Origin of the sequence: Niallia nealsonii (assembly GCF_002835805.1) — a bacterium.
Taxonomy (GTDB): domain Bacteria; phylum Bacillota; class Bacilli; order Bacillales; family Cytobacillaceae; genus Niallia; species Niallia nealsonii.
Genome location: NZ_PISE01000014.1, coordinates 1 through 91,254 on the forward strand (window position 1 = coordinate 1; position 91,254 = coordinate 91,254).

Here is a 91,254-nt window from a genome sequence, read left to right on the forward strand (position 1 = left end):
ATTATATCTATTACTATAATCACAAACGTATGAAGAAAAAATTAAAAGATCTGAGTCCAATACAATACCGGGCTCAGATCTTGGAAGCCGCTTGAATTATTTGTCTAACTTTTTTGGGTCAGATCATAAAAAGGAAGTTTTTCTACGGTTTTTTGTTTATTTTTCTTTTGAATGGGAATGTTGATTTCCGCTCGAATCAACTTACTTTCACTCCCTCATAATAGAATTTGAATCTTCCATCCTTTAAAATAAAGATAGATAAATGGACAGAGGTGATACCGTGCTTTCCAAACATTCTTTTATCTAAAGAGACCAATTAGAAATGAAGCTTAATATTAAAAGGGGTTCAGAATGAAAGCATTCTGAACCCCTTTTGTCGACAAACGTTCCCCCTGTTTTTTTTTAGCAACAAAGAGATGTCTTTATTGATATCTTTGGAGCATGGAAAAAAATTCGATAACAAATTGATAAAATGTCTGCACAGATGGAGGAAGCTCTCTATTTTTAGGAATAATGACACCAACTGTTCTATTAATGATTGGGTTTTCAATAGGCACTTTTACTGTGAATTTTGGCACTGTATCATAAAACGTGCTTTCAGGAAGCAACGTGACACCCATCCCAGCAGATACTAATCCTTTAATAGCGTCCAAATCTTCTCCCTCTGAGCTGATTGTAGGCAAAAAGCCTTCTTGTTTGCATGCTTCATAAGCAATTTTTTGTAAAATATATCCTTTTGGAAATAGCACAAAATCATCGTTTCGCAAATCTCTTAGACGAATGCTCCTTCTTTCTGCTAAAATATGAGTAATGGGCAGCAATGCTAAAATCCGTTCTGTAAATAATATTTCCCCTTTTATGGAATGATCATCTGTTGGCACAGGTCCTAAAAAGGCTAAATCAATATCTTTGTTTTTGACTGCTTCAATTAAAAAACTGTAGGATCCTTGTCTTAGTTGAAAAGCAATGTTTGGATGCTTTTCTTTAAACGCAGAAAGAATTGTAGGAAGCAAATGGCTTGCCAGACTTGTTGGAAAGCCGATTTTGATGGAGCCTCTATCTGGATCTAAATAGGCATTTATTTGTTCTTTTGCAAGATCAACTTGCTTCATAATCGCTAAAGAGTGCTCTAAAAAGATTTTTCCAATGGAGGTTAATTTTACATTTCTTCCTTCCCGTTCAAAGAGGCTGACACCTAGTTCATCTTCTAGATTAGCGATTTGTCTGCTAATGGCTGATTGGGCGACATGCAAGTATTCGGCGGCTTCTGAAACATGTTCCCTTTCTGCGACTTCAATGAAATACTTTAATTGTCTAAGCTCCATTTTTTTGTTTTCTCCTCCATTCATCTCGAAAATAGATAACTTCTATCCAAATAATATATTGTTTATATGAATTTGCATAGTATAATAAAGTTATCTGAACTAAAAAAATTGTTAGAAAATCTGACAGGGGTGGTTGAAATGACGTACAACCAATTAGCTAAAGCACAAGGTCTTTACAGACCAGAATTTGAACACGATGCATGTGGAATCGGTTTATATGCCCATATCAAGGGAGAGGCAACGCATGAAATCGTAACAAATGGTTTAAGTATGCTTTGTAAATTAGATCATCGCGGAGGGCAAGGAAGCGATCCGTTAACAGGAGACGGGGCAGGACTGATGGTCCAAATTCCAGATGCATTTTTCCGTAAAGAATTAAACGATTTTACATTGCCAGAAAAAGGGCAATATGGTGTAGGAATGATTTTCTTTTCGCAAAAAGATGAAAATAGAGAAGAAATCGAAGCGCAAATTAATCAATATATAAGCCAAGAAGGGCAAGTGCTCCTTGGTTGGAGAACTGTACCTACAGATGTCAGAAAAATCGGAAAAGTAGCGCAGGAAAGCTGCCCGGTTGTTCGCCAAGTATTTATTGCAGCAGGCGAAAATGTTAACAAACAAGATGAATTGGCATTTGAACGCAAATTATACATTGTTCGCAAACTTGCAGAAAACTGGGGAAAAAAGACAGAAAACGATTTTTATTTTGCTAGTCTTTCCACAAGAACGATTGTGTATAAAGGGCTGTTAACTTCTGATCAAGTGGGAACATTCTATTTGGATCTGCAAGATGAAGCATTTGTTTCTGCATTTTCTTTAGTGCATTCCCGTTTTAGTACAAATACATTTCCAAGCTGGGAAAGAGCACATCCAAACCGCTATATTATCCATAACGGAGAGATTAACACACTTCGCGGCAACTTAAATTGGATGGAAGCAAGAGAACAGCAATTTGTATCAGAAGCATTTGGCGAGGATTTAGACAAAATATTGCCAATCCTTGATGCAAGCGGCAGTGATTCATCTGTGTTTGATAATGCACTAGAATTTTTTATTCTAGCTGGACGCAAGCCAGCACATGCAGCAATGATGCTGATTCCAGAGCCATGGACAGAAAATCCTCATGTAACAGATGAGAAAAGAGCATTTTATGAGTATCATTCCAGCTTAATGGAGCCTTGGGATGGACCAATGGCAATTTCTTTCACAGATGGAAAACAAATCGGGGCAATTTTAGACCGAAATGGTTTAAGACCAGCACGCTATTATGTAACAAAAGATGATTATATTATCTTCTCATCAGAAGTGGGAGTAATACCTGTTGAAGAAGAAAATGTTTTATATAAAGATCGCTTAAGTCCAGGAAAAATGCTGTTGATTGATTTAGAAGAAGGCCGCATTATCTCCGATGAAGAGCTAAAAGGAGAAATTGTTGCGCAGCAACCTTATCAAAAATGGCTGGATGAAAAAGTGGTTCGTTTAGATGCATCAAAGGAAGAATCTTCTGAAGAATTTGCAGACTTATTAATAAGACAAAAAGCATTTGGATATACGTATGAAGATGTACAAAAAAATCTAATTCCTGTTGTAATAGAGGGCAAAGATCCACTTGGTTCAATGGGGAATGATACGCCGCTTGCTGTATTATCAGATAAATCACAAAGCTTATTCAACTATTTTAAACAATTATTTGCTCAAGTTACGAATCCGCCAATTGATGCAATTCGCGAACATTTAGTAACATCAACACTTTCATGGTTGGGAGCGGAAAAAAATCTGCTTCACCCAGATGCTTCAAATTGTCGTCGTATTCAATTGGGTACCCCAATTATTTCAAACGGACAATTGGAGCAATTAAAAGCTATTGAATTATCAGAATTTTCCACGCAAACATTGGAAATTTTATTTGAAGACAACTTAGAGGCGAGCTTAGAAAAATTGCTGCAGCAGGCAGAAACGGCAATCAATGAAGGAATTAGTCTTTTAATTCTTTCAGACCGCAGCATGAATAAAGATAAAAAAGTGATTCCAGTCTTATTGGCTACAAGTGCTTTGCATCAATACTTAACGAAAAAAGGCATTCGTACAAAAGCGAGCATTATTGTGGAGTCTGGAGAAGCAAGAGAGGTTCATCATTTTGCAAGTCTTATCGGCTTTGGAGCAGATGCAATCAATCCATATCTTGTATATGCAACCTATGCAAAAAGCATCCAAGAAGGCGTATTGGAATTGGCTTATGAGGAAGCTGTTGCACGTTTTAATACAGTTGTGACAGAAGGCGTTGTAAAAGTAATGTCCAAAATGGGTATCTCGACTATCCAAAGCTATCGTGGGGCGCAAATCTTTGAAGCGGTCGGCATTGGCCATGATGTGATTGAAAAATACTTTGTAGGAACAGTTTCTCAATTAGGCGGAATTGGCATTGATACAATTGCAAAAGAAGCAACGGATCGTCATATGGAAGCATATTCACCAACCATTGATGAAACATTGGATTCAGGAAGCGACTTCCAATGGAGAAAAGGCGGAGAGCATCATGCCTTCAACCCAAAAACTATCCACACATTGCAATGGGCATGTCGCAAGGGAGACTATAGTCTGTTTAAACAATATTCAGATGCGGCAAATGCAGAAAGAGTTACATTCTTGCGCAATCTGTTTGCTTTTAATACAGAAAATGCTATTGATATTAATGAAGTAGAATCAGTTGAATCCATCGTAAAACGTTTTAAAACAGGTGCGATGTCATTTGGTTCATTAAGTAAAGAAGCACATGAAACATTAGCGATTGCTATGAATAGAATTGGCGGAAGCTCTAACAGCGGAGAAGGCGGAGAAGATCCAGCACGTTTTGAATTAGATGCAAATGGAGACAATCGCCGCAGTGCTATCAAACAAATTGCATCTGGCCGTTTTGGAGTTAAAAGCCATTATCTAATCAACGCAGATGAACTGCAGATTAAAATGGCGCAAGGTGCAAAACCAGGAGAAGGCGGACAGCTGCCAGGAAATAAAGTATATCCGTGGGTTGCAGAAGTGCGTGGATCAACACCAGGTGTAGGCTTAATTTCACCACCTCCGCATCATGATATTTATTCGATTGAAGATTTAGCACAGCTAATTCATGATTTAAAGAATGCAAATAGAGATGCAAGAATCAGCGTAAAACTAGTATCTAAAGGTGGAATCGGCACAATTGCTGCAGGTGTGGCAAAAGGTGTTGCAGATGTTATCGTAGTAAGCGGCTATGACGGTGGAACTGGTGCATCTCCAAAAACAAGTATTAAACATACAGGTCTTCCATGGGAGCTTGGTTTAGCAGAAACGCACCAAACATTGATGTTAAACGGTTTAAGAAGCCGTGTTGTATTAGAGACAGATGGAAAATTAATGACAGGAAAAGATGTTGTCTTAGCAGCACTTTTAGGGGCAGAAGAATTTGGTTTTGCAACAGCGCCACTAATTGTTTTAGGCTGTGTAATGATGCGTGCATGTCACCTTGATACATGTCCAGTCGGTGTGGCGACACAAAATCCAGAACTTCGCTATAAATTTGCAGGAGATCCTGATCATGTTGTCAACTTTATGCGTTTTGTTGCAGAAGAAGTTCGTGAATTAATGGCTCAATTAGGCTTTAGAACAGTGGAAGAAATGATTGGAAGAACGGATCTTTTAACAGTGAGCGAACAAGCAAAATCTCATTGGAAAACAAAAGATCTTGATTTAAGCAAGTTGTTGCATCAAATGGATGGACCTCGTACATTCCAAAAACCGCAAAACCATAAAATCGATGAAAGCTTAGATATGCAAAAAATCTTGCCAGCTGTGGAAAAAGCAATTGAAAAAGGAGAAAACATTGATCTGTATTATACAGTGAAAAATACAAATCGTGTTATCGGTACGATTGTCGGCAGCGAAATCTCGAAAAAATATGGAGAAGAAGGTTTGGCGGACGACACCATTAATCTGCATTTCACCGGGTCTGCAGGCCAAAGTTTTGGAGCATTTATTCCAAAAGGCATGAGTCTTTATTTAACAGGGGATGTAAATGACTATGTAGGAAAAGGTTTATCTGGCGGGAAAATCGTTGTGAAGGCACCGTCTGTTGATTCTTATGTAGCAAAAGACAATGTAATTGCAGGTAACGTTGCTTTTATTGGTGCGACAGATGGCGAAGCTTTTGTAAACGGAAAAGCTGGCGAACGTTTTGCTGTACGTAATAGTGGAGCAAATATTGTAGTAGAAGGTATTGGCGACCATGGTCTTGAATATATGACTGGCGGTCAGGTTGTAGTATTAGGAGAAGTAGGGAAAAACTTTGGTGCAGGTATGTCTGGTGGGGTAGCATATGTGCTTGCAAATGACAAAAAAACATTCAAAAATCTTTGCAATCAAGAAATGATTCTTTTTGAATCATTGGAAGATGCAGGAGAAATAGAAGCAGTAAAACAATTAATTGGAAAACATCAAGAGCAAACAGACAGTATTGTTGCAAAGCAAACGCTGGAAAATTGGGATAAAGCAGTAAGCAAATTTGTAAAAGTGATTCCGAAAGACTACAAACGCATGATTTCAGAAATTCAAACAGGCTTAAACAGCGGTTTATCTGAAGACGAGGCAGTAATGCAAGCATTTGAAAGCAATTCAAACCAAGAGAAAAAAAAACACAAAACTACTAAAGATACAGTAGCGGTTCAGTAAGAGAGGAGAGAATGTAATGGGAAAAGCAACTGGTTTTATGGAATTTAAACGGGAGGAAGCGGAAGAAAGATCTCCGCTTTCCCGCTTAAATGATTTTAAAAAATATTCTGCTCCTTTCTCTGACGAAGTACTTAGTAGACAAGGAGCACGTTGCATGGATTGTGCAACACCATTCTGCCATATTGGAATGGACATTTCAGGCTCTACATCAGGATGTCCAATCCACAATCTAATACCAGAATGGAATGATTTGGTTTACCGTGGCAGATGGAAAGAAGCACTTGACAGATTATTAAAAACAAATAACTTCCCAGAGTTTACAGGAAGTGCATGTCCAGCTCCATGCGAAGGATCTTGTACGGTGGCGATTTCTGATCCAGCGGTTAGCATTAAAAATATTGAACGCACCATTATCGATAAAGGTTTTGCAAATGGCTGGATTACACCCAAAATTCCTAAAAATCGCACAGGCAAAAAAATTGCGATTGTTGGTTCAGGACCTGCAGGACTTGCTAGTGCGGATCAATTAAATCAAGCAGGCCATTCTGTTACTGTATTTGAACGTTCTGATCGTCCAGGCGGATTATTAATGTACGGAATTCCTAATATGAAATTAGAGAAAAAAGATGTGGAGCGCCGCGTGCAATTATTAACGCAAGAGGGCATCGATTTTGTTACAAATACAGAGATTGGCAAAGATATTACAGCAGAAGAATTAAGAAAACAATTTGATGCAGTTATTCTTTGTACAGGGGCACAAAAACAGCGTGATTTAACAATCGAAGGCAGAGAAGCGAATGGTGTTCATTTTGCCATGGACTACTTGACAAAAGCAACAAAAAGCATGCTTGACTCTAACTTTGCAGATGGCAACTTCATTAATGCAGAAGGCAAAGATGTTATTGTTATCGGTGGTGGAGACACTGGTGCAGACTGTGTGGCAACAGCACTTCGCCAAAAATGCAAATCTGTTGTGCAATTTGGGAAACATCCAAGACTGACGGAAACACGTACAGATGATAATATGTGGCCAGCATTTCCACAGGTTTTCACATTAGAATATGCGTATGAAGAAGCGGAACAAAAATTTGGAAGCGATCCAAGACAATACAGCATTCAAACAAAAAAAATCGTAAAAGATGAAAATGGCAACTTAAAAGAGCTTCATACGATTTCAATGGAAAAAGTAAAACAAGCAGACGGCACTTTTATGTTCAACGAAATTCCTGGCACAGAAAAAGTATGGCCAGCACAATTAGTATTTATTGCAATTGGTTTTGAAGGACCAGAACAGCCAGTACTTCAGCAGTTTGGCGTAGATACTAAATTCCGCAAAATTGATGCAAAATACGGAGAATTTCAAACAAATGTAGAAGGTGTTTTCGCTGCAGGTGATGCAAGAAGAGGCCAAAGCTTAATCGTTTGGGCAATCAATGAAGGCCGTGAAGTAGCACGTAAGGTGGATCAATATCTAATGGGCGTTTCTCATTTGCCGACAGTGAATGCATAAATAGCGAATATTTATTTTGAGATAAATTAATTTTACAATAAATAGATGCAATCAAAATCCAGGGGAAGATTTCCCTCTGGATTTTTTTGTATATTTTTGATAAAGGGATATAAGATATGAGATATAGGAAGATGCAAAAGGAAGAATTTTTTAGATGTTTATAACCATGCTGAAAGAGGTAGTTGTTTTTACATAACAGTTTTAGGAGGGAAGAAAATGAAAGCAGTCACCTATCAAGGCGCAAAAGAAATTCAAGTAAAACAGGTGGAAGATCCAATATTGCAGAAAAAAGATGATATTATTGTCCGTATCACTTCGACAGCTATATGTGGTTCTGATCTACATATATATTTAGGAGCAATTCCTGCACAAAAAGATTATGTCATTGGCCATGAACCAATGGGCATTGTTGAAGAAGTCGGCCCAGATGTTACAAAAGTGAAAAAAGGCGATCGAGTTGTTCTTCCATTTAATATTTCATGCGGACACTGCTATTATTGTGAACATGATATGGAAAGTCAATGCGACAACGCTAACCCAAATAAAGAACAAGCAGATACTGGGGCATATTTTGGTTTTACAGAACGCTACGGCAATTATCCTGGTGGCCAGGCAGAACTGCTTCGGGTACCATATGGAAATTTCGTGCCATTTGTAATCCCTGAATCTTGTGAAATAGAAGATGAAGGTTTGCTGTTTATGTCAGACGTACTGCCTACAGCGTATTGGAGCGTCGAAAATTCTGGAGTAAAAGAAGGGGACACAGTAGTTGTATTAGGTTGTGGACCTGTTGGCTTAATGACACAAAAATTCGCATGGATGAAAGGGGCAAAACGTGTTATTGCTGTTGATAACATTCCCTACCGATTAAATCATGCAAAAAAAATGAATAATGTAGAAATCATTAATTTTGACCAGCATGAAGATACAGGATTGTACATGAAGGAAATAACAAAAGGCGGCGCTGATGTTGTCATTGATTGTGTTGGCATGGACGGCAAAAAAACCATGATGGAAAAAGTTGAACAAAAATTAAAAATCCAAGGCGGTACATTAAGTGCCATTCAAATTGGTTTAAATTCTATTAGAAAATTTGGTACGATGCAGCTGACAGGTGTTTACGGTTCCACATACAATATGTTTCCATTAGGGAATATTTTCGAACGAAACATTACAGTAAAAACAGGACAAGCACCCGTTATTCATTATATGCCAATGCTTTTTGATAAAATTGCAAACAAAGAGTTTGATCCAACTGAAATTATTACACATAAAGTGCCGCTGGATCAGGCAAGCGAAGCATATAAAATGTTTTATGAGCATGAAGATGATGTTATTAAAGTCATCTTAAAACCATAATAGCATGTTAGAAATAGTTCCTGATTGGAGCTATTTTTTTGAAGAAAAGAGCATTTTTAAACAGACAGAAATTTCTTCAAAGTGAAAATAGAACGGAATACACTACTGCAATAAAGGTGGGGAATTTATGAATAAATGGAAACAGCTGAATAACAGCGGATTTTATTAGGAAAGAAATAGAAGCTTTGAATTCTAGGATGGATTGAAAGCAAGTTGATTGGAGAGGAAGGGGAGACTCCTAAGGGATTAGTGAGAGACTCTGCAGGCGTGTAGCCGAAGACCCTGTGGAAAGCGAACCTCTGAAATGGAAATCAACATTCCAATTTAAAAGAAAAATAAACAAAAAACCGTAAACAAACTTCCATTTTAAGGAGTGTTTGTCTACGGTCTGAAGGAAGCAATAAGCTTGCTTCTTCTTTTGCTATTTATTTAAATTACTATGCTTTTTGGAATAAAGGAAATAGATAATCGTTCCAATCACAAGCCAGATAACAAAAGAAATCCATGTAATGCCAGGAAGACTAATTGCAAGCCCTAAGCATAATAATGCACTGATAATCGGCAGTACTGGCACAAAAGGAACACGGAAAGATCCTTTTAAATCCGGGAATTTTTTGCGCAGAACAATAATAGCAATCGAAATAAGGGTAAATGCTGCAAGTGTTCCCATATTTACTAAATGTGCCAATGTAGTTAAATCAACAAATCCGGCAATACATGCTGCAATACTTCCTGTTAGCCATGTGTTTTTAAATGGCGTTTTTGTTTTTTTATTCACGCTAGACATGATTTTTGGCAATAATCCATCACGACTCATCGCAAAGCTTAAACGAACTTGTGCATAAATTAATGCAAGTATTACCGTGGTAATCCCCATAACAGCACCAATAGAAATAATGCCGGCAATGCTATTGTGGCCTACTGATTCTAATGCTAAGGCAACGGGTGCTCCAACATTTAGTTCCGTAAAAGGAATCATTCCTGTTAGAACAGCTGATACGGCAATATATAATGTAGTACAAATGGCCAAGGAGCCAATAATTCCAATCGGCATTGTTTTTCCAGGGTTTTTTACTTCCTCAGAAGCAGTTGCAATAACATCAAAACCGATATATGCAAAGAAAACGGTAGCAGCGCCAGTTATAACACCACTAAAACCAAATGGCAGAAACGGCGTCCAATTTTCTGGCTTTACATAAAATACACCAACAATAATAAAGAGGAGAATAACCCCTAATTTTACAAATACCATTATATTATTAAATTTAATGCTTTCTTTAATGCCTTTAGAAACAAGTGCTGTTATGCACATAATAATCAAAATAGCAGGTAAATCGATCATACCGCCTTTACCGACGCCTGGTGCTGATGAAATAACAGCAGGAAGGTGGATATTAAATCCTGCGATTAATGATTGAAAATAAGCAGACCAACCTGTTGCAACAGCGGCAACAGCCAGTACATATTCGAGCATTAAATCCCAGCCGATTAAAAAGGCAAACAGTTCCCCTAAAGTGGCATAAGTATAGGTATATACACTTCCTGATAATGGAACAGCAGATGAAAATTCTGCATAACAAAAAGCAGCCAAGGCACAAGCAATCCCTGCAAGAACAAAAGAAAGCATGATGCCAGGTCCAGCACTTTCAGCCGCAACTACTCCTGTCACCACAAATATGCCTGTCCCAATTACACATCCTACTCCTAAAAAAATCAGGTCCCAAACGCCCATTGTTCGTTCTAATGTTTTATTTTGAGATTGAGAAATCATTAAATTCATCGATTTCCTGCGAAAAAGTTGACTCATTAGAATGCGATCCTCCTAGATGTAAAAAATATTTTTCTTTAATAGAAATATTCTAACAATTTGTTTTTTAAAAAATGAATAAATTGTCGAAAAAGCACACTTAGGTGATTATATTGTCGCATAGAAAAAATGTCAATGTCATTAAATTTCCAATCGCATAAACTATTACAAAATAATAAAGTTGACACGATTACGGCTAATTTGACTTCTACATTTTACCGATTATTGTGAAGAGAAATCAACATAGTTTGAAACTCCTTTTAAATTATTTAAGATGAACAAAATAATAATTTTTATTACAAACTGGTCCTTTTTGAAAAAAAATGATATGATGGAGTAAAGTTAGTACCTGATACTAATAGCTAGTAAAAAAGAAACGAGGTTGGATTTTATGTTAACTTCGAAAGCGCGAATTACCGCGATTGGATCTTATGTTCCAGAAAAAAAGATAACGAATGAAGATTTAGAGCGTATGGTGGAGACCAATAATGATTGGATTATCCAGCGAACTGGCATTAAAGAAAGAAGAATGGCGAAAGAAAATGAATGTACAAGCGATTTAGCATATATGGCAGTACTTGATTTAATGAAACGCTACTCTAAACCTATAGAAGATGTAGAAATGATTATTGTCTGCACAATGACTGCAGATTTTAAGACGCCAAGTGTTGCTGCAATAGTGCAAGGAAAGTTAGGATTAAAAAAAGCAGGTTCCATTGATTTAAACGCAGCATGTGCTGGCTTTACTTACGGTTTGCATGTTGCAAATGGTTTAATAACGGCAGGTTTAAATAAAAAGATCCTTGTAATAGGAGCCGAGGCATTAACGAAAATTACTGACTATGAGGACAGGACATCATGTATTCTGTTTGGAGACGGAGCATCAGCAGTGTTAGTAGAATATGATGACAAGAATCCAAGTTTTCTCTCCTTTTTCCTTGATTCCAAAGGAGAAGCTGGAAAAAATCTTTATGCAACGAGTATTTCGGAACAAATGGATGGCATAGATTTGAAGGCAGATGGAAATATTGTGCAAAATGGCCGAGAAGTATATAAATGGGCTGTTTCTACGGTGCCAAAAGGAATGAAAACTGTCGCAAATAATGGGGGAATCAGTCTTTTAGATGTAGACTGGTTTGTGCCACATAGCGCCAACTTGCGAATGATTGAATCCATTTGTGAAAAAAGCGGCTATCCGATAGAAAAAACATTGGTCAGTTTAATTCATTATGGAAATACGTCTAGTGCAACCATTCCACTTGCCATTGATTTAGCTGTGAAAGATGGAAAATTAAAAACGAAAGACAAACTGCTGCTATTCGGATTTGGCGGAGGCTTAACGCAGGCAGGGTTATTGATTGAGTGGAATATTTAAAAAAGAAGTTCATGCAGAGATTTTTTTCTGGATGAACTTCTTTTTTTTGATATACTAGATGTATATTTACATTATGGGTGAAGCTTTTAAAGAATATGGAAAGCTAGAAGTGCCATCAAGTGCGATTACAGAGCCTATCGAAGTATTGACAGAAAATTTTAAGAATGGGAGCGAAAAATTTGCTGTTTGTTTAATAGAGGAAGTTCCAATAGCTTCCGTGCGTTTTACAGAAAAATCAAAGACACTATATTTTTCTAGGTTGTCTGTTTTGCCGGCATATAGAGAACAAGGAATAGCTAGATATATGCTTCAATGGCTCGAAAACTATGCAAAACAACTTGGGAAAAACAAAATGGAATGCAAAGTAAGAATGTCTTTAGCAGGAAATATACGATTATATCAAGCCATCGGTTTTCATCTTGTAGAAGAAGGCAAAGTCATTAATCCAAATGGACATACAGTAAAAACAGGGGTGATGGAGAAAGTTTTTTAAAAGAAATTTTATGCATTAAAAAGGCCAATTAGCAAATAAATGAATAGTATATGGAGGGAATAGGAAACTAGAATTCGTTTTTCTAAGAATAAAAAGCAAGTTTTTAGGAGTCATAATAAGCAATATAATTTTACGCATCCAAATAAATAATCATAAAAACATCAGTATATAATCCCTGTAATACCGCCTTAATTGTCTTTAATATGTCTAATTAATAAACAAATCATAAGATGAAACTTTCTATTATTTGAATAATAGAGAAATCTTGATTAAAATGAGGAGTGATAGAAGAAATAGTAGGAGTGAATAGTATGTATCGTCAAGTAAATGATTTTTTGGCAGATTGGTCTGCTCAAGCAGAAGGAACAATTCGGGTGTTAGAAGCAATAACAGATGAAAAATTAAATCAAGCTATTGTAGAAGGGCATAGTACATTAGGTTGGCTGGGCTGGCATTTAGCAACAACGCCAACTTTTTTTCTGGGTCTTGTTGGGCTAAAGCTTTCAATAGAATTAAATCGCAATGAAGTTCCTCAAAGTGCAAAGGAAATTGTAGAAGGCTACAAAAGCGTGGCTGAAGAAGTGAAGGCAGCTGTTGAGAAAGCATTCACGGATGAAATGATCAATGAAACGGTGGAAAGCTTTAGAGGACCAGTTCCAAGAGGGGCTTTACTTCGCACGTTAATTGATCATCAAACACATCACCGCGGCCAAATGACTGTGCTGTTGCGTCAAGCAGGACTAGTGGTGCCAGGTGTTATGGGACCAACAAAAGAACAGCAGGCATAATAAATAAAAGTCCCAGAGTGTAGACAAAGTCAAAAATGCACATTTTTAGGCTGATTGAAAACGTCTGCGTTTCGAGGCGCGAAGTCTTGAGAGGAGCGGAGTTACCAAGGGAGGTAATGAGCACCCGAACAAGGCGAGCAACAAAGAAAGCGGGCGTTTGTCAACAGCCTAGGACTTTTATGAGAAATAAAAGTCCTTTTTATACAATAAGGGGGGCTGGTTATGAAGATTAACCAAATAGAATTATCGATTAATCATTTTGAAGAAACAGTCGCTTTTTATAAAAATGTATTTGGTTTTATTCAGCAGACAAATGAAAACAATCGTGTTTCCTTTCAAGTTGGAGAAAGCGCTCTCACTTTTTTGAAAGACGAACAGCATGATTATTTTTATCATTTTGCTTTTAATATTCATGCTAATCTTTTCTCAGAGGCAAAAGCATGGCTTTCTAGTAAAGTAGTGCTGGCAAGAGAAGATGGAGAAGATGAAATAGAGTTTCATGAGTTTATGAAAGCAAAAGCATGCTATTTTGAAGATCCTGCCGGCAATATTGTCGAGTTGATTGCAAGAAAAGAAACCTCTCCTATGTTTCCACATAAAGCTTTTTCACCCAAAGACAATATTTTATCCATTAGCGAAATTGGTTTAGGGACAGATGAAATAAAAGAATATGCAGATAAAATACAGCATTTAGGCATTCCGATTCGTCATCAGAAAAAATTGTATGAAGAAAAATATTTAAATTTTTTTGGTGAATATGAGGAGGGGGCATTTATTATTTTATCTCCATTAGGAAGAAAATGGCTGTTTTCTAAAAAAACAGCCATAGAGGCACCATTAGTGATTCATACAAATAAAGGAATAATAAGCACAGTAAGTACATGCTATTAACCTATTAGTTTACTGAAAAACTGATTAAAAATAGGAAGGAATTTGCGCTTTGTCTGTTGTGCAAATTTCTTCATATTGACTATCTGTGCAGCGAACCATACAAATAGAATGAGCGTAATGTTGAAGCTTTGGAGGAAGCTTTCGAAAATTAAAAGGATGATAATAGTCTGGATTGATATCACTGTAAAGCATAAAGGTGGCGCTGCTATTAGTAGAAAAGAATGTGTGCAGCATTTTTTTCCATATCCCTTTCCTTGATATTCTCGACTGATTACAATAGAACCGATTCCAAAAATAGGGATTTTTTTCTTCAAATAGAGGGATAAAACAATAAATGAACCAATTATATTATTTTTATCATCTACATATACATAACGTGTTCCATACTCGTCTTCTTTTTTATTATCTTCTACATATTTAGTAAAAATACGCCCTTTTGCCCATTCTTTAAAACCGATTTGAAAGATAGCTTCTTTTTCTGATTCATGCACTGTTCGTAATAGCATGTTTTTTCTCCTTTGTCATTTTCACCTAGTATAACAAATTTTTAGATTATTCTGTTTAAAAATAAATAAAACACATCTGGGTGGATGTGTTTTATTTATTTTGCCGTTACTCCTCCAAAGGCTGAAATTTGGTTTTTCTGCTTATATAATGAGCAATTAAATAAATAAAATATTGGATGATAAAGGAATACAGATAATTCCATTTAACAGGTTCATAGATGCCGATCCATTTAACAATCGGCAGAGCGATAATCGAAAAAACAGCAAAAATAAGTGCTTTTAAAAAAGGGTTCATTTTTGGTTTAACCTGCAGCAGAAACATAACAGCAATAGGCAGAGCAAAAAAACTAAAGGGAATATAATTAGAAAGAGCCGGATATACTTCATAATCATATCTCCATTTGCCAAAAAAAGTCCCCATATAATCTAATGCAGCGGAAATAATTGCTACGACTACCCCTGCAAATAATAAGCGATCTTGGCTGTTTTTATTCCGGAATTTCAGCCAAAGCAGTAATGGAATGACAATTAAGGCAATACCTATCCACCAATGCCATGTAAATAAAGAGTGGTCCATCCATCCTTGGTAAATATCTTGATTCAGCTCGGTTGTTTTTTTATAAGAATCTTCGAACACTTGATTTTTCAACTAGAAGGCACCTCATTTTTAACTTCTTTCTATATAGCATCTTTATTGCCGAACTTTAGAAAATCTATTCCGTGACAGCTCAAATAACAGTGTTTCCAGAAAAATATTTTATTAAACGGACTGGAAAATCTTTGCCAGTATTTTTTTCATAGGATATGTGCCGTTACAAAAATCCCCATAAGTGATTATCATATAGAAAGCTAAATTCTTTAGATTAAGACAAGCAGACAAAACAAAAGGAAAACTGGCTCTAAAATGCAGATTAAAGTAGGGCTAACTTTTAAAATACGGAGTAGAGGAAAGAGGGAGCATGAAATTGGAACGAGAGATACTTGATAGTTTAATAAAGGATATACATGTTCAAAATATAGACAATGAGGATGTGCAGGTAGAAAATAACACAACACTACAAATGATGGGAAAGGGAAGACAAGGAGCAGTATTTCAATTATCGGAAGAAGAATGTGTCAAAGTATTTGGTAATGAAGAAGACTGCGAAAGAGAGTATTTTGCACTATCACTTGGACAGCATACCGAGTTATTTCCAAAGGTTTACGAAAAAGGACCAAATTTTATCTCGATGGAAATTATAAAAGGAGTTGATATGCGGGAATATCTGCAATCACAACCTTTAACGCCAGAGCTTTCTAATAAATTAATTGACATGCTTATTATTTTTAAAGAGATTGGTTTTGAAAGAATTGATCATCATAAACGACAAATATTCATTCAGCCAGATGGAAGTCTGAAAGTAATTGATGTAGCAAGAACTGTTTGGCGTGATCGTGTTTATCCATATCCTCGCAAACTACTAACTTCCTTAGGAACAAAAAACAAAGAAGTTTTTTTAGCACATGTGCAAGTAGAAGCACCTGCATTATATGAAGAATGGAAATATTTTATTGATATGGAACAACAATCCAGAGGGATATTGCAAGAGTTAATGCAAAGTCCAACAACGAAAGTGAATGAAAACGGAAAAACGCAGATTTTATTAAAAACTAGCCAAGACTATGCTCTTGAATTAGAAAATATTGTGCATAAAGTATTTAAAGAAGAATGGGTAAAAGCTATGCTTGTATTAGGATATAACCCAGATGAAGTAATGGAGTTGATGGACAATTATTGGGAGAATAAAGAGCGATCTTTTCAGGGAAATGCAGAAAAATTGATCGAAAAATTATTAAGTACTCCTAAAAAAGTGAAACAGCATATAGATAATACGTATCAAAAGAATATGACAAGCATACTAAAAGAATTGCAGAAAATCTCCCAATTTAAAATCAACAAGGATTGATTAGATATGAAAATACTAGTCATTTGGCGGCTACTTACTGTTGGCGGAGTTAACGCTGGCTGGAGAAATCGTGCTATCTATTTTAAAAAATATGGAATAGAAACAGAATTTTTATATACCACAGATCATGGCGGCGCACATATCATGCAAGATGTTTCTACCATTTATTTAACAAAAGATATAAATGAAATCGTAGCTATTATCAAAAAGAATCGCTATGATGCAATTATTGTTGTGGATACGAAAAATGCTTTTAAATGGATCCGCAAAGCAAAATTCATGGGACCTGTGATTGTAGAAGCACGGACACCTGAACTTCTAAAACTTACTCCTCATTTAGGGAATTTCAGAGGAATCCACCCTGAAAAAATTATTGTGCCATCCCACTATCAAAAACGGCTTGTATCCATTATTTCCCAAAATGTTCCAATCCAAGTTATTTATAATGGCCTTGATACCAGCTTTTTTCGTCCTCTTGCGGAAGAAGAAGCAGACATGGACAGCATTCCTATACAGCCTCCTGATAAAAAAATTATTGGATGGATCGGTCGTATAGACAAGCGGAAGAATTGGCAAATGTTAATAGAGATTGCCAAAAAAATAAAAAAAGACCGAAAAGATGTGGAAATATGGCTGATTGGCGGGGCACAAAGTATTCAGCGAGAAGAGTTTATCGAAAAAAGAGAAACAGAAAATCTTACAGATATTATTAAATGGTTTCCTGTTATTCCATACCAGCAGATGCCCAGTGTTTATGCGAAAATAAGGATGTCTAAAGGATGTACGCTTGCTACTACAAAATGTGAGTCATTTGGCAATACGTTTATTGAGTCAATGGGATGTGGAGTGCCGGTTGTAGCAGCTGATATTATGCCTATGAATGAATTAGTGATAGACGGTAAAACGGGTGTATTGTTTTCAGATCAAATGGTGGAAAAAGCAGTGAAAAGCATTTATAAAATATTAGATAACGATAAAAAACAGCAAAAAATGTCTATTAATGCAATCGAACACGTACAAAAAAATTTTTCTATTGAGCATGTTGCCGGCCAATATGTAGAATTGTTAAAAAGTTTGGATATAACCAAGCAACAAAAAGAGGATGGGGGGGAAATGCATGATTAAACCAAGTTGTTTCAAAAAAAAACTGGAGGGCAAATCCCAATCCCTTCTTTTAACCTGCAGTGACGGCAATGATTATGTTGTAAAAGATATGTTGCCAGGATTTGAAAAATCATTGGCGAATGAATGGATTGGCTATTGCATCGGTCGATTTCTTGGTCTACCTATTCCTTTTGCGCAAATCATCGAAACTCCTTCTGATTTTTTTAAAGACCAGCCAACTATTGAGATGCCACATTCTCCACATCAATTTGCTTCCCTTTACGTGCCATTATGTCAAAATGGGCATGAAGTGGGGAAGCTTAAAGAGATTTCCAATGCTTCTTGTTTAGCAGGAATTATTGTTTTTGATTATTGGCTCTATAATAGAGATCGCACGAGAAAAAATATCTTATTTCAAGAAGACGGTTCTGCGCATAGTGTCATCATTATAGATCATGCAGAGATCTTCAACTCCTATAATTGGCACAAAGATGACTTGAAAAAGCTTCCTACCGGTATGATAAAAAGCGCTACACATCAATTTATTCATTCTTTTGTTCCAGATAAAAAAATGTATGATGAATTTCTTGAAAATATTCAATCCATGCCAATTCATTTATTACAAGAAATAGTAGACGTTATTCCAGAAGAATGGAATGTCTCCGCGGAAGAGAAAGAAGAAATTGTAAAAGCTTTAATAAAAAGGAGGAAAAAATTGCCGCAAATCATCAAGCGTTTTTTAAAAAATAGTGATTTGCAATAAAAGAAGAATCATCTTTAGAAACGAAAAAAGCTGCAAGCAATGCCCAATCGTTGCTTGCAGCTTTTTAAAGGTGATAGTGTCGTTTTTTTTTCAAAAACCATAACAAAAATAACAAAAACCGCAACAATGGGATAATTTGTCCCCTTTTTGTTTATCAAAAGAAAAAACGAGTTGAAAGCAAAGATGCTTCCAGCTCGTTTTGGCTTAATTAGAAGATAGTAGATTACTAGTTTTTAGGAGGATTAATGAATAGAACAGGTTTTCCGATTGAATAATATTCTATTGAGTCGCAGGCTTTAATCTTTTTTTCATCGAAACAGTTTCGTCCATCAAAAACGATTGGAGATTTGGCGGTTTTTAATAGATTGCCAATATCCATATTAGTAATCTCACCCCACTCTGTTACAATAAAAATAGCATCTGCATGTAAGAATGCTTCATCAATAGAATCTGCGTACTTAATAGTACTTCCTAATATTTTTTTTGCATTATGAACAGCTTTGGGATCATAGGCAATGACTTCTGCACCTAACTCCACTAGCTGTTTTGCCATTGGGATAGAAGGTGCTTCTCGCATATCATCTGTTTCTGGTTTAAAGGAAAGACCTAATAAGGCAAATCTTTTTTCTTTCAGTGTTTGAAAGCGTTGCAAAGCTTTACTGACGAGGATTGTTTGCTGGTGTTCATTCATTGCTACAGTTTCTTGCAAAAGACCTGGATTTATGCCATTTTCCTTAGAAATAGCCAATAATGCCTTTACATCTTTTGGAAAGCAAGAACCGCCATAACCAATGCCAGCTTGCAAAAAAGCAGGACTGATTCTTTTGTCTGTCCCCATTCCTTGTGCAACATCTTCTACATCTGCACCAACTTGCTCACATAAATTGGCAATATAATTGATATAGCTGATTTTAGTTGCTAAAAAAGCATTAGAGGCGTATTTAATCATTTCGGCACTGCGAATGCTAGTGATGAGGATAGGAGCATTTAGAGGACGATACATCTCGGCAATTTTTTCAGAGGCATCTTTATTTTCAGAACCGATCACAATTCTGTCTGGGTGCATTGTATCAAAAATAGCAGATCCTTGCCGCAGAAATTCAGGATTAGAAACAATTTGCACTTTTTTCTGAAAACGGGATTCAATCAGTTTTTGAATCGTTTCATTTGTGCCGATTGGAACCGTGCTTTTTATCACGAAAATGGATTCTTTTTCTAAATAAGGGGCACTGTCGATTGCTGCTTGCTCTAAAAATGTGAGATTGCAAGATCCATCTTCCCTTTGGGGAGTACCAACAGCAATGATGACAATATCTGCTCCAGCTACTCCATCTCTGTGAGAAGATGAAAAAAATAGTTTTGTTTTATTTACATTATTCATAATCATTTCTCCGATTCCCGGTTCATAAAAGGGGGGAATGCCTTTTTGCAAATGCTGGATTTTTTTTTGGTCAATATCAATGCATGTTACAGTATGACCGATTTCAGCTAAACAAACACCTGTAGATAACCCAACATATCCAGTGCCAATTACAGCAATTTTCATCATAAACTCCTCTTTCATTATTTTTATTATCTAACCTATCTATGCCTACATACTATTTTTTAAAATGAACTATCCAAAAACAGCACAGTGGCTAAAATACAGAAAAAAATAATTCCATTTTAGTTCTTTTTTTCCTTTGTAAACATATCTAATTTCTTTTTGCAAAAAGCGAGAATTTCTTCTCTCATTTCTTCTCTTAATAAAGAAAAATCAATGGTTGCTTTTATAAAGCCGAGTTTGTCCCCGATATCATAACGAATGCCCGCAAAGTCTAGTCCCAGTATGGAAGTTTGTTTATTTAGTTCGGCAATTGCATCTGTAAGCTGCAGTTCTTTTCCTTTTTCTGGAGTGTTATGTTCAAGAATGGAAAAAATGCTGGGAGGGAGAATATATCTGCCCATTATTGCATAGCGGGAGGGAGCATAATCGGGGTGTGGTTTTTCTACAAGCGCATCGATTTTATAAATATTTTCTTTTAATGGTGGCAACGCGGGACGAATAATGCCATATTTGCTAATATCAGATTCCTCCACTTCAGAAATGGCTAACGCTGGGGAATGATAGGTTATGGCAACATCAATTAGCTGCTGCAATAAGGGGGTTTCGGCATGAACAATATCATCCCCAAGCAAAACAGCAAAGGGTTCATCGCCGATAAAGCTTTTGCCGCACAAAATAGCATCCCCTAAACCAAGGGGATCTTTTTGGCGAACATAATAAATGGAAGCCAAACTAGAGATTTGCTGTATTTCATGTAAGTGTTCGAACTGATGTCTTTTTAATAAAATATCTTCTAATTCATACGATTTATCAAAATGATCTTCAATTGCATATTTGCCTCTTCCTGTCACAATCAAAATTTCTTCTATTCCAGAGGCAACTGCTTCTTCAATAATATATTGAATGGCTGGTTTATCAATAATCGGCAGCATTTCCTTTGGCAACGTTTTAGTTGCTGGCAAAAAACGTGTGCCTAGTCCAGCTGCTGGAATAATTGCTTTTCTAATCTTCATAAAAAAACTATCCCCTTTCCATCCTCTTATTAATCTTTATATGTTAACAGGCATTGCCTGGACACTATATAAGCCTAGTGCTTGTGATTATTTTACAGTGCAGAAAAGAATTTGAAAGATACATAAGAAAAGAAAGGAACCCCTTTGTCTCCTGATGATATAATGAAATAAAGGGAATTTTCCAAAAAAACGTTTCTTTTTATTAATTTTGCCGGAATATATTGTATAATGGGAAAAATAGTTTTTTAACATCACTAAGATAGTTTTAATGTTTTGCTAAAAATGAATGTCATCTATTTATCCCACTTTAATGGGCAGCGAAATACTAGCCTAATAAATTAGTAGATAGCAGTAAACATTTTAAGACCCCTTTTTAGGGTGTTTTTTTATAAAGATAAAAGGAGTGGTTGGGAGATGAGAGATGTTAAGTTAACTGATATTTTTAATCATCATATTGCACAAAAGTATATTACCCGTTCAGGACTAGCTCATGCTCTGGCTGTCAGTTACCACGCATTTGAGATGGCAAAAGAGCAAAATCTTGATGTCGATATTGCCGCAAAAGCTGGCTTTCTCCATGATATGGGGCACTATACCTGGTATAAAGATGGAAAATGGGATTATAAATTGTATAAACAAAACGATATCCACCCAATTAAAGGGGCAGAACGGGCTCATAAACTATTAATCCGCTTAGGGGAAAACCCTATTAAAGCAAAAGAAATTGCTTTAGCGGTCCTTTTTCATACCGATAGTTTTATCCCAGGGGGCAGCGTTACTTTAACTCCTCTGCAAAAAATTGTTAAATTGGCTGATGAAAAGGATGAAGAGCCAGGAGGTCATCACCATTATCGCACCATTACAAAGGAAAGAGCGCAAAAAAGTTTGGAAAGGCTTGATGAGAAAATAGATGCGTACGTGCTCCATCAGCAAAAAACTTTATAAAAAATAGTCTAGACGGTCAAGCTGTCTAGACTATTTTTTAGTTGAAAAGAGTACAGCATATTAAAAAGATGTTTAAGCGGTTTAAAAAGTATATAGAAGAAATACTTTTATTTAAATAGCAAGAAGAATGCGGAGCTGTTAAACGAGAAAAAGCTTATTATAAATCGTGGAAAAAAAGTGGATTTAAAGTTGCCGAGAATAGTCAATAAAGTCGAAGCAAGAACAGAGCAGCATTGATCATGCATTAAGGGGCTTTTGATCCTCGCCTAAGGGAGTATAAGAGAAAACGAAGAAATTTAGGTGGGTAGAAACTTGCCCGTAAAAGCCTGATTGAAGTTTTGCTTTATTTTCTCCATCAGTGGAACAAGAGGGGATTGCAGGCGCTAAACAGTTTAGAAAGCTTGCATTCTAAGAGGATGCCTCCAACAGAAATTAATAGACGTGTAAGTTAGGAGCTGCTTGCAGTAAAAGTTTTTCCTGCAAGCAGTTTTGGAATAGGAAGAAGGGAATAAAAGACACCCTTCCTCTTATTCTATTTTAAAAACAGCAACGATTGTACAGGAGATTTACCAAATTACCCACAGTCTAGTCAAACAATTTACGGATGCAATAAGTGGGAATAAGTTAACTGTATAGATCCGCCTAAGACAAAGAAGAAAAGGAGTTTAAATAGATAAAGAGTAAGACAAAAAGATTTTTTTCTCAAAATCTAAACAAAATCAAAAGCGAATACTTTTAGGTTAATAGAAATAATTGACGCATAGTCTCAGGGGTAGTGGGATTATCAAGATAGGTAATGAATATTTAAGCAGAGCGAGCAGCAAAAAAACGAACTTTTGTCGACACTGGAGATAAACGGATTTCTTGTATGTATTTTTAACTATTTTACATTATTAATAGATAGCGATAGTGACAGTTTTGAGAGGCTGGGAGAAACGAATCTTTATTACTTACTAAGATTCAATAGAAAGCTATAGTATTTATAAAAGAGAATATTTGTGTAGATTACGATATACAAGTTTTCATTTTTTTATTAGAAGATAAAATAAATTCAATTAGCCTTTTAATTGGAATAGTAGTACTTATGTTTTTGGAGTAAACAAGGTGAATGTATCTTGTTTTGGAATATTTGTCTAATTTGGTTATTCTAAATGGAGTAATGTTTTGAAAATTTTGCATAACGTTTGTATTGGGAGCTTTAACAAAGTCTAAGATGAAGGATAATGGGAGGATGCTGTAACCTAAACCACAGGCAATCATTCTAGTTAACGCGTAAGTATCATTTACTTCTTGAATATGATGGGGCATTTCTCCAAACATATTGAGCAAAACCTCATTTGCATCATGTCTTAAAGGCAAAAAGGAATTAAAAAGAATAAAAGGTTTCTCTTTTAAATGATTTATTTTCTTTTGGTCTAATGGATTCTTGTCCATTTTAGGTCCAATTAATACTAAATCATCCTCATATATAGGAATGAATTCGAGTTCTTTATTTGGTTTGCAATAAGTGACAATGCCAAAATCTAGTTCCCCAAATAGGATAAGATCTAAAATAAAATCGGTTAGTTCTGATGTGATATTACATTTAAGATTAGGATTAAATTCATTAATGCTTAGTAATATATCAGGCAAAATGGTGGAACTAAGAGGTCTTGTAATCCCAATTTTAAGTTTGCTATTTAAATGATTGTCAGGAAGCGGACTGACTGTTTTTTTATGAGTATAAACGGAATCAAACTCGCGAATCATTTTTAGGGCGCTTACTAAAAATGAAGTTCCCTCCATTGTAAGTTCTACTCCTTTTTTGCTCCTTTCTAATAATTGAGCACCTACCTCATTTTCTAATTTTTTCAGTTTAGAAGTTAAAGCAGGTTGAGTAATATGCAATAATTGCGAGGCTTTTGTAATGCTTTTTTCCCTGGCTATAGTAATAAAAGAATCTAATGTATTTATATCCATCTAAAAGTTCCCCTTTCGTTTATAAAAAAATTAATTGTTTATATATGTATACATACTTAAATATAAGTTATCAGAAAATTCTAAAATGTACAACGGGTTCTTTCATAGTTTTTTTCTATTACCACTATCTAAATATTTTTTTATATAGTTAAGACAGGAAGTTAAATTCTAAATTTTCAGAAAACAGGAGGAGAGATAATGGAAAACCTTATGAGTAAAACAATTCAGGAATTAGCTCCATTAATTAGAAAAAAAGAAATTTCGCCAGTTGAGTTAGTAGATCAGTGTCTCGAAAGAATTAAGGAAACCGAGCCCGCTATTAATGCTTATATTACAGTCTTGGAACATAGTGCCTTAGAAAAAGCCAAATTAGCAGAAAAAGAAATATTGGATGGCAATTATAAAGGAGTATTGCATGGAATCCCCTACTCAGCTAAAGATTTGTATACAACAAAAGGGGTTAAAACTACAGCAGGATCTAGAGTACTAGCAGAATATGTACCAGATTATGATGCAACCACTGTTGCAAGATTAAATGATGCAGGCGCCATCCTAGTGGGAAAAAATAACTTGCATGAATTTGCATACGGAGGAACGAATGAAAATGAGCATTTTGGCCCTACTGGAAACCCATGGAATACAAAAATGATTCCAGGTGGATCGAGTGGCGGTTCCGGCGCATCAGTAGCTGCATCAAGCTCTCTCTTTTCATTAGGTACTGATACTGGCGGATCAATCAGAATGCCTGCAGCATTATGTGGAGTTGTCGGCATTAAAGCAACGTATGGAAGAGTCAGCAGAAATGGCGTATTACCTTTAAGTTCTTCTCTCGACCATGCTGGCCCTCTGGCAAAAACGACATGGGATACCGCTGCTGTTCTTTCTGTAATGGCTGGCTATGACTCCAAAGATCCTACGTCATCGAAAAAAGAAGTTCCTAACTATTTCGCAGCATTTACAGAGGAGAATTTATCATTAGAAGGTGTAACAATTGGTGTTTGTGAAGAATACTTTTTTGAAAATTTAGATCCAGAAGTGGATAGAAGTGTTCGTAAGGCTATAGCGATGTTTGAAAAATTAGGAGCAAGCATTGTACAAGTCAATCTCCCTTTTATTTCCGAATCCGTTCGCTTGCAAAGTCTGCTTACAACGGCAGAAGCATACAGTTATCATTCCAGCTACTTAAAAGATCGTTATGAAGAGTATGGAACGAATATTCGTCCTCGTTTAGAAATGGGTCAATATACACCTGCATGGGCTTACATACAAGCACAAAGATTACGCCAAAAAACGAAAGAAAGCTGGAAGGAAGTATATAAAACAATTGATTTGCTTATTGCACCGACTACAGCCATTCCTGCGTTTCCTATTCACTGCGATACCATTTCATTAGGCGGAAAAGACGTAAATCCTAGAGATCTAGGTATACTTGGAAGAACATCACCTAGCAATTTTAATGGCTTCCCTTCCATCTCTATTCCATGTGGATTTACAGAAGCGGGATTACCGATTGGACTTCAATTGCAAGGTCGTCCTTTTGAAGAACTATTAGTATTTAGAGCTGCCAACGCATTTGAAAAAGCAAATGATTATGCAATGTCCGATAGAGGAGTGATCGTTTAATAATTAGAAGGAGTGATGATGAAATGGAAAAGGTGTTAGAGATGAAGCAGCTAGTTACTAAATTTTCTACAAAGGAGGGGTTAACACCTGCAGTCAGGGGCGTAGACATTTCTGTAGAAAAGGGAAAAACACTTGTTATATTAGGTGAATCAGGATCAGGAAAAAGTGTCACATTGCGCACTATTTTACGATTAACGCCTCCAGGTGCAGAAATAGAAGGCTCCATTAAATTTCAGGGGGAAGAATTGCTGGAAAAATCTAAAAAACAAATTCAATCTATTCGTGGGAATCGGATTGCGATGATTTTTCAAGATTCTTTATCCGCCTTTGATCCGCTTTATAAAGTTGGAAAACAAATAGAAGAAACGATTATTACTCATCAAAAAATTTCTCGCAAAGCAGCAAGGGGCCAGGTAGTGGAACTTTTTCGAAAAGTGGGAATTCCTTCTCCAGAAGAACGAGTGAAAGTATATCCACATGAGATGAGCGGAGGAATGAGGCAGCGTGCCGTTATTTCTATGGCATTATCTTGTCAGCCGGATATTTTATTAGCCGATGAACCAACAACAGCATTGGATGTTACCATCCAAGCGCAGATTCTTAATCTGTTCAAACAAATACAAGATGAATACGGGATGTCTATTATATTAGTAACACATGATATTGGAGTAGCTGCTGAAATGGCAGATGAGATTGCAGTAATGTATGCCGGGAAAATTGTAGAATACGGCAAAGCAGAACAAGTGCTTTCCAAGCCCCATCATCCTTACACAAAAGGATTAATTGCAGCTACTCCTAGACAAGGACAGAAAGGAGTACTTACAGCGATTCCAGGTCAGCCCCCGTTAATAACCAATATGCCAAAGGGTTGTGCTTTTATAGAAAGATGTCCAAATGCAGAGGCAGCGTGCCAAACAAAAAATCCTGATTTAATAAAACTTCCGCAAGGCAGTGAAGTGGCTTGTTTATTATTGGAGAAATCTAAACCAAAAAAAGAGGCGATTCAAGTTTAATAGATAAACAATAAAGGGGACAAGCACATGAGGTCTAATTCCAATAAATTATATTTTAAATATACGATTCTTCTAATAATAGCAGTGTTCATTTTATCCGCTTGTGGCGGAAATAAGTCCACTAGTTCCAGTGAGAGTCAAGACCTAGTCATTGCCATGTCAGCATCAAATATACCAAGTCCTGATACAACGCCAACAGAAGGATATGAAGGGTATAGATTCGTAGGCCACCAGCTTTATGATGGATTAGTAGGATGGGATCTGTCTCAAGGCGACAAACCTGCAGATGTGAAACCAGGTTTAGCAGAATCATGGGACACAGCAGAAGACGATCCTACTTTATGGACATTTCATCTCCGCAAGAATGTCACTTTCCATGATGGGACAGCATTTAATGCGGATTCAGTAGTGTTTGCTTTTGACCGCATCAGCAATCCAGATTCAGAGTATTACAATGCCAGTGTTGCAAGCGGTGTTTTATCTTATTTGAAATATGTGGAAAGCTATAAAAAAATCGATGATTATACATTCCAGATAAAAACAAAAGAACCTTACAGTTTTCTTCCATATGATTTGACATTTATCTTAATTCCGAGCACGAAAGCAGTGGAAAAATATGGAGAAGATTATGTAAGTCACCCATCTGGAACAGGACCATTTAAATTTGCAAGCATGAGTCAAGGCGAAGAATTAGTGATGAAAAAAAATGAGTCCTATTGGGGAGATGTGCCAAAAGTCAATCAAGTCATTTTAAAACCAATGCCTGATTCTTCTGCAAGATTAGCAGCATTGCAGTCTGGGCAAGTAAATTGGGCAGAAATACCGCCAACAGAATCCATTGATCAGCTAAAGTCATCAGGCTTTCAGGTATTGCTGAATGACTATCCACATGTTTGGCCATATGTTCTAAATCTGAAAGAAGGGCCATGGAGCGATGTTAGAGTAAGACAAGCTGCAAACTATGCCATTGATCGGGATTCTTTGTCCAACTCTCTATTAAATGGTGTTGCTAAACCAGCCACACAAGTCTTATATGAAGGTCATCCTTGGTATAACGAAGAAGGGGAAAAATATACGTATGATCCAGAAAAAGCGAAAGAACTACTAAAAGAAGCTGGGTATCCAACTGGGTTCGATACGACTTTTGTTGTTCCTACAAGCGGGTCTGGAAATATGTGGCCAAAAGAGATGAATGAATTTATCCAAAAAAATCTGAAAGAAGTTGGAATAAATGTAAAGATTGAAGCAATTGAATGGCAGACGCTGATTACACAATATCGTGCGGGATTTCCCGATGATAAAGAAGTGGGTGCATACAATATATCTTTAGCTCCAGTTGCCCCGTGGGTATATGATCGTTATTTTGCAACAAGCTCCAGTCCGCCTAATGGAGCTAATATTGGAGCATACTCCAACAAGGAATTAGATGAAATACTGAAAAAGGCTCGGGAATCTTTTGACACAGCTGAAAGGGATCAATATTTAAAAGAAGCTGGAAAGATAGTTGCGGATGAGGCTCCTTGGATCTATGTTGTGCATGATCAGAATTTAAGAGTGTTAGCGGAAAATGTAAAAGGTTTTGTTCAGCCGCAATCATGGTTTGCCGACTTAAAGACAATATCTATTGAATAATGGAAGAAATCATAAAGATTAGGAAAGTGGGTGTATAAATGATTCCTTTTATACTCAAAAGATGCTTGTTTATGATTCCAACATTGCTAGGAGTAACCATTATTGTATTTTTAATGCTGCAGATTGTTCCAGGAGATCCTGTAAATTCGCTTCTGTCGCCTGATGCGACAGAAGCAGACCGAAAGCGGATTGAACATGAACTTGGTTTTGACAAACCAGTTGCTGTTCAATATGTTGATTGGTTAGGCAGGACGCTGGAAGGAGATTTTGGGCGATCTATCATCAAACAATTAGATGTGAACTCCTTATTGTTTGATGCCATGAAAAATACGATTGTGCTAGCATTTGGCGCAGCGCTGTTCTCCTTTCTATTAAGTCTAGTGATAGGCATTTACAGCGCCTATTATCCAAAATCATGGATTGCTGTATTTGGAAATATGATAGGACTAACTGGCGTAAGTATTCCTAATTTTTGGGCAGGGCTGATTCTTATCGGCATCTTTTCGGTAGAATTGGGGTGGTTTCCTTCAGCAGGAATGAAAAGTGTAGGAGGCGGTGGCGTTTTCGATACCATTAGTCATTTAATTTTGCCGGCAATAGCAGTAGGAATGACTACATTAGGCGTTATGACTAGAATGATCAGGAGTTCTGTTGTCGACCTTCTGCAGAAAGATTTTATCATTACTTTGCAAGCGAAAGGAACTAGTTCCTTTACGGTCTTACTGCATGTTTTGAAGAATTGCACCCCAACTATTCTAACAGTAGCAGGTCTGCAAGTTGGATATTTAATAGGAGGTTCTGTTTTGGTTGAAACAGTATTTGCTTGGCCGGGAGTCGGGCAGCTTATCTATCAAGCGATTAGTCAAAGAGATTTTCCAATTATCCAAGCAGGAGTACTTGTAATCAGCATTATGTTTGTCTTAATCAATCTTATAGTAGATATACTGCATGCTGTTATAGATCCAAGAATACGTCACGCTTAAGGAGGATGGAATATGATAAGAGGAAGTGCGGAACAGATTAATGCAGCCGCTTCTGGCATTTTAACTAGAAAGACAAAAGAAGACTCGAGGTTAAGAAATATAATTCGAGTATATGGTGAGAATCGAACTGCTTTAGTTTCCTTTATTGTCCTATGTATAGTTGTTGTTTCTTGTCTATTGGCACCAGTAGTAGCACCATATAGTCCTCTTGAAGGAAATATAAATGAACGATTGCTCGTTATTGGCTCAGAAGGGCATATTTTAGGGACAGATGAACAAGGCCGTGATATGTTATCTAGAATTTTATATGGAGGCAGACTTAGTTTGTTAGCAGGATTGGTCCCAGTATTGGTTGCTGGTTTTATCGGCAGTTTTTTAGGGATTGCAGCAGGATACTTTGGAGGGATTATAAACACGATTATTATGCGAACACTTGATATTTTCTATGCATTTCCTGCAGTTTTGCTTGCAATCGGGATTTCTGCTGCTCTTGGTCAAGGGATTGATAATATTATTATCGCTATCTCTATTGTTTTTATTCCGCCAGTAGCACGGATAGCTGAATCTGCTGTTAAGGAGGTGAGGGAAGAAGAGTTTATAGAAGCTGCAAAGTCTAGCGGAGCAAAAAGTTTTTCCATCATACGCTACCACATCATTATGAATATATTTAGTAAATTGTTTGTTTATTGTACAACACAAATAAGTATTAGCCTGGTGCTTGCCTCTGGTTTAAGTTTCTTAGGTTTGGGAGTTTCCCCGCCTACTCCTGAATGGGGTATTATGTTGAATAATCTAAAACAGCAAATTTTTATTAATCCAATTTTAGCTGTAATACCTGGATTATTTATATTTATCACTGCTCTGGCAATAAACCTTGTAGCTGATGGATTAAGGGATGCATTAGAAATTAAACAATAAAAGAGGTGAGGATGTTGGGAGTAATACTTGAAGCTGTCGATTTGAAAAAATCTTTTCCAGTCAAGGGGTGGTTCGGTAAATCAAAAGGAGCAGTATCAGCCGTTCATGATGTATCTTTTTCACTGGAGGAGCAGTCTACAATAGGAATAGTCGGTGAATCCGGATGCGGAAAATCGACATTAGCCAGGCTGCTCATGCGTCTAATAGAACCAGATCATGGAGAAGTTCGCTACCGAGGGGAAAATATTCTTGCTTTATCTGGAGGCAAACTGCAAAACATACGCAAAAAAATACAAATGGTATTTCAAAATCCATATTCTTCTATAAACCCTAAGTTAACTATATTAGATAATGTCGCTTTTAGTTTGTGGGAAAATGGAGCATCTAAACAAGAAGCCAGGAGAAAAGCTCATTATTATTTAGAAGCAGTTGGTTTGCCAAGGTCGTATGCCACTCGTTATCCAACTAGTTTAAGCGGCGGGCAAAGACAGCGTGTCGCCATTGCAAGAGCTTTGATTTTGGAACCTGAAATTATTATTGCAGATGAAGCCGTATCTGCTCTTGATAAGTCGGTCCAAGCACAAGTATTAAATTTATTCCAAGAATTGAAGTCTGAATTTTCACTCTCTTTAGTGTTTATTTCCCATGATTTAAATGTAGTGGAATATATGAGTGATGAAGTGATGGTCATGTACTTAGGAAAAGTGGTAGAGAAAGGCAGTGCAGCTCAAATATATGAGCAGCCTAATCATCCTTATACAAAAGGGTTGTTAAATTCTGTGCCTTCGATGGAGGTGGGGGTTTCTACTTTAAATAATTCTCCCATAACAGGAGAACTGCCTAGTCCTATGAATCCTCCATCTGGCTGCAGGTTCCGAACAAGATGCCCTCATGCAAGGGATCAATGTGAAAGCTCGTATCCTCCAGAAATAGAAGTAAGAACAGGCCAAAAAGTTTCGTGTATTTTGTATGAAAATGATGTAAGAGAAAAAATTCTGCTTTAAAAAATGAAAGAATATAGGAGGAATTTAGGATGAATCAACATTTAAATCCAAATGAATCAGCGCTTATTTTAGTAGATATACAAAATGATTTCTGTCATGAAGAAGGAGCGTGCTCTAAAATGGGGCGTGATGTATCAGGTGCTCAAGCAATTATTCCACAGGTTGAGCTATTAATGGAGAATGCAAGAGAATTAAATATTCCTATTGTATTTATTCAAATGACCCAAAACGAATATACCATATCAGATGCTTGGACGAATCGGCCTAGACCAGCAGGCTATAAAAATCCTTTAGATATTTGTAAAAAGGATTCTTGGGGTGCTGAATTTTATAAAATTGCTCCAAAAGAAGGAGATATTATAGTAGAAAAGCATCGTTATAGTGCCTTTATTGGTACAGATTTGGATATGATACTCCGTAATCTAAATTGTAAATCTATTATCCTAACAGGTGTAGCTACTAATGTTTGTGTGGAATCAACGGCAAGGGATGGATTTATGCTCGATTATCATGTCGCAGTAGTGAAGGATGCAAGTGCAGGATATGTACCAGCGCTGCATGAAGCAACCTTTGGAAATATTGAAAATAATTTTGGACTGGCATTAGAAACAAATGAAATTATTAATTTTTGGTCTACCTTAAAATCAGCTGCTGTTTAATAGGCTATTCTAAATAAATGTAGGAGAGTGAAAATAGATGAATATGGAATTATTAAAAAAAATGAGCACAGAACTGAATGGAAGAACTTTTGATCCTGCATTGGAAGAACAATTGGCGCTTTATGCTCAAGATTTTCAACCTGTGCTGGACGAGTTGAGAGAAGTTTCTAAGCAATTTCTATTAGCGCTCGAACCAGCTCCTGTATACTTTCCAGAGTAAAAGGGGTCGTACCATCTGATAGGTTTAGGTGGTACGGTTTTTAATATGAATAAATGATCACTGTTTCATAATAGAAAGTGAGGTTGCTGGTATGCAAAAAGTTCAATTAATGACAATAGCGGATATTGCGGAACAGATAAAAAACAAGGAATTATCTCCAGTTGAGTTATTAGACAGCCTGTTTGATCGAATTAATAAGTATGAAAAGAAACTAAACACCTATATAACATTGATGACAGATATAGCTAAACAACAAGCGAAAGAAGCAGAACGAGAGATTATGAATGGAAATTATAAAGGTCCATTGCATGGAATTCCAATTTCACTGAAAGATATTGTTGCTTTTGCTGGTGTTCCAATGACAAATGGTTCAAGAGTTGATCCAGATTATATTCCCAGCAGACATGCCACTGTTACAGAAAAATTGCTGAAATCGGGTGCTGTTATCATAGGAAAAGCACATTTGCATGAATTTGCCTATAAGGGACCACATCCATATTATGGTTGGACGAAGAATCCGTGGGATTTAAACCGGGTTCCTGGAGGATCAAGTTCAGGTTCTGGGTCAAGCGTACAAGCTGGATTGTCACTTGCTTCTATTGGAACAGATACAGGGGGATCCATCCGCATGCCAGCAAGTTTATGTGGAGTAGTGGGTCTAAAACCAACATATGGAAGGGTTAGTAGATATGGTGTATCACCATTGTCTTGGACATTAGATCATGTTGGGCCATTAACAAGAACTTGTGGAGATGCAGCATTGGTTTTACAGTCTATTGCTGGTTTTGATGGCAAAGATGAATCCTCTTATAAACAATTGAATTGGGATATTAGTGAGTTTAACAAGAATGCCAGTTTGCAAGGGAAAAAGATAGGAGTGCCAGAATCCTATATTTTTGATTCTCTGGAGAAAGATACAGCTAATGTTTTTAAAAGGGCATTAGAATCAATGGAAAGTGCAGGAGCGGAAATCATTCCAATCGAAATAGCTGGTTTGCATGAGTTAAGAGCAGCGCAAAGTACCATTTTAACTTCGGAAGCCTACTCTTTTCATATGCATAATCTTGAGGATAAAAAAGAAGGATATGGTCCTGATTTACGACCAGCTTTTGAGATTGGACAATACTATACAGCAGAATCCTATATTCAGGCACAACGGTATAGAACAAAAATGATGCAAGAATTTAAAAAATTATTTAAAGAAATAGATATTATAGCAACACCAACTTTTCCTGAAGGGGCTCCAGAAATTGAGTTGTACGAAAAAGAGGTTTCTTTTTGGCGAGGAAAATTCACCTTCATTGCCAATATTTTAGGATTGCCAGCTCTGTCGCTTCCATGCGGCTTTTCTAAAGAAAACCTTCCAATTGGTCTGCAATTAATTGGCTCTCCTTACTCAGAAGGGGAAGTCTTATCAATTGGTTCAGCATTTGAACAGCAAAATGGGTATTTTAACATTCTCCCTGATGAATCTAAATGGGAAGAACAGCTTTAGATTATTAAAGAAGTGAAAGGAAGAGAATGGTGGATGAGAAGAATGATAGTATAGAACAAAAGGCGAATAGGCATGGAGTATTAATAGCTATGTTATTAGGGGCATTCAGTGTGATATTGAATAATAGCATACTGAACGTTTCCATTCCTTCTTTTATGCAAATGTTTGATATTAATGCCATTCAGGCACAAAATGTAGTGGTCGGTTTTATGATACCTATGATGATTACCATGTCACTATCAGGCTATCTTGCTGACGTATTAACAAGAAAATTTGTATATATTTTGGGCATGGTGTTATTTTTAGCAGGATCATTATTGGGGATGGCTGCATGGGATTTTCAATCATTAATTTTCTTTCGAATAGTGCAAGGAATTGGCGGGGGATTTGTGATGCCATTAAGCATTTCTATTCTATTCAGTTATTATTCTGAAAAGGAAAGAGGATTTGCTACTGGTATATGGGGAGTTGCTGCTATGGTAGCTCCTGCTATAGGACCAACAATTGGGGGCTTGATTTTAGAGTACAGCTCTTGGAAAATGTTATTCGCAATGAATATACCTACTAGCATTATCTGTATGATAGCAACCGCTTATTTCTTAAAAGAAAAGCGGCAAAGCAAAAAAATTAAATTTGATTTTATCGGATTTATTTGCATAACTATTGGGATTGTTTGTTTAACATTAGGAGTTAATCGGATTCCATATGGTTTTTCAGATCATGGGTGGCTTACTATATGTCTCCTATTAATCGGATTTACTGGGTTCCTATTTTTCATTTATACAGAGTTGCATATAAATAATCCTTTAATAGATATTCGTATATTTCAAAATCCCATTTTCACTAATAGTACCATCATTGTAGCAGTTTGTACGGCAAGTTTATTCAGCGGAATGCTGCTATTGCCATTACTTTTGCAAGAAGTTTTGCAGTTGAGTGCTCTTACGACTGGGCTTATCTTGCTGCCGCAAGGAATGATGATGGGAATCGCTATGACCATTGGCGGCAAAATACTAGACCGAAGTGGTGTAAGAATAATATTGCCAGCAGGTATTATTATCTTGTCGATTGTAACTTTAGTCTTAGGCTGGCTTGTGGGGCAAAGCAGTCAATGGCTTCTAATCTTTTTATTGATAATAAGAGGAATAGGAATCGGGTTCATTAATACTCCAGCTACAACAGCTGGTTTGAATGCTTTACCCTCTTTTCAAGTATCGCGGGCAATGTCGATTAATAATGTGATACGGCAACTAACGGGAACGATTACTGTTGTACTGTTTTCTATGTTTTTTGAATCGAGAAGGATTATTTATATGGAACGTATGTCTAAAGAAGCAGCAGGGATCTTATCTGTTCAACACTCTTTTCTGATTATGGGAATCATCGTTATATTAATGCTCCCTATTACATTCAAAATGAATTACAAAAAAATGGAGAAGAAAAAAAGATTAGCGCGAAAATTTGGATAAGGTATTTATAACTTGAAATATATTTTTTACAATAAGCAACAGTAGAAAAAGCAGACAAAAAATCTGCTTTTTTTATCTGCTTTGAAAAAAATACAGAAACAAAGGAAATATATACAAGATGTGGAGGGGCAGAGGGGGGGATTTTTTGTTTTTATCATCCAGAAACGGCAACAAGTGATTGGATTACAATAAGAGAGGTCATTAAAATAATCGGCAATTATGCATTTGCCATTTAAGAAGAGGCGTATCTATAAATAGATGCCTCTTTTATTCATCAAACACGCAAAAATAAAAAAATGCTATAATAAAAAAATGTCTCAAAAGATAATCTATAAAATAGAAGGTTAAAAAATGATGAAAGCAAGCACGTATATAAAAGAATGGCAAAAAGCACTGCAAGAAGAAATCAATCATTTAAAACGCTATTCCAACACAAAAATAGCTTTATATAATGGCAAAATGCTTCATACAGAAGAAAACTATACGTATTATTTTGAAACAAGCAGTTTTACGAAAATTCCAATTGGCTCCAATATTGTTATTGAGTGGGGAAGCGCCAAAATTGACGGCAGAATTCTTTCCTCAGACGGCAAAAGTTTGCTTGTTGTATTGGAAAAAACAATAGGGGAAACTGTGAGCGAAGCCTATTTGTTTCATGATCCGTGGGAACTTCTAGAACAGTTGATGGCAAGGTTCGATGGCATAAAAGAAAGCAAACGAAAACGAACAAGAATTCAGCAATTAATGAATCCAGAAACAGAGCCGCGCCATCCTATTGAAGGCATAAAAAATCATGTTCATGAACTGGCGCTCCGATGCAAATACAATCCTGTCACGTATGTATGGGGACCGCCTGGCACAGGCAAAACATATACACTGGCCAGAGTAGCTTTGCAACGGTACTGGAAGGGGAAACGCATCTTAATCCTCTCTCAAAGCAATCAAGCAGTGGACGTGCTGCTAAAAGAAATTACGGAAACAGCTACCCAAAAAGATCGTTTTAAAATGGGCGATATTTTACGATATGGCTCAAACACAACGGACGGAATTTTCGCAGATGATAAAATCACGACAACCAGTTTGCTAGAAGAAAAAGATCAAAATTTAGCACAGCAAAAAAGTGCGCTGATAGAAGAAAAGCGCCTGTTAAAACAAGACTTAGCAAAATCATTTAGCATGCGTGATTCTTCTGAACTATTAAAACTAGAAGAAAAATTAGCGCAAGTATTGGAAAAGATTCGCAAGCGGGAAATTCAATTTGTCAAAAAAGCGATGATTGTTGGCACAACATTAGCAAAAGCAGCAACAGATACAACGATTTATGAAGACAATTTCGATCTTGTGATTGTGGATGAAGCAAGCATGTGTTATGTTCCTCAAGCAGCATTTGCCGCAAGTCTTGCTAAACGCACGATTATTTGCGGCGACTTTAAACAGCTTCCCCCTATTGCTGCTGGAAGAACAAATCTTATTAATAAATGGCTAAAGGATGATATTTTTTCCGCTTCTCATGTTGCAGAAAAAGTGACAGGAAGCAAACTTCATCCACATTTGCTCCTTTTGAATGAACAAAGACGAATGCATCCAAGTATATCCTCTTTTACGAATAAACATATTTACCATTCATTAGTCGGCGATCACGCATCTGTTGCAAAAAAAAGACAAAAAATTGCAAGCAAAGCTCCTTTTCCACAGGAGGCCAATATTTTGCTCGATACAAGCGGATTTGGAGAATACACTACTTATGAAAAAGGCAGCAAATCAAAAATTAATGTGATGCAGCTATTATTGTCTTTTCAGCTTATGTACGAAGGAATCAAAAATGGCATGACAAGCATCGGTTATGTTACCCCTTACCGTGCTCAAGCGGAATTAATGAGCGCGCTTGCCGAAGAGTTATTGCCAGAACAAGTCGCAAAAGGAGTCCTTACCATTGCAACCGTACATCGTTTTCAAGGAAGTGAAAAGGATATGGTTATATTTGACAATGTAGAGGGCTTCCCGATAGAACGGCCTGGCATGCTTTTAGTGGGAAAAGAAAGCGAGCGGTTAATCAATGTTGCCATTACTAGAACGAAAGGGAAATTTATCCATGTGGCGAATCGAGATTATGTAAAACAAACCATCAGCAGACAAAAAACAATTCGCAAATTAATGGACCACCAAGAAGAAGGTCATCTGGTTATTTTGCCAAAACAAATTGGTGCATGGATTAAACATGCTTTTGCCTACTTGCATTGGTCACATGGCAAAAAATTAGACATCATTCAAGCTGATATAAAAAGAGCAAGAAGTTCAATTGTGTTTGTTTTGACAAAAGGAACCCACTTTTCCATCGAATGGATTACCATGCTTAACGAACGAAAAAAACAAGTTCCTGTAACGATTTATGGAGAAAAGTCTCCATCAAAAGATTATCGATTTACAAACTGGGAGGACTCCACCTTTCCAATGATGATCATTGATGAAAAAATCGTTTGGCTGGGACATCCATTAGAAGGCGTTAAAAGAATCAAACCGCCATCGATTGCTGCAAGAGTGAAATCTGTTTCTTTGGCTGAGTATTTGCTGAAACAATTGCCAGAGAAATAATTAAGGCGCTTTTTGCTAAAACATCATACAATTTTTTTCTAGAAGATAAAATATTTTCGCAAATTTTCAGAAAACCATGCTATGATAGTGAAGAGTAACGTTTAGGAGGAAACAACATGACATTAAAAGATGTATTAACAGAAGTACTTCAATCAGAAACAGAAGTTCAAGAACAGCTCGAAAAGCACAAACAAGAAGGATTTATCACAACAACTTCAGAAGCAACTCAACAAACATTGCTAGAAAAGCTAGAAGAAAATGATTTTTACGTGTACGATACACAGTTTATCGACGGGTTGCACCGTTTGTATATAGAGCTATAAGAATAAAAAAGAAGGCAGAAATGCTTTCTTTTTTTGCTTTATAAAAGGGGAAATAAGGGGATAGGAAAATCAGTGTTATTTCCTGAGAAATCGCAGGATGTGACAAAATATGAAGGAATATTCCTTTTGACAGGGGAAAAATAAGATACCTTGAGGAAATTTGGCGAAAAAGAGGGTAGGGAATGACAAAGTATTCATTCATAGATGATGCCAAAACTAAAAAGAAGAAAGATTAGCTTATTAATAAAAATAGTGTTTATCCATTCATGAAACGGGCTATAACTAAAGTGTGTTCCCCTTTGCGGCCTTTGCCTTTTTATTTGGCAGAGGCGTTTTTTTTTTGAATTATCACAGCTGTATATCTTTATTTTCTGCGATTATATTATAAGTAAAAATAGAGAAATACAAAATGAACTGTTCGAGGAGATGTCCTGTATTTTTTAGTGCTAATTATGTTTTCTTCAGAAACGCCGAAATGGTACGGAAAAGGGAAATATAGGAGATCTTTCTAAGTGTGGGATTAGATTGAATAGCTAAACAATTTCTAGTACAGGAGAAAAACAGCAGAATTTTTTGCTTAAGAAAGAGTAGAGAGCTCCTCTAGTGAGTTTATTTTATGATGATAAAATACGGAAGATAAAGGATGCTGTAAGTAATAAAAGCAATAGGATATGAAAAAGAAAAATCCATCCAGCAGCATAGGGGTGGTATCTAAGTAGTGAGCGGTATGAGGAAAATTTTATATACAGCAGGAAAAAGGTAAAAAAGATTTGCAACCCGGCTGCCATAGCAAATGCGTTAGGCCCGTGGCTTTGCGTCCTTTATTTTCATAAAGTTTGCCAATAAGAGATTATACGTGAATCATGTAATGGAAGTCTGAGTTTTTAAATTGCTGATACTGAAAAATAAAATAATCTAGTTGTTGACTGATTTGCAGAGTAGTTGAGTTATTAAAGCCTTTTTTCATACCAACATGAATCAATTCTTCTCGTAACTGTTGAATCTGATTTTCTAGTTGATTTAGAGAATAGTCTTTTTCTTTATAGGTCTCAAGCATTTCAGCACTGCTACTAAAAATATACCCAAATGTGCACATTCAAAGATAATTCTTGTTTCTACGTGTCCCACCTCGCCAGTTGCTCGCTACTATGGTTGGTCTAACACTCTACAAGCGTAAATTCCCGACATATAAGCCATCGGTACATATATACTCTCTCGTTAGGTGAGAACGGTATATCGAGTTGCTTGTACTAGATTAAATGCTGCATTTTCATCTCTATTCATCGTATGACTACAAGTGTCACAAGTAAAGGTACGTTCCGAAAGGGATAGTTTTACTTTTTTCATTTGGCATTTGGAACATAGTTTACTGGACGGATAAAATCTATCAACTTGTCTTAGTTCAATACCTAATTTACGACATTTGTTAAGTAGATTTAACTTGAATTGATAGAATTTTTGATTGGCAACTGCTCTAGACAAGTGTTTGCTCTTCATCATTCCTTTTACATTCAAATCTTCCATTGTAATAAAAAGTGGCTTGGTTTTCGTCACTTCTCGAATAACATAGGCTTGATAAGCGGCTCGAATGTTCGTTAAGCGAAGATGAAGTTTCTGTACTCTTTGAATGTTTTTATGTAGGTTTTTCCTTTGATTAGCAGCAGATTCACCTCCTGATTTTTTTATTTTTTTATAGTATTCATATTTCCTAGAAAGGGAATGTTGTTCTCTTTTTAGCTTTTTTTCTGCTTTTTTAATTCGTATGGATTGGTTGATGTTTTTAAAATATTGACCATCGCTTGTCACAGCAAATTCTTTTAACCCTAAGTCTATTCCTATGCCATGATCCTTTACCGTTTCTTTTGGAAGGGTAACTTCTTCTTTCACTAGCACTGAAATATAGAATCTATCGGCTTTTTGTCCTACGATACAACTACTCACAATACTATTCGTTGGAATATAGCCTTTTTCTTTCAAAATCACCCAGCCTAGCGTAGGAACCTTCATGCGATGTCTTTCCACCAATAAATCAGTTGGATTGTTCTTCGGAAAGTAGGCTTTTACTTCTTGCTTGTTTTTCTTTTTAAAACGCGGAAATTTAGCTTCTCCTTTGAAAAACTTACGAAAAGCGGTATCTGCATTCATAATGGCTTTTTTTCTAGCTTTTGAAGAAACAGCTTTTATCCAAGGAAATTCTTTGGATAATGTATGATTGACGTATTTATCATAGTCCATCCCACCACAAAACTTCGCTTCCTTTTGATACAATTCTCTATTATGTGAAAGAAAAGAATTATAAAGAAAACGACAAACACCAATGGTATTTATCAATTTTTGTTTTTGCTTCGCTGAAAGATAAATTTCTGTTTTGTAAGCCTTCATAACTCTTTATCCTCTTCTATCCTTTCTTTGTATTTTCTTAACCTATAGATTCTACAAGAAAACACATGAATGATAGAAATTAAATTTTGTATCATTTCTTCATGCGGAGATAGTTTTTCATTTTTTCCTATGATTAATTCTACGTCTAATTTGTTTAGAAATCGTTCAAACCAATCGTAACCAAAACGAATAAATTTATCCTTATGCGTGATAAAAACCTTGGAAACTTTTCTTCCTTGTATATCATCCAATAATTTATTTCACTTTTTCCGATTATAGGTTAATCTACTTCCAATATCTTCTGTAATTTCATCTACAATAATACCTTTGGCATTGACATATTTCCTTGAAAATTCTACTTGATTGTTTAAATCATCCTTCTGACCAGCATGAGAAACTCTGGTATATAAAACTACTTTTCCTTTATTCCCTTCTTCCGATGTGGCACCTGTATACTTAAGAAGTTGACTATGAGTATAATACCTCCTATCTTTTGGAAAAAATATAAGTAAAAGTAATTATACCAAAAAAACTTAAAAAAAACTTAATTTTATAAGGGATTATTTGTTTATTTTACTAAAAAAAGTAGGTGTTTAATTAAAAAGCGAATAGAAATCCAGATTCATAGAAACTATGTCTATTATTGAAACAACTAGACTAAAAAACAAAGGGATAAAAAAGACTACTCATGTTTGAGTAGCCTAATAAAAGAAGTGATTAATTTTTACTGATTTTCTCTTGATAATTGCTCCATGCAGACATGGCAAAAGCAGCAATTATTTCTCCAGTAAATCTTAATAAACCACCAACTAGTTCCATCAAAATCAACTCCTTCACTCTGATTTTACAGATAATGGATGTTTTTGTAAACGACTTTTAAATAAAGGAATACAGAAAAAGGGTTAATAACATTGAAGGGTGTCAACAAATATACATAGGAATGGAAGAAATAAAACCATATTCCAAAAATGACTATTTGATTTTATTAAGAACCTTTTTGCAGATTTCCGTTATCAAGGCAATGGGGATGAGAAAAAATCTTTATCCGGCATAATGGGCAGTAAAACCCCTACTGATTGAAGTTTCACTTTATTGCAATCAACTGCTTTTGTGAAGGAGAATTTTAGTAAAATGAATGAGTTTGTATTAGCATTTAACTTTAAAAATGAAGGAACATAAAGATGATATAAAACTGTAGATTTATAGATGAGGGTATCGGGAGAATGGTGATGCTGTGCAGTAATGTGTATAGGTGCTAATATATAAATATGAGACACTAATATTATCTAAATGGAGCTGGTATAGATGAATACAATCTTTAAAGAAGTGAAAAATCATGCACTTTGATCCAGATCAACATTTACACATTGGCTATTATGAAAACGGATTTGATTTAGAAGCAGTTGCATATAAGGTTCTCGGTGAGGATAAGTGGGTAATATTTTGGCCAAATGATCAAAAATGCGAGTTTAATAAAAATATATTATCTTCCTGCAATTTCCATCCGTATTTTGGATATGAAATTTTTTCCATACAACAAACAGATTTATCTTATAGAACTGGATGCAATCATTTTGCAGATTGGCTGAAAGCGTCTGGAATCATGGAGTAAATTAGGGTGAAAGCTAACATTAACATAGGTAGCGTGCAATTAGAGTTATAGTTTTTGAGCAGGGAACATATTACTATCTCTAGGAAATTAAATAAAAATTTAATGGTATAACGGATGGGATATTTTCTGGTATAGGAATTGTAGTATCAGGGATAAATGTAATGATTAGGGGTTACTTAGGTGATGGTATCTATCCAGGGGGATGCTTTAATTTCATATTTTTTAAATTATTTTAATATTGTCTGTTCTTAATTTCGTTATTTATGGAAGAATTGCAAAATAATAGGATTATAAAGTTGCAGAGTAATTAAATTATTTAGAGGGAGTGAAAACGATTTCTTGACAAAAAAGAACAGATGGCTTAGAATTTAATTATAGATATTTCGACTTGTTAGCTCAGTGGGAGAGCACTTCCTTGACAGGGAAGGGGTCGTGGGTTCAAGTCCCTCACAGGTCATTAAACGCAGGTGTATCAAGGGTTTTACAAGGATTTTGCAAACTTAGTAGGAAAGTGGTCATTATTAGACCCTTTTCTTACAACTGAGACCACTAACCTTCTTAGAATAATAAGAAGGAAGTGGTCTTTTTATGTTGTTGAAATTTGCCATACAAGATTTTAAGGATGACAGGGAATTTCAGAACTTATCTGAACAAACAATCAAAACATATCAAATTATTTTAGGAGAGTTCCAAAGCTTTAGTGCTGAAAAAGAAGTGCTGAATGTAGAGGATATAACAGCGAATATAGTCAAATCCTATCTCCTCTACTGTAAAAAAACTAAAGGGAACAATCCTGTAACGATTAATACGAAAATAAAAAATCTTAAAGCTTTTTTTAATTATATGGTGATGAATGATGTAATTACGGATAAACGAAATCCAATGTTAAAGATTGAAAAGATAAAAACAGATACTAAAATTGAAGTTTTTACTGATAACCATATCAAGCAGATGTTAGGCTATTACAGAAGATTAAAAGGAAGAGAAAAGTCATTTTATGCTTATCGTGACCATACAATCATTCTTACATTGCTTGGCACTGGAATACGCTTAGGAGAATTGTGCAATTTAACATGGGAAGAGGTCAACTTGGTTAAAGGTACTATTACTGTATTCGGTAAGAATCGAATGCAAGCAAGTATACCTTTGACAGATAAGTTGATTAAGGAACTTGCGGAGTACAAAGTTTTTTGTCAGCAATATTTTAATGAATCCTCTGTACATGTCTTTGTAAATAAAGATAATAAACTTATGACAACAGATGCAGTTAAAAACATGTTCAAGCGTTTGAAGACAATTATGAATTTTAAAGATGTTCGATTATCGGCTCATACGTTCCGCCACACGTTTGCTCATAGGTTCTTAATGAATGGTGGAGATGTATTTACTCTACAAAAAATGTTACGGCATAGTAATTTAAAGATGACTGAGAAGTATCTTGCTATTTGGGGAACTGCATTAAGAGAGCAAAATGAAAAGTATAATCCATTAAATACTTTAGATATATAAGCTAGGCGAATGAAATCAGTAGAGAATGTGCTTCTTACTGAGAAGAAAGCAGCTTATAGTAAAAGCGGTGCGATGTCCTATTATCTTCTCGCCGTGTAAAGTAAGAATTGAATCTTGCTTTGCTAGGTTGATTTTTTGAATTAAAATAATAATATCTTTTTCACTTGATTTGTTAGCTGTTGCAGCAAAGTTGAGAATACTGTGGTCATTGTTGAAGTGTTGCTCTCTAATAATTTTTTGCGAGTGAATATTTCCGAACTGTAATATAAGCCTGTCCGCATTAAATAAAGTCGAAAAACCCATTCAATTCTTATGAATGGGTTTTTACTTTGTATCCTTATCTACTATCTTAACGATATCTTTGATAAGCTCATATACCAATACAATTTCTTTTTCGTCTCTATCAATAAGTAAATCATTGATGACTTCAATTTTTCTCTTCTTATCAAGTTCCTTCAAGTCTACAGTAGATTTGTTGGTTTTAAACAATTGATAGGCGCTGATATCTAAGCCTCTAAGTATTTTATCAAGTGTATCTAAAGATATATTTCTTTCTCCACGCTCTACTCCGCCAATATATGTGGACTGAAGCCCTGCTTGTTCTGCTAATTCTTCTTGTGTTAATCCTTTTGCCTTTCTATATATACGAACACTATCTCCTACTATTTTTAGGAAATCAGACAAAATGTATCACCTCATTTAAAGGTTAGAGAAGATGATATATAAAAAACAGATATACAAACTATAAAAAAGTGATAAAATAATACTTATAAGTTCTAAAAGAGGTGGTTTGTAACAGAAAATGTAAAAAGATAGTAACTATTAACTGGCTCCGCGTTATGTTTTGTACACTTCAAGTAATCACAGCTATAGAAGAGGGGAAAAGAATGGACATGGTATTACCACTATTAGGCGTGGGAAGCGCCTTTGCTTTTGTTATCTTGTTAATCATTGCAATCATAGGATGGATGTTAAAGAAAAAGTGGAAGAAACGAATCTTTTTAGCTTCTATCATTTCATTAGCAGTATTATTGGTTTGTCTTGGTATAGATAAGATTGTAGAGACAAACTCAAAATCTGTATCAAAAGAAGAATCGCAAGAGAATATAGATATTACTTTTGATAAATTTAGCTATAAAGTAGAGAAGTTTTCCTATAACAAGGATGAAAATTCTATCGATATTGAATTATCCACTAATATACCAAATGGCACAGAAGTCAATATTGGATTCAACAAGATGATGGTGATTGAAGAAGGAATAAAAGACATAGATGACCCTGTCGTTAAGCAGTTAGCTTGGGAGAAGGCTGCAACAGAGGTTAAAGAGGGAAAAATCAAACTTCATTATGATGGCTCAGATAAAGAAACAAAGCTAATCAATGGGCAGTATGGTGTTTGGTTAGATTTTGAAGTTGGTTCCCTTAAAAATGAGCAGCTCTTTGCGGAGTTGGGAAGTATGGAAGAGGCTAAGAGCAGGTTCAAAGAAAATACTATTTCTGAAACAGCAGACAAAGGAGAATATTCTATCATCATAGGTCAGCAATTCTTAAATATAACTAACTCTATATCCTACAAAGAATTGAAGAAGCAGGAGCAAGAAGCAATTGAACAAAAAAAGGCAAGTGCTAAAGAACTTCGATTTGCTGAATTAGAAAAAAATCCGAACAAACATGCTGAGGAGTATGTGAAGTTCAAAGGTGAAATTTTGCAAATTATGGAGGATTCAACTTCTACTGTTATTAGGCTGGCAGTGACCAAGGAATCATATGGATACGATATTAGTGATGTAGTTTATATAACTTATGCAGGGACAACAGAGTTTGTAGAAGAGGATATAATAACTGTATATGGGACAGTTAAAGGCTCTCATACTTATGAGTCACAAGCAGGGCATCAAATTACATTACCGTATATAGAAGCTGAGATAATTGAATAGTGAGTTTGTATACATTTTAAAGAGTAGCTGAACTACTCTTTTTCTATAGGGAAAAAAGACTATCTATTTTGGTCAAAGAAGGAATTAAGTTTGACTAAGATGTAAAAGGAGGAAAGGAAGGTATGAAAATACCTTATTATGAAATCTTACTGAATGATACTAAAAAAATAAAGAAGTTAGTGTGGAATATCAACTATCGAGCGAGAAAGATGGGATTACCGGCTTCATTAAGTGTTGAGGAATTAACTAATATCTTAGTACAATATGAAGGGAAATGCGCAGTAACAAAGAGAGAATTGTATGCAGAAGATTTCACAACAGACCATTTCATTCCTTTAGATTGGAAAATAGTTGGCTCATGTAAAGAAAATATTGTTCCAATGAAAGGCGGGATTAACTCCTATAAAAAAAATATGTCTCCCTTTGAGTTTTACTATAGGTTTACAATGTTTGGAAGGAGAGACTGTGATGAAAATTGGAATAATCTAATTACTTATATGCGGAAGATGTATAAGTTTGAGGAGAAAGTAGACTTTTTTAGCTTTATTAGATTTTGTTGGTTTATTCAAAAGAATCCCCATTACTTCTTGATGGTTGGTCAACCATTAGAAATAGTAAAAAATATGTACTTATCTATAATGGATAAATACTCCATCGATGGAAAGCATAATTATTATACGCATAAAGCTATGAGAGAGCTTGATATATCTTTCTTTTTGGAAAATAAAATATTGAAAACTGAATGGTAGAGATTTTTCTCTACTATTTTTGTTATGTCCTTTCTAACCCTGCATCTTAAATCAAAGCATACACATAATCTTCTATTATCTGATATTACCCAATTAATTAAGATTTTTATGTAAAGTTTGACTTAAATTATATGATTTTATATAATTTAAATGAAGATTCGCTTTAAATACAAGTCAATAGGAGGAAGGATGAATAGTTTAGGTTACATTGCAAGAGTGTTCGAAGTATCTCTTTCAGAAATTGGAAGACAAATAGATGTATCACCCCAGACAGTTAATGACTGGGTAAAGAATAAAAGGAGAATACCTCAAAAGAGGATAGAACAATTAGTAGATATATTTAGATTATCTAAGGAGTGTTTTGCTAAAACTGAAGAAGAATTAAATGAAGTGGAGCGCTTAACAATTAAGCTAAAGTATTATCAATCAATTAACAAGCTTAAAGAGGATAAGCAATATCGCTACTGGTCACATCAAGATGAAATAAATGCATTGTCAAAAAAAATTGAGGATAAAAAGTTGCTTCTTAGCATTGAGCAATTATTTCAAGGGGGAGGTAGGTGGGGAGAACTCAATTATAATCCTCAAGGCGTAAAAAATTATCAATTATTTGAAGCGATGGTAAAGTTACTCAGTAATGCTGAGGAGAATAAAGAACAAATCGATGAATTAGTAATATTATTGCTTGGAGAAAAGCAGAAAAGAAAGTTTGACATAGTAGAATATCCAAATCGCTAAATGGGCTTGTACTTTCGAGTGTCTAATTTGAAGCAATAGTTGCAAATATCAGTAGTATAAAATTATACATTTAACTTCTATAAAAAAGAAATGAGAGTAGAAATATGCACGTGTAATTCTTTTGGGGAAAATACATATGTATAATTTTATACATATAACGGTACTGTAATAAAAAATAAAAATTTAAAATAAGAAATAAAAAATAAATAATAGAAGGGATGCTCGCAAGCGAGCTTTTTGGTTATTTGCTTGCTTACGCTGTCAGGCTTTCTATGACATACTAAATGTAAAGGATGTAAATATTGGAAAATAAGCATTTTATACAAGTTAAAAAGAATGTATTTGAACTAGGAGCAGAGGAAACATTTATCTACTCTATTATAAGTAAGAACTCTTTAATTGATGGAGCTACAATGATAAATTTGCCATATTTTTTAGAATTGCTAGGAATGAGCAATAGAACTGAAAATAGAAGTAAACTTAAAAAATATCTATCTAACCTATCAAGTTCATTAGATGTAAAATATTATAAAGATTTTCGATTGCAAAAAACTGTAGATGTAGAAAAAATGAAACCTTCACAACATTATTATGCTCAAATCCCAAGTGCAGAAGGCGGGTTTGTTAAATTCTATATTAAAGATTTTACTAAGCTAATGTTAATAGATTCTAAAGAATATAAATCTATGTTACTACTACAATATCTTTTTATGATTGGTACAATTAAAGAAAGTAAAGCAGAAAGACTTATTGGATGGCAAAATATTGAGCAAATTGCAGAAGCAATTCGATTTAACAAGAAGACTGTGATGAAATACAATAAGATTTTTCAAGAGAATGAGTTGATTTATTGTGGAACAGTACATTTAAATGGAAAAGATAAAAACATCTATTCTCGTTGGGATGAGCAGAATGATGTGATAGAAGCTGTGAAAGAGGCAAAAGTAACTGGTCATATTTCAAAAAAGAGAAAGCAAAAAGAGAATGAAGGTGTTATTGAGAAAAAGCATAAACCCTTAAATAATACTTTTCAGCAACAAGCCAACAATAACGATATTGCCCCAGAAGTAATGATTGCTATAGATAGTTTTTTAGATGCTGGTTTAATATTGCATAAAAAAACTAAAGAAAAGATAGAACAGGCAATTCAAATTTGTGGCTCTGAACAATTTGTTAAGGTAGTTAAGGAGCTAGAATCAAGGTGTAAAAATACTATGTCAGAAGGTCAGTGGGCTGGATACTTCTCCAATAATATAATTGCAAGTGCGAAAGAACAGAGAACACATATAGATGCACAAAATAAAGCAATGGAAGAATTGGAGAAAGGACAACCCCAACTGGAATCAGAAAGATTATACCCTCCACATGTTATGGAGTGGAAAATTAAAGGATTTAATAGCAGAGAAGAATATAAAAAAGCTAAAGATAAAGAAGATATGGAAAAATTAATAGCTAGTCTCCAGCTTGGTTGAAGAGTTTTCTCAGGGTATGGTCAACATACTCTTTTTTGTTCTTTAGAAAATTGTGTTGATGGCAATCAGAAAACGTAAGGTTTGACATTTAAGAGTACGTAATAGATTCTGTATATTCACAGCTTGATATGGAGTAGAGGGTATGATAAGCTAGTTTGTCTACCAAGCTTTACAGCATAGTTATTTGCCAATATTTATGTCTACAGAGGCTCTTTGTCAAGTTCTAATTCTCTGTACAACTCTGCATTTTCGACTGCAAAAACAGAAGCTTCAAGTATCTATGTCAACAACATATATTGATTTAAAGGATGAAAGACCAAGAAGCATATAGTGGCTCTTTTTAAAACTGGAGAGAGTACTATGTATGGATATTAATATGAAATCTGATATTGATAGAGCAATTGTATATAAGATTATCAATGAAGTTAACTGAATATTATTTATAGGTAATCTTGATATTTTTGAAATCTAAATTAAAAGTTTTTCTATCGTTGAACTATATAAAACCGAACAAATGTTTAGTATTATATATATTGAGAAAGCTTTATGGAGGTTATTAATTTGAGATTTATGTCTGAAACAGAAACTGTTATTAAGAAAATTTTACCATATATTGAAAGAAGAGGATATGATATTGAAAGCGATTTACGCTTTGAGGACCCGACGGAACTAGATACGGAAAATAGACAGGGGTTTATTGATATACTGGTTGATTGTGGAAAGAAACAGCCTTTATTTTTAATTGAAGCCAAAAGAGATGGAACTAAACTTACAGCTAAGCACCGCAAGCAAGCTGTAGAATATGGAAAGAGTACAAAATGTCTTTTTGTAGCCTTGACCAATGGTCAGGTGTTTGAATTATTGAATGTAAATACAGGGAAAAGTTTGAAATTAAATGGTAGTGCGTTTAATCGTCTTCCATCTAAAACAGAGTTATTAAAGAATGTTATTCCTGAATTAAAAAAGAATCCTTCTAATGAAAATATATTTATTTCAACAGATAAGTCTATCCCATTTAAACCAGGTGTACCGCTAACTAAATTAAACAGATTGATACAGCAGTGCCATAATATAATAAGAAAAATAGAAAAAAATGAAGAAAATGCTTTTTCTGATTTTAGTAAAATTCTCTTTCTAAAATTGTTAGAAGAAAAATGGGATATAGAAGGTACTACGCCTCCATATTCATATGTGTTCCATGAACTAGCTGCAACCACTAAAGAGAATGCTGACCAAGTTCAGGTAGCCATTAGAAGTATGTTAAATACTATTGCAGCAATGCCGAAATATGGAGAAGTTTTGGCTGAACCAATTCATTTAAGGCAGAATCAAACATACTTATCCATTGTTAAGCTAGTTTCTTCTGTCTCTTGGAATGATTGTAATTTAGACTCTAAAGGTGCTGCATTTGAATATTTTGTTAGAGCGAGTTTAAAAGGAAAAAAACTTGGACAATATTTCACTCCAAGACCACTAGTTCAATTAATGTTACGCTTAGGAAGATATCAACAGCTACTTGTTAATTTAAAATCTGGTCAACCTTTTAAAGTTGTTGACCCAGCATGTGGTACAGGCGGTTTTTTGGTGCATGCATTGAATCAAACAATGAATGACTTACAGAAGGAGTCAAAAGATAATCTTATTCATGATACTTTGTTTAGCAGAGTTAAAACTAGTTTAAAAGAGGAAACTTTTTATGGTATCGATGCACATGAGGGAGTTGCTAGTACAGCAAAGATGAATATGATTATTGCTGGAGATGGTCATAATAATATTAGAGCTCTTGATACTTTAAAATTAGATAAATTAATTCCTAATTATAGCTACTATAATTCAGAAAAAAAGAGTGTGACAGAAGTAACTGATGGTAAGGCTCATTTAATATTATCTAATCCGCCGTTTGGTACATCTGAGGGGGATTCTTTAACTTCTGAAGACCTAAAAAAATATCCTGTAAAATCAACTAAAGGGCAAAGTTTGTTTATTCAGCAGATGATTATGAATCTTGCAGATAATAGTAGACTTGTTACAGTAATTGATGAAGGTGTACTAAATACAGCATCTTATAGCGAGCTTCGAAAATATATCATGCAGAATTGTAGAATTGAATATATTATGAGTATGCCTGATGAGACATTTAAACCTAATAAAATCAATGTCAAAACAAGTGTGTTAGTGCTTAGAAAACGAACTAGCGATATGCTGGATGAGTTTTTAGAAGATGAATATCGGATAAGAATATTGAAAGTAGATTCCTTAGGGTATGATGGAGCTGGAACTGAAATTAGAGGGTTTGATTTAGAAAAGCTTATTTCTGAAATTGAAAAGATAAATCCTGCACATTATTCATACACAAAAGAAATTATTGGTTATAATTGGAGAGGGAATATTTTAAATGCTAGAGATATTGCTGAAGATGATACTAAGAGATTTGATTATAAATATTGGGATGTTAAAATTAAATCCCCAATTGACAAGCTTTCGAATGAAAAGTCAAAAGGGAGCTTAACACTGAAAGAATTAAATTTAATCGAAACTAGACGAGGTAGTAGTCCCGCATCTTCAGATTATGTTTCAAAAGAAGAGGGGCATGCGTTAGTAGTGAAAGCAGGTAGTAATATATCTAAAAGTGGTTTACTACTTATTAATGGAGATTATATTGAAGAGAACATTTATAAAGAATATGTTGATAAAGGCAAATTAGTTATAAAAGATGGTGATATTTTGTTAGCTTCTACAGGAGATGGAACTCTAGGTAAATGTTGTGTATACAGAAACTATGATGAACATGGGAATAGTAAACCAGCTATACCAGATGGACATGTTACTGTAATTAGAATAGATTCAAAAAAATATTATCCAGAATATGTTTGTGATTATCTAAGAAAGGGGTTTGGGGCATTTCAAATTCAAAGATTGTTTACAGGCTCAACAGGTTTAATCGAGATACAACCACCTGATGTGGATAAAATTATATTTCCCAAATTCCCATCCTTGGAGAAACAACAAGCAGAAAGTCAAAAGCTTAGAAATAAAGAAGTTGAAATTGAAAAGTTGATTTTACAAGCCCAGAAAGAGCTAGATAAAGCTTTTGATAATTTTTACAAAGTTACACTATAAATAGTTTAGATTTTAAATGTAAAGTGTTTTTATAAGGAATTACTAGGAGAATCCATAGATTACTTGGATTCTCTTTTGGGTATGCCAAAGTGGATAATAATTGGATATGGTTCGAAATTCAGCATGTAGTTTCCTAATAAACCAATAAAACTGTGATTTCATTAAGCAGAATCATCTCTCCGTAAATTTTATGTTTTATCTTGAAAGTCCATATTAACTAAAAAGAAGAAAATGTAATGAATTTATAAAGACTTATCCCATTAATATTAGGTGGTTAAAATCTATATTTGCTTATTCCATTAATCTTTATATATGATATTTAAGTTTTTTAATTTTATTTGTATTCTTTGCGTTGTATTATACATAAGGAAAATTCTTACCAAAATATGTTTTAAAATAATCTTGTTCTATTATAATTAAATTTATAAGAAGGGAAGGGATTATTTTGATTCTAGAAGATACAAGGTTAATGAAAGAATTGAAGGAGAGGGATTCACTTTTTTATAGTGCTATTCTGGGTGTCTATACTGAAATTAGACCACTTTTAGACCAGAGGATTGCACAAGTTTTCCCTACATATACTCAGCATGATTCTGGACACTCAATAAGAATTATTGAACATATGAGCCAGATAGTAAATGATATTAGTAATTTAAATGATTTGGAGATAGCGATATTGGTGTATTCTGCAATGTTGCATGATATTGGTATGGCTGCAAATCAAGAGGAAATAACTGAAATAGAAAATGGTACATTAATTTATAATGGATTAAACTTTAATGCAATTTTAAATAAATTTAATCAAGATAGAATTCTGGCAATGCAAGAATATATAAGAATAGTCCATGCAGAGCGTTCTGCGAATTATATTAAAGAAAATTTAAGCAAAAGGTTTGTTATTCCTGAAATGCCTTTAGTTTCATTTGGAGATACTCTTGCATTGATATGTGAAGCGCATACTAAAGAAATAGTTTGGGTTACAGGAAATTTAAAAGATAGAGATGTTAAAGGGACTTTTGAAATAAACCCTCAATTTTGCGCACTTGTATTAAGGTTGGCAGATATTTTGGATTTCGATAGTTCGAGGACACCTCCTAAATTATATACTGCACTTGCTATTAGTGGATATAGTAAGGAAGAATGGTTACAGCATTTTTCAATTAGTAACCAAAATAAGATTGTACAAGGTAGTTCGGGTGAAAAGGTTATTGAATTTCATGGTAGTTGTTCAGATTCTGTAATACACAGAAAAATATTAGGGTATTTAGATTGGGTGAATAAAGAGATAGAATATGCTTCTGAACTAACTAAAAATTTTTATGATAAACATCGCTTGAGTTTTTATCATAAGGTAAGTAATTTTATAAATTCTGATAAATATTCAATTGTAGATATGAAATTTCAAGTTAATTATAAGAATATTATTAACTTGCTAATGGGTGAGGCATTATATGGAAATAAAGAACTAGGGGTAAGGGAACTATTACAAAATGCTCTTGATGCATGTGAAGTAAAAAAAGAGATGTATGTTGGTAATGCAGATTTATCTATCTATGAAGAATATAATGCAAAAATTTTTATTGTTCTAGATAAGGCAAATAAAGTAGTAATAATAAAAGATAATGGGATTGGAATGAACCTGCCTATTATTAAAAATTATTTTTTAGAGGTAGGTGCTTCATACTATAACTCTGATGAATATGTATTATCAAATTATAAATATATACCGATAGGGAATTATGGAATCGGCTTCTTATCTAGTTTTATGCTTTCTGATAAGGTAAAGGTTAGGACAAAACACTTTAATGCTGAGATGCTATACGAAGTTGATATATCTAAAGACGATGATTTTGTTTCTATAAAGGAAGTACAAGAACCTAATTTTGCTGGCACTGAAATTATTCTTAATTATGACCAATTTTTTGAAGTTTGGGAAGATAAAGAGAAGCTAAAAGAATTTATAGAAAAAGAATTTCTGGCTGATGGGATTCAAATAGCAATTATAGACAAGGAAAAACAAGGTGAATCTATAAAAATTTATAATCCTAATAATCTATTAACTGATAGTAGTTTAATTGATTTATCACCTTACCTAAATGGAGTTATAGTGAAGATAGAGTTGTCAAGTAGTTCTGTATTTCAAGAGTACCTAAATGATATAAAATTTTATGGTGAACCTTTTCTTTTTGATGGTAAAGAACTTGTTCAAATAGATGAATATGATGAATTAATACCGTTAGTTAACTATTTGAGAGATGATAAGTTAGGTATTATAGATTTCGCTATAATTGAATCATCAAGTGATTTAGACGAAATATCTTCAATAATGGATAGTGATGATGATGTGGAAGATTTATATAGAGAAAAATATGACCCAGTAGATATTTCCTTAATCACAGTACCTGAATTGATAGAAATTCCTCCTCGAGGTTTGATAGAAACAGAAGAAATAGTAGATGGGTTAACCTTTGAAAGGTTCGAGGAAGAGTACAGCCATGATAATAGTTCAGGGACTTTTTTTGGTTTTGTAAGTAAATCTTTCTTTTCTAAAGACGAATTGAATAAGCATATACAATATTCAAATGGTCATACTTACTTACAAAGTAATCCTCCGTTCACAGAGAAAAGTAAACTCTTTATTAGAGGGGTTTTTGTAAAAGATTTTAACTTCTCAATAATGAATGCAATACAAGGAGTAAGTATTAAAAATTTCCTTATTAATGTAGTTAATAAGGAAATTAAGCCAAATGTATCAAGAAACGATATAAATAATGATGATGAAAGACTACTGCGCAATTCAATTTATCAGGCACTATTAGTACACTTTTTAGAAAATTTAAAGGACCCTATAGAAAGTCATGTTTTAAAAGCTTTTATGAAAAAGTTTCATAATTACAAAAATACTCTGTTAAATGAAAAATATAAGAGACATTTCATATCAGAGGTATAAGAATATAATGAAATTAGGCAGTGGACTTGGATATTTCCAAGTCCATTTTTATGTCTATTTGCTGCCAATCAGAGAATGTATAGTGAGTACCAGAGACGCTCAGAATGGCTCTTGGTAGTGTTTTAAAGAGGTGTCTTTCCTTGTTTCGCTCTTCTTTCCCTTTTAGTCTTCATTTAAGACAGAATTGAGTTTGAGTCATTCTAAAGCCTGTCACAACAAAGTGTTATAAAGTAGATTGGCTTATCTGTTAGGTGAAGAGACCACGCTCAGCAGCACACAAGTATTAGATAATTGTTCGATACGAAGCCAATGACTAGCGTGCTGGAAACTACTATGGGAATCGTTTTGATAATGAACTTCTAATGATACTCGAGACTGATTAGATTAATCCAAATGACCCTATTCTTCATTAGATTGAGCAGGATTTATCATGCTATTCTCGAGACAAGTCCTAGGTTGAACAAAACTCTCCTCGACGGTAGATATGTAATAAGCTATGAAAGTATCCAATGTAAACTAATAGATAACAGTTTACATTCATTTTATTGATAACACTAGAATCTATCTGATTATGATGATATGCTATAGATGGATAACAAAAGTATACATTCAAATTGTTGATAGTAAAGGAGTTGTTGGTGTGGCTAAGAAAGAACACTTAATCGATGTTCAACCAATCAGAAGCAAGGCTCAAATAGAGGATATGAAGTGGGCGTTAAAGAGGCACTGTTCAGAACGAGACTATATCCTATTCCTAATTGGAATCAATACAGGATTGCGTGTCAGTGATATATTGAATCTGAAAAGGGATTCCATCTTCAAGCTTAAATCAAAGAAACGTAAGGAGTTCCAAATCAGAGAAGGGAAGACTAAGAAGGCTAGAATGATTAATATTACACCTATCTTTAATGAAGTGATTACATATGCCTCAGAACTCGACAGTGATTGGCTATTCCCTTCTCGTAAAGGTGATAAGCCTATAAGTAAAATTCAAGCATATAGACAGCTTCAAAAGGCAGGAGATTTCGCAGGCATCCAATCAATAGGCACTCATACCATGAGAAAGACATTTGGATATCACTTCTATAAGAAGGCTAACAATGTGGCTATGCTTCAAGAGATACTCAATCATTCACATCCAAAGATTACACTGACCTATATTGGTAGCAACAAAGAAGAGACAGATAATGAACTAGATAACTTTAACTTATAGAGGCTCCAAGGGGGTCTCTTTTCATTTGCGATTGGTATGATGAGGGGGGATATTTCCACATTTTCATTGGTGCATGAAAGGGATAGACCCATAGTAGGTTCATTCACACAGCATGGATTAATAATAATGTGTCTATATCTTAAAGCTGCATTCTTGAATTTAGTAGTAAGAGAGAAGCTATTTCTTGAGTGCGTCCCCGCGCGCTTAATATCTCTTCTCTTTTCCCCTTGCGTCTTCTCTTCTTAAGATTCTTCTCTTCTTACACTATCAGTTAGAGACGATAATCGTATCGTTTTTCTTTTTGTTTTTTTATGGGAGCTATCATTTATGGAAGTTGAGACCATGATAGAACATGTATTATCAAAAGAACGCTCATTCGTAGGAAGAATGAGCGGGAGAGGAAAGGTAAAATTAGAAAAGGAAAAATTGTAAAATATAAAATAGGAATGTAGAGAATGCTCCCAGTTACTCTAGTAAGGTGATATCATATAGTCATTCAGGTACATCGAGTCTGAAGTAGTATTTTGGATATGTATAGACGTGGGATGTAGGGCGCAATAATTTTTCTTCTTTTGTGTATTCAGTGTCGGTTTAAGAGAGTGAATTAATTGCGATTCGATACTGTCTAATAACTCTAAGCTGAAATTTTTAGGATGAATCCATTCTAGTGGTAGAGAGTTATTTTCATTTAAGAAGGTTATACACCCAAAGTACACCCTTTTTTCAAAACCATCATATTTAGGATGGTGCATTTTTACAGCTGCAGTATGTCCTCCAGAAAATCTAGAGAACTTAGAAGAAGTCTTACCGATGTATAAAACCTCTTCAAACGTATCACGTTTTACAGTAAACATGTAAATTGGATAACATGCGTCTGGAGGATTTCCAAGTTCATCGAGAATCATTTGAACTTCCTCTCTATCTAACCAACCACCTTCATCTGAGTTTATTATATCTAAAGCAAGTTCAACATAGTTTCTTTGCTGCTCCCAAGAAATTGGGAGACTTTGAGCTCTCTGCCTATGTAATTTGAACAGAGGGACATAATCATCAAATATTACTGAAGCCCCAAGTTCCAAAGTGGGAGATGTATCTTGAAGGTATTTAAAGCTAGGTAGTGATTGAGTTCTATTTAACCAAGGCTTTAATGGTGAAAATGCTTTCAAATAGTTCCCTCCATATCTAATAAAGTAATAGTTTGTTAACTTATTTTAAGAAGAAAAACGAAATCAGATAGTATGGTATGAATTACTTAGGATAAGATTTGTAAGGTCCTAAAAGAGTATAAAAATTGTAGAGCCTTCCTTTGCTAAAAAGGGAGATGACTCTACTAACTACCAACTTATACTGTTTGAAGTAAGTTGTCTAGTTGGAGGGCACTAAAGTTTTCCTCTCCAATAACAAATTTAAAGAATCTTAGGAGTTTTTCCTGATGAATGCTAAAATCGTCAGTGATAAGCTTAGTAGCCTTCCAAGGTTTATCATTATTCCATGTCTGACCGAAGATGTCGCCTTCAAAATTTGGCTGATGTGTAAGGCGAAACATTTCGTTTCCAATAGTGTTCAAAATATTTAAGTTGCTTCCTATATCTAAAGCTTCATTATCTAGGTCGTGTATTAAATAAGATTGTATGCCAAAATGATGCAAGACTTCATAGTAAGCCTTTTGAGTTAATTTACCATTACAAGGGATTATGGAGATTTCTTTTAGCATCCTTTCCAAATCCTCGGTTATCTCGGGATAAAGTTCTTGCAGTTTATCTTTAATGGCTATAATACTAGCAGTTTCGCAGTCTCCTTCAACAAGAATTACTCTCTTAGCAAAAAAAGCCTCAAGTGTAGTGGTATTGAAGTTTAAGAGCATTCTCATCCTGCTTCGTTTTTCTATGGCACTTTGCCCGCTATATATATCGTTACTAACCTGTGTTACCTTCGTTGATAAGTTCTCCTCTCTTTGCATAACTACTATTCCTTGGTGTCTACTTGCTAAGTCGATAAAGTTTTCTGAATGTGATGTGCAAATAACTTGCGCTAAAGGATGTTTAGAGATTTGGACTAAAGAATCACGCATCTTGCGTTGGAGATGTGGATGAAGGTATATCTCAGGTTCTTCCACTAAAAATAGGAAGCTTCTTTTCCAGACCTCTGTCGTTGCTGTTGCTGCCTCTTCTTCTAAGTTATTTTGAGTTAGTTGTTCTGCCATGAGTTCTAAGAGGGATAGTATAAGCATTCTCTGAACGCCATTCCCCTGTTGATTAGGAGAAGTCACTAGATTGTTATGTTTTAAATAGATGCTTGAATTCAAGTGTAGTTTCTCCATTACTTCTGGCACATCAAAATCTACATTGGCTTCAACATCCATTAAGCGGTTTAGCTTTTTACTGAGTCTTTCCTCGAGGTTAAGTACTTCAGTATGACGAGTTCCTTCATTGAAAATGTTCTTAAGTGATGCTAGGGAAGCTCTAAACTCTTGGATTTCCTGTGTCTGGTTCAGATGATGCTCAAATAAGGCAGCCGTTATTTGATTAGCTGCAGACTTATTCTTATTTGCGTCAGCTTCTTCATTTATCAGTTTTACAGCTGGGACATATATAACTTTTGGCATGACAGACCGTATGATAGATGCAAAACCATTCGGGTTTTTCATCCAGTCAGCTTCTCCTTCACTTACAAGGGTTGGATTATTTATGTAGATATATTGTATAAAATCGCCTTGCTTAGCTTTTGGAATAGTCCCGCTTGTAATGCGGTGTTCACGACAATAGTTTTCATAGTGTTCGTATAAAGCACCTGATACAGTGCTGAACGTTCTAGTATTCCATGAAACATTTGTGTCTAGCTCTGGTATGTAACGGTTAGGAATATATACTTCAAAGGGAACGTCACTATCTTTAAGATTAGGTGCAGTCCAAATACGCCGTACTCGCATCTCATTGTCAAAGATGTAAGGTTTGATAAACTGGTTATTTCTATCTGTATGATTGAAATCATCAAATACAACTAATATCTCCATATTCATAGACGGGTTATTGGGTTCTCTCTTAAAAGGAAACATGTCAATGGTAGGTGTATGGGGTGTATCTGTTTCTGGAAGAAACAACTTTAATGCTTCAAGAAGAGAAGATTTTCCTATGTTGTTCTCTCCTATAACTGTTATGAAGTCAGATGCCCCTTCTCCATTCACTCTCGGGAAGGTAATTGCACATGGCTCAGCATGACCAATGTTCTTAAAATTTTTAATAGTAAACTCTTTTATTCTCATAGTATTCCTCCTTAGATTCCTGTAGAATTTATTTCGACAAAAATTTCCAGAAACCTGTAGGATATTCAAATTTATTTTTCTCTTATGTCGAAACGGCTTACTTGTTAAAGGCAATGAGAAGGGATGCTATAGCTATGTATTAGTAGTAATTGGTATAATAGAATAGATAATGTTTCATTTTAATAAAAGGTGAGCGATACCTTTCGTTGAACAATCAATCAAAAGATATATAGTAAAACTTCTTAATATTAAACAAGGAGAGTATGTTTATGTGTCAAATTCCCGATATTAATTTGGAAGATTTAGGTGAAGTAAAATTAAAATGTTATCAAGAGTATCTTAAGGAGAAATTAAAATTATTGTTTCCAAACACAGATGTTAGAACAGAGTGGAATGCAATGAGAGATGAAAGAGCGTTAAATATTTACTCTCCAAGAGTGGATGTTGCAGTTGGACCTTTTGCAACTCATCAAAGGCATGAGTTTGAATACAACGAAATGTTTAGAATAGACAGTATCCGAAATTTTGTTGAACGCTTAATTACATACAACCGAGATAATTTGTATCTTTATGGAGATTTTGTAGAAGCAGCTACATATGATAACGCTATTTATCAAAATTTAAATGCAAGGTGTTTCATGGCAATAGAAATTGAGAACGAAGTAAGTAGGAAGCACTTAATGGGTGGTGCAATTAATGCATCTGCTCTTGGAAGATTGGGAGTTGTAATTCCCTGGACTGACGATAAGTTAAAAGCTTTTGTGAGATTAGTTCGTTACTTACATTATCTAAAAGAAGCAGATAAGAATACATTTAATACCACAAATTTATTAATCGTAACAAAGGAACAAATTCACACTGCATTAGCTGATATAATAAGGGGATAGGATACTGATAGATGGTTAATATTTGTTTAAAAATGAAACTATGGGTATAATTCAGTTATCGACATTAACAATCGTTTAAGCTTGCAATTAACAATCATGATTGCAATTCATAATCCCTAAAAACAGCTATAAACCTTGATATATCAGCATCTACAAACAATCCATGATGGGCGGCGGATTTAACATCTATAAACCTAATACGATTGCATTGTATGGTTGGTGTTTTTCCTCCATGGTGTATAACACAGTTAGTGAACCTTTTTATGAACTATATCTTTATTTTAATATTAGTTAGACAAGCAGAAGAATATATATGTAAATGAATGTTCAAAATACAGGTGAAATAAGAAGGCATCCAAGTTATTTGGATGCTTTTTTGCTGACTAAAGTTAATGATTGAGCATAGGTCGGAATTATGTATCATTAGATAATTAATTAAAGCTTGTTAATTAACAAAAAAAAAATCAAATTCAAGACAGTATTGTTAAGGGGATACCAGCAATTGAAGGAGCTATTTTATTGGATGATACGGTGTTTGTTATGCTATTGGGGTCATTTTAGATGGTATTGCTAACAAGAATATAGGTAACATATCTAGAGGAGCCAGATATAATTCTGCTCTCCGTTATTTAAATTATAGAGTGCAGTTTGTCTCTTGATATAGAGCTTCTACGTATATCATCTTTCAATAAATGCTGCCACATCAATATTCAAAAGAATTCCACAAGCCTATCATTTACGCTTCTCCATGTAAAGTGGACCTGTTTACTGGAAGAAATGTGTTCACGCTAATCTAGCAGAAATTGTCCATTTTTATATTTTTATTTAGTGTTCATATGTTATTGATAGCTGATGCTCAAGATAGAGATTTCTGAATATTATCAGTATTAATTTAATGGCTTTGAAGAAGCGAAATAGAATTAGACGGTGAGTATCCTCTAAGAAAAGTTGATATTTATATATTTTTTTATTTAAATAATTTTCTCATAGTTAGTGTGTTAGTAGCATACTAACACACTAACAAACTAGAAAAAAATAATCTTGAGAATGGTATAAAAGTGAATTGACAAGGAGAGTTTAAATGTAAGCAGAATAATATTTCGATATTATACTGTTATTAAAAACAATCTTTTATAGAGATTTTAGTTATGAGGAGTGATGATATAGAGGAAATAAGAAAAATGTTGTAAATACTTTGTAATGCAAGGTTATAACAGCTAATTTAATGAGATAGAGGTGTTGAAAAATGGAGAAAATTAAAATAAGTAAAGATTTAGGCTTTAGTATAGTGAAAGCTAAGTTAATTAATGATTTTATGGATATGCTTTACTCTAAGACTGAAGAAACAGAAGAAATCATAGAAATTGAAATTCTAGAGGGTTTTGCGAGCGGTGTACACGACAAATTAATAAAGGCAATAACAAATAATCTAGTAACCTTAGATGAATATTTATCTGCTAGTCAATACTTCAAAGATTATGTTTTGGTTAGCTATAGAATTGCTAGTAAGATACTAAGGAATAAAGAAGAACTAGATACAGATATTTAGTTAAATTAAATTTAAGTACAATCTTCTCTTGTTTCATAAAATTTTTAAAAAGGAAAATGAGACGATAATCGTCTCGTTTTCCTTTTTCGTCTCTCAAATGGTAACTTTCATTTTTATTTACACTTTTATACAAATAGATTCCAGAATAGTGTTGATTATACAACCTTAGTATTAGTGCTATATACTTAAAAGTGTTAAGTGAAGGTTTTTATGGAAACGAAAGTAGCATATCTTTCTACTTCAAAGCTAGCAGCTAAGTATAAGAAACCAGTAAAAGAGATGTTTGATGTATTGTTGAAAATGCAGCTAATTGAAAGAATAGAGGAAGATTGGAGATTGACGGATAAAGGAGAAAGAAATGGAGGGGTGATAAAGAAACACTTTAAAGCTGGTGATTATATTGCTTGGGAAGAGAATAGGATAGAAAAAGTATTAGTAGAGGTCAAAGATATAAGTAAGCTACTTAATGCAACAGCTCTAAGTTCTCATTTTAGTATATCTAGAAATAAAATTAATCCCATATTAGCTGAAATTGGTTTTATAGAAAAATCAGAAAATGGTTGGGTTATTACTAAATTGGGAGAGAAGATGGGGGAAGACAATATAAATATGATAGAACAGGTATTCCATTTGTTAATTGGGATGAATCTATACTATCCAATAGAACACTTCAAGAAGCCATTAAAGAGGCAAATGGGAATGCGTCTTCAATAAAAGAAATTTATCAATCTAATGATAGTGATGAATTCTTAACATTTAGAGATAAGTTTACAGCAAAATTAAGAACTACAGATGGACATTATGTTCGTTCTAGAGCCGAGATACTGATTGACAATTGGTTGTATATGTACGGAGTAATTCATGCGTATGAAAGAAAGTTACCCATTGAAAAAGAAATGTATTGTGATTTTTATTTGCCATCAGGCAGAGTATATATAGAGTATTGGGAGCTAGAAAATGATGTGAAATACAGAAAAAGGAAGAAAGCGAAAATAAAGCTATATAAAAAGTATGGGTTCAATCTAGTAGAAATCAATGACAACGATATAAAGAATTTAGATGATGTTTTGCCTAAGAAACTATTAGAATATGGAATAAGAACGTTTTAGTAGAAATTTTTATATTTTTTCATGTTAGATTTGAGGAGAAAAGAATGATGGCAGAGACTGAAACAAAAGCATTAAAAAGAGAACTTCATAATGATATGTTTAATATATACAACAAAGCCAAATCAATTGGTTATAATGCAACAAAATTTAGACAGATGCTTGCGGGAAAAGAAGGATATTTAGTAGCAAAGAGTTTTATTTATAGTAAATCTCCAACAGATGGTTTCACAAGTTTATGGGAACTTAAAAGGCTTGATTTAACAGTAGAAGCATTAGTTTTAAATCCTAAGTATGTGTCTTTATTTACTGAGGAAGAAAGGTGCATTGTAAGGGATAGATTGGCAGAGTATGGCTATCAAATTGAAATGCGAGAACAGGAAAATACAGATGTTAAGAGTATACCAGAACTTGAACCAGTACTACGTTCAAGAGAATATAATAATGCTACTGCAGAACTAAGAAGTAAAGTTGTCTACGAATATCTTTTTCATGGAAGAAGTCATAGATGGATAGACGAATATGTAATAGGATTAAATCCTTCAGAAAGCCGTGGATATCAGGCTATGGGGATTTTACATTATATTGGGCTTAAAAGTAAACATAAAGGTTTTTTTGAAAAGAGCAATTTAGATGATGCGTTGGTTGAGATTAAAAGACAGAGCTCTGATTTTAAATTATTAATAGAAAATCTAGATTATGTTAATCAAGCTAAGAAGATAGAAAGTAAGCTAGCAAGTGATATAGATGCAGAGCAATCAGAAGAGGATGGATATTATAAAGATGGAGCAATAAAATATTATCATGGTAAACGATATGAAAGAAATCCTGTTAATAGAAGAAAAGCTATTGAGATACATGGGTTAGATTGTAAAGTATGTGGATTTAATTTTGAAAAAAATTATGGAAAGAGGGGCGCAGATTTTATAGAGATACATCATTTAAATCAACTTAGCACATTAGAGGAAGAAACAATTGTTAATCCAGAAACAGATTTAATTCCTCTCTGTTCCAATTGTCATCGAATGATACATAGGAAAAAGGATGTAGTTTTAACAGTTGAAGAACTCAAAGAGATAATGGCGAAAAATGGTAAAGGTTTAACGGTATGATGGATTTTTCAGCAATAGACAATTCCATTATAAATAAAATAGCTTTGGTTTTAGGAGGGGCATTTGTCTTTATTTTAATAATAGCTTTAATCTTGGGGAAATTGTTACTTTTGTTAAGATTACCTAGAGGTTTGGTGCAGCGTGTAGTTAGTGTATTAGCGAGTCTAGGTTTTATATACTTAATTGTTATATTAGGAGACAGATTTTTCTAAGTAAGGTTAGAGTTCTAAGATGGTAAAACGGCTGGAAAAGCGAAAGGTATACTTAAATCATTTTTTCCTAATTCTTAATATATATATATACCTCTATGGAATTTGTCATATTGAAGGAGTTTTAAGGGTGGAACATATTGAGGAAGTTATTTTAGAAATGAAAAACGAGATTAACCAAAGAAAAAATAAGAAGCTGAACATTAAACTGAGGACTTTTCTTGGTAAATTAGGATATAAGAGAAGAAACTCATTATTGATAGATAAGATAAATCAATGTCTTGAAAAAAATAGTCTTGCTGTACTTGTAAGAAGGCAGGATACAGATTGGTCACAATTAGACATTGACGAAAGAATAACATTTGAAATTTGGGAAGGGGAGGGAAAGGAAATGAAAGGTTTAGTGGAAAGCAAGTATGCAGGAACGATAAGGGTCAGTGAAGAAAGAAATCCAATAGAGCTTTATTTACATCAGACAGAAGCATTACAAGAAATGGATAAAGCGATATTAAATGATAATATCCCTAGATTTTCAGGGCTATTGGTCATACCGACAGGAGGAGGAAAAACCCTTACTGCTGTTCAGTGGGTTTTAAGAAATGTCATAAATAATGACAAAAAGGTTCTTTGGGTAGCCCATAGGCATGAATTATTAGAACAGGCTCTTTCTGCAGTTAAAAGAAATGCGTATGCAAATTTGGTTAATAAGAGAAAAGAATTCAAGTATAGAATTATATCAGGGCAACATGACAGACCTGTTAATATAAAAAAAGATGACGATTTTATTATCGCAAGTAAGGATAGCCTAAATAGAGGCATAGACCATTTAGCGAATAGTTGGTTAAATTTCAATGATGACATATTTCTTGTAGTCGATGAAGCTCATCATGCCACCGCAAAAACTTATAGAAAGATAATAGATTTACTAAATGAGAAGACTAAAACATTAGGAATTTTGGGATTAACCGCAACACCTTTTAGAACTGCAAAAGCAGAAAAAGGATTATTGAAGAAAACTTTTGATAATGACATTGTATATAAAGTGGATTTAAAAACTTTAATTAGCAGAGGAATTCTTTCAGAGCCTATATTTAAAGAGCTAAAAACAGAGATTGATATGACAAAGGAATTAAGCGAACAGGATATAAAAAGCATTCAGGCTTTTGACAGTATTCCAGAAGATATTGCTAAGCATATCGCTGAAAACAAAATACGAAATAACAGAATTGTCCAAGAGTACATAGATAATAAAGAGGAATATGGCAAACTACTTGTATTTGCTGTCAATAAAATCCATGCGATTGAATTGAATAAATTGTTCAATGATAAAGGGATTGCATCCGAATATGTTATTTCATCGGAGCAACATATGGCAACTGGGATTGATTTGTCGAATGAGGCAAACAGAGAAAGAATAAGAAAGTTTAGAAATAATGAAATAGACGTTTTGATTAATGTAAATATACTGACTGAGGGAACCGATTTACCCGATGTGCAAACTGTATTTTTAACAAGACCGACAATATCCAGCATTTTAATGACACAAATGATTGGTAGGGCTTTAAGGGGGAAAAAAGCAGGAGGTACTGACAAAGCGTATATTGTTAGCTTTATAGATGGATGGAAGAATAAAATTGCATGGATAAATCCAGAAAAATTATACATAGAAGAAACAGCAATATGGGAAGACAACACGAAAGAAAATGTAAAGAAATTAGCAAGATTGATTTCTATACAGAAAATAGAGGAATTCGTAAAAATCATAGATGATTCTATTGATACCACTAAATTAGAAAGTATTGATTTTATTAAAACGATTCCATTAGGTATCTATACGTTTTCATTAATGATACCTTCAGAGTATGACGAGGACAGAATAAAAAATTGTGAAGTTCTGGTTTATGATAGCACTTTAAAGGCATATCAAAGATTCATTGAAGAATTACCTGTTTTCTTTAAAGTGAACAATTTAAATAATATTGAATTCATTCAAGAAGAAGAACTGGATGTTTTGGCGGAAAAAGTAGAAGATATGTATTTTACAGGATTTGATATGATTCCAAGTTATAATAAGGAAGATATAAAAGACGTTCTACGTTATTTTGCTTTGAAAGGTGTAGAGCCTTCATTTTTGCAGTTTAAAGACAGAGAAAAATTTGATATTTCAATTGTTGCTCAATATATATATGAAAATGAACTTGGTGGTAAGAGAAAGAAAGAATATTTAGATGAAGTATGGGAGCAAAGGGATAATTTTTTAAAAGTTTACTTTGGTTACAGTAAACTTTATTTTCGAAAATGCTTAGATAATGAGATTTTAAAATTAGAAGAGCCAGAGATTTATGCTACGTCATCTAAAGAAACAATTGTAACCCCAGAGATGATTAATATAAATAAGCTAACTCTTTATGAAATACAAAAAAAGAATCCGCAATATTGGAGAGAAATTACAGAAGCAGTGTATGGAAAGGCGCAAGATGAAAAAGGATGTTATATATGTGCAACTTCAGGGTATAAGAACAAGAGTAGATTGTATTTTCAAATAGACCATATTGTACCGATGGCTAAAGGTGGTTTAACGGAATTAGATAACTTGCAAGTGTTGAGAAGAGATATAAATAAATTAAAAAGCGATAAATAAGGGGGAGTCTCTTTAACGAAAAAGCTAAGACATGAACAGGGAGCAAATATCACTCACAGTAATAAAGGTAAGTTCTTATGTGAAAATTGGTTTATCATAGTATCTTCCACAAGTGGTACATACTTATCATTCACTTTCGCCATATGAATGGCAGCTTCATAATCGCTCAATAAACCCTCACGATATATGGTCGAGCTTCATTTTTAGCTCGGCATCTGGGGTGGGGGATGCTCGATGATTCGGGCGGTTACTTCAACGACTTGCTCTGTTGTAAAACGTTCTTGGAGTTCTCGTTTTGGACTGGTTACTCATACTTCCATTACTATTTCGAATTGTTCTTTTTCTTCGCTTTCGGACATGTAGGTTTCTTCAATATGGGGTGCATTATATTCATTACTTGGGATTTGATAATCTCAGGCATAGATTCACTGTTCAAAAGCTACATGCGGATTTCTAATACTGTATTATGTAAAGAGAATTCATAGTCTAGAATTATCTTTACATTTTATAAATTTCTTTCTAGGCTCTTATTTATGGGAATGACTTTGCAATCTAATGAAATATTTAAAAAAGCAATATATTTGATATAAGGATGAGGAAGGATATACTTGACGATATTAGATGACCACTTTACAATATTAAATATAATCAATAGAAGGTTAGTGGTCAGTGAGAATTAAGTAAGCTAAAATTCTTGAAAAACCTATAGATATTTCGACTTGTTAGCTCAGTGGGAGAGCACTTCCTTGACAGGGAAGGGGTCGTGGGTTCAAGTCCCTCACAGGTCATCACTGCAAAACGTTGATATAAAAGGGTTTCTCGACATTCGAGAAACCCTTTTATATTTAAAAATATTTTACAACTGACCAAATGACTGACCATTTTAAAAAATAGAGTGTTTTCTTGAAAGCAAGCATGTAATTTTATAATAAAGTTTGATCATTTTAATCTTACTTAACTAAAGCCCTCGTTACTTTAAGTGTAATTATTCACAAACTCTATTTTTTTAAACTAACTAAATACCAATGTTACCAGTAATCCAACCCTCAATAAAATGTTTTAATGAAGATGCTACCCAGGTTCGACTATCATCTTCGTGATTCCAAACATAAATATCGTTTTTTGTAATGGTCCCGTTTTTTAATATTGCATAACAAAATAAATCGCCATTACCTGCGTCTGAAAAAAAGAATAGATTATCAAATGGCATATAAATATCTCTATAATCTTCAAAAGTTCTAAAAAATAGATTGTCTTTAATAATTTGGGAAGTTGACCAAATCAAAGGACAATTCCAGTTATCGAACACACCATTTGTTTCATTAAATAAGGCAGCTAATTCTTCTAGTAATACAACATTTAATTCTTTTTGAATTTCATTAATCTCAAACTTTGTTGCGGAGTCTTTAAAGTGATGTTCCTTCGAAATAGAATTGACATATTCTTTCCACATTTCATTCCCCCTAAATTTTGGATCAATATATTTTAAATTCAATTTCTATTTATGAAACTCCTTTTTTAACTAACCTGCCAAGATTATGACATAAGGAAGGTTCTCTACATTTATTACAGAAATGCTGCCATTATAGTTTTATAAAAAGACCTAAGAGAACAGCATTAATCCTTCTAGAATTAACGCACCCGTTACTTGAATAAGCACTATCTCTTTGTTTGGAATGTAATTACTTATTAGGTATCCTTTATAAAAACTCTAAATTCTTTTTTTCTTCCTCGTCTTTTAATACCCAAAATATACATACTTTTTTTCTTATCATGTACAATTCTAATCTTATAACATCCATATTTAGTAATAATGATTTTATTAATCACATCTAAAAATTCTTCCTTTTTGCCTTCAAGTGACAGGATTTCATAACCATAGCCACCATAACCTGGACTTCTAGTTATATAAAATACTTTATAAAAATTCTTCATAGATTCCCCCATCAATAAGTCCTCCATATCTTATTTTTCCTAGTAGATTCCTCGTTTTATGTTTTAAATTATATCTTATTTCTCTAATTTTCTACTTACACTAACCCACTATAGTTCAATGAGAGAAACCGGAGTCTAAATCACTCCAATTTCTCTTTCTTATAAATAATGTAAATTCAATATTAATTTCGGATCTTTAAAAATGCATTTCCTGCATCGGAATCTATCTTCGGACTGACGTGTGTATACAACAAATTCATGGTAGTTGCGATATCTTTATGGCCCAATCGCTCTTGGATTGCTTTCATGCTCAAACCCTGTAATAAAAGATAAGAGGCAGAAGAGTGCCGAAGATCATGAAAAGAAATCTTTTTTAGATTGAACCTTTTGACTATTCGGCTCCAAAATTGACTCACTGAATGAGGAGAATAGGGGGTTCCATCTATATTAGCAAACAAAAGGTCTAAATGTTCGCCGTTATGGGATTCAAAACCTTTGTATTCATCTCTAATTTTCATGATCTCTCTTTTTCTTATTTTTCTATATTCATATATTTCTTTCATAGTCAAAGGATCAAGTGTAATAGTGCGATCTTCTTCCGTTTTTGTACCTTTAATTCGTAATCCATGGTCTTTCGTTTTTTGTAAAGAGCGCCTAATATGAATCGTACTATTTTCAAAGTCTATATCCTTATCCATATCAATAGCCAAGATTTCACCACGTCTTAAGGATCCAGTAAGTGCTAATGTGATAATTAATCTCTGATGAATAGGTACATCTTTTATGATAGTAAAGACTTTTGCAATTTCCTCTTCATCATAATAATCTTTTTTTCGGGGTTTAACCTTGGGTTTTGGTACATCAAGAGAAATATCTTTTTGTATGTACTCAAATGTAGTTGCATAACGAAATAAACTCCGAATGCAGCGGTGTCTTTTCTCTACTGCATATTGCCCGACACCGTTTTTTTCTTCATTGTTAAAGTAACGAATAAGATCTCTTGCCAATATTTTTTGAACCTTTGCTTTTTTAAATGCAGGAAGAATGGATTTTTCGATTGTATATTGATAAGTTTCTTGAGTTGCTGGATCAAGGTGAAAGGGGGCAAACTCTTTTTTTTATTTTTTATATAGCACTTCAAAGCTTATATTATTGTTATCTACAAAGTTTCCATCCATCAGTTCTACTTCAAGGCGGGCTAAAATCTTTTTTGTTTCTTTATCATTTTTGTAAGGTAAGTTTTTAAATTTCCTGATACGCTTCCCAGAAGAATCGTATCCTAATTCTAATCGGATTCATAGGTTCCTGGTCTAACTTGTTTATAATTCCCCATAAGAGATCTCTCCAAATAAATAGTATTTTCATCAAAATTATTTGTTTATATATGTGGTTTCCAACTCCTTAGAATGATCTGTAATCTTCCTAGAAGAAAGGTTATAGTAATTGAATGTTTGCATCCCTAAATATATGGATTCATGGATGACATGTTTACAACTGCCATGAATTTAAGATTCTCTAAGGGAAGGACTAATTCAAAATCCTTATGCCGATGTTTAAGCGAAAGAGTCTTACCGTCTTTTTTTAAGGTGGCAACACCTACAATCGCTGTATTGGATTTATCTACAATTAAGATTTCATCTCCATCGAAAAAGGAAGTTTTTAACTGGATGGTTATACTATTACAGCATGGTTCTAGTGAAATGTTCATAAAATTATTTAATGTATCAAGATGGATTACTGCCATAGAGTTAATTCCTTTCTGCTCATCAATTGTTAAAGGAGTAGGGTCATGGCCAGAAATGTTATCTGAATCTAACATACCTTTGTTTTTTATGCATTGAAAACGGTTCTTAGAAATATGCTTAGTAAATGGGGCATTCTATCGATAGAGATGCAAAAGGCTGTTGCTGAAGATGAACAGGAACGCGAGCTTAAAGATATTACCGATGAAACAGAAGAAAATCTACAAGATGATCCTACTATTATTGATTATCAAGAAGAGGTACCATATTATGTTCAGTTGAAATGGCTGCTGCAGGAAAACCAAATTAAAGAGTTTGAGTTGCAACTAAGATTCTTGCTCCAAGATAAGTTTGTTAAAAAAGGCAAGACTTTTAGGGAAATTGAGTATGTTGCAGATTTCAAAGTATTTAAGAATGATGGATCAATTGAAATTGTTGATATCAAGGGGGCGTAGACAAAGGAGTTCTCTATCAAGCGTAAATTGTTTGAGTGGAAATACGTCGAATCCTTATTCATTCTGACCTATGATAACACCTTGGGATTTGTAGAACTAGTAAATTAAAAAAACTGAGAAAGGGTGCGGTTAGTAGCAAGAAAGGCGGTAAGTCTAGATTGCGGAGTGTTGCAAGTCCTAACGGTATTCTGAGGAAGGAAAGTCAAAACAATAAGTACGAAAAGAAAATTCATATAGCAAGCAACATAAGGTGTTTTATACAATTGGTAGAAAATATGAGTATAAGTAACAAAATGTGTATTGTGTTTCAAAAAAAATGAACATAACAGGAAATTTAAGAATTACGAAGGGGTTAAGAATAAATCAAATATATTATAAACTTGTTCTTGGTATTTATTAAAGTTTATGTACAGTTTTTTCAGTATTTTTTTTAATACGTAAAATAAGATATTCAGTTTGGATCTGTGACCAAATAAAACCACCAAGCATTAAGGCTATATACAATTTACGATCTTGTTTGTTTTCCTTTTGTCTACTTATAGTGATTGTAAAAACTGATGTAATGATATGGATGATGATTGTAAGTATCCCTTGCATTTTATAAGCTCCAATCTAATTTTTTCTTTAGTATTTGTTAATACAAGAAAAGTATGCAAGCATTTCAGAATTTCACCAGTGAAAATCAAGAGAAGTAAAAAAATATGAAATCTTATAGAAAGGAGAAAAGTATTGCAACCCGGCTGTCATAGCAAAAGCATTAGGCCCGTGGCTTTGCGTCCTTTACTTTCGTAAAGTTTGCCAATGAAGAATTATAGGTTAATGATGTGATTTAAGTCTTAACTTTTGAATCGTTGATATTGAAAAATAAAATAATCAAGCTGTTGACTGATTTGAATTGTAGTTGAACTATTAAAGCCTTTTTCCATGCCAATATCAATTAGTTCTTTTCGTAATCTATAAATATGATTTTCTAGTTGATTGAGAGAATAATCTTTTTCTTTATAGGTGTTAAGCACTATTATCACTCCTGATTTTTGGGAAAAATACAAACAAAAGTAATTATATCAAAGAATATTCAAAAATTCTTAATTTTAAAGTGAGTCTTTTTACTTATTTTTGTTGAATGAAAGAGTAATTAAGTTTAGGAGAGGTCTGCACAATGACAAAGGATATTCGCCGCATTGAATTTTACACTAGAAGATCCAAAGAGTTGGGTTCATTTCATCCAACTCAAAGGGATGCTCGATGGCGGAGAAGATGTATTCGGCTGATGAATTATAAATCTGCTATGTATAGATTATTTAAGTAGTTAAGTAAATAGTTTTACTCTCCTTTCCTTCTGGAAGGGAGAGAATGTCCGAATAAAGAGGAAGCACTTTGAGTTAGTTAGTGCTTTCCAATAAAGCTTAATTAATGGTAGGAGATATTAGTATCCTCCACCCATATAAGATGCACCTATGATGATTAGCAAAATAAATAAAACAACAATTAGAGCAAAGCTCATGCCGTATCCTCCACCATTTTCGTTACATGACATAATCGTGTCACCTCCTTTAACTCTGAGTTAATACTATTTTATGCTGGTCGTCAGTTGTTGAAATGGACAAACATGCATGAACAGATATAAAAGGCAGAGTAATTATCATTGAGTCACTTAGAGAAAATTTGAGTTGAAAGCGAAAAGGACTAGGTTGAATGTTTAGTACAACTATTGTTTAGGAAAGAAGTTGAAAGACGAAATATTTAAGACCATTTTTTATCAAACTGATTAAAGCAAATGTCTGATTCTCAAATTATAAAGGGAGTGGTATAAATGACACTTTTTACAGTTATGAACAGAGAACATTCATATGGAGGAAGGATTGGAATTTTCATATGTGAGGATACAACAGGTATTACTCTTAGTTTTGGAGAAGAGAAAGTAACTTTTAGCAAAGATGAGGTAAGAGAAATTTTATAAAAGAATGAAATTGGAGAGTAATAGATTAGTAGACAACAACTATGCAATAAAAAAGCTAGGTATTGTACCTAGCGATTAGATAAATTTTTAACTTTTTTGTTGGTACTAATAGCAATACTAATAAGCAAAGCGCTAAAGATACTAGAGAGTATTGCTGAACCAACACCCATCCACATAATTGTTATAAGTTTTTCTTTGTAGTTTGGAAACATATTTAATCTCCTTTTAGTTAATCATTTTTATCATTGACTAAAAAGCTGGAATTTATGTATTAGCTGTATAGCTAGATAATGCAAGGCAACAACGACATACATCTTCAGTCCCAAACTAATTTTCTGGAAACGAGTTATTTAAACCTTAGAGTATATTTATTTTAGTTTTCTGACAAATTTGAGATTTAATAAAAGGATAAAGAAAAGTATAGGATAAATTAACGCAGAATACCAAATTTTCCAACCATGATGTGAAAAAAAACTTGTTTCCTTTGCTGTATACTCATAAATTGTTGCAAAAAGACTCCGAATAATAAAATAGAATATTTTAATCTTATAATTCTTCTTCTGAGGATATAAATTTAAAAATATTATATTGATTGCAGGATAAATCCCAATCATAGCTATGTAATCAATCAATTGAATCCCTTCATGAAAATAGTGATATAGATTAAATTTGGCATCCAAAAATAGATCAGCTGTTCCAGAAAGGATAAGGGAAAATAGTGAAGTTGTATAAATTTCTAGCTTAGTCAAAGTTTTAGGCATAAAGAATGCAATTAAATTAAACAAAACAATTGATAATATAAGTAGAAAAATAGAAAATCACTCTTTTCGGCGGATTTCGACGATATGTTTATATTATTAATTTATCCAAATTGTAGCTAATTATGTCGCAGTACGAAAAAACTATGCAACAAAAAGCCCAGTATCCATAGGTGAGTGAGTTTGGATACTGGGTACAATCCTTCCTTAAGACAAGTATATAGGGATTTAAGGGGAAGTTACTATGTAGATTGTGAATATTTAATGAAAGTAGTTAAACAGCGAATTATGTATCAGAGTTCTCTAATCTAAAAATGATAATTCTGATTCATGTACTAGTTCATACTCGATAGCATTTAAAGTTTTTAATTCACAATATCCTGTTTCATATTTATAAATTAGTAGATATTCTTTTTCTTGGTATAGGACCTTTGTTTCGTTCATAATAACCCGCCTTTAATGTAGAAGTTAATAAGATAGTACCTTACGCATAAAGGAGGAAACAACAGGATAAAAGTAAATATTAGTTAAGATTTTGTAAATTTCTATTTATTTTAGTGATTTGTTAAGTAAGGTAGGAAGTGTTAAATAATGATTATTTATAGCTGCCAAGATTGTGAAGAGGAAATAATTGATTATAGGATTCTTCCTAAATTATTATGCGGAAAATGCGGTAAGTATATGGATGCCGAGGAGCAAGAATAAAAATAAAAAAGCCAGGATTGCTCCCAGCATAATCTACATTTCTTTGGATATTGTTAGTTCACTTATTGTATGTGCCAATGATTTACAGTCTCCATCATACATGTGGAAATTTAATGAATGTATGAGATGATTCACCTTTTGTTCAAACTCGTCAAGAACATTTAATTCTGTAGACCAATGAATTTGTGGAATAGACACAATAAATCGATTATCTTCAGTTTTTATGATAAAGACATCGGCATTCCTATGCAAAACATCTAATTTTTTCTGTAAATATTTCATGAAAACCAACCCTTTTAAAAAAATTATACTCGAATAAAATAAATAGACCAATAAATAAAAAAGCCGGGATTTCTCCCAGCCCTCTTAGATATCGGTACGTAAATTATAGCATGGGAGTGATTCTAGATGCGCTTGAAAGATTTAACAATTAATCCGAGTACTTATGCTACTAGAAGTTGATATAATGGAACAAAAAGGAAGCTTTACCATTGTGGTTTGTAATGGAAAGGCTAAGCTAAGTTAACTCAGCTGCCGGAATATGGAGAGACAAAAATCATCACTCATCAAGGAAAGGTAAAACGGGTTAAGTTTGATGAGGGGGAAGAGTTTTTGTGTATCATATTTTTTAGATACCAATTTATTTGTAGCTAATTTCCAATTTAATTCTCGAGATAACGCAAAATTATTAAAGTACTCACAGAGAGGAGACATAAAGCTATATTTGACTTATACAAATTATAAGGAAATATTAAAAAAGTATAAAGATACTATATCTCCAATAAGTAAGAATATGAAGTCTGCAAATGCCGAGTTTTCTAAACACTCTGGCAATCTAATTGTTAATGAAATTAAAAAGCCAAAAGATTATACGGATAAATATAAAATATATTTAGATAGACTAATTGAAAAAAACAACATTGAAATCATAAATCATATAAATGATTTCTCTTTTAAATTGATAGAGAAGTACTTTAATAATGAGAAACCATTAGCGATTTTTATAATGAAGAGTTTGATATAATCACAGCGACATGCACAGCCTTAATTGGTGGAGCAGTCGCTATTTTTAATAACTTACTTCAGAAATAAGGTAGTTAGTACAGGCGCACAAGCGAATTGGTGAAAATTAGCATAAAGTATAGGGAGCGTTGTTAATGGACAGAGGTACAGTTATCTGTACTATCGTATTCGCTTGGGCATTTGTTAACCAGATATTTGTTTATTATGGATTTTATAAAATACCAGGGACATCAGATGATTGGGAAATGATTTTAACTAATGTATTTACTTTTATTACAGCTACAATTGCATGGTTTAAAAACAACTATATAACTGTAAAAGGAAAGAAACAAAAAGAGGTGCTAAAAGCAAATAATTTAACAAAAGCAAAGTAGAGAGCACCTAAATAGACGCTCTTTTTTTCTTTTGGGGAGCTAGTTACGTGCTCAGGCGATTAAAGAATTTCTTCTTGTTATTTCGCAAAGAAGATTCAACTGAACAAGAAACTTTATTAGATGAAAAATACTAAAAGGAGATGTGTTGAATGGCATTCACACCATATTATCATGAAAGAAATTTAAAAAACCTTGCACAACTTGGAGATAATACAAAGAAAAAGGCAATAGAATGGTATAAATATTTAATCGAAAATGAAATAAACGTATTGATCTATGAAACTACTCGTTCTGTAGAAACACAAAGAGAAAACGTGGCAAAAGGTGCTTCTCAAACAATGAAATCCTATCATTTAGAGGGAATAGGGCAAGCATTAGATTTTGTTATGGTAGATACCAAAGGGAATGCTCTTTGGAATGGATATGGTTCTGCAGAAGCCAAAAAGGCTATTGCCAAAGCTAAAGCATTAGGGTTTGAATGGGGTGGAGATTGGACTACTTTAGTCGATAAACCACACCTTGAATATCATTACAAAGGTTATGGCACAGATACTTTTAAAACAAAAGGTGATGCTATTTCTTTAACCGTTGAAAAAAGTACGATTACTACTAAAACAGTCACTGAAAAATCCAAAAACCCTTCTGTTGTGTATGAAGCTCACGTGCAAGGCATTGGGTGGCAAGGGAAGAAAAAAGACGGCCAAACAGCTGGAACAACTGGAAAATCCCAAAGATTAGAAGCGTTAACGGTGAAATTGGAAAACTCTAATGCGGAATTAGAAATGCAAGGACATGTCCAAGGTATCGGATGGACAACTGTCAGAACAAACGGAGAAGTTATTGGCACCATTGGAGAGAGTCTGCGTTTAGAAGCAATTAAACTAAAAGCATCTGGATTAACCATTCAATACAGAGTACATGTAGAAAAAGACGGATGGACAGCTTGGAAGAAAAACGGAGAAATTGCGGGTACTACTGGCCTGAAAAAAGGAATTGAAGCGATTCAAATCAAGTTGTCATAAAATAAACGGGATGGTACAAACTATATAGTGATTAGCCTTACCCAAAGCCCTATTCTTCGGAGTAGGGTTTATTTTTATATAAAATATTTATAATCTAATTAGGCGGTATCCAGATGAGAATTGAAATAACAATCGGGTTTTTACCTATTATTGGTATAAAAATAAGATGCTAGGAAAATTTAATATAGCACAGGTTTTAATCCTATTCGTAGGAGGTAATAGAATGTCCGTTCAACAGTATTGGAAAGAAATAAATAACGCGAGTGAGAAGGTATCATCTTTAATAAATTCTTATTGGCATGAGCATTCTGACTGGGGGAATTGGCAGTTCTGGGTCTTACTAATATTCTTACTTATTCCACTTGTTGTGCTTTTGATAAAGCTTGATAGGAGGAGAACTTTTGAAATTCTTTTCTTTGGATTTACAGTTCATATGCTATGGACATATACAGAAAACTCGCTCATAAGAAAAGGTTATATCGACCATCACTACTTTATAATACCATTCTTACCACAGGCTTTAGGAATAACAGCATCCTTTCTTCCTGTTTCATTTATGCTATTATATCAATTTTGTATCAAAAATAATAAGAATTTTCTTGTATGGACTGCGGGACTATCAGCTGTAATGGCCTTTGTTTTTGCACCCATTGAGAAGCTATTAGGATTTCTTTCCACGTTAAAGGGTTTTACGATTTTTCATATATTTTTATTAGATATTGCCATTACAATGATTGCCTATGGATTGACGAAGTTTTTCACGAATTTTTATAAGAAAAGTCAATAGCCTTCAGGAAAAAATAAATTAGTGTGGGTGTAAAAATGGATGTAGATTTCGTCCCTCCATCCAAAAAGATTGCACCTTCTATTGAAAAAGGAAAATTTTTTGCTACATGGAATAAATTTGTTCAAGGCATGTTGTATCTTCATGGCTATGATCCAAAAGGATTTGATGGCATATTCGGTACCGGAATGTTAGCAGCCATTAAGAAATTCCAAAAAGAGCATGGGTTAACTGCTGATGGTATTGTAGGACTAAATACATTCGTTAAGTTTTTTGCATAAAATAAACGGGATGGATAAAACTAATAGTACATCATGATTAATCTTCACGAACCCTTCTCTTAGTGAGAGGGGTCTTTTTGATACAGGATTTGTTAAAAAAAAAAGAACTCATTTAAGAGTTCTTTTATAGGCATCTTATTCAATTAAGTCCCTGTTAGTTGAACAAATCCCTCACTTTTTTGTTCTAATTTTGCACCAAACAAAAACTTTATAGTGAAAAATACTCTGCTGCAATCCTCATAAAAATAACTTCAAATGCAGATCTCGTTTACAATTAGGGACACCTTGAGTCTTGTAGAGCTATTATTAGTATTGATATAGTTAATTTATTAATTTGTAGATATTGAAGAAAGTCAACATAAAATATATTGACTTTCTCTTGCAAATCTTAGAGTAGCTTTAGTCCACTTACAAAGATCAATACAGCAACAACTGTTCGTAACGGTCTTGTCGGGACCTTTGCAGAAATGCTACTACCTATCAATACTCCTGGAATTGAGCCCATGAGTAAGTTACCCACTAGCATATAGTTAACATTTCCATAACCAATATGAAGCAATCCTGCGACCGAAACTAAAAGAAAAGCATGCGCAATATCAGTACCAACCATCTCTGATGTCTTCATTTGATAGAGATAGATCATTGCCACAGCGAATAAAGAACCTGAACCTAAAGAAGTGAGTCCGACAATAAATCCAAAAATGCAACCAATTAAAATCGTTAGCATCTTCTTTTCTTTCAAAGGTTTCAATTGCCAACGATTAGGTCTTAATTTTTTTTCCACAAAAGTTTTGATAATGATAGCTAGTGAAACAAATACCAGTATATATCCGAGGGAATGCCTAATAATCTGTTCTTGATTATGGTAATAAGATTCAAAATAATGAAGGGAACCTATCGCTACCACCGCACTCGGAATACTTCCTATCGCTAAATACTTAACCATCTGAACATTAACTGTTTTTTGTCTCCAATGTTGAGAAACTCCGAATAGTTTCGTAATTGAATTATAAACAAGGTCTGTACCAACAGCAATTGAAGGATTAACTCCTATTAAAATTAATACAGGAGTTAGGAGTGCTGCTCCTCCTACTCCAGTAAGCCCTACCAAAAAACCTACAAGTAAACCCATCAATGTAATCCAGATATCCATATTGTACGCTCCATAAATCCTAAGTATTTATATAGGATTATATATATTTATACTTATCTTGTAAATAACTAATTATTTCTTAGATTCCGATAATTAGCCCCTGTTTTTTTAGAAAAGTAAAAAGCGCACATATTAATGAGTCAAATCTCTTCTTCCACTCCCTGCCCTGTTGGCCATCCATGAAGCCATGCCTCATCACAGAAAGTGTAAGATAAATTCATTCTTACCAACATTCATTAATAGAACCTTTGTATAAAAAGGATATTTCTTACGAATTGTAGAAAACGTATTCTAAAGAAAAGGAGGAATGTATATGAAAGATCCAGGAGGAACTGGTGGTTCGCCTTTGTTCAATTTCCCAAGAGGAGGATATAAGTATAGACCCTCCACCAGGTTGGTAAAAAGGAAGTCCTTCTCCTAGTGGGGCATTGTTTCTTCCAGTAAATGCAATTCCTTTATAGTAAGTTATAAAAGAAAAGACTAATTTTTTCAAAAAGTTTGAATCTATAATTATAAAAAAACAAACTAACCACCTATAAAGTTTAAAAGGGATTAGTTTGTTTTTGATTATTTTTCAATTATACGTGTAAGTTTAATTGTTACTTTTTTTTTGGCTTTATCAATTTTTGTTGCAGTGATATAAGTCTGCAAACGGTAATCTGTAGTGGTCATGCTTGCTCTCAATTTAGGAATCTTCATGTAAAATCACCATAAGCTCTAGCTGAAGACGAAAATTCATTAAAAAGCATGATTACAAATGTAAAAATTAACAGAATACTCAATAATTTCCTTTATTTCCATTTACTTTCTTTTTGTGGTTGAAGGTAATGTTACAATAAAATATATAAATATTAAATTTTAGAATTATTAGTCTTAAAATTTAAGTTTGGATACTCATTGATGAGTTATAAGTCAAACTAGATAAACGGCACAATTTATGAAAAAAAGGTAACATTCTATCCAAATCCAAATTTTTTTTGTAAACTTAAGAAAAAGAAAGGTGGAAAAAAATGAAAAAATTTTTTGGTGTTTTAGTTATTTTTGTTGTAACGTTGGTCTTATCAAACGGATTTGCCTCCTCTGTTAGTGCTAAGTACGTAGATGCCTCAGGAACTTATAAGACCTTGAAATATGGGGATGCTTCTGTTACCTATACATACCAATCTGGAACTTTCAAACGTGCTCCATTGACAGTAACTACATATTTTAATGTAAATGATTATGGAGCAAAAATTTCGAAAGTTTCACAAAAATCATCAGCAAAGTGGCCCTACACCGTTAAAGAAAAAGGGACTAAAAGTTTATATTTAAAAGGCAAGAATGAGAAATTATTTACACCCGTTGCTTATGGTTATTTCACCACAAATTCCACTAAGTACAGCTTAGAAACAACTCTCCAAGTAAACAAAATAGACAAGAAGAAAAAAACTGTAACATTCTATGTTATTAATAGAACTGATAAATAAAAAAAGGGCAGTGACTGTCCTTTTTGAGACAGTAAGAAAACACCTCCACGTTGATTTATTTGGATTAATACTCTTTTTTCAACGAAAGGTGTTTTTTATTTGTCTCCTTTTTTTTAGGTCACTGCCTAATGAGAGGGGCTTTGATTTTTAATCTTCCCAAACTTCTTCCATTAAGTCTTCAATCTCTTTTCGAAATTTGTCTGTTTTATCTTTTAGTATTTTTATTTTATCTCCATTAATTTCAACTACGTCACCAACTGCAGCATTTTTTGGAAAAAGGGATTTGTCATAATCCTTTGTTTTTCCATCGATTTCAACTACAGCTATTGCTCCTTCAAAACGATCGATTATGCCTTTCATGCGATTCCACCTTATTTCCTATTATTGTGTTGGCTTTTTATTAAAGGTAATAGTTTTTCCATCACTCGTAGCAATAATCGTTCCTTGTTTATCTGTTCTGAAAACTTTAACCTTACTATTTTTTAATCGTTTTAATGTATCGGAAGTAGGGTGGCCGTAACTATTTTTCTTACCTACAGAAATAACACTGTATGTTGGCTTTACTGCTTTTAAGAATTCAGCGCTAGTGGAAGTTTTAGCCCCATGATGACCTACTTTAATAACATCAGCTTTCAAGGTTTCTTTCGATTTAATCATATCAGTTTCTGACTTGAATTCAGCATCCCCAGTAAATAAGAAAGATTTCTTATTATATACCAGGCGTAAAACAGCACTCCAGTCATTCAAATCACTTTTACTGTAAGTTTTAACAGGAGCAACGAATGTTGCTGTTACACCTTTCAATGATAGTTTAACTCCTTTTTGTGCAGTCTTAATTTTAAGTCCTTCTTTTTTTACTGCATTTAAAAAGTCCTTATAGGCTTGTGTGGTATGGCTGACCTTTGGGGCATATACTGACTTTACGTTAAATGATTCAAGTACTTCATCTAGACCTCCCACATGATCGGCATCAGGATGAGTAGAAATCAGTACTGCAATATTCTTCACTTTTTGCTTTTTTAAATAGGATACAACATCACTACCGTCTTTATTTCCACCATCAATAATAATGTTATCACCATTTGGAGTCTGGATATAAATGCTATCACCTTGGCCAACATCAATAAAGTGGATCGTAAGTTTCTTACTTGCAGCTGAAGCAGGTGTTACAAGTAAAACAGATAACAGCAGAATAAAAGCTGTTAATAGTAATTTAATTTTTCTCATCTGTATTTTCCTCCTTATGTCTAGGAGAAATATATCATTATTTTTATTATTTTTCTATAATGAATTACAAAGATTTGAAAACAAAAATATAAGAGATTTTTAATTGAATATTATTTTGTGTTTTTGGTGAAATAACAGTAATATGGACCTAATAAAAAGAATCCTTCCTAGTAAGAAAGGAGGGATTAGATGCTATTGGTTAAATTATTGAAAAGATTATGATGGATTAATAAGCTGTCCACACTGCCGCGAGTATTTTCTTCTACATGATAATGTTAAAATTAGATATCTTGAATACATTGACTCATCCTCATTGTTACAGCCAATTAGATATTAAAGACTCCGGAACACTCAGAGAAATCTTCGGAAAATATCCAGAATGTTTTCCAGCAACAGAATATAAAGCAAAAGTTAAAGTCATCCATTTCTTTTAATAAGAAACTAGTAAAAGCCCAACTCGTATGAGGAGGGCTATGTTTACGTTAACTAACAGAGTAGGTTGGATTACTGAAAAAACTAAAGAAAAGGTCAATTTTATTAATCTATTGCTAATACAACCTACTAATTTAGGATAAGATTAAGTTTTTGGAAAAAATATCTTGATAGGATAATTATATATAGTGAAATATTATATTGCTATATTTGAAGGGGATATTCATAGCGGTAATAACCTTGCAACAAGGTCTATAAAGCGGCAAGAAACTAGATAAGGAGAAATTATAATTGTTAAAAGGAAAGGGAGATTTTTAGTAATGTGGTTTAGGTTTTTACCAGTTCTTATTAATGTTATTTTATATTTTGGCTTAGATATGTCGAGTGCATTAAATTACTTTTATTATACCATTCCTTTCTTACTGTTTGGAAAATGGCATTTGGTAGCATTGGGTATTTACTTTTATGTACAAGGAAACTCGGCGGGGGTATGGATTGTAGCTATTACACTTATTTTCATGTTGATTACTCGTATAAAGAAAAAAGGAAAATCTGCTATCACTGGAAGAGAAACAGCAGCTACAAAACAATACAAGGCAAATAAAAAAAAGAACAACATTGGAAGGGATGAAGAATATTACAGGAGCGAAGAACCTACTAAAAGGAGTTCCTATTCTTTTAATTCTGAAGAAAGTAGAAATGACTATTCAACTGAATATTATAATTATGATAATAATCAACATGAAGAAGAGCTTCGAGATCGTAAAAAAGCAGAAGACGATGAATATTGGGAAAGAAAAAGAAAAGAGGACGATGCCTATTATTATCGTAGAAACGGCGGACCGCGTTGGAAAGTTGATGCAGCCGATGACGACTTAGGAAGATCCCAATTTGAACGGAATTATGAGGATGATAAATAAGAAATAAGATGTAGAGGATGCGGAGAACCGGAATCGCAATGCAGATGCTGCTCAGATTGCGATAGTTATCCATGTAGATGTTGTCGTGAATGTGGATACGCGGATTGTCGTTGTTGTAGAAATTAAGATTTGCTGAGCGTTTTATAGAATAGTAGACAACAACTGTAATACAAACACTTAAGGTAATACTGTTATCACCTAAGTAGATAGGTGATAGTAGTTGTTATGTAATACAACAAAATTTTTAAAGAATAAATAAAAAAGACTTTATGCAGATTTAAGTGATTGATTGAGAAAATTCCTAATTCCCTCAAGTGATATTCCAATTTCTTTAGCAGATGAAATTAACTCTAACCATTTTTTGTCTAAATCGGTGTTGTCGTTTGTAGAGTTTAACATATGTCCTCCTAAAATATACAATATTTCAGGCAGCCCAGCCATCTTAGTGTTAAACCTTAGACCTGTAACTTTGCGTCTTACTCTTTTGAGGAGTTTTCTTTTATTTGTAAATAAATCAAGCACAGGTTAATAATACTTTAATTTTTTAGTATTTTAAATGGAAATATTCCGATAAATTTCTACAACAGTTGCTATAGCAGTTTTCATGCAGTCATGGAAGTTCTGGTATGACAGGTAAGTTTAGATGATGAGCAAGAATCCCGTAGTGTTCTTAAATAGTGTCAAAGTACGAAAAAGCTGAATAATAATTATGCTTGAAAAAAAAAGCGCTGATTAGGCGCCAATTATGATGATTATTCCAATTTTTATACTTTGAACCTCAGTTGAAAATTAAAAAGCAAATATTAGAGCTTCCAAGCAGGAAAATCTATGTCTTCCTTTTGTTTTTCATACTCTTTCATATTTGAGTATGAGTTTCCTAGTTTACTTACAATGAAGCCTTGAGGACTAGATGTTTCTACATTACCATTTAGTTCTTCTAATTTAATCGTTGCAAACATGTTTGCAACTGAAGCTAAACTTTCAATAGTGTCCATTAATTCAGGAATATCATTGTTGTAACTCTTAGAAATGGAGTAAATATAATCAAGTTTATTTTTAATTAGCTTAAGCGTTTCGATCTCAAATTGTTCCTGTGTCTTTTTCATAATATTCAACTCCTTATGTATCATCTTATGTAAAAGAAGTGAATGTTGAACGAAATAAAATAAATAAATAAAACGAAAATACATTCATTGTGCAGGAATGCAGGATAAATTGAGAAACCTGGTGAATGTGGATTTAATTGACTAATCTTTTATTTGTTTGATGGTATTCTAAAAGAATTTTTATTATTGTAATAAGTTGCAAACCTGTAGAACAAATATGTTATTGAAATAACTACAGTATAAACAGGAAGAGAGTAAATTAATTTCCAACCAGTGTATACGAATACATGTAATTTCACTAACAAAAACTCAATGCCAATTGCGATCATATTCCAAAAGATAAAATATAATACCAATTTGAGCCCCTTAAAATAATCTGAAAAATAAACAAAAAGGTATCCAAAAGCTGGATAGGCACCATATAAAACTAAATCAAATAATTCATATTTAGAAGTATCGGTTAAGTCATATAACTCGAATGGTTTCACAGCCATTGAGTGATCCATAACTTTTGGAAATGAAATACTCAGCAAAACAATGAGTGGAGTTATTTCCTTTGGAATTTTTTTAGGTAAAAAAGAAAATATGAGTACATTTATTATAACTGTAACGATGATTGTCCATTCATTTTCATCAAATTTTTCTGGGAAGTAAAGGAACATATTAATACCTCATAAGACGTTTTTTTCTATACCATTGCCACAAGATGAAGGCAAGTGAAATTGTAAATGTCCATTCTGTTAGTGAGTCTGTAATAGTAAATTTTTTGTTTTTTAAGACACCTAAAAAAATAAATAAAAATTCAAATGAAGAAATAACGCAAATATTAAAAATTAAAAGTACTATCTTTCCAATACGGTTCTTGATTCTAAGGTAAACATCGAAAAAGATAATAATAATTAGAGGGTATAAAAGTAGTCTTTGAAAAAAATGAGTCCAAAAATCGCCTTGGTTTTCGGATAGGCTTAGCATTTCGAAATTAACTATTAGTATAGATGATACCGAATGTGTTATAAGCCAAACTGTCATCCAAATAAAAAAGATTTCAAAAAGGTGAAGTCGTTTCCTATAGGTACAAAAGAGAATCAACAGAAAAACTAAAATGAAAATAAATATTGAAAGGATCATTACATCACCTAGAGAGTTTAATAAAATTATTTTTAACAATAGGGACATTCTCTATGCATCATTCTAAAATTATTTTTATTACGGATTTCGAAAAAAATGTGCAATAAAAAGCCCAGTATCCAATCGTAAAGGAGGAAAAGGCTACTGGGAACAATAGTCAAATTTTCGTTGGAATAAATTAAAGAAGTGATTATGTATCATAGTTCTCTAATCTAAAAATGTTAATTCAGATTCATGTACTAGTTCATACTCGATAGCATTTAAAGTTTTTAACTCACAATATCCTGTTTTATATTTATGAATTAGTATATATTCTTTCTCCTGATACAGGACCCTTGTTCTGTTCATAAAAATCACGCCTTTAATGTAGAAGTTAAGTAAGATATTACAGTATATATAAAGGTGAGAGAATAGGACAATAGTACTTAATTATTTAAATTTTGTGAATTATTCACCTTTTAATTGCTTGTTAAGAAGGAAAAAAACTTTAGTAGTTTAATTAAGGTGGACGAATAAATATTTATCAATTTTAAACTCAGTAGAAGGAATACAAGGTAGGAAGTGTTTAGTAGTGACTATTTACAGCTGTCCAGATTGTGACAAGGAAATAATTGATTATAGGATTCTTCCTAAATTATTATGCGGAAAATGCGGTAAGTATATGGATGCCGAGGAGCAAGAGAACAAATAAAAAAGCCAGGATTGCTCCTGACCTTCTTAGTTATCGGTACTTAAATTATAACACAGGAGTGATACAAAATGCGCTTGAAATATTTAACAATTAATCCTAGTAATATGCGACTAGAATGGATGAAATAGAACAAAAAGGAAGATTGGCTATTGTGGTTTGTAATGGGAAGGCCAAGTTAACTCAGCTGCCGGAACATGGAGAAACAAAGATTATCACTCATCGAGGGAAGGTGAAACAGGTTAAGTTTTATGAGGGGGAAGATTTTTGAATAAGGGGAAAAGGGTGAAAAAAGAGAATAAATGGATAGTTGGAGGTTTTATTGTAGTAGAGTTTGCTGTGTTTTCTCCATTTGGAATTATGATTCTTGCTAAGAAAACATCACAATTGCAAGTATGAGTGAAATGGGAACAGTCGGTGATTATCTAGGAGGAACTTCTGTAGGATTACTATCATTAGCTAGCATACTCTTTGTTGTTGCAGTAATTATAATGCAAAAAGAAGAACTTGCTTTGCAAAAAGATGAGCTAAAAAAACAACAGAAGAATATAAAATAACTAACGAAAAGATGAAAAAACAACAATTCGATAGTGTGTTTTTTAATATGATTAGTCTTCCTTATGATTTAGTAAACTCAATCAGCTTGGATTCTATCTTAATGAATACAAAAGTACAATGGGACATTATTATAGAAATCTAACTAGAATTATTAAACTTATTGATGAATCAATATTTAATGATAAAGAAAAAGAAGTTTATTTGGGAATACTTAGAGACCAACTTTCATCAGATGGATTAATGTTATTATTTTATAATTCTCTTCAGGATAAAATGTTTTTGGCAATTAATTGATGTATGTTTTGGCAGTATGTTTATTAATCCTTATGAATGGTTACTCAAAAGGAAATCGTATAGATCTTAATATTTATACATATTTGTGTAACTGTGCTTATTGTACTATCAAGTAGGTTAGCTCAACAAGAGTATATAAAGAATTTTGTTTTAGGAGTGAGGAAATTTTCTCACTTTTTTTCTCACGCATTAACGGGCAGTAAGACCCCCACTGATTGAAGTTTCACTTTATTTTATTGACACGGATTACTGTTCGAATTATAGTAGTAATACATATTACCACTATAAAGGAGGCTGCTATGGAACATTTAATTGAGCAGTTTGAAGAGATTGGTTTTTCAAAAAACGAAGCAAAGGCTTATACAACATTGCTGAAGGAGCCGGCAATAAATGGGTATGAAATCAGTAAAAAAAGTGGTGTGCCACGCTCGATGGTTTATACAATCATCGCAAAATTAGTAGCGAAAGAAGCAATCACAGAGCTCCGAACCGAACCGCCAACCTATATTCCAGTGCCGGTAAAGGAACTGGTCATGAATCGAAAAAGGCAAACAGAGGAGACACTTACGTCTTTAGAAGAAGAATTGCTAGCTATTGAGAAGCCTATAGAAGTGAATGTGATTAAGCATATTGAAGGGCGAACACAAATTATTCATGCCATGCAAAAATTAATGAAGGCATCAAAGGAGGAGATTTGGCTTTCTGCATGGGAAGAGGAACTGGAGGAATTGCGTAGTGCTGCCGAGGAACAAGGTGAAAAAGGAATTACAATGCATTCATTACTCTTTACAGATAAAGAAACTTCATCTTTTGGAAATGCATTTTATCATCGTCAATTCACAGCTTCAGTTGAAAAACATAGAATGAGCCAAAGGTTAACGATTGTTATTCAGGACAATCAAGAGGTACTGGTTGCAGGCTTTGTTGATGGTCAAATCCCTCAAGCTATTCAAACTGCTGAACCAATGTTAGTTCTGCTGGCTAAAGAATATATTCGACACGATATGATGATGAAAGTTGTTACGGACAAATTGGGAACTGACACGTTTAATTCATTATGGCAAGGTAGTGACCTATTAACTTATATTATCCAAAACGTGAAGAAATAAGGAGTTGTTTTTGTGTATATGGAAGTTTTTTTGGTTGGTATTCTAGCTGCTTTATCGCCTGGACCGGATTTTGTAGTAGTTATGAAAAATAGTTTAGGTATAGGCAGAAAATATGGAGTTGTTACAGCACTGGGTGTTGCCAGTGCATTGATTGTTCATATAACCTATACCATTTTAGGTTTTAGCATCATATTAGAAAAATCGCCCGTTATTTTTAATCTAATTAAACTTGCTGGGGCTATCTATTTACTATGGTTAGGGTATAAAGGTATTCGTTCGAAAGCATATTCTGAAAATCCAAATGAGATAAAGGGCGAACAGAAATTGCAAACATCTATAGGACAGGGCTTTCGTGAAGGATTTTTATGTAACCTTTTAAATCCAAAGGCTCCTTTATTTTTTTTAAGTGTGTTTTCTCAATTTCTTGGACATGACATTCCCAATTGGATGCGTTGGATATATGGCGGAGAAACCATTTTAGCTATTGGTCTTTGGTTTGTCTTGCTGGCGATACTTATTTCAAATAACTATTTTAGAAAACTCTATCAACAGTATATGCATTGGTTTGACCGTGGACTTGGCATTGTTTTAATTGTTTTTGCAGTTACTATCGGGATAACTACGTTTTTAAGTTAAAGGGAGATGTTTAAAAAGTGACGATTGAATTATATAAAGAGAATAGTTATATAAAAGAATGTACAGCACAGATTATTTCAGTAAATGAAAGGTTTGTTGTATTTGACCAAACTATTTTTTATCCCGGTGGCGGTGGACAACCTTGTGACCAAGGGACCATTAAACAAGATGATGAAATCTACAAAGTAGTAAAAGTAAAAAAAATAGATGGTGAAATTATTCATGAAATAGACCGTCCACTTCACGACATACAACAAGCCGTTATCATGCGAATCGACTGGTCTTGGCGTTTTCAAAATATGCGTTATCACACGTTATTGCATGTGATTTCAGGTTATTTATATCAACATTACAATGCTTCAGCTACAAGTAGTCAAATTGAAAAAGACTATGCAAGATTAGAGCTAGCTTTCTCTCCTGAAATCATTGGAAAAATACCATTTGAGCAGTTAGAACAATCGCTAAAGAAGTTACTAGCACAGCCTTATAATGTTCACACGAAAACAATGAGTAGAAGAGAAGCAGAACAAAAAGAAGGGACCATTAAAACGATTGTTAACTTACTTCCAGCTTCTCTTAGCGAAGTTCGAATCGTTCAAATTCACAATATTGACGAGCAAGCGTGTGGTGGAACCCATGTCAACAGCACAACTGAAATTGGCAACTTTTCCATTATTAAACTTCAAAACAAGGGTGCCACGAAAAGAAGGATAAAAATTCAGCTTGACTAACGACTGATTAGGTCCCTTGCATATTAATTTAAATACCTATATAGTATGTATCCCTGTATTTTAGTTTGTGAAGAAATATACTTAAATTAACGGGAGCTTCAATTCAAAAAATATACTGCCATAAACGACATTTCTTAATTGCCAAATACAGGATGAAAATGATGAATGGAAGAGAATTATAATTGTACATAACTTTTTTTTGAATAGCTTAGATTATGATTTTTATTATAATTTGCATAAAATCTTATTAAAGTAGTTCTATTAGCCATCTGAAGACAGAAAAAATGAAGTAGCTAGAGAAAATGAGAAAGAAATATAAAACTAGCAGACGTGATATTGAGGAACTAATGAATCAGAATATAAAAACATTAAGGCGGGATCGTGATGTGGCTATGAAGAGAACGTAGAATTTTGTTGGATAATGATTTATTATAAGTCCCTTTATACTATTCCTTTGTTATAATTAGGTAAATATTATTATAAAAAAAGAGATATATAGAGGGGTTATTACGATGGCATCATTAGTTAATTGTAGAGTTTGTAAAAAATCGGTTGCGGATACAGCCAAAAATTGTCCTCATTGTGGTGTGGATGAACCTGGAAAAAATAGTTTTCAGAGTTGTTTAGGGTGTGGTTGTCTTATAGTAGTTGCAGTAGTGGGCTATTTTGCATATCAATTTTTCTTTTAAAAGGTTTTGTCGTAACTTGTTGAACGATTATATTTGTCCATTTATGTCCTTTCGCTGATAATTAGGAGGAAGGGAAGGGGAATTTAATTGAATACCACAATAAAATTATTGTTATTAAAAGAAGAAGAACTAATATTTAAAGAAGATATCAACTTGGCAAATCAAGAATTATTATTAAGCGAAAAATTGAATGCAAATAGTCTTGATAAAGAAATACCAAAAAAGCTTGAAAAAATAAAAATCCAAAGAAAAATATTGCGAGATAAGAATTTGGAGCTACATCATAAAATTAGAGGATAATTGTTTAAGGTATTCGTTAATACGGATGCCCTTTTATTTTGGAGAAAGAAGGAGGAGGGAACAGAAGGAAGACTAACAAGCTGTTTTCTCCTTAATTGATTAGGACATCTTTGTTGTTAATAATTAAAAATCCCTTTGATATTTATGTATAAATTTAGTAAATTTAACCTTTAAGAGCAATAATATGGTAGAATTCAAGTTTGAATCAACTTCTGAAAATCCAGATATACCTAGTGGGACTTACCTTATGAAAAAAACTTATAACAAAACAACTAGCTATATAAAAATGGATACGAAAAAATGGTTATGGTATGGTTGATTTAGAAGGTAGTTATTCAGGAAATTATATAAACGGTACTGTTTTAAGTGATGATGGCAAATCAAGAATCGGAAGTTTTTCTGTGAAAAAATAAAATAAGAGTAAATAATATGCAAAGACTATAAAATTTTTGATATGATTTATTGTCTGTATGACTTAATTATAACTTTATGTAGTTTTATTAGTGCCTTCTAGTATTGAAGGTGCTTTTTCTTTTGTCAAAAACAACATAAAGAAAGGAATGGTGTGATGTGAAATGGCAAGAGCTAGAAATCCAAAACGTGAAAGGGCGTTTGAAATATGGAAAGAAAGCAATTAAGGGCTTTACTATGGGTACAGGTTACGGACTAACAACTATTGAGATTAACGCTAATGGATTTGCTCATTTTGCAATATATACAGACGCATCAGACGGCACGATTGCATCGACTGTTAGTACAGACTATTCAGAATTGGAAATCGATCTAAAAGCAGGTGTAACCCTACATGCGCCAAGAATTCCTTTATATGAAGTAACAAAAGAGCATTACGACAATATTCTTGTTATATGGAATGAAGATGAAGTAATTTGTCGTTATCCAGTTGTAGAAGGTGTTCAATACGTACAAAATCCTTATATCATCCCAGAAGGGGGAAATTTAATTTCTTTTTTCTCTAGTTGAGATGTCATCCATGCTAAAGTAAACATTAAAGGTGCGTATGAGATGGAATTAAATTATTTTCATATGAGCGATTAGAAGATGCAGGCCTTTCTAAAGAGTTTATATACTTTGTGATGGTTATCATCACTGGTTGGTATTAGACTATCGAAATAGAAAGAAAATCCATCCGTTCTTTATATAGTTGAAAATTATGTTACAAAGGATATTACATGGGAATATTTAGAGATTGCAGATACTTTTACTGGTTTTCTAAATCAATTATTTCGTATAAGAAGTAGGAAAAAAATTTCTGAGATTAAGTTTGATATATCAGTATTTATGGATATATTATAGAGGTGGAAACTACTGTGCAACAACTAAATATTAAATTCAGTGTTTTTGATAAAT

Annotated in this window: 86 protein-coding genes, 2 tRNA genes, 5 pseudogenes and 3 riboswitches; of the genes and pseudogenes, 63 read left to right on the top strand and 30 right to left on the bottom strand. The window is 33.8% G+C overall.

Going from position 1 to position 91,254, the window contains the following annotated elements:
- Positions 1-95: IS3 family transposase (locus CWS01_RS06855; RefSeq protein ID WP_157827579.1), on the top strand; the 95-nt coding region annotated here is incomplete at its 5' end.
- A 327-nt stretch (positions 96-422) separates the two neighbouring features.
- On the opposite strand, the gene CWS01_RS06860 is transcribed toward CWS01_RS06855, so the two are convergent.
- A complete protein-coding gene (locus CWS01_RS06860; protein ID WP_101176456.1) occupies positions 423-1,325 on the bottom strand; it encodes a LysR family transcriptional regulator in 903 nt (300 codons plus the stop codon).
- 138 nt (positions 1,326-1,463) lie between these two features.
- On the opposite strand from CWS01_RS06860, the gene gltB reads away from it, so the two are divergent.
- From gltB to CWS01_RS06875, 3 genes are all read left to right on the top strand, one after another.
- Positions 1,464-6,026, top strand: a complete 4,563-nt coding sequence (gene gltB, locus CWS01_RS06865) for a glutamate synthase large subunit (RefSeq protein WP_101176457.1) — start codon at positions 1,464-1,466, stop codon at positions 6,024-6,026.
- A 16-nt stretch (positions 6,027-6,042) separates the two neighbouring features.
- A complete protein-coding gene (gene gltD, locus CWS01_RS06870; protein WP_101176458.1) occupies positions 6,043-7,536 on the top strand; it encodes a glutamate synthase small subunit in 1,494 nt (497 codons plus the stop codon).
- Positions 7,537-7,752: 216 nt separating this feature from the next.
- The gene (locus CWS01_RS06875) at positions 7,753-8,895 is read left to right on the top strand and encodes a zinc-dependent alcohol dehydrogenase (protein ID WP_101176459.1); all 1,143 of its coding nucleotides are present in this window, start codon (positions 7,753-7,755) and stop codon (positions 8,893-8,895) included.
- A gap of 421 nt (positions 8,896-9,316) precedes the next feature.
- Here the strand turns inward: CWS01_RS06875 and CWS01_RS06880 are convergent, their stop codons facing one another.
- Positions 9,317-10,702, bottom strand: a complete 1,386-nt coding sequence (locus tag CWS01_RS06880; protein ID WP_101176460.1) for an amino acid permease — start codon at positions 10,700-10,702, stop codon at positions 9,317-9,319.
- Positions 10,703-11,093: 391 nt separating this feature from the next.
- On the opposite strand from CWS01_RS06880, the gene CWS01_RS06885 reads away from it, so the two are divergent.
- The 4 genes from CWS01_RS06885 (at position 11,094) to CWS01_RS06900 (ending at position 14,249) form a co-directional block, all read left to right on the top strand.
- Positions 11,094-12,077, top strand: coding sequence for a ketoacyl-ACP synthase III (locus CWS01_RS06885; RefSeq protein WP_101176461.1), 984 nt, complete (start codon positions 11,094-11,096; stop codon positions 12,075-12,077).
- Positions 12,078-12,150: 73 nt separating this feature from the next.
- Positions 12,151-12,570, top strand: a complete 420-nt coding sequence (locus CWS01_RS06890) for a GNAT family N-acetyltransferase (protein ID WP_157827580.1) — start codon at positions 12,151-12,153, stop codon at positions 12,568-12,570.
- Positions 12,571-12,881: 311 nt separating this feature from the next.
- Positions 12,882-13,358 carry a DinB family protein gene (locus tag CWS01_RS06895; RefSeq protein WP_101176463.1) on the top strand — a complete coding sequence of 159 codons (477 nt, stop codon included), beginning with the start codon at positions 12,882-12,884 and terminating at the stop codon, positions 13,356-13,358.
- Positions 13,359-13,580: 222 nt separating this feature from the next.
- A complete protein-coding gene (locus tag CWS01_RS06900; RefSeq protein WP_101176464.1) occupies positions 13,581-14,249 on the top strand; it encodes a VOC family protein in 669 nt (222 codons plus the stop codon).
- On the opposite strand, the gene CWS01_RS06905 is transcribed toward CWS01_RS06900, so the two are convergent.
- Together CWS01_RS06905 and CWS01_RS06910 are read right to left on the bottom strand one after the other, a co-directional pair.
- Positions 14,246-14,755, bottom strand: coding sequence for a GNAT family N-acetyltransferase (locus CWS01_RS06905; protein ID WP_235851992.1), 510 nt, complete (start codon positions 14,753-14,755; stop codon positions 14,246-14,248). The two genes, CWS01_RS06900 and CWS01_RS06905, sit on opposite strands and share 4 nt — an antisense overlap.
- 106 nt (positions 14,756-14,861) lie before the next feature.
- Positions 14,862-15,404: a CBO0543 family protein gene (locus tag CWS01_RS06910; protein ID WP_101176465.1), complete on the bottom strand. Its 543-nt coding sequence runs from the start codon at positions 15,402-15,404 to the stop codon at positions 14,862-14,864.
- Positions 15,405-15,714: 310 nt separating this feature from the next.
- Between CWS01_RS06910 and CWS01_RS06915 the strand changes: the two genes are divergently transcribed.
- Genes CWS01_RS06915 through CWS01_RS06925 form a run of 3 tightly spaced genes read left to right on the top strand, consistent with a single transcriptional unit; the run spans position 15,715 to position 18,568 of the window.
- On the top strand, positions 15,715-16,701 hold the full coding sequence (locus CWS01_RS06915) for an RIO2 family protein (protein WP_101176466.1): 987 nt from the start codon (positions 15,715-15,717) through the stop codon (positions 16,699-16,701).
- A gap of 6 nt (positions 16,702-16,707) precedes the next feature.
- A complete protein-coding gene (locus tag CWS01_RS06920) occupies positions 16,708-17,826 on the top strand; it encodes a glycosyltransferase family 4 protein (RefSeq protein ID WP_101176467.1) in 1,119 nt (372 codons plus the stop codon).
- The gene (locus tag CWS01_RS06925; RefSeq protein WP_101176468.1) at positions 17,819-18,568 is read left to right on the top strand and encodes a HipA family kinase; all 750 of its coding nucleotides are present in this window, start codon (positions 17,819-17,821) and stop codon (positions 18,566-18,568) included. The genes CWS01_RS06920 and CWS01_RS06925 overlap by 8 nt, the downstream gene beginning before the upstream one ends.
- Positions 18,569-18,794: 226 nt before the next feature.
- Here CWS01_RS06925 and CWS01_RS06930 read toward each other — a convergent pair whose 3' ends face one another.
- Positions 18,795-20,117 carry a UDP-glucose dehydrogenase family protein gene (locus CWS01_RS06930; RefSeq protein ID WP_328588900.1) on the bottom strand — a complete coding sequence of 441 codons (1,323 nt, stop codon included), beginning with the start codon at positions 20,115-20,117 and terminating at the stop codon, positions 18,795-18,797.
- A gap of 116 nt (positions 20,118-20,233) precedes the next feature.
- The gene (gene galU / locus CWS01_RS06935) at positions 20,234-21,127 is read right to left on the bottom strand and encodes a UTP--glucose-1-phosphate uridylyltransferase GalU (protein WP_101176470.1); all 894 of its coding nucleotides are present in this window, start codon (positions 21,125-21,127) and stop codon (positions 20,234-20,236) included.
- 414 nt (positions 21,128-21,541) lie between these two features.
- Between galU and CWS01_RS06940 the strand changes: the two genes are divergently transcribed.
- Positions 21,542-22,072: an HD domain-containing protein gene (locus CWS01_RS06940; protein ID WP_101176471.1), complete on the top strand. Its 531-nt coding sequence runs from the start codon at positions 21,542-21,544 to the stop codon at positions 22,070-22,072.
- A gap of 1,005 nt (positions 22,073-23,077) precedes the next feature.
- Here the strand turns inward: CWS01_RS06940 and CWS01_RS06945 are convergent.
- On the bottom strand, positions 23,078-24,031 hold the full coding sequence (locus tag CWS01_RS06945) for a LysR family transcriptional regulator (protein WP_101176472.1): 954 nt from the start codon (positions 24,029-24,031) through the stop codon (positions 23,078-23,080).
- Positions 24,032-24,229: 198 nt separating this feature from the next.
- On the opposite strand from CWS01_RS06945, the gene CWS01_RS06950 reads away from it, so the two are divergent.
- From CWS01_RS06950 to CWS01_RS07010, 12 genes are all read left to right on the top strand, one after another.
- The gene (locus CWS01_RS06950) at positions 24,230-25,654 is read left to right on the top strand and encodes an amidase (RefSeq protein WP_101176473.1); all 1,425 of its coding nucleotides are present in this window, start codon (positions 24,230-24,232) and stop codon (positions 25,652-25,654) included.
- 23 nt (positions 25,655-25,677) lie between these two features.
- Positions 25,678-26,667, top strand: a complete 990-nt coding sequence (locus tag CWS01_RS06955; protein ID WP_101176474.1) for an ABC transporter ATP-binding protein — start codon at positions 25,678-25,680, stop codon at positions 26,665-26,667.
- A gap of 27 nt (positions 26,668-26,694) precedes the next feature.
- Positions 26,695-28,299, top strand: a complete 1,605-nt coding sequence (locus CWS01_RS06960) for an ABC transporter substrate-binding protein (RefSeq protein WP_101176475.1) — start codon at positions 26,695-26,697, stop codon at positions 28,297-28,299.
- A gap of 38 nt (positions 28,300-28,337) precedes the next feature.
- Entirely contained in the window at positions 28,338-29,282 is a 945-nt protein-coding gene (locus tag CWS01_RS06965; protein WP_101176476.1) for an ABC transporter permease, read from the top strand.
- A gap of 12 nt (positions 29,283-29,294) precedes the next feature.
- The gene (locus CWS01_RS06970; protein ID WP_101176477.1) at positions 29,295-30,200 is read left to right on the top strand and encodes an ABC transporter permease; all 906 of its coding nucleotides are present in this window, start codon (positions 29,295-29,297) and stop codon (positions 30,198-30,200) included.
- An 11-nt stretch (positions 30,201-30,211) separates the two neighbouring features.
- The gene (locus CWS01_RS06975; RefSeq protein WP_101176478.1) at positions 30,212-31,204 is read left to right on the top strand and encodes an ABC transporter ATP-binding protein; all 993 of its coding nucleotides are present in this window, start codon (positions 30,212-30,214) and stop codon (positions 31,202-31,204) included.
- Positions 31,205-31,233: 29 nt separating this feature from the next.
- Positions 31,234-31,863, top strand: coding sequence for a cysteine hydrolase family protein (locus CWS01_RS06980; protein ID WP_101176479.1), 630 nt, complete (start codon positions 31,234-31,236; stop codon positions 31,861-31,863).
- 37 nt (positions 31,864-31,900) lie between these two features.
- Positions 31,901-32,083, top strand: coding sequence for a hypothetical protein (locus CWS01_RS06985; RefSeq protein ID WP_101176480.1), 183 nt, complete (start codon positions 31,901-31,903; stop codon positions 32,081-32,083).
- 91 nt (positions 32,084-32,174) lie between these two features.
- Positions 32,175-33,578 (top strand): amidase, encoded by a 1,404-nt coding sequence (locus tag CWS01_RS06990; protein ID WP_101176481.1) that lies wholly within the window; start codon positions 32,175-32,177, stop codon positions 33,576-33,578.
- 29 nt (positions 33,579-33,607) lie between these two features.
- Positions 33,608-35,047, top strand: coding sequence for a DHA2 family efflux MFS transporter permease subunit (locus CWS01_RS06995; RefSeq protein WP_157827582.1), 1,440 nt, complete (start codon positions 33,608-33,610; stop codon positions 35,045-35,047).
- 351 nt (positions 35,048-35,398) lie between these two features.
- On the top strand, positions 35,399-37,639 hold the full coding sequence (locus tag CWS01_RS07005) for an AAA domain-containing protein (protein ID WP_328588901.1): 2,241 nt from the start codon (positions 35,399-35,401) through the stop codon (positions 37,637-37,639).
- Positions 37,640-37,755: 116 nt separating this feature from the next.
- On the top strand, positions 37,756-37,962 hold the full coding sequence (locus CWS01_RS07010) for a hypothetical protein (RefSeq protein WP_101176483.1): 207 nt from the start codon (positions 37,756-37,758) through the stop codon (positions 37,960-37,962).
- A 768-nt stretch (positions 37,963-38,730) separates the two neighbouring features.
- Positions 38,731-38,813, bottom strand: a riboswitch (cyclic di-GMP riboswitch).
- On the opposite strand, the gene CWS01_RS07015 is transcribed toward CWS01_RS07010, so the two are convergent.
- The 3 genes and pseudogenes from CWS01_RS07015 to CWS01_RS22890 all read right to left on the bottom strand — a co-directional run.
- Positions 38,813-39,019 (bottom strand): aspartyl-phosphate phosphatase Spo0E family protein, encoded by a 207-nt coding sequence (locus tag CWS01_RS07015; protein WP_157827583.1) that lies wholly within the window; start codon positions 39,017-39,019, stop codon positions 38,813-38,815. It overlaps the preceding riboswitch by 1 nt.
- A gap of 161 nt (positions 39,020-39,180) precedes the next feature.
- Entirely contained in the window at positions 39,181-40,344 is a 1,164-nt protein-coding gene (locus CWS01_RS07020) for an RNA-guided endonuclease InsQ/TnpB family protein (RefSeq protein ID WP_101176485.1), read from the bottom strand.
- Positions 40,341-40,841 (bottom strand): annotated as a pseudogene (locus CWS01_RS22890) (IS607 family transposase); the annotation flags it as partial. The gene CWS01_RS07020 and the pseudogene CWS01_RS22890, both read right to left, overlap by 4 nt.
- Before the next feature lie 839 nt (positions 40,842-41,680).
- Here CWS01_RS22890 and CWS01_RS07030 point away from each other — a divergent pair.
- The 3 genes from CWS01_RS07030 (at position 41,681) to CWS01_RS07040 (ending at position 43,465) form a co-directional block, all read left to right on the top strand.
- Positions 41,681-41,956: a DUF3986 family protein gene (locus CWS01_RS07030; protein WP_101176486.1), complete on the top strand. Its 276-nt coding sequence runs from the start codon at positions 41,681-41,683 to the stop codon at positions 41,954-41,956.
- A 385-nt stretch (positions 41,957-42,341) separates the two neighbouring features.
- Positions 42,342-42,413 (top strand) — tRNA-Val (locus CWS01_RS07035).
- Positions 42,414-42,544: 131 nt separating this feature from the next.
- Positions 42,545-43,465, top strand: coding sequence for a tyrosine-type recombinase/integrase (locus CWS01_RS07040; protein ID WP_101176487.1), 921 nt, complete (start codon positions 42,545-42,547; stop codon positions 43,463-43,465).
- Between the two features lie 324 nt (positions 43,466-43,789).
- Here CWS01_RS07040 and CWS01_RS07050 read toward each other — a convergent pair whose 3' ends face one another.
- Complete coding sequence (locus CWS01_RS07050; RefSeq protein ID WP_101176489.1) at positions 43,790-44,149, bottom strand: helix-turn-helix domain-containing protein; 360 nt, start codon at positions 44,147-44,149, stop codon at positions 43,790-43,792.
- Between the two features lie 203 nt (positions 44,150-44,352).
- On the opposite strand from CWS01_RS07050, the gene CWS01_RS07055 reads away from it, so the two are divergent.
- The 7 genes from CWS01_RS07055 to CWS01_RS07085 all read left to right on the top strand — a co-directional run bounded on the left by CWS01_RS07055 (position 44,353) and on the right by CWS01_RS07085 (position 55,644).
- A complete protein-coding gene (locus tag CWS01_RS07055) occupies positions 44,353-45,402 on the top strand; it encodes a hypothetical protein (protein ID WP_101176490.1) in 1,050 nt (349 codons plus the stop codon).
- A gap of 122 nt (positions 45,403-45,524) precedes the next feature.
- Positions 45,525-46,151 carry a hypothetical protein gene (locus CWS01_RS07060; RefSeq protein ID WP_101176491.1) on the top strand — a complete coding sequence of 209 codons (627 nt, stop codon included), beginning with the start codon at positions 45,525-45,527 and terminating at the stop codon, positions 46,149-46,151.
- A gap of 189 nt (positions 46,152-46,340) precedes the next feature.
- Positions 46,341-46,889, top strand: a complete 549-nt coding sequence (locus CWS01_RS07065; protein WP_101176492.1) for a helix-turn-helix domain-containing protein — start codon at positions 46,341-46,343, stop codon at positions 46,887-46,889.
- Positions 46,890-47,191: 302 nt separating this feature from the next.
- Positions 47,192-48,361, top strand: a complete 1,170-nt coding sequence (locus CWS01_RS07070; protein WP_101176493.1) for a hypothetical protein — start codon at positions 47,192-47,194, stop codon at positions 48,359-48,361.
- A 570-nt stretch (positions 48,362-48,931) separates the two neighbouring features.
- Entirely contained in the window at positions 48,932-51,481 is a 2,550-nt protein-coding gene (locus tag CWS01_RS07075; RefSeq protein ID WP_235851997.1) for an N-6 DNA methylase, read from the top strand.
- Between the two features lie 445 nt (positions 51,482-51,926).
- On the top strand, positions 51,927-54,431 hold the full coding sequence (locus CWS01_RS07080) for an HD domain-containing protein (RefSeq protein ID WP_101176495.1): 2,505 nt from the start codon (positions 51,927-51,929) through the stop codon (positions 54,429-54,431).
- A 640-nt stretch (positions 54,432-55,071) separates the two neighbouring features.
- A complete protein-coding gene (locus CWS01_RS07085; protein WP_101176496.1) occupies positions 55,072-55,644 on the top strand; it encodes a tyrosine-type recombinase/integrase in 573 nt (190 codons plus the stop codon).
- Positions 55,645-56,114: 470 nt separating this feature from the next.
- On the opposite strand, the gene CWS01_RS07090 is transcribed toward CWS01_RS07085, so the two are convergent.
- Both CWS01_RS07090 and CWS01_RS07095 read right to left on the bottom strand, forming a co-directional pair.
- Positions 56,115-56,810 (bottom strand): GIY-YIG nuclease family protein, encoded by a 696-nt coding sequence (locus tag CWS01_RS07090; RefSeq protein WP_101176497.1) that lies wholly within the window; start codon positions 56,808-56,810, stop codon positions 56,115-56,117.
- 176 nt (positions 56,811-56,986) lie between these two features.
- Complete coding sequence (locus tag CWS01_RS07095) at positions 56,987-58,906, bottom strand: AAA family ATPase (RefSeq protein ID WP_101176498.1); 1,920 nt, start codon at positions 58,904-58,906, stop codon at positions 56,987-56,989.
- A 269-nt stretch (positions 58,907-59,175) separates the two neighbouring features.
- Between CWS01_RS07095 and CWS01_RS07100 the strand changes: the two genes are divergently transcribed.
- The 6 genes from CWS01_RS07100 (at position 59,176) to CWS01_RS07130 (ending at position 66,410) form a co-directional block, all read left to right on the top strand.
- Positions 59,176-59,793 carry a hypothetical protein gene (locus CWS01_RS07100; RefSeq protein WP_101176499.1) on the top strand — a complete coding sequence of 206 codons (618 nt, stop codon included), beginning with the start codon at positions 59,176-59,178 and terminating at the stop codon, positions 59,791-59,793.
- Between the two features lie 1,246 nt (positions 59,794-61,039).
- Positions 61,040-61,342, top strand: coding sequence for a hypothetical protein (locus tag CWS01_RS07105; RefSeq protein ID WP_101176500.1), 303 nt, complete (start codon positions 61,040-61,042; stop codon positions 61,340-61,342).
- A 210-nt stretch (positions 61,343-61,552) separates the two neighbouring features.
- Positions 61,553-62,056 carry a hypothetical protein gene (locus CWS01_RS22895; protein WP_235851993.1) on the top strand — a complete coding sequence of 168 codons (504 nt, stop codon included), beginning with the start codon at positions 61,553-61,555 and terminating at the stop codon, positions 62,054-62,056.
- A 131-nt stretch (positions 62,057-62,187) separates the two neighbouring features.
- Positions 62,188-62,451, top strand: coding sequence for a hypothetical protein (locus tag CWS01_RS22900; protein WP_235851994.1), 264 nt, complete (start codon positions 62,188-62,190; stop codon positions 62,449-62,451).
- Between the two features lie 47 nt (positions 62,452-62,498).
- Positions 62,499-63,560, top strand: a complete 1,062-nt coding sequence (locus CWS01_RS07120) for an HNH endonuclease (RefSeq protein WP_235851995.1) — start codon at positions 62,499-62,501, stop codon at positions 63,558-63,560.
- A 339-nt stretch (positions 63,561-63,899) separates the two neighbouring features.
- The gene (locus tag CWS01_RS07130) at positions 63,900-66,410 is read left to right on the top strand and encodes a DEAD/DEAH box helicase family protein (protein WP_168714366.1); all 2,511 of its coding nucleotides are present in this window, start codon (positions 63,900-63,902) and stop codon (positions 66,408-66,410) included.
- Between the two features lie 53 nt (positions 66,411-66,463).
- Here CWS01_RS07130 and CWS01_RS23410 read toward each other — a convergent pair whose 3' ends face one another.
- Complete coding sequence (locus tag CWS01_RS23410; RefSeq protein ID WP_157827585.1) at positions 66,464-66,580, bottom strand: hypothetical protein; 117 nt, start codon at positions 66,578-66,580, stop codon at positions 66,464-66,466.
- Positions 66,581-66,644: 64 nt separating this feature from the next.
- On the opposite strand from CWS01_RS23410, the gene CWS01_RS23125 reads away from it, so the two are divergent.
- Both CWS01_RS23125 and CWS01_RS07135 read left to right on the top strand, forming a co-directional pair.
- Positions 66,645-66,773 (top strand): hypothetical protein, encoded by a 129-nt coding sequence (locus CWS01_RS23125; RefSeq protein WP_268877055.1) that lies wholly within the window; start codon positions 66,645-66,647, stop codon positions 66,771-66,773.
- Between the two features lie 353 nt (positions 66,774-67,126).
- Positions 67,127-67,198 (top strand) — tRNA-Val (locus CWS01_RS07135).
- A gap of 227 nt (positions 67,199-67,425) precedes the next feature.
- Here the strand turns inward: CWS01_RS07135 and CWS01_RS07140 are convergent.
- From CWS01_RS07140 to CWS01_RS07155, 5 genes and pseudogenes are all read right to left on the bottom strand, one after another.
- Positions 67,426-67,863, bottom strand: a complete 438-nt coding sequence (locus tag CWS01_RS07140; protein WP_101176503.1) for an SMI1/KNR4 family protein — start codon at positions 67,861-67,863, stop codon at positions 67,426-67,428.
- 236 nt (positions 67,864-68,099) lie between these two features.
- Positions 68,100-68,357 carry a hypothetical protein gene (locus tag CWS01_RS07145; protein WP_101176504.1) on the bottom strand — a complete coding sequence of 86 codons (258 nt, stop codon included), beginning with the start codon at positions 68,355-68,357 and terminating at the stop codon, positions 68,100-68,102.
- 170 nt (positions 68,358-68,527) lie between these two features.
- On the bottom strand, positions 68,528-69,352 hold the full coding sequence (locus tag CWS01_RS07150) for a tyrosine-type recombinase/integrase (RefSeq protein WP_157827586.1): 825 nt from the start codon (positions 69,350-69,352) through the stop codon (positions 68,528-68,530).
- A pseudogene (locus tag CWS01_RS23130) lies at positions 69,335-69,427 on the bottom strand (tyrosine-type recombinase/integrase); the annotation flags it as partial. The gene CWS01_RS07150 and the pseudogene CWS01_RS23130, both read right to left, overlap by 18 nt.
- A gap of 377 nt (positions 69,428-69,804) precedes the next feature.
- Positions 69,805-70,089, bottom strand: a complete 285-nt coding sequence (locus tag CWS01_RS07155) for a LexA family transcriptional regulator (RefSeq protein WP_101176506.1) — start codon at positions 70,087-70,089, stop codon at positions 69,805-69,807.
- Between the two features lie 90 nt (positions 70,090-70,179).
- On the opposite strand from CWS01_RS07155, the pseudogene CWS01_RS23300 reads away from it, so the two are divergent.
- Positions 70,180-70,335 (top strand): annotated as a pseudogene (locus tag CWS01_RS23300) (recombinase RecT); the annotation flags it as partial.
- Between the two features lie 30 nt (positions 70,336-70,365).
- Positions 70,366-70,542, top strand: coding sequence for a DUF1064 domain-containing protein (locus tag CWS01_RS23305; RefSeq protein ID WP_328588903.1), 177 nt, complete (start codon positions 70,366-70,368; stop codon positions 70,540-70,542).
- Between the two features lie 727 nt (positions 70,543-71,269).
- Positions 71,270-71,352, bottom strand: a riboswitch (cyclic di-GMP riboswitch).
- A 26-nt stretch (positions 71,353-71,378) separates the two neighbouring features.
- Here CWS01_RS23305 and CWS01_RS07170 read toward each other — a convergent pair.
- Positions 71,379-71,558: an aspartyl-phosphate phosphatase Spo0E family protein gene (locus CWS01_RS07170; protein WP_157827587.1), complete on the bottom strand. Its 180-nt coding sequence runs from the start codon at positions 71,556-71,558 to the stop codon at positions 71,379-71,381.
- 410 nt (positions 71,559-71,968) lie between these two features.
- Positions 71,969-72,079: a YjcZ family sporulation protein gene (locus CWS01_RS07175; RefSeq protein ID WP_101176510.1), complete on the bottom strand. Its 111-nt coding sequence runs from the start codon at positions 72,077-72,079 to the stop codon at positions 71,969-71,971.
- 276 nt (positions 72,080-72,355) lie between these two features.
- On the opposite strand from CWS01_RS07175, the gene CWS01_RS22270 reads away from it, so the two are divergent.
- Positions 72,356-72,502: a hypothetical protein gene (locus CWS01_RS22270; protein WP_157827588.1), complete on the top strand. Its 147-nt coding sequence runs from the start codon at positions 72,356-72,358 to the stop codon at positions 72,500-72,502.
- A 368-nt stretch (positions 72,503-72,870) separates the two neighbouring features.
- Here the strand turns inward: CWS01_RS22270 and CWS01_RS23415 are convergent, their stop codons facing one another.
- The 3 genes from CWS01_RS23415 to CWS01_RS07185 all read right to left on the bottom strand — a co-directional run bounded on the left by CWS01_RS23415 (position 72,871) and on the right by CWS01_RS07185 (position 74,247).
- Positions 72,871-73,263 (bottom strand): CBO0543 family protein, encoded by a 393-nt coding sequence (locus tag CWS01_RS23415; RefSeq protein ID WP_407938544.1) that lies wholly within the window; start codon positions 73,261-73,263, stop codon positions 72,871-72,873.
- Positions 73,264-73,563: 300 nt separating this feature from the next.
- Positions 73,564-73,704 carry a hypothetical protein gene (locus tag CWS01_RS22275; RefSeq protein WP_157827589.1) on the bottom strand — a complete coding sequence of 47 codons (141 nt, stop codon included), beginning with the start codon at positions 73,702-73,704 and terminating at the stop codon, positions 73,564-73,566.
- 294 nt (positions 73,705-73,998) lie between these two features.
- Entirely contained in the window at positions 73,999-74,247 is a 249-nt protein-coding gene (locus CWS01_RS07185; RefSeq protein ID WP_101176512.1) for a YueH family protein, read from the bottom strand.
- A 126-nt stretch (positions 74,248-74,373) separates the two neighbouring features.
- Between CWS01_RS07185 and CWS01_RS23420 the strand changes: the two are divergent.
- From CWS01_RS23420 to CWS01_RS07210, 6 genes and pseudogenes are all read left to right on the top strand, one after another.
- Positions 74,374-74,619, top strand: a pseudogene (locus CWS01_RS23420) (XtrA/YqaO family protein).
- Positions 74,561-74,989: a PIN domain-containing protein gene (locus tag CWS01_RS23425; RefSeq protein WP_101176513.1), complete on the top strand. Its 429-nt coding sequence runs from the start codon at positions 74,561-74,563 to the stop codon at positions 74,987-74,989. The pseudogene CWS01_RS23420 and the gene CWS01_RS23425 overlap by 59 nt, the downstream one beginning before the upstream one ends.
- Before the next feature lie 133 nt (positions 74,990-75,122).
- A complete protein-coding gene (locus tag CWS01_RS07195) occupies positions 75,123-75,362 on the top strand; it encodes a phage holin (RefSeq protein ID WP_101176514.1) in 240 nt (79 codons plus the stop codon).
- Positions 75,363-75,511: 149 nt separating this feature from the next.
- A complete protein-coding gene (locus tag CWS01_RS07200; RefSeq protein WP_101176515.1) occupies positions 75,512-76,384 on the top strand; it encodes a M15 family metallopeptidase in 873 nt (290 codons plus the stop codon).
- A 223-nt stretch (positions 76,385-76,607) separates the two neighbouring features.
- Positions 76,608-77,171, top strand: coding sequence for a hypothetical protein (locus tag CWS01_RS07205; RefSeq protein ID WP_101176516.1), 564 nt, complete (start codon positions 76,608-76,610; stop codon positions 77,169-77,171).
- Between the two features lie 35 nt (positions 77,172-77,206).
- Positions 77,207-77,449, top strand: coding sequence for a peptidoglycan-binding domain-containing protein (locus tag CWS01_RS07210; protein WP_101176532.1), 243 nt, complete (start codon positions 77,207-77,209; stop codon positions 77,447-77,449).
- A gap of 388 nt (positions 77,450-77,837) precedes the next feature.
- On the opposite strand, the gene CWS01_RS07215 is transcribed toward CWS01_RS07210, so the two are convergent.
- Positions 77,838-78,602, bottom strand: coding sequence for a sulfite exporter TauE/SafE family protein (locus CWS01_RS07215; RefSeq protein ID WP_101176517.1), 765 nt, complete (start codon positions 78,600-78,602; stop codon positions 77,838-77,840).
- 1,010 nt (positions 78,603-79,612) lie between these two features.
- On the opposite strand from CWS01_RS07215, the gene CWS01_RS07220 reads away from it, so the two are divergent.
- Entirely contained in the window at positions 79,613-80,068 is a 456-nt protein-coding gene (locus CWS01_RS07220) for a hypothetical protein (protein ID WP_101176518.1), read from the top strand.
- 147 nt (positions 80,069-80,215) lie between these two features.
- On the opposite strand, the gene CWS01_RS07225 is transcribed toward CWS01_RS07220, so the two are convergent.
- Together CWS01_RS07225 and CWS01_RS07230 are read right to left on the bottom strand one after the other, a co-directional pair.
- Positions 80,216-80,428, bottom strand: coding sequence for a DUF3006 domain-containing protein (locus CWS01_RS07225; RefSeq protein ID WP_101176519.1), 213 nt, complete (start codon positions 80,426-80,428; stop codon positions 80,216-80,218).
- Between the two features lie 21 nt (positions 80,429-80,449).
- Entirely contained in the window at positions 80,450-81,295 is an 846-nt protein-coding gene (locus CWS01_RS07230; protein WP_101176520.1) for a ComEC/Rec2 family competence protein, read from the bottom strand.
- A gap of 752 nt (positions 81,296-82,047) precedes the next feature.
- On the opposite strand from CWS01_RS07230, the gene CWS01_RS07235 reads away from it, so the two are divergent.
- A complete protein-coding gene (locus CWS01_RS07235; protein ID WP_101176521.1) occupies positions 82,048-82,647 on the top strand; it encodes a hypothetical protein in 600 nt (199 codons plus the stop codon).
- A gap of 267 nt (positions 82,648-82,914) precedes the next feature.
- On the opposite strand, the gene CWS01_RS23135 is transcribed toward CWS01_RS07235, so the two are convergent.
- From CWS01_RS23135 to CWS01_RS07250, 3 genes are all read right to left on the bottom strand, one after another.
- A complete protein-coding gene (locus tag CWS01_RS23135) occupies positions 82,915-83,088 on the bottom strand; it encodes an anti-repressor SinI family protein (RefSeq protein WP_328588902.1) in 174 nt (57 codons plus the stop codon).
- Positions 83,072-83,155: riboswitch (cyclic di-GMP riboswitch) on the bottom strand. Its footprint overlaps the gene before it by 17 nt.
- A gap of 295 nt (positions 83,156-83,450) precedes the next feature.
- Complete coding sequence (locus tag CWS01_RS07245; protein ID WP_101176522.1) at positions 83,451-83,753, bottom strand: hypothetical protein; 303 nt, start codon at positions 83,751-83,753, stop codon at positions 83,451-83,453.
- A gap of 149 nt (positions 83,754-83,902) precedes the next feature.
- Positions 83,903-84,415, bottom strand: a complete 513-nt coding sequence (locus CWS01_RS07250; RefSeq protein ID WP_101176523.1) for a hypothetical protein — start codon at positions 84,413-84,415, stop codon at positions 83,903-83,905.
- 1,272 nt (positions 84,416-85,687) lie between these two features.
- On the opposite strand from CWS01_RS07250, the gene CWS01_RS07260 reads away from it, so the two are divergent.
- The 10 genes and pseudogenes from CWS01_RS07260 to CWS01_RS23435 all read left to right on the top strand — a co-directional run bounded on the left by CWS01_RS07260 (position 85,688) and on the right by CWS01_RS23435 (position 90,524).
- On the top strand, positions 85,688-85,840 hold the full coding sequence (locus tag CWS01_RS07260; RefSeq protein WP_157827590.1) for an XtrA/YqaO family protein: 153 nt from the start codon (positions 85,688-85,690) through the stop codon (positions 85,838-85,840).
- Positions 85,837-85,968: a hypothetical protein gene (locus CWS01_RS23140; protein ID WP_268877057.1), complete on the top strand. Its 132-nt coding sequence runs from the start codon at positions 85,837-85,839 to the stop codon at positions 85,966-85,968. Before CWS01_RS07260 ends, CWS01_RS23140 begins: the two co-directional genes overlap by 4 nt.
- 5 nt (positions 85,969-85,973) lie before the next feature.
- On the top strand, positions 85,974-86,126 hold the full coding sequence (locus tag CWS01_RS22285) for a hypothetical protein (RefSeq protein WP_157827591.1): 153 nt from the start codon (positions 85,974-85,976) through the stop codon (positions 86,124-86,126).
- A gap of 115 nt (positions 86,127-86,241) precedes the next feature.
- Positions 86,242-86,421, top strand: a pseudogene (locus CWS01_RS23430) (putative phage abortive infection protein); the annotation flags it as partial.
- Positions 86,422-86,720: 299 nt separating this feature from the next.
- The gene (locus tag CWS01_RS07270; protein WP_101176526.1) at positions 86,721-87,530 is read left to right on the top strand and encodes a TrmB family transcriptional regulator; all 810 of its coding nucleotides are present in this window, start codon (positions 86,721-86,723) and stop codon (positions 87,528-87,530) included.
- 18 nt (positions 87,531-87,548) lie between these two features.
- Entirely contained in the window at positions 87,549-88,166 is a 618-nt protein-coding gene (locus CWS01_RS07275) for a LysE family transporter (RefSeq protein ID WP_235851999.1), read from the top strand.
- Between the two features lie 17 nt (positions 88,167-88,183).
- Complete coding sequence (locus CWS01_RS07280) at positions 88,184-88,897, top strand: alanyl-tRNA editing protein (protein ID WP_101176528.1); 714 nt, start codon at positions 88,184-88,186, stop codon at positions 88,895-88,897.
- Positions 88,898-89,409: 512 nt separating this feature from the next.
- Positions 89,410-89,586 carry a hypothetical protein gene (locus CWS01_RS22290; RefSeq protein WP_157827592.1) on the top strand — a complete coding sequence of 59 codons (177 nt, stop codon included), beginning with the start codon at positions 89,410-89,412 and terminating at the stop codon, positions 89,584-89,586.
- A gap of 87 nt (positions 89,587-89,673) precedes the next feature.
- Complete coding sequence (locus CWS01_RS07285) at positions 89,674-89,886, top strand: hypothetical protein (protein ID WP_101176529.1); 213 nt, start codon at positions 89,674-89,676, stop codon at positions 89,884-89,886.
- Between the two features lie 575 nt (positions 89,887-90,461).
- On the top strand, positions 90,462-90,524 hold the full coding sequence (locus CWS01_RS23435; RefSeq protein WP_101176534.1) for a phage terminase small subunit-related protein: 63 nt from the start codon (positions 90,462-90,464) through the stop codon (positions 90,522-90,524).
- Positions 90,525-91,254: the final 730 nt, after the last annotated feature.

What these genes read in the sequence shown, in the direction of transcription:
- CWS01_RS06990 (WP_101176481.1), top strand. Translation starts at nt 32,175, where the DNA reads ATGCAAAAAGTTCAATTAATGACAATAGCGGATATTGCGGAACAGATA.
- CWS01_RS06940 (WP_101176471.1), top strand. Translation starts at nt 21,542, where the DNA reads ATGAGAGATGTTAAGTTAACTGATATTTTTAATCATCATATTGCACAA.
- CWS01_RS22900 (WP_235851994.1), top strand. Translation starts at nt 62,188, where the DNA reads ATGTACGGAGTAATTCATGCGTATGAAAGAAAGTTACCCATTGAAAAA.
- CWS01_RS07275 (WP_235851999.1), top strand. Translation starts at nt 87,549, where the DNA reads ATGGAAGTTTTTTTGGTTGGTATTCTAGCTGCTTTATCGCCTGGACCG.
- CWS01_RS06860 (WP_101176456.1), bottom strand. Translation starts at nt 1,325, where the DNA reads ATGGAGCTTAGACAATTAAAGTATTTCATTGAAGTCGCAGAAAGGGAA.
- CWS01_RS07245 (WP_101176522.1), bottom strand. Translation starts at nt 83,753, where the DNA reads ATGAAAAAGACACAGGAACAATTTGAGATCGAAACGCTTAAGCTAATT.
- CWS01_RS06885 (WP_101176461.1), top strand. Translation starts at nt 11,094, where the DNA reads ATGTTAACTTCGAAAGCGCGAATTACCGCGATTGGATCTTATGTTCCA.
- CWS01_RS07230 (WP_101176520.1), bottom strand. Translation starts at nt 81,295, where the DNA reads ATGAGAAAAATTAAATTACTATTAACAGCTTTTATTCTGCTGTTATCT.
- CWS01_RS07075 (WP_235851997.1), top strand. Translation starts at nt 48,932, where the DNA reads ATGTCTGAAACAGAAACTGTTATTAAGAAAATTTTACCATATATTGAA.
- CWS01_RS06875 (WP_101176459.1), top strand. Translation starts at nt 7,753, where the DNA reads ATGAAAGCAGTCACCTATCAAGGCGCAAAAGAAATTCAAGTAAAACAG.
- CWS01_RS07065 (WP_101176492.1), top strand. Translation starts at nt 46,341, where the DNA reads ATGAATAGTTTAGGTTACATTGCAAGAGTGTTCGAAGTATCTCTTTCA.
- CWS01_RS07120 (WP_235851995.1), top strand. Translation starts at nt 62,499, where the DNA reads ATGGCAGAGACTGAAACAAAAGCATTAAAAAGAGAACTTCATAATGAT.
- CWS01_RS22290 (WP_157827592.1), top strand. Translation starts at nt 89,410, where the DNA reads ATGGCATCATTAGTTAATTGTAGAGTTTGTAAAAAATCGGTTGCGGAT.
- CWS01_RS07250 (WP_101176523.1), bottom strand. Translation starts at nt 84,415, where the DNA reads ATGTTCCTTTACTTCCCAGAAAAATTTGATGAAAATGAATGGACAATC.
- CWS01_RS22275 (WP_157827589.1), bottom strand. Translation starts at nt 73,704, where the DNA reads ATGAACGAAACAAAGGTCCTATACCAAGAAAAAGAATATCTACTAATT.
- CWS01_RS06895 (WP_101176463.1), top strand. Translation starts at nt 12,882, where the DNA reads ATGTATCGTCAAGTAAATGATTTTTTGGCAGATTGGTCTGCTCAAGCA.
- CWS01_RS06950 (WP_101176473.1), top strand. Translation starts at nt 24,230, where the DNA reads ATGGAAAACCTTATGAGTAAAACAATTCAGGAATTAGCTCCATTAATT.
- CWS01_RS07195 (WP_101176514.1), top strand. Translation starts at nt 75,123, where the DNA reads ATGGACAGAGGTACAGTTATCTGTACTATCGTATTCGCTTGGGCATTT.
- CWS01_RS07005 (WP_328588901.1), top strand. Translation starts at nt 35,399, where the DNA reads ATGATGAAAGCAAGCACGTATATAAAAGAATGGCAAAAAGCACTGCAA.
- CWS01_RS07105 (WP_101176500.1), top strand. Translation starts at nt 61,040, where the DNA reads ATGGAGAAAATTAAAATAAGTAAAGATTTAGGCTTTAGTATAGTGAAA.
- CWS01_RS23135 (WP_328588902.1), bottom strand. Translation starts at nt 83,088, where the DNA reads ATGGCTGGGCTGCCTGAAATATTGTATATTTTAGGAGGACATATGTTA.
- CWS01_RS22270 (WP_157827588.1), top strand. Translation starts at nt 72,356, where the DNA reads ATGACACTTTTTACAGTTATGAACAGAGAACATTCATATGGAGGAAGG.
- CWS01_RS07270 (WP_101176526.1), top strand. Translation starts at nt 86,721, where the DNA reads ATGGAACATTTAATTGAGCAGTTTGAAGAGATTGGTTTTTCAAAAAAC.
- CWS01_RS22895 (WP_235851993.1), top strand. Translation starts at nt 61,553, where the DNA reads ATGGAAACGAAAGTAGCATATCTTTCTACTTCAAAGCTAGCAGCTAAG.
- CWS01_RS07015 (WP_157827583.1), bottom strand. Translation starts at nt 39,019, where the DNA reads ATGCTTGAGACCTATAAAGAAAAAGACTATTCTCTAAATCAACTAGAA.
- gltD (WP_101176458.1), top strand. Translation starts at nt 6,043, where the DNA reads ATGGGAAAAGCAACTGGTTTTATGGAATTTAAACGGGAGGAAGCGGAA.
- CWS01_RS06970 (WP_101176477.1), top strand. Translation starts at nt 29,295, where the DNA reads ATGATAAGAGGAAGTGCGGAACAGATTAATGCAGCCGCTTCTGGCATT.
- CWS01_RS06955 (WP_101176474.1), top strand. Translation starts at nt 25,678, where the DNA reads ATGGAAAAGGTGTTAGAGATGAAGCAGCTAGTTACTAAATTTTCTACA.
- galU (WP_101176470.1), bottom strand. Translation starts at nt 21,127, where the DNA reads ATGAAGATTAGAAAAGCAATTATTCCAGCAGCTGGACTAGGCACACGT.
- CWS01_RS06900 (WP_101176464.1), top strand. Translation starts at nt 13,581, where the DNA reads ATGAAGATTAACCAAATAGAATTATCGATTAATCATTTTGAAGAAACA.
- CWS01_RS07235 (WP_101176521.1), top strand. Translation starts at nt 82,048, where the DNA reads ATGTGGTTTAGGTTTTTACCAGTTCTTATTAATGTTATTTTATATTTT.
- CWS01_RS06920 (WP_101176467.1), top strand. Translation starts at nt 16,708, where the DNA reads ATGAAAATACTAGTCATTTGGCGGCTACTTACTGTTGGCGGAGTTAAC.
- CWS01_RS22285 (WP_157827591.1), top strand. Translation starts at nt 85,974, where the DNA reads ATGGGAACAGTCGGTGATTATCTAGGAGGAACTTCTGTAGGATTACTA.
- CWS01_RS06965 (WP_101176476.1), top strand. Translation starts at nt 28,338, where the DNA reads ATGATTCCTTTTATACTCAAAAGATGCTTGTTTATGATTCCAACATTG.
- CWS01_RS23125 (WP_268877055.1), top strand. Translation starts at nt 66,645, where the DNA reads ATGATTCGGGCGGTTACTTCAACGACTTGCTCTGTTGTAAAACGTTCT.
- CWS01_RS07030 (WP_101176486.1), top strand. Translation starts at nt 41,681, where the DNA reads ATGCACTTTGATCCAGATCAACATTTACACATTGGCTATTATGAAAAC.
- CWS01_RS07200 (WP_101176515.1), top strand. Translation starts at nt 75,512, where the DNA reads ATGGCATTCACACCATATTATCATGAAAGAAATTTAAAAAACCTTGCA.
- CWS01_RS06960 (WP_101176475.1), top strand. Translation starts at nt 26,695, where the DNA reads ATGAGGTCTAATTCCAATAAATTATATTTTAAATATACGATTCTTCTA.
- CWS01_RS07140 (WP_101176503.1), bottom strand. Translation starts at nt 67,863, where the DNA reads ATGTGGAAAGAATATGTCAATTCTATTTCGAAGGAACATCACTTTAAA.
- CWS01_RS06880 (WP_101176460.1), bottom strand. Translation starts at nt 10,702, where the DNA reads ATGAGTCAACTTTTTCGCAGGAAATCGATGAATTTAATGATTTCTCAA.
- CWS01_RS07020 (WP_101176485.1), bottom strand. Translation starts at nt 40,344, where the DNA reads ATGAAGGCTTACAAAACAGAAATTTATCTTTCAGCGAAGCAAAAACAA.
- CWS01_RS07100 (WP_101176499.1), top strand. Translation starts at nt 59,176, where the DNA reads ATGTGTCAAATTCCCGATATTAATTTGGAAGATTTAGGTGAAGTAAAA.
- CWS01_RS07060 (WP_101176491.1), top strand. Translation starts at nt 45,525, where the DNA reads ATGAAAATACCTTATTATGAAATCTTACTGAATGATACTAAAAAAATA.
- CWS01_RS06975 (WP_101176478.1), top strand. Translation starts at nt 30,212, where the DNA reads ATGTTGGGAGTAATACTTGAAGCTGTCGATTTGAAAAAATCTTTTCCA.
- CWS01_RS06925 (WP_101176468.1), top strand. Translation starts at nt 17,819, where the DNA reads ATGATTAAACCAAGTTGTTTCAAAAAAAAACTGGAGGGCAAATCCCAA.
- CWS01_RS07010 (WP_101176483.1), top strand. Translation starts at nt 37,756, where the DNA reads ATGACATTAAAAGATGTATTAACAGAAGTACTTCAATCAGAAACAGAA.
- CWS01_RS07095 (WP_101176498.1), bottom strand. Translation starts at nt 58,906, where the DNA reads ATGAGAATAAAAGAGTTTACTATTAAAAATTTTAAGAACATTGGTCAT.
- CWS01_RS06980 (WP_101176479.1), top strand. Translation starts at nt 31,234, where the DNA reads ATGAATCAACATTTAAATCCAAATGAATCAGCGCTTATTTTAGTAGAT.
- CWS01_RS07175 (WP_101176510.1), bottom strand. Translation starts at nt 72,079, where the DNA reads ATGTCATGTAACGAAAATGGTGGAGGATACGGCATGAGCTTTGCTCTA.
- CWS01_RS07040 (WP_101176487.1), top strand. Translation starts at nt 42,545, where the DNA reads ATGTTGTTGAAATTTGCCATACAAGATTTTAAGGATGACAGGGAATTT.
- CWS01_RS07215 (WP_101176517.1), bottom strand. Translation starts at nt 78,602, where the DNA reads ATGGATATCTGGATTACATTGATGGGTTTACTTGTAGGTTTTTTGGTA.
- CWS01_RS23425 (WP_101176513.1), top strand. Translation starts at nt 74,561, where the DNA reads ATGAGGGGGAAGAGTTTTTGTGTATCATATTTTTTAGATACCAATTTA.
- CWS01_RS07055 (WP_101176490.1), top strand. Translation starts at nt 44,353, where the DNA reads ATGGACATGGTATTACCACTATTAGGCGTGGGAAGCGCCTTTGCTTTT.
- CWS01_RS06905 (WP_235851992.1), bottom strand. Translation starts at nt 14,755, where the DNA reads ATGCTATTACGAACAGTGCATGAATCAGAAAAAGAAGCTATCTTTCAA.
- CWS01_RS07185 (WP_101176512.1), bottom strand. Translation starts at nt 74,247, where the DNA reads ATGAAATATTTACAGAAAAAATTAGATGTTTTGCATAGGAATGCCGAT.
- CWS01_RS07205 (WP_101176516.1), top strand. Translation starts at nt 76,608, where the DNA reads ATGTCCGTTCAACAGTATTGGAAAGAAATAAATAACGCGAGTGAGAAG.
- CWS01_RS07225 (WP_101176519.1), bottom strand. Translation starts at nt 80,428, where the DNA reads ATGAAAGGCATAATCGATCGTTTTGAAGGAGCAATAGCTGTAGTTGAA.
- CWS01_RS06945 (WP_101176472.1), bottom strand. Translation starts at nt 24,031, where the DNA reads ATGGATATAAATACATTAGATTCTTTTATTACTATAGCCAGGGAAAAA.
- CWS01_RS07145 (WP_101176504.1), bottom strand. Translation starts at nt 68,357, where the DNA reads ATGGGGGAATCTATGAAGAATTTTTATAAAGTATTTTATATAACTAGA.
- gltB (WP_101176457.1), top strand. Translation starts at nt 1,464, where the DNA reads ATGACGTACAACCAATTAGCTAAAGCACAAGGTCTTTACAGACCAGAA.
- CWS01_RS06985 (WP_101176480.1), top strand. Translation starts at nt 31,901, where the DNA reads ATGAATATGGAATTATTAAAAAAAATGAGCACAGAACTGAATGGAAGA.
- CWS01_RS07220 (WP_101176518.1), top strand. Translation starts at nt 79,613, where the DNA reads ATGAAAAAATTTTTTGGTGTTTTAGTTATTTTTGTTGTAACGTTGGTC.
- CWS01_RS06915 (WP_101176466.1), top strand. Translation starts at nt 15,715, where the DNA reads ATGAAATTGGAACGAGAGATACTTGATAGTTTAATAAAGGATATACAT.
- CWS01_RS06930 (WP_328588900.1), bottom strand. Translation starts at nt 20,117, where the DNA reads ATGATGAAAATTGCTGTAATTGGCACTGGATATGTTGGGTTATCTACA.
- CWS01_RS06890 (WP_157827580.1), top strand. Translation starts at nt 12,151, where the DNA reads ATGGGTGAAGCTTTTAAAGAATATGGAAAGCTAGAAGTGCCATCAAGT.
- CWS01_RS23415 (WP_407938544.1), bottom strand. Translation starts at nt 73,263, where the DNA reads ATGCCTAAAACTTTGACTAAGCTAGAAATTTATACAACTTCACTATTT.
- CWS01_RS07210 (WP_101176532.1), top strand. Translation starts at nt 77,207, where the DNA reads ATGGATGTAGATTTCGTCCCTCCATCCAAAAAGATTGCACCTTCTATT.
- CWS01_RS07155 (WP_101176506.1), bottom strand. Translation starts at nt 70,089, where the DNA reads ATGGCAGTAATCCATCTTGATACATTAAATAATTTTATGAACATTTCA.
- CWS01_RS07260 (WP_157827590.1), top strand. Translation starts at nt 85,688, where the DNA reads ATGGATGAAATAGAACAAAAAGGAAGATTGGCTATTGTGGTTTGTAAT.